The sequence below is a fragment of the Mucilaginibacter segetis genome (assembly GCF_016522075.1).
Lineage (GTDB): Bacteria > Bacteroidota > Bacteroidia > Sphingobacteriales > Sphingobacteriaceae > Mucilaginibacter > Mucilaginibacter segetis.
In genome coordinates, this window is sequence record NZ_JAEHFW010000001.1 from 1 (window position 1) to 115,343 (window position 115,343).

A 115,343-nucleotide genomic window follows, 5' to 3' on the forward strand; every position below is an offset into this window, starting at 1 on the left:
GTCATTCTGAGCGACAGCGAAGAATCTTATACGTGCAGCTAACAAGCGTTCAAGATTTCTCACTATCGTTCGAAATGACACACCAACCTGTCATCCTGAACCTACTGTTTATTTACTTTGCAAATGAGGTGCTGAAATGAATTCAGCATGACCGGGTGATTAATATATCAGCATGACTGAGTGGTGTATTTAGCGAAAACATGATCCTCTTGTCATTCTGAGCGACAGCGAAGAATCTTATACGTGCAGCTAACAAGCGTTCAAGATTTCTCACTATCGTTCGAAATGCCACACCAGCCTGTCATCCTGAACCCACTGTTTATTTACCTTGCAAATGAGGTGCTGAAATAAATTCAGCATGACTGAGTGATGCAATATATCAGCCTAACGTTAGCGTACTTAGCAAAACATGATCCTCTTGTCATTCTGAGCGACAGCGAAGAATCTTATACGTGCAGATAACAAGCGTTCAAGATTTCTCACTATCGTTCGAAATGACACACCAGCCTGTCATCCTGAACTTGTTTCAGGAACCCATTATGTGTTTATTTTGGCAAGAGGTGATGCAATATCAGCATGGCCGTGTGTGAGTACATTTGCACATCTGCATATCCACGCATCTAACCATCCATTACATCTTGTCCGTCCGCAGAGGGGTGCGGAATTTTCGGACAAAGCGGACAAACTTGTTTAACGGACAAATCGGGTTTTATTTTGCAGGTGAGATGCTGAAATGAATTCAGCATCACCAGGTGAAACATCTTGTCCGCACCTGTCCGTTATGTCCGCTCCTCTAAACGGACGGACAAACTATTGCTGAAGCGCATCCGTAGTAAGCCATCCTTACTTTTTAAACCACACAATATATATCTGCTTAAAAATATGGTACGCGGCAAAAGCGAAGAACAGCAGCGCAATACCGGTATCAATAAAACGATTGCTCAGTTCAAACTTCTTTTGTATAAACCGGGCAAATTTGGCGTACAAAAACAAAGCCAGGAAAGCTCCCGCTGCCGAGCCTATACTGAATATTACCAGTGCCAGTTTGCCATCCAGTATCCATTCATGGGTGATGAGATAAGTGCCGGTAACCATCCAGAAAGGTACCTGCATCGGGTTTAAAAAGCCCAGCAGTATACCGTATTTAATGCTGGCATGTTCGGAGTAGTGCGTTTCGGGCGGTTTGTTACGATTTACCCAGGTAACAACACCTAGCACGCTGAACAGCACCACCATTATCCAGTCGATTATCGTATCCAGTTTCACCTCTGCCGACAGCCATTTGGCGGCATTCATGATAAAGTACGTGAAGAAGAACTCCACGCAGGAGAAAGCGATAATGAACTGCAATGCTTGTTTCATGCCACGGTTTATGGCAATTTGCACAAGGGTAAGGTTGATGTTACCGGGGGGCACATAACCAATAAAATTGGCTATTATCCCAATAAAAAAGGTCAGGAATATCATCGGTAGCAAAGATATATTTTAATTGAATATAGTGCCATAAAGTAGTTATAAGTAAATAGTACCCGTCGTAATTTTTCAATTTCGCATATTTGTAGCTTTATTAAACATCGTGTTACTGTTATGCCAGCTGATAGAATAGTTTCGTTATTACCCGCCGCCACCGAGATAGTTTGCGCCTTAGGGCTGGAAGATAAGCTGGTGGGCATATCGCATGAGTGCGACTTCCCGGAAAGTATAAGGCACCTGCCTGTATGCACCAAAGCCAATTTACCGGATGGCCTTAGCAGTGCCACTATTGACGAAAAGGTGAAAGAGATACTGGCGGAGGCCTTATCGGTATATACGGTAAACCGCGAGCAGATAAAGGCCCTGCAGCCCGATGTGGTGATCACCCAGGCACAGTGCGAGGTTTGCGCGGTATCCTTACAGGAGGTAGAGCAGGCATTAGATAATTACCTGGATAAACCCGCGCACATCATCTCCCTGCAGCCTAATAACTTAGAGGATATCTTCGGAGATATTACAAGGGTTGCCGGAGCATTAAATGTACAGGCCGAAGGCGAACGGTTACTGGAGGATATGCAGGAGCGGGTGGATATTATAAGGCATAAGCTGAAGTTTATGGAGAGTAAACCCACCGTAGCCTGTATAGAGTGGCTGCAGCCTATGATGGTATCGGGCAATTGGATACCCCAACTGGTGAGCATAGCAGGCGGTAAGCCCATATTAGCCGAGGCGGGTAAACATTCCCCGTATGTAGATTGGGAAACCATTAAACAAGCCGACCCGGATGTTTTACTGCTGATGCCATGCGGTTTTAGTATAGAACGTACCATGCGCGAGCTGCATCTTTTATTTGAGCTACCCGGTTTTGCTGAAACTAAAGCGGTAAAGAACGACCGCGTTTATATAGCTGATGGTAACCATTATTTTAACCGCTCCGGGCCACGTATAGTTGACTCGATAGAGATACTCGCCGAGATCATCCACACTAAACAATTTATTTTTGGGTACGAGGGTAACGGGTGGATAAAGTTTTCACTTTAATTCGAATTTTAAAAAGTATTTATGACTTTTAAATTGTATATATTTACGGGTATTAACCCTAAATAGTACACCCATGCGCCGTATTCTGATACCTTTGGTAGTTGTTGCACTTTGCATAAGCTCCTTTGTAAATATCGCTGATAAGCCTGATTTTGATGTTCATAACCTGCAAATAAGCTGGGAGGTGGTTGATAATAACTACCAGAACAAGCAGCAGTCGCTTACCGCTGTGGTGATCACCAATACGGGTAAAACGGCTTTCCCGGCTAACGGGTGGAAATTCTACTTTAACTCGTCCAGAGGGTTTACGGCTAATGCGGCTACGGGTAACGCGCTTATTGAGCAAATAAACGGCGACCTGTTCAGTATCACCCCAAACGCTGATTTTAAAATGATTAAACCCGGTGAAAGCGAACGTATAGAAATGGTGTGCGAAGCGCCCGTAGTTAACTTTACCGATGCTATTGAAGGTATTTACCTGGTGTGGAACAGCGAACCGGATAAGGGATATTTACCCGGCGATTTTACCATTAAGCCTTATAAACCCGAGTATAAAGGGCTTGTTACCCCGCAGATCATCTATGATCAAAATAAAACCATCACCGATATTGCTGCCGGTGAGTTGCCGAATGTATTTCCATCGCCATTAAATTATAGTGCAACAGGCGGCACCTTTAAGTTGACAGCCAATGTGCACGTTACCGCTACCGACGACAGGTTTAGTAAAGAAGCGGCATCGCTTACCCATGACCTAACTACCCTTATGGCTAAACCCAAAGGAAGCAGTACCGGTATCATCACCTTAAATTATCAGGCAGGCATGGACGACGAGGCTTACGAACTAAGCGTTAAACCCGCTGCAATTACCATAACAGCATCAACCCCGGCAGGGATATTTTACGGCATACAGTCGCTAAAAACCATGATACCTGCATCAGCATGGCAAAACAAGCAGGCCACTGTGGAGATATCATGTGCAGAGGTTAAGGATGAGCCACGCTTTGAGCACAGGGCGGTAATGCTTGATGTAGCACGTAACTTCCGTACCAAGCAAGAGGTAATGAAATTGATAGATGCGATGGCGCTATATAAACTAAACGTACTGCACATGCACCTAACGGATGATGAGGGCTGGCGCCTGCAGATACCATCGTTACCGGAGCTTACCGATGTGGGCGCCAAACGCGGGCATACGCTGGATAGCAAACATTTCCTGCCACCCTCACACGGGTCAGGCCCGGATTTCAGCAATACATCCGGCACAGGGTTTTATACCGTGGCAGATTATACCGAAATTTTAAAGCACGCTACGGAAAGGCACATCCGGGTAATTCCCGAGGTGGAAACGCCCGGGCATGCACGCGCCTCCATAAAAGCGATGGATGCACGTTACGACCGCTTAATAGCAGCAGGCGATAAAGCCGGAGCTGAAAAGTATCTGCTGAATGACCTGAACGATGAATCGCAATACCGCTCGGTGCAGTACTGGAATGATAACGTGATTGATGTAGCACTGCCATCTACCTATAATTTTGTAAGCACTGTGGTGGATGATATCATCACTATATACAAAAACGCGGGGGCTCCGTTAACCACCATTCACTTTGGTGGCGATGAAGTGCCTGCGCATGTGTGGGAAAAATCGCCCGCTTACCTCACTTTAAAGGCAAGTCATCCCGAAATTAAAAATACTAACGACCTGTGGTATTACTTTTACGGCAGGGTAAACGATATTTTGAATCAACGCCATTTGCTGCTATCAGGCTGGGAAGAAATGGCCCTGCGCAAAACGATGGTAGACGGGCAACCTACCTATATCCCCAATCCTGATTTCACCAGCAAACATTTGCAGGTTGATGTATGGAACAACGTATTAGGCGACGGACAGGAGGATTTGGCCTATAAACTGGCAAACGCGGGTTATAAGGTAACGCTTACCAATGTTACCAACCTGTATTTTGATATGGCCAACTACAAATCTTTTGATGAACCGGGCTATTACTGGGGGGCATTTTTAGGGATAGATAAATTTTTCTCCTTTATCCCATTCGATTATTTTAAAAATGCAGATGTGGATAAGAACGGAAATCCTATTAACCGGGCCATATTTGTGGGCAAGCAACGCCTTACCGATTATGGTAAGCAGAATATTGTGGGTATACAAGGCGCATTGTGGAGCGAAACCATAAAAAGCGATGACCGTATGGAGTATATGATATTCCCTAAGCTGCTGGCGCTGGCAGAGCGTGCATGGGCAAAAGATCCGACCTGGACTACTGAAAAAGATACTCAAAAAGCACAGGTATTATATCAGCAGGATTGGAACAGTTTCCTGAATATTTTAGGCAAACGGGAACTGCCTCGTTTAAGTTATTTAGATGGCGGCTATAATTACCGCATACCTAAACCGGGTGTGGTTTTGCAGGACGGTAAATATGTAAGCAACATCCAGTTTCCGGGGATGGTGATACGCTACACTACTAATGGTAAGGAGCCGGACGCGAAAAGCAAATTATACACCGGCCCTGTTGATGCATCGGGTGTGGTGAAATTCCGCGCTTTTGATGTTAAAGGGCGAGGAGGCAATACCGCTGTTATGGAGTAGGTACGTTTAGTAGTGAGAAATTTGTCCGCATTGTCCGTTATGTCCGCTCAAGTAACGGACGGACAACATTAAGCGTGTGCGATGGTGGGTTACAAACTAACATTCATCCCGAAGGAGTAATTACGTAACGGCGAAGGGTTGTAATAACGGCTGCCGAAAGCATTAAGATCGTTACCGAGGCTATACTTTTCGTTCAGGATATTATCTGCTGCGGCAAATAGTTGCAGGCTTATTTTATGCCCCAGTAAGTGTTGCCAGGAAACCTTGCCCTGTAATAGATTGTATTTATTGGCATAGGCGGTGTTGGCATCATTCAGCGGGATAGATGAGGTGTAGTTATGTTGCACAAATACAGAAAAATACTGTGGCAAGTTAATCTGTAAAGAGGATACCAATACCTGCCTTGGTACTCCGGTTAGTTGGTTGCCAGAGTAATCCGCATCGGTTACTACATAATTTCTGAAGTTAAACCTGCTTAAACTGAACGAGGTATTAAACTGTAAGCCGCGTACAAAGTGCGTGTTGTTTTGGCGGATGAGCCAATCCGTAAAAGCCAGCTCAAAACCCGGTTGTTTGGTGCCACCTGCGTTAATATAGTATTCCGTTTCGTCGGGGTTTAAACGCCGCACAATGGCATTGTTTATCCGGTAATAAAAAACCGAAGCATCCAGCAATAAGGTTTCGTCGGTATTCCTCCATCTAAAACCTGTTTCATAGTTCCAGCCACTTTGGGCCTGCAGGTTGGTGTTAATTACATTATCGGTAGGCCGTACCTCGGCAATGGTGGGTGTGGAATAGCCACGGCTAACAGATGCACGCCATATAAAGTTATTGGTAAGCTGATAAGACAGCGCCAGCCTCGGCATTAGCTGAGGGGTAAAGTCGCGGTTGGTAAAACCGGTCTCATTAAGCGGGTAGGTGTTCCGGAATTTGTAACTGTAATAGTTTAAGCTCACGGCCGCCTCCAAATGCAAACGTTTAACGATATCCGCTGCATATCGGGCAAAAATAAAATGCTGATTGGTGTTTATCTTATCTATTTGCTGGGTGGTATCCTTAATGCCTTTGTTGTTGCCATAATTGCTGATGAGTGAATTAGTTTGCTGCCACTCCAATCCCAGATTTAATTTCCAGTCTATAATTTTACCGGGTTTGCCGTCAAACTCAAAATAAGTTCGTGCCCCATAGGTATTCTCGTTACGCTGTTCGTAATTGGTGATAAAGGGATTGGCAAAATTGACATGATTGCCAAAAACAGCCAGTACGTTTTTTACCCTGTCGCTCAGGCGGGCATCATTTATCAAACCACCTAACAGTAGTTTAGTATTGATGCCTATATGTTGCTCAACAGCGCCGGGAGTAGTTTTGGTAGGCAGCCTTGCCGAGCGTGGGTCGGCCTGCATTTGAGCCAGCGTTAACCCTCCGGGTGTTTGATAATTCAGATCAGAATATAAAAGTAACGAACGCAGCTGGCTTTGTTTGGCGTATTGCCATACATCCCCTGCTTGCAGGTAGTTACGCTGCATACGGCTGTTTTGACGATATCCGTTATAATTTTGATAGGATTGATTAAAGCTGAAGGTATTGTTGCCGGTATGCGTTTGTAGTGATACTTTTTGATGGAACAACCCATACGATCCTCCGTTTATCCCTGCATTAAAGTAACCATCCGTTGAATGCTCATTTGCAGAACTCAGTAAAACCACCCCTCCTGAATTTGCGCCGAACAAGCTGCCATCAGGCCCCTTTAAAATTTCGATATGATTGATATTGCCAACGTCGATAGCATTTAAATAGGTATTGCCGCCCGCATCAGTAAGGGGAATGTCGTCGAAATAAACCTTTACATCCCTTACCCCGAAAGGCGAGCGCAATAAACTGCCACGTATAGATAAGCGATAACTGCCGGGTGAACGTTCTTCTGCCCTTATGCCGGGCAAGGTATTCAGCGCGGTAACAAAGGAATTATCGGGTTGTAGCTTTAACTGGCTTTGTCCTAATACACTTACGGATGCTGGAAAGCTTAATACGGGTTGCTCTGTTAGGTATCCCTTTACGGTTACCGTATTTAAATGCCTTACGGTGTCTTTGCTGACAGGTTTTTGCGCAAATGCAATAATGGGAGCTAAAAGCGAAAGAAAAATGACGGGAAAGGGTCTTATCATAGCTTTGTGCCGGTAAAAATACCTCTTTATTATTTAAGGAAATAGCAGGGTATAGGATATCCTATTTATTTGTACTTACCCGCCATATTTTATTACCGGAGTCATCAGCTACCAGCAAGGCTCCATCCTTAGCCACGGTAACACCTACCGGGCGGCCGTAAACTTCCTGTTTGGCGCTGTCGGCAATAAAGCCTGTTAAAAAGTCCTGCATTTTTGCAGCAGGTTTACCGTTGGTAAAGGGCAAAAAGGTGACCTTGTAGCCAACCAGTTTAGAGCGGTTCCAGGAGCCGTGCTGGCCTATAAATACCCCGCCTTTATAAGTATCTGGGAACATGCCTCCATTATAAAAAGTTAAACCGAGGGATGCCGTATGCGAGCCAAGTGCAAAATCGGGAACTATGGCTTTTTTAACCATATCCGGGCGTTTAACTTTTAAGCGCGGGTCTGGGTGTTGCCCGAAGTAAGACCACGGCCAACCGTAAAAACCACCCTCTTTTACACTGGTTAAATAATCGGGTACTAAATTATCGCCCAGATCATCCCGTTCATTAACTACGGCATATAGTACACCAGTTTCGGACTGAAAGTCGATCCCGGCAGGGTTACGTAAGCCGCTTGCATAAATGCGTTCACCGGAACCATCGGGGTTGATCTCCAGTATATCTGCACGCCTCACTTCATTTTCCATTCCGTGTTCTGCAACATTGGTTCCCGAGCCAACCGAGATATAGATCTTAGTGCCTGCGCTGTTAGCCCTTAGGTTACGTGTCCAGTGATTGTTATAGCCACCGGCAGGCAGGGCCAGTATCATTTTACCGGGTCCGTTTATTTGGGTTTGCCCGCTGGTATAGTTATACCGCCACAGGCCGTCGGTATTAGCTACATAAAACGAATTACCTAATATCAGCATACCAAAAGGCTGATTTAAATTATCCAGAAAGACCGATCTTTTATCCGGAACGCCGTCGCCATTGCTATCGCGGAACAGGGTTATACGATTAGCGCTTTTCCCAAGGTTCTGTGAGCCTGCTGCACCTATTATTTCTGCACCTATTTTTTTGATCCCTTTAATTTCAGTATTAGCCTCGGCCACCAGTACATCACCGTTAGGAGCGATATAAATGTTACGCGGGTTATTTAAATTATCAGCATATAAATTCACCTTAAATCCAGCGGGAGCAATTGGTGTTTTATCAACTGGCCAGCCAATTACCTTGCAATAATTTCTTACAGATTTGGTGGCATACGGTGCTGCTAAAGCCACCTGTTGATCAGCAGGGGTATTTACATTATCAGCTTTGGAAGGATCAGGTTTGTTTTGTGAACAGGCCGTAAAAAGCAGTGCTGAAAACAGGGTATAAATTAAAGAATTCTTCATAAGGCAGGATAAATGTACAACAGATAAATTAACTTGGGAGGTACTACATTTGTTTGATATATGATATATTTAGGCAATTGTGCTTCAGCAAGATAATAAACTATATTTTTGAACGCAGTTTGTACAGCACATACTTAGATGCCTCCTAAAGTATTGAAGATATTTTTATTAGTTGTTTTTTTTGCGAGCTCTCTTAACGCAGGTGCTCAGGTATGTACCGGTAGTTTGGGCGATCCGGTTATCAACGAAACATTTGGAGCAGGGGCAACATACGGAACTGTAGGCCCGGCTTTACCCACTACAATTACCAATTATAATTATACTTCAACCATGTGTCCCGGCGATGGGTTTTATACGATCACCAGTGCCCTGGGCACCTGTTTTTCCGGAACATGGCAAACCGTGTCACATGACCATACAGGAGATGCCAACGGATACATGATGGTGATAAATGCCTCTTACGATCCCGGAGTTTTTTATGTGCAAAAAGCCAGCGGTGCCGCTCTATGCCCTAATACTACTTATGAATTTGCAGCCTGGATAATGAACCTGATAAGGGATATGCCGAGCACCAGTGAGGATATCAGACCTAATATTACCTTTTCTATAGAAACAGTGAGCGGTACTGTACTTAAAACCTATAATACTGGTGACATCCCACAGGTGGATATTGCAAGTTTTCATCAATACGGCACCTTTTTTACTACCCCCTCTAACGGCGAGGATATTGTGGTAAAAATGATCAATAATGCACCGGGCGGTAATGGGAACGATCTGATACTCGATGATATTACCTTTAGGCCATGCGGACCGGTCATTGAGACAGGTTTTGGTTCGATAGGAACTACCGGAGACCGTGACCTTTGCGAGGGTGAAAGCGGAAGTTATATACTTAGGGCTAGTCAAACCGGGTATGATGATCCCTACTATCAATGGCAGACCAATAATAACGACGGAAAGGGCTGGGTTGATATAAGTGGGGCAAACACTACTACACTTACCCGTAACTTTGTAAATGCGGTGCCGGGTAAATATCAGTATCGTATAGGGGTGTTAAACGGGCCGTCGGCAGCGCTTCAATGTCGTATATATTCACAGCCGCTTAATATTAATGTAAATCCTCTTCCTGTAGTAAAGATCAATAAGGAAACCATAGTTTGCGAAGGACAGGAGTTAAGATTAACCGCTACGGGAGGAGATACCTATTCGTGGTCAGGCCCCAACAACTTTACATCTGATGAACAATCGCCGGTAATAAGCTACGATGCAGATAATTCAAAAGACGGTGTTTACACCGTTACTGCTGCCTCAAAGGGATGTACATCTACAGGCTCAACAACGGTTAGCGTATTGCCAAAAGTACAGGCGAGCATAAGCAGCAATGTTACTATTTGCAGGGGCGAGGCTACCCAATTGCTTGCCGGAGGAGGCAGATATTACAAATGGGAGCCATCAACGGGGCTTAACCGCGATGATATTCCGGATCCGGTTGCTCAACCTACGCAAACAACGGTATACCATGTTGTTGTAGATAATGGCGGATGTATAGATGGCACAAAGATGGTTACCGTAACGGTATTGCAGCCGCCAATAGCTAATGCCGGAGAAGATGTTAAAATACAGGAAGGAGAAGCAGTTCGGTTAAAAGGAACCATAGGCGGGGATAGCATACGTTATTACTGGACCCCTTCCGAAACGTTAAGCGATCCTTTATCCCTCACGCCGTTGGCTCAACCAACAAACAATACTACATACACCCTGCATGTGGAGTCGGATGGCGGTTGCGGTATTGCTACAGATAGTATTTTTGTACGGGTGTATAAAAAAATAACTGTCCCAAACACCTTTTCTCCTAATGGAGATGGTGTAAATGATTATTGGAATATTGATCAGTTGAGTACTTACCCCGAATGCCTGCTTACTATCTATTCACGTGATGGACAGGAGGTATACAAATCGTACGGATATGCCAAGCCCTGGACGGGTAACTACCAAGGTAAAGCTCTGCCTGCCGGAGTATATTATTACGTTATTGATCTTAAAAATAACACCCCCAAAAGAACCGGATGGGTACTGTTGGTAAGGTAACTATTCAAAAAAATAATTTACACCTGTTTTAAATTCACTTTGTGTAAGGTTAAAATACGGATCGTAAGTTATATACTCTCCTTTTACATATTCGGCGTAAACCTGTATTCTTTTACTAATTAAAAATCCGCCTTTAAACATTGCTGAGTTAGTCCAATTATGAAAATAGAATAAAGGCAGGCCGTAATTTACTTTTACATCGTCCTGGCCAACGTATCTTTTATTGTAATAAGTGCAATAACTAAGATCCCAACCTATTGTTGCAAAAAACTTAAAGTTTTCCGAGTTATAAAAATTATAAGATACCTGCGGAGACAGAGATACAATAAACTGGTCAAAGCCATAATTTATACCTAAATAAGGATATACTTTATTATTATATACAGATTTATATTTTCCCATATTTAATGACACCTCAGTCGTAAATAATAGCTTTTGTGTGTTTGGATTTACAAAGGTATTTAGTCCAAGGGTCACCCGGGGTAAAAAAGAAGTATACGGCATACCTCCGGCAGCCTTATAATTTCCATGCGGTTCTGTATGTAAGGCATTTATTCCTAAACCACCATATAAATTAAAGCCTTTCTTCTTTTCACCGGAGATGTTTGAAAATTGCTCTTTTGTATATCCATTCATTTTGGTTACAATTTTCAATAGATTGGACTTATTGTAGGCGGCATATTCCATTATTCCCTGCAATTTGTCATCCATTACCCCGGCTTTCAAGGCTACTCCTGAAAGTTGCTGCACGTAAATGTTTTCATTTACTGTACGCCCCGATCCTGTGTAAGGATTTACCTTGTCATTATTGTAATATACACGATAAATAAGTTCTTGTGGTTGGGGATTATCCGGTGTGCTATAAAAAAAGCGTAATTTAATGCCGTCGCGGTAAGTATAAAGTGTAATAATTTTGCCTTTTTGTATTATTCTAAGAAAAACACTTTCTGTAGTGTAGCTGGTATCCCTGCCTGTTTCGATGCGATTCTCATTAGTTTCGTCACGGCTTATGTTACCTGTGTATGTCCGGTAATATTCATATCCGGTAATTTCAAAAAACTCTATATCTTTAGGTGTAAACTTATTAATATTCCCGTCAGTAGTTTTAAAGGTAATCTCATCCGGATTAGAATCCCATTCGCGATAGTCTATGGTGCCTTTTAATGTATCACTATTAAATTTTACTACATAACCCGGTTGAAAATTCCTCTGGCCGTAGCAAAATGCAGGTAATAGGGAAACTGCAAACAGCAGTGTATAAAATAATTTCATTGTGATGGTTTAGATCCTTCTAATATATTAAAAAAAATCGCATTTAAAAATTGATGAATTTTTCGATCTGCTCCTCAGTAAAACGGAGGGTGTCTTTTTCAAACAAGTTTCCATTTTTATCCAATTCTTTATTAATTGCTCCAATATGTATTTTAAGCGGCATAACGTGCAGGTGCATATAGTTGCAAATTCCGGTAAAATGATCGAGGCCTCTTATGTTGCCATATTTGCCGGATGATAAACCTACTAGCGCGGCCTTTTTTTCGTAAAAGCTTTCGGGAAAACTACAGGCATCCATAAATACCTTTAGCACACCGGGAAAACTTCCATTATATTCAGGTATTACAAATATAAATTTATCCGTTGCGGTAACTATCTGCTGTATATTTTCAAATTCCGCACTTCTTTTTCCGTACAGGTCGCTTTCAATTAAATTTGTCGGCAATTGCGTGAGGTGGAGGATCTGTGAATCAACGCCTTTTTCCGCTAATTTTTTTTTATAAAATGCGGCTAATTTTGAAGTTGAACTATCAGGGCGATTGGTTGAAGATATTATAGTGACCATGCATTAATAATTGAAATGAACAAAAGCGGTTGGCGTTCTGCAGATACACATTATCTGCAGAGAACAATTGTTTGATAGGGGCTGCCTGTTGTTTAAATAACAGATTAATCAATCGGCTACTCCGTAAATAAATACCGCAATTGTTTGTAAGTTAGCAAAACGTGTGGATTTCTGAATTGTTTAAATCCGTATCTTAGCGCGAATAAAAACTTTTACAAACATAAAAATTTCTGTATTGGTTTTTCGTTCAAATAAAACGCGATTATAAATTTTTTTAAAGATATATAATGAGTAAAATTATTGCTTTAGCCAACCAAAAGGGCGGCGTAGGGAAAACCACATCATCTATAAATCTGGCAGCGAGCTTAGCGGTATTGGAGTATAAAACCTTATTGGTTGATGCTGATCCACAAGCTAATTCTACTTCAGGTATAGGGTTTGATCCGCGCAATATTAAAAACAGCATATACGAATGTATTATAAACGGTGTTGATGCGCGCGACGCGATCCAAAAAACTGAAACACCTAATTTAGACCTTTTACCCGCACATATTGATCTGGTTGGTGCCGAGATAGAGATGATCAATCTGGATAGCCGCGAGTATAAAATGAAAGCGGTTTTAGATAGCGTACGTAATGATTATGATTTTATAATTATTGATTGCTCTCCATCCTTAGGATTAATCACCATTAATGCGCTTACCGCTGCCGACTCGGTGATCATACCCGTGCAGTGCGAATATTTTGCGCTGGAAGGGTTGGGTAAGTTATTAAATACCATAAAAATTGTTCAAACGCGCTTAAATACACATCTGGAAATTGAAGGTATACTTTTAACCATGTATGATGTGCGGTTACGGTTATCAAACCAGGTGGTTGATGAGGTGAAAACACATTTTGAGGATATGGTTTTTGATACCATTATACAACGTAATACAAGATTAAGCGAAGCGCCGAGTTTTGGGATATCAGTAATTATGCACGATGCCAATTGCAAGGGGGCAGTAAATTACCTTAACCTTGCCCGCGAAATTATACGCAATAATGGCCTGGTGAAAGATGAAGCTTTAGCCAGTACAGAAACAGTTTAACAAATATGAGTTCAGAAAAAAGAAATGCCCTGGGGAAGGGTTTAAGCGCCCTGTTAAATGATTCTGTAAGCGTAAATCCGAATAAAAGCAATAATGCTTCTGTTTCTGAAACAGACAGTCTGGGTTCGGTAAATGAGATAAAAATAAGTGAGATAGAAGTTAACCCTTTTCAGCCGCGTACTGAATTTGACGCACAGGCCCTGGCCGATCTTAGTGCTTCTATAAAATTACAGGGGCTTATACAGCCAATAACCGTAAGGCGCACCAGTCCGCGCAGCTATCAGCTTATATCAGGAGAGCGCAGACTGCGCGCCTGTAAAATTGCCGGCTTAAAGCAGATACCTGCGTATGTACGTACAGCCAACGACCAGCAAATGCTGGAGATGGCGCTTATAGAGAATATTCAGCGCGAAAATTTGAACGCCATAGAAGTGGCGCTTAGTTTTCAGCGGATGATTGATGAGTGCAGCCTTAAGCAGGAAGAATTGGGCGACAGGGTGAGCAAAAACAGATCAACAGTTACTAATTATTTACGACTGCTAAAGTTGCCCCCCACCATACAGGCATCCCTGCGTGATGGTGAAATAAGCATGGGGCATGCTAAAGCATTATTGGCCGTAGATGATTCCACCACACAAATATATATCCATCAGCAAATTGTTAAGCAGGGCCTTTCGGTTAGGAAGGTAGAAGAAATGGTGCGCGATATACAACGTGCGCCTAATAAAAAAGAAGGCAAGCAACCAGAGCCGCTTTCATTTCAGCTGCAAAAGATACAGGACGACCTTACATCCAAGTTTAGCAGCAGGGTTAAGCTTAAAGTTAATACCCAAGGCAATGGATCAATAGAAATACCGTTTTTATCAGAGGATGATCTGGGCCGGATACTTGAAATGCTGGATTGGTAAAAAACATGCTTAAACAACTCGTAGTTTTAGTGCTTTTGTTAAGTGTTACCGTTTTTGCGGTTGCGCAAAACCCTGATACTACGGCTGCAACTAAAACGGGCACCCCACCTTTAAAACCCGACACGGTTGGCCGTAACTCCTTTGCGCCTAAAATAAAAAAAGAAAAAGTGTACCATCCTGATAGTACGCATATACCCAGTTTAGCCGTTAAGCGATCGTTAATTATCCCAGGTTGGGGGCAGGTTTACAATCATCAAATCTGGAAGGTTCCAATAATTTACGGCACTTTGGCGCTGTTAGGTGCGGCTATTGTGTATAATCAAACAAATTATAAAGAGTTTTTAGCTTTGGCACGGATAAAACAGACCGGGGAAATACCCCAAAAACCATCTGATGCCTATTATGCGGAGTACCAAAAATATAAAACAGACTACGATCGGTATGCTGTCAATAATGATTTTCAAACCCTTGCTAACGCGTCAGATGGGTTTCTTCGTAACCGCGATCTGAGTATACTTGGAGTATTGGGCTTTTGGGGCATACAAACGGTAGATGCATACATACAGGCCAAGTTTATTAGCTCTTACACAGTAGATAGCGATCTGTCTATAAAGGTCACTCCCGGGCTTATCGGGCAACCTTTATATGCGGCAAATTTTAACAATACTTATATTCCGGGGATAAAAATTACCTTTACGCTTAAATAATTACCGCTTAGCATAAACACCGATGAAGATCGCATTATTAGGTTACGGAAAAATGGGTAAAATTATTGAAAGAATTGCCCTTGACCGTAAACACGAAATTGTATTGAAGATTGATAAGGACAATATTCACGAGCTTACCACAGAAAATTTACAACAGGCTGATGTAGCTATTGAATTCAGCACACCTTACACTGTTTTAAGTAATATTGAAAATTGTTTTAAAGCGGGTGTTCCGTTAGTTGTAGGTACCACGGGCTGGCATCATGAATTAGCGCAGGTACGGCAGGAGTGTGAACTCACCAACAATTCGCTGATTTATGGCACCAACTTTAGTGTAGGAGTAAATATATTTTTTTACGTGAACCGCATGCTGGCTCGTTTGATGAATAATTACCCATATTATGATGTACAGGTGGAGGAGATACATCATACCCAAAAACTGGATTCACCCAGCGGAACCGCTATAACCATAGCCGATGGTATAATTGAAAACATTGATAGCAAAACCGGCTGGAAAAATATTTTAGTTTCTGATAACTCTACCGATGATAATAATATTAAAGCCGATCAGTTACTGATAGAATCGCACCGAATTGATAGTGTGCCCGGAGCGCATACGGTTATTTACGACTCCGAAGTGGATACTATTGAGTTTAAGCATACGGCTCATAACCGTAACGGCTTTGCTTTGGGTGCCGTGCTGGCTGCGGAGTGGATACAGGATAAGAAGGGATTTTATTCTGTAGAGGATATGTTTAATTTTAATAAATAGTAATTAATTTACTGCCCAATATTTAAATAATGAACTGGAAATTCTGGAATAAGAACAAAGCAAAAAATAAAAAGAAAAAAAGCCCTACCCGCGAGTGGGTTGATGCCATACTTTTTGCTGTAATAGCCGCTACTCTTATACGTACACTTTTTATTGAGGCGTATACCATTCCTACCCCATCAATGGAACGCTCGCTGTTAGTGGGCGATTTTTTATTTGTAAGTAAAGTAAATTACGGAGCTCGTACACCGATAACTCCCATAGCTTTCCCTTTTGCTCATCATACAATGCCCATATTAGGTACTAAAGCTTATTGGGATGGTATACAATTGCCTTATTACCGTTTACCCGGATTAAGCGAGGTTAAAAAAGGCGATGTGGTAGTATTTAACTATCCGATGGATGCCGACTCGCCTTATTACCGCCCGGTTGATAAGCGCGAAAATTATATTAAACGCTGCCAGGGTACACCCGGCGATACTTTAAGCTTGGTTGCCGCACAGGTTTATGTAAATGGAAAAGCCGCGCCTAACCCGCCCGGAGAGCAAACCGATTATAGTGTAGTAACTAATGGTATGGATGTAAATCCTCAAATTATGGAGGATTTGCATGTAACTAACTACGATAATACACCATATCCTACCATGACCAAGGAAGCAGCAGCTAAATTAAGAAGCTATTCCAATGTTAAAATGGTAACGCCTAATATTAAGCATCGCGGCATCGCAGATCCGTTTAACCCGGTTTTCCCGGCGGCTTATCCTAAATACAAACTCGACCCCAAAAACAAGAATTTTGATTGGAATGTAGATAACTATGGCCCCATCATCATCCCCAAGAAAGGATGGACAGTTAAATTAGACAGCATTACTATGCCACTTTATGGCAGAGCCATTGAGGTGTATGAACATAACAAACTGGAAATTAAAAACGGCGAGGTATTTATCAACGATAAAAAAGCAGACAGTTATACCTTTAAAATGAATTATTACTGGATGATGGGAGATAACCGCCATGATTCGGCAGATTCCAGATACTGGGGTTTTGTTCCCGAAGATCATATTGTAGGTAAGGCACTGTTTATCTGGATGAGCTGGGATGAGAATGCCTCCTTCCTGCATAAGATACGCTGGAGCCGGATATTTAAAGGCATACATTAAACTAAGAGAGGCGCTAATAAGTGCCTCTCTTTATTTTTGGACTATTCGCCAGTAAATTTTAATCCTATTATTTTACGGGCTTCATCTATCATCGCTATCATTTGTTTTGACATTTCATGACTTACTATATTGCTCTCGGTTTGCCCGGTTCTTATTAATTCACAAAAATGAGTTATCTCATAATTTAACCCACCGGCTGTAAAAGGTTCGTCCAGTTCAACTATATGGCCATCAAGATAATTAATGGTTGCTTTGGCGGGGTTCCACCAATTTTTATGAATAGTAATATGGCCCAACGTACCGCATATCAGGGCATCGCCTTTGCCGTGCAGATCAAGGCCGCAGTATAGTTGTGCATAACCATTTTCGTGGCTGGTCTGGAATATGCTGAACATATCAATACCAGTATCACCAAAGCGCCCCATCGCTTGTACCTCGTGTGTGCAGCCAAGCCAATCAATAGCTAAAAACGCCTCATATATACCAATTCCCATTAAACTACCACCGGCAAGTTTATAACTGTAATTCGGATGGTCATGACTAATATCGGCTACAGATGATCCGGCCCTTACATATCCTACAGACCCGATAGGGTCATCCAGAATGTGTTGATGCAACTTATTATATAAAGGATAAAATGGAGGTTTCATACCTTCCATAAATAAAAGCCGGTTTTTTTTGGCTACAGCGAGTACCTTTTCCAGCTCTTCAAGGTTAAGGGTAGCCGGCTTTTCACATAATACATGTTTGCCTGCATTCAGGGCAATTATGCTATATGCTGCATGGCTATCAGGAAGCGTGGCTATATAAACTACATCTACATTACTTGCAAGTAATTCTTCCAAAGTATTACAGGCAGTGCCACCATATCTGCCGGTGAATTTTTTAACAGTTGCAGGTCTGCGCGACCATACTGCAGTTAAACAAACATCAGGTACCGCATTCAACCCTTCCATAAACCGATGAGCAATGCGACCACATCCTATAATACCCCATTTTATCATGTCTGAAAAAAATTAAACCTCCCAAAAGTAAAAAAGCCTCAGGTCGATATCAACCTAAGGCTTATGTAGATAATTTAATATTATTGATACTGTATATATATTGGCGCCGGTTTATATTTTAATACCTCCTGTGGGGTAAGCATATGGTGAGGCGCTTTTTTAAGGTCGTTTTTATAAAATAATTTAAAACCGGTAAACTGAACGGGCTGCGGATAAATAAAGTTACGGTAAGTGCCGAGCTTTAAATCCGGTTCTCCCCAACCGTCCATATCCATTACTACCTGAACTTCGGGATGCAATTTTATATTTTGATAGTTAGTAACCATTTTATTGGTAAAACGGTGTACAATTAAAATTTTTGGAGGCAGATTATATTTTTTTACCAGATTGGTTAAGTAATTCGAAGCATAATTAATGTCAGAAGCGTCATACGTGCCAATTTTTCGGCCGGGTTTAGTGCCATCCTTCATGGAAAATTCCGGATCCATACCAAAGTGCACCTGCGGCATTTTAAGATATTTTTCCAAAAGAGGCAGTTCTGTTTGTATAGTACTTAATGCTACCTGAACATCTAAGAACACAATAGCGTGCGCTTTTTTCGCTAAAACTAACACACTGTCTATCTGCTTATCGGGCATGCGGTAACGATATTTACCGTCCTTACCTCCATCGCCCTGTGCTACCACGGCAATGTAATGCAAAGCGGGTTGTACGGGTGTTTTAGGGTCTGCTTTTTCCCAGTTTTTTACTTCACCTTTTAACTTTGCCAGCATTTCGTTTGGCGGTAATTCGCCCAATATGCCCATTCTTTTTGAATACAGATTTCCGTAAAAGGCTACAATACGTTTAAAAGGCAATATGGCACCCGGCTTAGGATATGGAGCATTTTTTACCGGCCATCTGCCGCTGGTGTCACCGTTAGCCATGCGTTTCATTAAAGAATCATACAAGGCTTTGTCAATAGGCGGATAATTTGATTTTACCACGCTCAGCGTATCTGCATCATTTTCGTTATCAGCAGTTTTTGCAGAAACAGAGTCAGTTTTTTTATCCGCTGCCTTGCTGTCAGTATCTGAAGAGCAATTTGATAAGGAAAGAGTAATAAATGATAAGAATAGTACAGAAAAAACAGTGTTTTTTAATTTCATAAATGTAGAGGTATTGTAGGATTTGCTGCTGAAATATTTTATCAGCGTATTAAATATTTAGTATTATGGTTAAATATAATGCTTGTAAAGATAGAAATGACAGAATTATCTTTTTTTATTTTTATAAAATTTACCAAAAACACCCAGTGGTAATTTAGAACCAGCCGTAGCCTGTAAATAAAGTTCTCCGATCTCCAGGTTTTGCACCGATGGATATGCGTTTTTAATAAGATTTTCGATGATAACGGAAGAAAATCCTAACGAGTAAGTGTTTAATATTAAGAAATGTTCCTCGGTGTCAAGCAATTGTATAACATCGCTCATCATCTCGTTAATGTTATCTTCCAGCTTCCATTTTTCGCCGTTAGGGCCATTACCGTAAGCCGGAGGATCCAGTATAATACCGTTGTATTTTTTACCGCGTTTTACTTCGCGCTTAACAAATTTCAGCGCATCTTCAACCATCCAGCGTATATCCTTTAAGCCCGAAAGTTCCTGGTTTTCATTAGCCCAGGTAACCACTTGTTTAATAGAGTCAACATGAGTAATATCGGCACCCGCGGCCCGGGCAGCTAATGATGCGCCGCCGGTATATGCAAACAGGTTTAAAACCTTGGGCGATGGCGTACTAAAACCTTTAATATGGTTAGAAATATAATCCCAGTTAACTGCCTGTTCCGGGAAGATACCCAGGTGTTTAAATGAGGTCAGCGCCAATCTGAATTTTATGCTGATATCATTATTGGTATACTCTACATGCCAGCGGTCAGGAGTTTTACTGTCCTTTTTTATCCAGTCGCCTGCTGTTGCCGACCGCCCCTTAAATTTAATGTGATGTAATTTTTGCCATTCAGCAGTACTTAAGTTTTTACTCCATACAGCCTGTGGCTCCGGTCGTATAAGTATAATATTACCAAAGCGTTCCAGCTTTTCAAAATCGCCGCAATCTATTAGTTCGTAATCTTTCCAGTAAGTTGGCGTAAGCAGTTGGATCATGATTGTTGGTTAACGGCCGGCGATATAAATTTACAGTTTAGGGATGCAAATATAACAAACAACGTTAAACTACCCTTTGTATGATTGGCAGTTTAGCTATATTTTATCTTTTGCTGCCTGCATAAATTTACTAGCAAATACAAACTCATTCAGTTCGGCATTATCGGTATGGGCAATTTCTTTATTAGAGCCTTCCCACCATTTTTTTCCCTGATGTAAAAAAATTATATGATCGCCTATTCCCATAACCGAGTTCATATCATGAGTTACAATAACGGTAGTAATTTTATATTCTTCTGTCAGATCGCTAATTAACTCATCAATTAAAATAGAAGTTTTAGGATCGAGACCCGAGTTTGGTTCATCAACAAAGAGGTATTTTGGTTGCATTGATATAGCACGCGCAATACCCACCCTTTTTTTCATCCCCCCGGAAAGCTCAGCCGGATATAATTTATTTGAGCCTACCAGATTTACCCTTTCCAGACAAAAATTAGCACGTTCCAATTTTTCGGCTTTGGTCTTATCTGTAAAAAGATTTAGCGGAAACATCAGATTTTCTTCTACTGTCATAGAATCGAAAAGAGCGGAGTTTTGAAAAAGCATTCCTATTTCTGTACGGATAGGAACCCTTTCGGTAAAATTCATTTCGGTAAAATTCTGTTCATCAAAAAAAACCTGGCCTTTAGTGGGTTCATGTAATCCCACAATGCATTTTAACAAAGTAGTTTTTCCGGAACCCGAACCACCTATGATGAGGTTATTTTTACCTGCTTTAAATTTAGCGCTTATACCTTTTAAAACTTCGTTTTCGCCAAAGGTTTTGTAAATATCTTTAACTTCTATCATAGCAGCATACGTGAAATTATCAGGTCCATAAATAATATCATTACGCAGCTGTAAACCACGCCTCTTGTGGCAGATTGACCAACTTCAAGTGAGCCACCTTCGGTATAAAATCCCTGATAAGCACATATCGAAGTAATAACAAAACCATAAACTATTGCTTTAATACCGCAAACCGTTACAATAACCGGGTTAAAACCATCGCTAAGGCCGGTAAGGTAATCCGCTGTTGATACATCACTTGATGCGAATACCGCGATATAACCTCCTGTTAACCCTAACACCACGGATACAATGACCAGTAAAGGCACCATAGTTACTCCGGCAATAATTTTGGGAGATATCAAGTATCCCGGAGCGTTCACACCCATAATTTCTAATGCGTCAATTTGTTCAGTTACGCGCATAGTGCCTATTTCTGAAGCTATACTTGACCCAACCCGGCCGGCCAATACCAGGGCTGATATAGTGGGACTAAACTCAAGAATAGTTGAATCGCGGGTAATACCACCTACTACCGTTTTAGGGATAAAATCGCTTACCAACTGAAAAGCTGTTTGAATAGTGGCTACTGCCCCTATAAAAACCGATATGATGCTGATAATGCCCAGGGAGCCGATACCAATGGAAACCATCTCGCGCATTACCTCGCTCCAGTAAACACTGAATTTTTCGGGTTTCTTGAAACTTAAACGTAATAAAAGTATATATTTCCCTAAACTGTAAAACATCTTTTAATTTAAAATTGGTTAAAAATACGTTTTTTAATGATAAGCTATGCCTGCCTCTTATAATTGAATTAATTTAGTATCGCAATTAATTAAGTGATACCCGATAACTTGAAAATAATATAACATATCTTGTTTATAAAGATCAGCCAAACTATTAACAGACAGATCATATTTTTTAATAAATAACATCATGAAAAACGCCATTATAACCGGAGCAACAAAAGGCATGGGCCGTGCTGTTGCAATTGCTTTTGCTAAACAAGGAATAAACCTTGCAATTTGTTCGCGCAACGAGCAAGATTTATTCAATTTTAAAAGGGAGATCCAAAAAATGGCTCCTGAGATTATGGTAATTACCCTGGTTGCCGACTGCAGTAAGCGCGATGAGGTAATAAAATTCGCTTCATTCACCGAGAAAAACATGGGTTTCGTCGACATTATTGTAAATAATGTAGGGATGTTTAAGCCCGCTTTTATACTGGAAGATAGTGACGATTCCTTTCAAAAACAGATGGATACTAACCTGATGCCGGCCTATGAACTATACCGTTTTTTCGGTAAACGCATGGTATCTGTCGGTAAAGGGCATATCTTTAATATATGCTCAGTTGCTGCCCTTGATCCTATAGCCGAGGCGGGGGTGTACAGTGTAACAAAATATGCCCTGTTAGGTCTTAATAAGGTAATGAAACTCGAGATGCAGGGACGTGGCGTAAAGGTTACGGCAATAATCCCGGGGTCAACATTAACAGATTCATGGCGAGACGTTGAGGTAGATAAAAACAAGATGGTTTTGCCAGAAGATATAGCATCAGCCATAGTAAATATTTATAATATGAGCGAAGGTGCAAATGTTGATCAAATGATTATTAAACCAGTTTCGGGCCAGTTATAATTAACTAAACACTAAAAACATTAACATGGAAAAGAAACTTTATAGAGACGAACATCGAAAAGCAATAGGTGGTGTTTGTGCAGGCCTGGCCGACTACTTTAGTGTAGATGTTGCCATAGTAAGGGCTTTATTTTTAATATTACTATTAGTAAAAGGTGTTGGTGTACTGCCATATATTGTATTATGGATAGTATTACCGAAACGCGATTACCGGTTTGATCCGCCTAAATATAGCCCCGGGGTTGACTACACCGTGCCACCCCAACAACCGGGTCAACCCTTTCAGCAACCTTTTCCACATACCCCTCCAATGCCTGCTAAAAAGCCATCTAACGTGGGGTTAATATTCGGCGTAGTATTAATTGTTTTGGGAGCTTCATTTCTATTGGACGAACTGGATATTATACCTGATTGGGATTACGGAAAATTATGGCCGCTTGCTTTAGTAGCTTTAGGCGGCGTACTTATATTTTCGGGACAAAAAAAACAACCCTGGGAAAAAGATGGATGGAACAGTACAGGCTATAGCAGCCCGGTAAATGATAAAGCTTCTGATGAAAAAACCTCAATGGACATTGCGGAAGGAAAAGAAGAAGACGAGAATAACGATAATCCTACAACTATATAATTATGAAAACCAATAAAATAATGCCGGGTGTTGTACTGGTATGTATAGGTGCCCTGTTTTTGTTAGATAATTTTGATGTGATCAATTTCCATTGGGGTAACCTTATTTATCTGTGGCCTGTATTTCTGATAATGGGAGGCGTAAACCTGCTATTGGCAAATAATAATACTGCGTGGGCTACCATAATAAAAGTAACAGTGGTGATAGGTGGATTCTGTATATTGTTTTTTGCCCCTAACCATCACTTTTTTTGGAATAATGGGCATGGCAACTGGAATTTTAGTAACAGAGACTATGATGATGACGACGATGATAGCGATAGCCTTGGTATAGTTAAAGTAGAAGGGTCAAGCAAATATAGTGAGCCGTTTACCCCCGGTACAACATTTGCCCGTTTAAATATTAACGGGGGAGCTTCAACCTTTAAACTAACAGATACCACTAACCAACTATTTGAAGCCAATACCAAAGAATTCATCAATCGGTATGAGTTTGTTAAAACTATGGATGGCACTACTCCGGTGATAGATTTCAGGATGAGAAATAAAAAGAACGGGCATTTTGAATGGGATAGTGATAAAACAAATACTGCATATCTTAAACTTAATGCTATTCCGGAATGGGAGATCAATCTTAAGACCGGTGCCAGCGAAACTGATTTTGATCTTAGTCCGTTTAAGATACGCACCTTGAATATTAACGGCGGTGCGGCATCTTATGATGTTAAAATGGGACAGCCGTTGGCCACAACTAATATTGAAGTATCAACAGGCGTATCAGAAGTTACTATCCGTATACCTCAAAATGCAGCCTGCCAGATCACTACACAATCCGGCTTATCATCACACGATTTCGATAACTTTGATAAAAAAGGGGACAACACTTACGAAACCCCGAATTTTGACGCAGCCGCTCAGAAATTTTATATACACTTAAAAGGTGGTGTATCTGATTTTAACGTAACACGATACTAAGTTCAAACGCCGGGAACTTGTATAATTATAAGATTAACTAACTTTGATATATGCAAGCTCCCGGTTTTGATTCAGAACAATCTGGTATCCCCCAATATATACTTGTAGTAAACGGAAAGCCCGAAGGGCCCTTTACTATCGAGGAATTGAAAACCAGGGGTATTAAACCCGGCGACTTTATAAAAACTCCTGCTATGGATGATTATAAAGAAGCACATGAAGTTGCCGAACTGAGGCAACTTTTTGGTTTTAGCAGGCAACCGGTACCTATTCAGTATTTTGGCAGTTTTGACCAGCGCTTGCTGGCTTCGGCACTCGATTGGTTTATCGTATCAGGTGGATTCATACTCGTAGCATTTATTGCTATTCTATTTATCCAAGACAAATTTATTCGTCTTATTATCTCATTTAGCTTGCTTATAATTATCCCGCTAACAAAGCTGGTATACCATATAGTAATGGAAAGTTCGGTAAAGCAGGCCACCATTGGCAAGCTAATTTTAAAGATAAGGGTTTGTGATATATATGGTGAGCGGATTACTGTAGGGAGGGCGATGGGCAGAAATGTTGCAAAAATTTTAACAGTATTAACTTTATTTGTAGGGTATATCCTTGCTTTTTTTAATAAAAAGCAACAATGCCTGCATGATATGATAGCCGAAACTCTGGTGATTAAAGACCGGCTGGAATAAAAAACAATTACCTGTTGCGGATAATCACATAGGTTTTGGCAAAATAATCATGCCATGCCTGCCGGTGGTCGTCCCAAAGAATGTTTAAATATCCTACACAAAATACCAGACTTGACAATATTTTCCCAACGTTGCGTAAAAATGCGCGTGGCAGGCTTAATCTTTTACCGTCTGCATCAACAACGGCCAGTTTGCAAATTCTTTTACCAATACTGCCCCGCATAGGTGTAGCCTCTAATAGAGCATTGTAAATAATTGAGGTAAGAAAAAGTATGAAGTTTAATTTTAAGCGGGTAATAAGCGCATCATAAGAGGTATCATTTGCCTGCTGGTTTTTATAGATCTCCATAAAAAGATCCGACGCAAAAAACATGATAGCAACGGTAAGGATAACGCTGTCAATAGCATATGCCAGCAATCGCCACCAAAAACCCGCCAGGTTATCTTCCGTAGGGAAATAAAAGCCTTTTCCTTCAAAATAGTAATTAAACTCAGGGAGTTCCGAGGCGTTTTGCCATTTTTGATTACTTTCCCGCTGCAATTGGGTATCCAGATCTATATCCATCTGCATCATTTCCGTAAAAGTAAAGGGGCCGGTTCTTTCACTGTTGCGCAGTATGTAGTAATTCTTTATCATTTAGTAGTTTTTTCAACGGTAAAAGCCTGACCTGATCGTGCTTTACGAGTTCATGGCGTATACAATAATATTTACGCCAAATTTAGTATTGTCTTCGGCTAAAAAGCGTTTATTTCTGAAATCATAGTCCCACTCGCATCCGTAATCTTTACTGCTGTATAATACGCCTATGCGTCCGTTAATTTCAATAGCCTTAAGATAATCATGTATCAGATCATCGCCCCAACCGTTCAACTCAAAAGAGGTAGTCGGCGGGCCTTTGTCAAAACTAAAAAAGGAATGGTATATTTTATGATTGTTAGGTATTTTTTTTAAAGCATGAGGGCCGAATATATCGGTCATTTGCGCCTCGAACGATTTAGCAAAAAGGCCGTCAATATCATGATTGCAATCATCTGCAAATACAAATCCGCCGTTTTGCACATACTTTTTAAAGTTGGCTTTTTCTTTAGTGTCAAACTGTACAAGTTTATGGCCGCTCAGGTAACAAAAGGGAGCGGTAAAAATATCATCACTGCTTAAGGGTATAACCTTTTCATGCGGATCAATCGGAATGGTAGTATATTCCAGCAGCGAATTAAGTAAATTAGAAGGCATACGCTGATCGGTGTCCCAATCGCCGGAGTGGTAACTTAGCCGTGTAAAAGTAAATTTAGAACCGAGTGCCATTTATTTACAAAACTCTAAAATTAAGATAAAATTTTCGGCAGCATTAATTAATAACCTGGACAGGTTGTAAAGTTTTAGATACTTTATTCAAATTTTGTTAAAAAAGCAGGATAATTAGTTAAAAGGATAATATCTTGTGTTGCTTTACTGGCTTTGTCCGGTTTTTAAGGTGAAATGGTTTTAAATCATTTATAACGCCATCGCTAAACGGATAATTAATTGTGAAAAGGATTAAACTATAAAATATTGGAACTTACTGAAAACGATATTAAGGCCCTGCTTGCCAAATTACCGGCATTAAAAACCGAGATACAAAAAGTTATTGTTGGTCAGGATCATATACTCGATGAATTGCTGGTTGCATTTTTAGCCGGCGGGCATTGTTTGCTGGAAGGGGTGCCCGGTTTAGCCAAAACGCTCATTGTGAAAACCATGTCGCAGGCGTTGCACTTATCTTTCAGGCGCATTCAGTTTACACCCGACCTGATGCCCACCGATATTATAGGTACTGAAATTCTGGAAGAGGATCATGCCACAGGAAAGCGTTTTTTTAAGTTCAACAAAGGGCCCTTATTCGCCAATATTATTCTGGCCGATGAAATAAACCGTACGCCACCCAAAACACAGTCGGCTTTACTGGAGGCGATGCAGGAGTTTGAAGTAACCTACGGGGGGCAAACTTATCCTTTAGATAAACCGTTTTTTATTTTAGCCACACAAAACCCCATCGAACAGGCAGGCACTTATCCCCTGCCCGAGGCACAACTCGACCGTTTTTTATTGCTGATAAAAATTAGCTACCCTACCGAACAGGAGGAGTTTGAAGTATTGAACCGGACAACAGGCGTTAAAAAAGCAGCTATAAACGCTGTTATAACAGCCGAAGAAATTATACAGGCACAGGAATTGGTACGGCAGGTTACCATAAACGAAGACCTTACACGCTATGTAAGTCAATTAATACGTGCTACCCGTCCTGATACCACCGGCGTAGCTTATGTAAAAGAATGGGTACGCTGGGGTGCCGGGCCGCGTGCCGGACAGGCTTTAATACTTACCGCCAAAGCCCGTGCTTTATTAAAAGGTAGGTATTCGGTTTTGATGGAGGATATTCATGCTATGGCACCTGCGGTATTAAGGCATCGTATTTTAATGAACTTTAAAGCCGAGGCAGAAAACATAAATTCAGACATGGTGACCGCAGAATTGATTAAAGTAATTGAGCGTAAAGGAGCTTTATAAGCGACTACCCTGGGTTAAATTATAAAGGAGAATAACTTGCTTGATCCTAAAGTTTTAATGACCATTAAGGATTTGCCATTGCTGGCGAAAACGGTTATTGACGGCTTTATGAATGGCTTTAATAAAAGCACTGTAAAAGGGCCCGGACTGGAGTTTAGTCAGTACCGTAGCTATCAACCCGGAGATGATCTGCGATGGTTAGACTGGCGGATGTACGCGCGGTCAGACAGGTATTATATTCGTGAATCAGAGATAGAAACCAGTATATCTGTACGATTTTTAGTGGATGCCAGCGCATCCATGAATCACGATGATAATGGTATAAAAAAAATAGATTACGCACGCTTTCTCGCAGCTTCTTTAGCATACCTTGCCAATACACAAGGTGACTCAGTGGCACTTAACGTATTTAAGGATGGTGACTTGTTTTCGTTACCCTCCAAACCCGATCCGCAGCACCTGCAGCGACTGCTATACCATTTGCAACTGATCGATCCTTCCGGCAAATTTACCAAACCCGTACATTATAAAGAATTGTTTGCGGGGAATGACCGTAAAGAGCTATTGATATTTATTACGGACATGTACCAGTTAAACGGCGAAATAAGTGCTTTACTTGCATCGCTGTCGGCGTTAAAGCACGAGGTGATCGTTTTTCACCTTATGGGGCAAAATGAACTTGATCTGGATTTTAAAGGTTACGCCACGCTGGAAGACATGGAAACCGGCGAAACCATACAGGTAAATACCCAAAGCACAAAAAGCACATATCAGTACAAGTTACAACAATACCTGGCCGCTATAAGATCAGATCTGCTAAGTAAACATATTTTTTACCGTATGTTGAGTACTGCACAACCACTGGATGCAGCATTGCGCGATTTTTTAGTTCAGCGTAAAAAAGGGGAAATTTAGGAATGCAGTTTTTAAACCCTATATGGTTTTTAGGAATTGCCGCTTTAAGTATACCGGTGGCCATACATCTGTGGAACATAAGGCAGGGCAAAACTTTAAAAGTAGGAAGCATTGCGCTTATTACTCAGGCGTCAAAAGCCAGCAGCCGTAGTTTTAAATTACTGGATATATTGTTGCTGATATGTCGTTGCCTGCTGTTGACTTTTATTGCCATATTACTGGCTACCCCGGTATGGCAATATCTTAAATCAACAAATAAAAGTAAAGGGTGGATACTTATTCCGCGGATGGAGATAAGCCAGGTCTATCAACAATTTAAATCGACTATTGATTCGCTTACCAAAGCAGGATATGAATTCCATTATTTAAATAAAGATTTCAATCGTGGTGATCTGTCGCAAATATTGGCTGATACTAACAGTTTAAAAGATACGGCCGGCGTTTCGTCTGATGGTAATTACTGGAGCTTAATAAAGAAAGTTGACGCAGCATCTTTATTAAATATGCCGGTGTATGTTTTTACTTCCAATAGATTAAAACATTTTAAAGGAAGTAAGCCAATGGTAGGGTTGGATATTCATTGGCAAACTTACACTGCCCCCGACTCTGTAAAAAAATGGATAGCCGATGCATGGATGAATGATAGCGGTTCTATTAGTTTTAATGAAGGTGAAAGCACTCCATCTGGGACTTACTTTACTACACAAAAAGTTAAAAGTGACGCCGCCGGTAACTCCGGTGTGGAACTTACTGTAAAAAATGGGCAACCACTTATTCAATTAAAAAATTCAGACCAGCCAGCCGTTTTGGTTGATACTTCAACGCTGCGAATGGCCGTCTATCCCGGTAAAAATACGACAGACGCGGATTATCTTGTGGCCGCTTTAAAGGCGATTGCAAATTTTAAAGGGCGCAGAGCAGCAATAAAAATATATAACAATCAAGCGCAATTACCTAAAGCCGACTGGCTGTTTTGGTTATCAGATGAGCCAATAAATAAGGTGACATTATCAGCAGCTGCGAATGTTTTTGAATATGAGAAAGGTAAAGTGCTTAACACTTCCTCGTGGATACAGGTAAGTAATGATGAGCATATACCCTTGTATAAACTCATAACCGCTAAGCAGAAAACCGAAGCCTTATGGCAAGATGGTTTTGGCAAACCGGTTTTAAGTAAGCAACAAGTGCAAGGCCGAAATGTCTATCTCTTTTACAGCCGGTTTAACCCTTCATGGAATGATTTGGTATGGAGCGCACAGTTTCCGGAAATTATGCTGAAGCTGATGAACGAGGATCCAATGCCCTTATATGATCAACGTATATTAAGTGACCAGCAGATCCAACCGATCAGGATAAAAGAACGACATGCTGATATTACTGTTGCACATATTCAAGAAACAGACTTATCCAAATCTTTTTGGTTACTGGCAATAGCACTTTTTGTTACCGAACGCATAATAGCCGCCAAAAAAAATATGTTGCAAAATGGCTGATAAAAGCGCATTACATATCATTTATAGTCTGCGTCGGCGATACCTCATTTTTCAGGTGCTGGCTGATGTTGTACTGGCCGCCGCTATCGGTACTCTGTTTGGCGGACTATTTATCAATTTTACCCCTTCGCCTGTTTTAACGGGCACTTTGGGTTTTATTGCCGTCTTATCAATATTATTAGCTATACATAAACCCTGGCTCGTAAGCAACCAAAATATTTGCAGCTACCTGAATAAGAAATATCCGGAATTAAAGGAAAGCGCTGGCTTGCTATTATTACCTGTTGATGAGTTGAATGTTTTACAAACATTGGCATTATCCCATACCGAAACTACCCTAACCCAGTTGCAAATCGGCTATGGTTATTTTACTAAGCGCCTTTTAAGATCATCACTATTGATGCTCTTAGCTGTTTTTAGTGTGTTAATAATGGCAAAATGGTATCACCATAAACAGATGAACCGATTTACAGTTGCCAACACAATTGTCAAAACAGCCTTGCCGCCCGAAAGGGTATTGCCTCAAATAAAGGGTGTGGAGTTAACCATAACCCCTCCGGCGTATACCCATAAAACACGCCATATGCAGGACAGGTTTAATTTTACAGCCGAGCAGGGCGCGACAATTAAATGGAATATAAAAACCAATATTCCCATAAAAGGGGCGTTCCTTATATTTAATGATAAGAAGAAGGTATCCTTGGCCAATGCAGATGCAGGCACATCTTGGAAAGCTGAAGATAGCATCAACAGATCAGGATTTTATCAGGTAAGTATTGATGGCAAGTTGTCCGACCTGTACCAGATAGAGGTGATTCCGGATGAGGCGCCTGTTATCCATATTAAAACTCCCAAACAGTACACTTACATTGATGCCGGGGAATTGCAACGGGTTAATATTAATACTAATATTACGGATGATTATGGTGTTGCCGACGCCTGGATAATGGCAACGGTTGCGAAAGGGCAGGGTGAGGGTGTTCAGTTTAAGGAATACCGGCTTAAATTCCCGGAAACATTTAATGCACTTAAGTCTCAATATAACCTTCAGAAGCTAATAGACCTGCCACAGTTGAGCATGGAACCTGGCGATGAGCTTTATTTTTATATACAGGCTAAAGATACCTATCAGCAATTGAGCCGTACCGATGTTTATACTGTAACTATACAAGATACCTCTGAACTCTTAAGTATGGATGGTATTTTAACCGGAGCTGATATTAAGCCGGAGTTTTTCAGGAGTGAGCGCCAGATAATTATTGACGCGGAAAAACTCATCAAAGAAAAAGATACCCTAAATGCCGAGAAATTCAATAAACGGAGTAACGACCTGGCTACCGATCAAAAATTACTGCGCCTGCGCTACGGCAAATTTTTAGGTGAAGAAAACGAGACAATGGAAGGTGCCGGTGGTTCCGATGAATTATCGGAACCGGAGAATTTCAGCAATGCCGAAAAAATATTAAAAGCCTATACAGATGACCACGACAAAGCCGAAGATGCTCAGTTTTTTGAACCTGCTGTAAAAAAACAATTAAAAGCAACCCTTACAGAAATGTGGAAAGCGGAACTGCAACTCCGGTTATACAAGCCACAAGCTGCGCTGCCATTTGCTTATAAAGCGTTGCGGTTGTTAAAAGACCTGCAGCAAAAATCAAGATCGTATGTGGCAAAAACATCATATAACCCGCCGCCGTTGAAATTGGAAAAACGCTTAAGCGGTGAACTGGATAAAATTACACAGCCTGTAAACAGCCGCGACATAAAGCCCGCCGAAGATAAATTTGCAATACTAAAAAATGCTGTAAATGTTTTGGAGCAGCTTAAACTTAGCCCAGTATTAAACAGCGACCATATTAAAACGCTGCACCTGGCTAATCAACAATTAAGTGTTAAGGCATCTGCGCAGCCGGGTATTTACCTGCCTGCTTTGCGAGCTATGCGCAGAATATTGTCGGTTAGTAATGGTATTCAGCGCAAGGACATTGATTTGGTAGAACGGGCTATCCAAAAAACGCTGAACGATCCTAAAATATCGCCAAATGCAGAAGGTGGGTCGGCGGATATGGGATTATCAACAAGATACTATCAAAACCTTAAACAAAATAATCGTTAATGCAGGGTAGCTGGAACCATATCGTTATTATTATTTGCCTTGTGCTGGCTGCATTGCTTGTGTGGATGGAATGCCGGAGAGCTAACCGTTCCCGCTTATACTTGCGTATTGTTGCGGTTTTGCTGGCATTGTTGGCCTTAGCCTGTATAATTCTGCCGTTGGGTTATGAAACTTATAAAACCGAAAATGATCGGCATTCTATATTATTAACCGACGGATTTAATGCTGATAGCTTAAAGGAATATAAAAATGCAGGTATTTTTACTCTTGATGATGCTGTAAAAAAAGCTTACCCTAAAGCTTCGCTCATTTATACGCCGGATACTTTGCATGCGTTAACTAAAAACGGGAAACTTCACGTTTTTGGCTATGGATTAAGTGAAGATGAGCTTTTCCAATTAAATGAAATACCGTTTACTTTCCATCCATCCAAATTGCCGCAAGGGGTAACTAATATCAGTTGGAACAATCGGTTAACCGAAGGCGAAGAACTTATTTTACAGGGAAAATACAATAATTCATCAGCCCGTAAGATAAAATTGATTTTAAAGGGATCAGGAACTGTTGCAGATTCGGTTATTATCAAACCCAACACAGAGGCCGATTTTACTTTAACCGCGCTCCCTAAAATCACAGGGTGGGAAGTCTATTCTTTATGGGCAATTGAAGGTGCTGACACCACCATGCTGGGCGATGCTCCTGTACAGGTAAAATCCGCCAAACCCTTAAACATTTTAATAATTTCGGCTTCACCTGATTTTGAGACAAAATTTTTAAAGAACTGGTTAGGGGGCAAAGGTTATGCGGTAGCCACACGTTCAGCTATCAGTAAGGATAAATACAACAGCGAATATATAAATATGGCGCGTTTGCCATTGTCCCGGTTATCAGCATCGCTTTTACGAAAGTTTGATGTGGTAATCGGCGATCTTTCGGTTTTTACCGCATTAAGCAATGCCGAAGATAATGCCCTTAAACAGGAGGTTAACAGCAATGGGTTGGGTGTTATTGTAAAAGCGGATAGCGCCGGTAAAGCCTCGTGGTTGCAAAAGCATTTTCCGGTAAATAAGCCTTCCGGTAAAGCACCTGATCCTGCTGCATTGATCATCGGTGGCAAAAAAAGTAATTCCGGTAAACTAAGCAGTAATAGAGCTTATATTGGTTATGATACCGGCACACAGCCTTTGGTAAGCAATATGCAAAATCAAATACTGGCAAGCAGTACGCTTGCCGGAGCAGGAAAAATTGTATTTACTACCCTTAACAATACTTTTAGCTGGATGCTGGCCGGATCTCAGCAGGATTATGCCGCTTTTTGGTCTGCCTTGATCAGCAAGGCAGCCAAAAAAAATAGTGATACCTTTGACGGGGTATTGAATGCCGGAATGGCTTTCGCATCCCACACCATTCCTTTAACTTTTAAAAGTAACACCCTTCCCTTAGTTATTATTGATGGAGAAATTGTTTCGTTACAGCAAAATTTAACCGTACCTTTTGAGTGGAATTATCAATACGGCCCTTTGCAAAGCGGATGGCATAGTATAACCCAAAGCAAGACAGAAAAATTGCTGTATGTGCAAGGCGAAAATAACTGGAAAGGTGTGCAGGCGGAACATAAAATTAACGCTACGCAGAAATATATCCTTAATAAGGAAAATAAGGGTATTGTAACAAAACAGATACAGCAAAAAGTTCGGATTGAAGTGCCGAAAATATATTTTTATATCCTGCTGCTGGCAGCATGTACATTTTTGTGGATAGAGCATAAGATTTCATAGTATACTATTACCCTTTTTAGGAAATTGATTAAACATATTGGAGGAAAAACTTTGAGAAGAAGAGACTTTATTTATTTATCGGGTATTGGCGCAGGAGCTATGATGCTTCCAAGCCTGTCCGGCCTGGGCAAAAGCATTGATCCGATGCAGGCGCTGGAAACGGTAGACCCGCGCATCAAGAAAGAACTGGCGGATGCAGGGCTTAATGCGGCTAAGGCCGATGGAGCCAGTTATGCGGATGTACGCATAGGGCGCTATCTTAACCAGTTTGTAATTACCCGCGAGAACCGGGTGCTTAACGTAGCCAATACAGAATCATACGGTGTAGGTATACGCGTTATAGCCAACGGATGCTGGGGATTTGCCGCCACAAACGAGGTAACCAAAGAGGGTATTGCCAAAACCGCTAAACGCGCGGTCGCAGTAGCAAAGGCAAACGCTAAAATAGGCGGCGCGCCGGTACAACTGGCACCGCAGAAAGGTTACGGAGAGGTAAGCTGGAAAACCCCTATAGAAAAGAATGCTTTTGAGGTGCCTATTAAAGAAAAGGTAGATCTGCTGTTATCCGCTAATGCTGCGGCAATGGAAGGTGGCGCCAACTTTGTGAACTCTTTACTGTTCGCGGTGAATGAGCAAAAATACTTCGCGTCAACCGACGGTTCTTATATCGATCAGGATGTGCATCGTTTGTACCCTACATTTAATGTTACCAAAATTGATTCAGCTAAAGGAGCTTTTGAAAGCAGGCGCTCTTTAAGCGCTCCGGTTGGCATGGGCTATGAATATTTAACTCCATTAGCTTCGGAAACCATACAAGGTATTACCCCGCGTTATAAAAAGCGATATAATATGCTGGAGGATATTAAGTTTGCCACCAAGCAGGCCGGTGAAAAATTATCGGCCAAATCTGTTGAACCGGGTAAATACGACTTGGTGCTTGATCCAAGCCATTTATGGTTAACCATTCACGAATCTGTTGGTCACCCAACCGAACTTGACCGGGTATTAGGTTATGAGGCTAACTTTGCCGGTACCAGCTTTTTAACTTTAGATAAATGGAAATCCGGAGATTTTCATTTCGGCAGCAAAAATGTCAATATTGTAGGCGATAAAACACAGGTAGGTTCATTAGGTGCCGTGGGATATGATGACGAAGGCGTAAAATGTAAAAAATGGGATATAATCAAGGATGGTATCCTGGTGAATTATCAGGCCATACGCGATCAGGCGCATATTATCGGGCTGAATGAGTCACAAGGTTGTTGCTATGCGCAAAGCTGGCAGGATGTACAGTTCCAGCGGATGCCTAATGTTTCATTACAACCGGGAAAAGCTCAATTAAGCGTTGATGATATGATCAAAAATGTTGAAAAGGGAATATATATCGTTGGCGACGGCTCATTTTCAATTGATCAGCAACGTTATAACTTCCAGTTTGGCGGACAACTGTTTTATGAGATAAAAGACGGTAAAATAGCTGGTATGCTAAATGATGTAGCTTATCAGGCAAATACCCAGGAGTTCTGGAATTCATGTGTGCAGGTATGTGATGACCGCGATTATCGTTTAGGCGGTTCATTTAATGATGGTAAAGGTCAGCCAAGCCAATCGAGCGCGGTGTCACACGGTTCATCAACCACAAGGTTTAACGGAGTTAATGTAATTAACACAAAAAGAAAGATCGGATAGATATGCCTATATATACTAAAGAAGATGCACAGGCTTTATTAAAGAAGGTGCTCAGTTATTCAAAAGCAGAAGAGTGCGAAGTAAGTTTGGGTGGCAGTGAAGGCGGTAATATTCGTTATGCTTTAAACGCTGTTTCTACAGCGGGCGATGTAAGTACTGTGGGTTTGGCGGTAACATCGGTTTATGGTAAAAAAGCAGGAACTGCAACTATTGACGAGTTTGATGATGCCGCTCTGGAACGTGTGGTTCGCCGTTCAGAAGAATTGGCACAGCTTGCTCCCGAAAATCCGGAATACATGCCAATGCTTGGCCCGAGTGATTTTCCGGAATCTATTACCTATAATGCCAACACCGCTGCCATGACCCCCTCAAGCCGCGCCGAAATGGTAGGTAAAAGTTTGGAGGTTACTAAAGCAGCTAACCTTAACGCAGCGGGCTATCTTGAAAATTCAACCGGGTTTAGCGCCGTAATGAATTCAAAAGGATTGTTTGCCTATAACAAAAGCAGCGATGTTACTTTTTCGGTTACTACCCGTAACGAAGCAGGCACCGCCTCGGGCTATGCAGCGCGTGGTTATACAGATGTTTCAAAGCTTGATACGTACACCGCAACAAAAATCGCGGCCTCAAAAGCCAATGGTTCGTTAGGTGCAAGGGCCATAGAGCCGGGTAAGTACACCGTAATATTAGAGCCTGTTGCAGCAACTTACATGTTGGAGAATATGTTTCGTTTTGATGCGCGCAGTGCCGAAGAAGGTCGTAGCTTTTTAAGTAAAAAAGGTGGCGGTACACGTTTAGGTGAACAACTTGTTGACCCTAAAGTAACTATCTATTCTGACCCATTCAACCCTGATCTGCCATCATCAACCTGGACAGGTGACGGACTGCCACGTGAAAAAACAATGTGGATTGATAAGGGGGTGGTGAAGAATTTATCATACTCCCGTTATTGGGCCGAAAAAAAGGGTGTAAAACCACTGCCAGGCCCCGGTAATATTATTATGGAAGGTGGAGACGCTACTATAGAGGATCTGATAAAAAGCACAGAAAGAGGGATTTTGGTTTCCAGGTTATGGTACATCCGTATGGTTGACCCACAGTCTTTATTACTTACCGGCCTAACCCGAGATGGTACTTTTTATATAGAGAACGGAAAGATTAAGTTCCCGGTGAAGAATTTCAGGTTTAACGAAAGCCCTATCATCATGCTGAATAACCTGGAAGCCCTGGGAAAACAGGAGCGCAGCATTAGTGTGGAAAGCTACCGCAGTTACCTGATACCACCAATGAAAATACGCGACTTTACCTTTAGCTCCTTATCAGACGCGGTATAAGTTAAGCTATAATTTTTTTATGAACGTCATTGCCCTAAAGCAATGGCGTTTTTGTTTATTTGTACCTCTTTAAAAATCCCTGCCTTATGAAACCATTTCCTGTGGTAACCTCAACTCTTTCCCCTCGCCACCTTGCTGATTACGTTCAGGATACATATCACTTATCTGCAGGTACTACATGTAAGCTTTTAAAGGCAGGTATTAACCATAGTTATTTAATAAATAACGGCGAAAGCAAATACGTATTCAGGGTATACAGCTTAAATTGGCGCACACGTGCAGAAATTGAAGAGGAGCTGCGGCTTTTAAATTTATTGCAAGAGAAAGGGATCTCGGTTTCGTATCCCTTAAAGGATGACAAAGGGAAATATATTCAGGAATTACCTGCACCTGAAGGCGTACGTTTCGGGGTGCTTTTTTCCTATGCTAATGGAGATAAGCTGTTAAATTTTCCTGCTGAGCTTCATTACACTGTGGGCGAAACAATGGCCCGCATCCATCAGCTTACCCAGAATATGGATCTGGAACGAATTACCTATGCACCCGATGTGTTGTTAATAGCGCCTTTTGAGCATCTGGATAAATTTTTACCTGCCGAATCTGAGGAAATGACCTGGATGTTATCCATCCAAAACTATTTATTGGAAGAGTTGGAGAAAGCGGATAAAAGTAAATTGCGCAAAGGGGCCGTTCACATGGATATATGGTTTGATAACCTTAATATTACTGAAGATGGTCGAATCACTATTTTCGACTTCGATTTTTGTGGCAACGGCTGGCTTTGTAATGATATCGCTTATTACATTTTGCAATTACACAGCACGGAGAAGGACGAAACTGAACGCATGCAAAAGCTCGATAGCTTCTTAAAAGGATATGAATCCATCACGCCCATAAATGCGGAAGAAAAACGAATGCTGGCCATGCTTGGCGTAAGTATTTACTTTTTTTACCTGGGGGTGCAATGCCAGCGATTTGATAACTGGTCGAATGTTTTCATGAACGAAACCCATTTAAAACGGTTCATTAATATCTTAATAAAGCCCTATTTCGAGAAAAATGTAATTGGGTAAACCTATTATCATTTATAATCCATATTCTGTATTTGGATAAACAAATGCCGGATTTTATTCTTTTTTATTTAGCATATCAAAATTAGCATAATATGAACACTACAAAAATAGGTTGGATAGGTTTGGGAACTATGGGGGTTCCAATGTCGCAGCAATTGATAAAGGCTGGTTATACGTTAATAGTATATAATCGCAGTAAAGAAAAGGAAGAAGCTCTTAAAAACGATGGCGCTGAAATAGCAGCAACACCCGGAGAGCTTTTACAAAGAGCGGATGTTGTGATCATTATGGTTACTGATGATAAAGCGATAGAGGGGGTTTTTAGTGGTGATGGCGGTTTGTTAAACGTTGAGGCACGCGGTAAGGTCATTATAAACATGAGTACTGTATCGCCTGCTATTAGTAAAAAAATAGCTGATTTATGTAAAGAACAGGGCAATGTTTATTTAGATGCCCCCGTATCAGGCAGTGTTAAGCAAGCCGAAACCGGGCAGTTGGTGATAATGATAGGCGGGGATGAAGCCGAATTTAAAAAAGTAGAACCCATCCTTTTAAGGATGGGCAAAATGGCTACTTATGTTGGGGCATCTGGTGCCGGCAATACGGCCAAGCTGGCGATTAATACCTTACTTAGCTTTCATACGCAAGGACTGGCCGAAGCGGTTCTGTTAGCAAAAAAAAATGGAATTGAAACGGAAACATTGCTAACCCTGCTTAATAATGGTGCTTTAGGTAACCCGTTCATGAAAATAAAAGGTGATGCTATATTAAATAACAATTTTAAGCCCGCATTCACGCTTAAAAACATTTTAAAGGATCTTAAACTGGCTAAAGATATAGGCTTAGATACACCAATGGGTAAAACAACATTAGCGACCTTTGAGGCCGCCGAACCGCAATTTGGTGATGAGGACCTGATAGCGGTAATTAAGCAAATTGAGAAGTAAAACTTTATCTGATTCTTCTTAGTGCATATGCCAGTCTACCGGCAATCAGTTTTGTGGAATCAGCGTTGGGTTTGGTTTCATAAAGGTTTAGTTTTCTGCCTTTAATGGTAAAGGTGTAAGACTTTTGTGCTTTTCCGTTCGACAGAAAAGCGATCTCATCCAGATTGCTCATCGGCTCCATGCCCAGGTCATTAGCTATAAAAAAGGAATCAACCCCTCCAAATCCCGATACTTTACCATTATTGCCGAATACTACATTAAATTGTCTGCCGGTATTATCTGTTACAGCATAGGTGCCGCATATAATTCCGTTGATCATATTATTCAGTCCGTAACCCAACTCATCATCGGGCTGCTTGTTTAACGCTTTGGTGTACTTTTCTGTAATTGTTTCCTGTGTTTTAGCATCGTAATGGTTAATAATGAGTGTAGTATCGTTGTTTTTTATGGTGTAACTTAATTCGTTGTCACCAAGCATTATGCTGGGCATTTCCTTTCCGGATACAAATTTAAGTGATAATGAGCCTCCCTCATGATTCCCCCATCCCACAGGAACTATAATACTATCACCTTTAAGTTTGTCGGTATCAATATAAAAAGTGGTAATACCTGTGGCTAAAGGCATGGCATCTAAAGGCGATTTTCTTCGGATGAGTTTTTTGATATAATCTTTTTTAACCCAAACACCTTGTATTACCGGCTTAAATTGCTGTATCAGATCGGGCGTTTCATTGAGTGGCCGGGAGTTGACCGCAACGGAATCCTGATCATTTTGATCTGTATTGCTTTTGCAGGAGAAAATAAAAATCAAGGATATCAGTACATAAAAATATCTCTTCATCGGGTTAAATTAGTTACTCCTAATATAGCAAATTAATAAGCTAAAGTGTTTTTTTGCAGAGGTAACAATTTAGTCATACAATAAAGTTTTTCGTATTTTTGCAGCTTATTAATCTCATCCGTGCATGAATGCTGATGCTGTAAAGTCTCTTTCGGGTCAATATTGTAACTCCTTAACCCATTACTCCCGTTTTGTAACCCGCGAGGTAGCAATTGGTGATGTACCAATGGGTGGCAATAACCCAATACGCATACAAAGCATGACCACCACCGATACAATGGATACCATTGGAACGGTGGAGCAAACCATACGCATGGTAAATGCAGGATGCGAATATGTACGTATTACAGCGCCCAGTATAAAAGAAGCCAATAATCTGGCCGAGATTAAAAAGCAGTTGCGCCTGCGTGGATGTAATGTTCCCCTGGTTGCCGATATTCACTTTACACCAAATGCTGCTGAAGTTGCCGCCCGTATTGTAGAGAAAGTACGTGTTAACCCCGGTAATTATGCCGATAAAAAGAAGTTTGACCAGATAGATTATACGGATGCGGAGTACCAGGGCGAACTGGATCGTATTTATAAAAAATTTACGCCGCTGGTAAATATTTGTAAAGAGTATGGCACGGCCATGCGTATAGGCACTAATCATGGCTCGCTTAGCGATCGTATCATGAGCCGCTATGGTGATACCCCGCAAGGCATGGTAGAGAGCGCAATGGAATTCATCCGTATGTGTGAAGCACTTAATTATTACCAGTTGGTTATCTCCATGAAATCGAGCAATCCGCAGGTAATGGTGCAGGCTTATCGTTTGCTTGTACAAACCATGGTAGCCGAGGGTATGAATTACCCATTGCATTTAGGTGTTACCGAGGCAGGCGATGGCGAAGACGGGCGAATTAAATCTGCCGTAGGCATAGGAACCCTTTTAGAAGACGGGCTGGGTGATACGGTACGGGTATCTCTTACCGAAGAACCCGAAGCCGAAGCGCCAGTTGCTATCGCGCTGGTTAACCGTTATTCAAAGCGAAAAGCAGCAAATGAAAAACAGCAGGTGACTGAAAATGAGCTTTCAGCTTTCAGTTTTAGTCCTTCCGCTCATTCCCCTTACGAATACAAAAAACGCGATACTTACGAAGCTAATGCTTTTATAGGCGGGCACATGGTACCGCGCGTAGTGGTTGATATTTCTGCTGCCAATTTAAAAGACCCTGCTATACTAAATGCCGCCGGTTACCTGTACTCGCCGGTGTTGGATAAATACAGTATGGCCGAGCAATCGGTTGATTTTGTATACCTCGGTGATAAATTACCCTCGTTTAACTTACCTGGCAACCTAAAGCAACTGTATAATTACACTACCTGGCAAAAACTGGCCGACAAAACACTTTGCCACCCGGTATTTACTTTAGATGAATATATAAATGCTGCCGACCGTACCTCCGCATTAAATTTAGTTAGGGTTAAAAATGCGGATATAAATGCGGATGCATTCGGATCGATACCTTTAGATAACTCGCTGGTATTTGTGCTGGAGACCGAGGAGTTGCATGGCATGGCTGATCAGCGCGCTTTCTTCTTAAAGCTACAGGAAATAGGACTTGAAGTTCCGGTGATTGTGAAGCGCAATTATACTTTTGAGTCGGGAAGTCTAGAAGTCGGCAAGTCGGAAGATGTTACATCTCACCTGCAACTTTACGCTGCTACTGATATGGGGGCGCTGTTGGTTGATGGTTTTGGTGATGGTATATGGATAGACGCACCACAGGTAAATACCGCCGCTATTACTTCTACCGCCTTTGGTATTTTACAAGCTACACGTTCACGTATCTCCAAAACGGAATATATTAGTTGTCCAAGCTGTGGGCGCACACTTTTTGACCTGATGATAACCACACAAATGATACGCAGCAGAACCAGTCATTTGAAAGGATTAAAAATCGGCATCATGGGTTGTATTGTAAATGGTCCCGGTGAAATGGCTGACGCCGATTATGGCTACGTCGGTTCCGGCCCGGATAAGGTTACCTTGTACCGTGGTAAAGAAGCAGTGAAGAAAAATATTTCCTCTGCCAATGCCCTTGATGAATTAATAGAGATCATCAAAGGGGATGGAAATTGGATAGAAATGGCGTAAGGTGAGGTGATCCGCTAAGCTAAAGCTTGTCCTGATATTGGTGGTCATGCTGATATATTTACATCACATCATCCGTAAAAGTAAATACATAGTGGGTTCCTGAAACAAGTTCAGGATGACAGGCTTGTTGTGATAAAAATACACCTGGTCATGCTGAATTTATTTCAGCACCTCATCTGCAAGATAAAACTCCCAACCTGTCATTTCGAATGAGCGGCACCGAAGAGATATTTTATAAAAGTAACCGCTTAAGTCCAAGTGTAAGATTAAGCTGTAATATTCGCAATGGTAATATCATAAATCCTGCCAACCTGTCACCACAAAGTAATTCCGAACTGTCGTAGTGGTATGCATCCTGTCATCATGCGGTTAATTTTTCTGCCAAAGGCATATTGGCACAACCCTTGTTAAATAGGTTGTGGTAAGCAAAATTAATTAATAAAAAATCAATCATAATATGTCTAAAATAATTGGAATTGACTTAGGAACAACAAACTCTTGCGTTTCAGTAATGGAAGGTAACGAGCCTGTAGTTATAGCCAACAGCGAAGGTAAACGTACTACTCCTTCCGTAGTAGCTTTTGTTAAAGACGGCGAGCGTAAAGTAGGTGATCCTGCAAAACGCCAGGCTATCACTAATCCCACAAAAACTATTTTTTCTATTAAACGCTTTATGGGTAACCAGTTTAACGAGGTTACTAAAGAGGTTGAACGTGTACCTTATAAAGTGGTAAAAGGCGACAATAACACCCCACGTGTTGAAATTGACGACCGTAAATATACTCCGCAGGAAATTTCGGCAATGATACTTCAGAAAATGAAGAAAACCGCCGAAGACTTTTTAGGAACAGAAGTTACCGAAGCGGTTATTACCGTGCCGGCTTATTTTAATGATGCACAGCGCCAGGCTACTAAAGAAGCCGGTGAAATTGCTGGTTTAAAAGTACGCCGTATAATTAACGAACCTACTGCTGCTGCTCTTGCCTATGGCCTGGACAAGGCACACAAGGATATGAAAATTGCAGTGTTTGACTGTGGTGGTGGTACGCATGACGTATCAGTACTGGAGTTAGGCGATGGCGTTTTCGAAGTAAAATCAACCGATGGTGATACACACTTAGGTGGTGACGATTTTGACCAGGTAATTATTGACTGGTTAGCTGATGAGTTTAAAGCTGATGAAGGTGTTGATCTGCGTAAAGACCCGATGGCTTTACAACGTTTAAAAGAATCTGCTGAAAAAGCTAAGATCGAATTATCAAGTTCAACACAAACCGAAATTAACCTGCCTTACATTACCGCTAATGATGGTATGCCTAAGCACCTGGTTAAAACTTTAAGCCGTGCTAAATTTGAGCAGTTGGCTGATAGCCTGATCAAACGTACAATAGAGCCATGTAAATCAGCATTGAAAAATGCAGGTTTAAGCACTTCGGATATTGACGAGATCATCCTGGTAGGTGGTTCAACCCGTATACCTGCAATACAGGATGCCGTACAAAAATTCTTTGGTAAAGCTCCTTCAAAAGGTGTTAATCCTGATGAGGTGGTTGCCATAGGTGCCGCTATACAAGGTGGTGTATTAACCGGTGAGGTTAAGGATGTGTTATTATTAGATGTTACTCCGTTATCATTAGGTATCGAAACTATGGGCGGTGTAATGACCAAGCTGATAGAATCAAACACTACAATTCCTACCAAAAAATCTGAAACATTCTCAACCGCGTCAGATAATCAGCCATCTGTTGAGATACATATATTACAGGGTGAGCGTCCAATGGCATCAGCTAACCGCACCATAGGTCGTTTCCACTTGGATGGTATACCACCTGCACCTCGCGGTGTGCCTCAGGTAGAAGTTACCTTTGATATTGATGCTAACGGTATATTACATGTATCAGCGAAAGATAAAGCTACCGGTAAAGAACAAAAAATCCGTATCGAGGCTTCATCAGGTTTAACTGATGCCGAGATCAAAAAGATGAAGGACGAAGCTGAAGCGAACGCTGATGCAGACAAGAAGGCTAAAGAAGAAGTTGAAAAACTGAATGGTGCTGATGCCCTGATCTTCTCGACCGAGAAACAGTTGAAAGAATATGGTGACAAGATCCCTGCTGATAAAAAGGCACCTATCGAATCAGGATTGGAAAAATTAAAAGCCGCATATGCTGCTAAAAACTTTGACGATATTGAAACAGCTCAAACTGAATTAAATACCGCATGGACAGCAGCATCAGAAGATATGTACAAAGCTTCTGCAGAAGCAGGCCAGCCACAACCGGAAGCGGGTGGTGATGCAGGTGATGCCGCGCAGGGTGGTGCTGATAATGTTACCGATGTTGATTTCGAAGAAGTAAAATAATCAATCAATATATATGCAAATGCCGCTCAGGATATCCCCGAGCGGCATTTTTTATTATAATAATTTTTTGATTATGAATTAATGAGATGATTTACCTTTTCTACAAGCTCCGTCAAGTCAAAAGGTTTAGTAATAATGGCATCGCAGCCATAGGCCATAAGATCAGCTGTGTGGTTAACATATGCTGAAAATATGATCACAGGTATATTGCCGTATTTGGGATGAGCCTTAATAGCCCTGCATAGTTCACCGCCGTTAGTGCCTGCTACGCGGTAATCCAATATAACCAGATCAGGGTCAAACTCTTCAACCAGAGGTATAACATCCTTACTTTCGCCGGTACTTTTTACCTCAAAATTCTCATAAGTAAGAGTTTCATGCACAATTTCAAGAATGTCCTGATTATCGTCTAACACTAAAATACGCTTTACCATAAATAATTAAAACTTAAAGAAACAAGGGGGTATATATGGCGTAAAAAATCTGATTATCTATTAACGTGAGGATGGGCTTATACTGTATATGCAGGATTTATTTTGTTCAAAAATAATATAAAAATTTAATATTATTACAACTAAATAATGCATACGTATTTTTAAAAATTGTATTATATTGTTATAGGCCACAAGTAATATTTTGTGAAATTAAAAAAGGTGTCTCAGGTTGCTGATCAGCAAAGTTTTAATGATATTATAGCTCAGGCCCCGGTAGCCATGAGTTTATTACGCGGTTACGATCTTGTCATTGAATCGGCTAACGGCATAATGCTGGAAGTTTGGGGCAAAGACAAACGCATTATCAATCAGCCCCTCGCAGATGCGCTCCCCGAACTTAAGGGACAGCCGTTTATAAGCTTACTGCATGATGTTTATCACACAGGTGTACCACATAGAGGGCATGAGGCAATGGTTTACCTTGTGCGTAATCATATTACCGAAACCTGTTATTTTAATTTTGTATATCAGCCTGTTACAGATGCTGCTGGTAAAATATCAGGAGTAATGGTGGTAGCGACCGAGGTTACTGATCAGGTAAATTCGCGACGGAAATCTGAAGATGCCGAAGAACGCATGCGCCTGGCCGCCGAAGCTACCGGCTTGGGGACATGGGATCTTGATCTGCAAACAGGAAATATTATTCATTCACCCCGGCTTGCGGAAATATTCGGGCGTAAAAGCAATGCGGTAATCGGCCATCAAGAATTACGTAATATAATTCATCCTCAGGATCTTCCTGTTATTATAAAGGCATTTGATAAAGCATTACAAACAGGGATTTATTTTTATGAGGCACGGGTAATATGGCCTGACGGGACCTTGCATTGGATACGTACTACGGGTAAGGTTTTATATAATGAAGACCATGTTCCATTACGCATGCTGGGAACATTAATTGACATTACCGAGCAAAAGCAAATATTAGACAAACTACAAAAGAGCGAGGAAAATTTGCGCCTGGCTACTCAGGCTGCAGAGTTGGGTACTTTTGATATGGATCTCATTAACCGTAATTTGATATGGGATAAGCGTTGTCGTGAATTGTTCGGCATCACAACAGAAGTACCGGTTAATTACGATAAGACCTTTTTAACCGGCTTACACCCGGATGACCGCGAGAAAACTGATAATGCGGTGAATAGGGCTTTTAATAAGGAGTTGAGTAACGGTGAATATGATGTAGAGTACCGAACAATAGGTATTGATGATAAAAAACTGCGCTGGATAAGGGCAAAAGGCAAGGTGTTATTTAACGATAATGATGTTCCGTTAAGATTTATCGGCACAGTACTGGACATTACCGAGAATAAGATCAATGAAATAAAAAAGAATGATTTTATTGCAATGGCCAGTCATGAGCTAAAAACACCCCTAACCTCGCTTAAAGCCTACATACAGTTATTATTAGCTAAGGCAGGAAGCACAGGTGATACATTTTTATTAAATGCACTGCAGAAATCCGAGAAGCAGATCAATAAAATGACTAAGTTGATTTACGGGTTTTTAGACCTCTCTAAATTGGAAACAGGTAAACTGCAACTTATTCGTGAGCGATTCGATATGAATGCTTTAATAGAGGAAATAGTTGCCGATAACCTCCCGATAGCACAAAGCCATCATATCATATTTGAAGCACGGCAACCTGTTTATGTAAACGCCGATCGCGAAAAAATAGGCCGTGTGATAAACAATTTTATAAATAATGCCATTAAATATTCACCCAAAACCACTGATATCAACATTTCTTTAGATATGGGATCGGATTATGTTAAACTTTTAGTAAAAGATAAAGGAATAGGTATTAAGATAAAGGATCAGCAAAATATTTTTGAAAGATTTTATCGGGTGGAAGATGCAAGTACTATTGGTTTTTCAGGTTTTGGTATAGGCCTTTATCTTTCTGCTGAAATTATTGAATTACACAAGGGTAGTATTGGAGTAAATAGCAGTAAAGGAAATGGCGCAGAATTTTATTTTACCATTCCTGTTTAATAAGCATGTTATTTTAAAAAATCTATCACGGCTGACGAGAATTCCGGTGTTTTACTCGCTTGGTTATGATCGCCGGGCACATATGCTATTTTTGAACCGGGTATCAGCTTTTGCAGATTGGTAACATCGCCGTTTGTATGATCTTCTGTACCATCAATAAGCAATACCGGAAATTTTATTTTAGCCAATTCCCGGTGACTGGTTGACGGCTGATGTTTTTGCTGTAGCGCTAAAGCCAGATCATCGAAGTTGTTTTTGTGTATCCAAACCATCATATCATCTACATCATGCAAGGTGGTATCGCCCATTAAGGCTTTATAAGCATGTATTCTGCGTGGCCAGTTTGGGTTAGTGTAATCGGCACCCATGCCACCCATTACCGCTTTGTGTATACGTTTATCCATCACCATTAAGCGCGAGGTGATAATAGAACCCCGCGAATAGCCTACTACATCATATTCTTTTATCCCTAAACTGCTTGCCAAACCCATTAGGTCTTTTGCTTCTGCGTCGTTGGCGTAAGCAACATCAGTATGTGGTTTATCTGATCGTCCGTTACCTCGCAGATCCATAATGATAACCCGGTATCCTTCCTTTAACAGATCGTTATAAAAGGGTCCTGTTTTCCATCCCTGGCTTGTGCCGGTAAAGCCGTGTACTAAAATTACCGGATACCCCTCGCCTTTTACTTCGTAATATATTTTTGTACCATCAAATGAGGTAAAGTAATTGCCACCGGTTTCCTGTGCACGCAAGTTGCTACCTAACAGGAATAAAGCGTAAATGGTAACCAAAAAGGGAATCTTTTTCATAACCCGAAGCTAAATAAATGCGTTAATTATTAATACACCGCCCAAGCCAATAAACGCCACTAAAGTTTCCATTACCGACCATGAGCGGAAAGTATCCTTTATGGATAGGTTAAAATATTCTTTAAATAACCAAAAGCCAGAGTCGTTAACATGCGAAAGAACTAAACTTCCTGCACCAATAGAAAGCACCATAAGATTAGGGTTAACATCACCGTGCAAAACTAATGGGGCAACAATACCTGCCGCAGTAAGACCGGCAACTGTTGCTGATCCTAAACTTATCCTGATGATGGCTGCTATAAGCCAGCCAAGCACCAATGGATGCAAATGCAGGTTTTGTTGTAGTTGGGTAGCTATCTGGTCGCTTACCCCACTTATGGTTAAAACCTCCTTAAAAGCTCCTGAGCCACCTATAATGAGTAAAACAAGGGCGATATCTTTTATAGCATCGGTATAGCTGCTTGTCAAACTGCTCATGTTATGGCCTTGCTTTATACCCAGTGTATAAGTGCCCACAATAAGTGCTATCAGCATTACTATGGGTGGATCGCCAAAGAAAGCGTTTAACTTTAATAAAGTAGGGTTCTGCATAGGTAAATTGGCAATGGCCGCAGTAACCATTAACAATATTACGGGTAGCAATGCTGTAAAAAAGCTATTGAAAGTACCCGGAAGTTTATCTTCCGGAAGTTCCTCGGCCCTGAAAGTAGCCAGAGGTTCAGATTTTATATTTTTTAAAGTTTTTGCGAACAATGGTCCAGCAATTATGATAGACGGCACGGCAATCATAAAACCGTACATAAAGGTCACAGGCATACTGGCATTAAACATAGTAACAAGTGCCGTAGGCGACGGATGTGGTGGCAAAAAACCATGTGTTACCGATAAAGATGCCAGCATTGGTAAACCAATGTAAACTGCCGGTAACTTATATTTGTAAACCACCGAAAATATAAGCGGCACCATAAGTACAAAACCGATCCCGTAAAATAAGGGAATGCCAATAACAAACCCTGCAGCAACTAATGCCCATTGTATGTATTTTTCGCCAAATGCTTTTACCAATGTTTCGGCAATTTTTTGGGCAGCTCCGCTAACAGCTACCAATTTACCCAGCATGGCTCCCAGCACAATTATGATAACCAGTTGCCCTAATATATCGCCAATACCCTTTTGTACGGCATTGGTAACCTTGGTAAAAGGAATACCTAATAATAAACCCGCAGCTATGGAGACAATAAGAAACGCAAGGAAAGGATTAACTTTTGCCCAGCTTACTAAAAGAACAAGCAGGATGATGCAGAATAAGATTGCCAGCATTTTTTAGAGTTAGGAATATAATTATAACTGCTTCGGAAACGAAGTTTTAACTAAAGTAATAACATTTCACCAAATTGAACAGATATATAAGTAAAATAACCTATTTGTAATAGATATTAACGTATTTTGTCGTAAACTTTATGACAAAGAAGCGTTACTTCCTGCTCATCATTATATTGGGCTCACTTACTGCACTGGGTCCCTTTTCTATTGATATGTATTTGCCGGGTTTTCCGGCAATTGCCCGCTCGTTAAATACTACTACTGAAAATGTGGCCTTATCACTATCCAGTTTTTTTATCGGGATATCCGCTGGCCAGCTTTTATACGGGCCCTTGCTTGATAGGTACGGACGAAAAAAACCTCTGTATTTTGGACTTACACTTTATATAATAGCATCGGCAGGTTGTTACTTTTCAAGCAGCATTCAAATGCTTATTTTAATGCGTTTTGTACAGGCAATAGGTAGTTGCGCAGCAGCAGTGGCCTCAATGGCCATGGTTCGTGACCTGTTTCCGGTAAAAGATAGTGCTAAGGTGTTTGCGATGCTTATACTGGTACTGGGTGCCTCGCCTCTGATAGCGCCAACCGTAGGTGGGTATGTAAGTGCTGAATTTGGCTGGCAGATTATATTTGTTATACTGGCTGTAATAGCTGTAATTATCAGCCTGGCGGTTATATTTCTGCTGCCGGAGAGTTACCCGCCCGATCTTTCTTACTCTTTAAAACCGGCACCAATTATTAATAGCTTTTTAATTGTGTTAAAAACACCGCAGTTTTATACCTATTCCTTATGCGGGGCAATTGGCTTTTCGGGTTTGTTTGCTTATATATCTGCCTCACCAATTGTTTTTATGGAGTTTTTTAAAGTAAGCGGTAAAAATTACGGATGGATATTCGCTATACTTTCTGTTGGTTTCATAGGTTCCAGCCAGGTGAACAGCCAATTAATAAAGAAGTTTAAAAGTGCGCAAATTGTTAATGCAGCATTAATAAGCATGGTAATTATCTCCATTGTTTTTTTAACCGGTTCCTTACAAGGCTGGCTTGGTCTTTATGGTACCATAATTATGATATTCGGCATGTTATGTTGTGTTGGTTTAATGAGCCCTAATACCTCAGCACTGGCTTTGGCTCCGTTCGAAAAAAATGCCGGTACGGCATCGTCTTTATTAGGCGCTTTTCAAATGTGCATAGGTGCATTAACTTCGGTAAGTGTAAGCTTATTTAAGGCAAAGTCTGCTGTGCCAATGGCCTCAATTATTTTAGTATCTGCAACCTTAGCTTTTGTTGTTTTGTTAATAGGACGCCGTAATATTAAAGAGAAGATAGCGGTAAAAGAAAGACCGGTTGCTGTTTCGCATTAAGGGTGTTCATTGGTCGCTTTTACAGCTGTTATTTTAGCACCTTCGTCGCCCATAGTTTCAAAAACCATTTTGTTATCGGTGAGTACCGATACATAAAAAGGGAATTCGCGAGTTTTACCATCTGGCAGCACTTCTTTGTATTTGATGTTTTGTCCCTGGGTGCCGAAGGTGCCATACGACAATAACTTGCCTCCCCAGATGATTTTTAAACTATCGTTAGTCTCAAAAACAATGTAAGGTGCTTGTTCGGCAATATCGGCGCTGCTTATGGTATCACTCGGACTGATATGAGGGTGCTCCACCTTAATATATTTCCATTTTCCGTAAAGGCCTTCACGTTGTATGCTGTTGTTGCAAGAGATGAATGAAAGGAGTATAAGCGGGAGTAATCTTATTGTTGTCTTCATATCAACTTATTTTCTCAAATTTATTGGAATATAACTTTAAGCGCTGGAAAATTAAGTTAAATTTATAATTGTAATTTTTACATTTTATTGTTTATGCACATGAAGAGGTTTTTATTTTTAGTAATGCTTACTATACGCATAAGTGTGTTTGCACAAAACAACGCGAGTATTACCATCAGCAATAATTCAAACCAAATAATAAGCAAGCATATTTATGGCCAGTTTGCCGAGCATTTGGGTCGCGGTATTTATGATGGTTTTTGGGTGGATGAAGATATGCCGGTTGCAAAACAGGATCGTATACGTTTGGATATTGTTAAAGCATTAAAACAAATAAATATACCCAACCTGCGCTGGCCCGGTGGCTGCTTTGCAGACGAATACCATTGGCGTGATGGTATTGGCCCGAGAGAGCAACGGCCCAAAATGGTAAATACCAACTGGGGTGGCGTAACCGAGGATAACAGTTTTGGCACACATGAATTTTTAAAGCTATGCGAATTATTAGGTTGCGAACCTTATATAGCAGCTAATGTGGGAAGTGGTACGGTAGAGGAGATGTCGAAATGGATAGAGTATTTAAACTCCAATAGTACCAGTACTGTGGCACAAATGCGTAAGCAAAACGGGCACCCTGAACCTTATAAAGTATCTTTTTGGGGAGTGGGTAACGAAAGCTGGGGCTGCGGCGGCAACATGACACCCGAGTTTTATGCCGATCAGTTTAGGCGCTACGCGTCGTTCGCGAAGAATTATCCTGGCGCGCCGCTCAAAAAAATAGCCAGCGGCGCCAACGCTCAAGATTATAACTGGACCGAGGTGTGTATGAAAAACATACCGCTTAATATGATGTGGGGCTTATCTCTGCATTATTATACCATACCAACCGGTAATTGGAGCAAAAAGGGATCGGCAACGAAATTTAGCGAGCAGGAATATTTCAGCACGATGGCCAATTGCCTTAAAATGGAAGAATTGGTTACTAAACATTCGGCTATAATGGATAAGTACGATCCTGAAAAGCGGGTGGCATTAGTGGTAGATGAATGGGGGGTATGGACAGACCCCGAACCCGGGACCAATCCCGGATTTTTATATCAGCAAAACAGCCTGCGCGATGCGTTGATCGCCGCCAGCACTTTAAATATATTTAATAACCATTGTGACAGGGTAAAAATGGCTGAACTTGCCCAAACTATAAATGTTTTACAGGCATTGATACTTACTGATAAGGATAAAATGCTGCTTACCCCTACCTATTATATATTTGATATGTACAAGGTGCATCAGGATGCTAAATACCTGAATATTAAAGTAACCTCGCCCGATTATGTGGTCGGCGGTAAAAGAATACCCGCAGTTAATGCCTCAGCATCGCAGGATTCAACAGGTAAAATACATATCTCATTGGTAAATTTGGATATGCATAATCCCGTGACCATCAGAATCGTACTCAATGGACTTAAATGGAGTAAAATAAACGGTCAAATACTAACCTCGGCAAATATTACAGATGTTAATACCTTTGACCAACCCAGTAAAATTCATTCAGCTGATTTTAACAGTGCGAAGAAAGATGGAGATAAATTAACGGTAGTAATTCCTGCAAAATCCATAATTACGCTGGAGTTAAACTAATTTTTATTTGGCCCGGACTTCATTTTTTCCTCAGCTTTTTTTACTTCGTCCTTTTCGCTTAAGGGGCCTTCAGTTTTTATTTCTTTTTCTGTTGCGGAATGGGGTTTAACGGCTCCGGCTTTTTTCTGTTTTGAGCTTTCTTTCTCTGTTGATGATGCCATGATGAATTCTCCTTTTATAAAGAACTTTACATGGTTTAAAAAGTTTACACAAAGATCAAAAAACTGTTATATAAGAAAACAGGTTGCTATCAGTGTTTTAACTGTTGCAATTCGGTTTGCATTTGTTTTATTTGCTGTTGCGCCTGCCTGTTTTCCAGATAAAAATAAATGGCACATGCCAAAAATATTTTACCTAAAATGAAAACCGCGGCAAATACCCATTTCCAGTTTTTATGTACTTTAATATGATTCGATTCTGCTTCTACTTCAATATATTCGGAGCCTGTATTAAAATTTTTATAATTATTATCTTCCCTATCACCCTGGAATTGTTGAGGATCATCTCCCGGCCGTAATATCAACTCATCAATTTGGTTTGATATCTTATTCCAGGTGTGAGCAGGCGGTGTTACAGCCATATGTTTGGCTATAGTTTCCATATCAATTTCTAACTGCTGAAGCGCAATGCTTACCTCCGGGTACTTGGCTTTCATATACATCAATTCCTTAACCTCTTGTTCCGAGGCAGTTCCTGTTACATAGGCTTCTAATACGCCACTTTCAATGTAATCCTGCAACATTTCGGTTTTTTCTGATTATGGTAAATGATTCCTTTAATATTTTTTTGATGTCCGCTTCGCAGGTGTTAAGTTCATGCGCAAGTACTGAAATAGATTTGCCGTTATAATGAATGCCGCAAAAAACGTGTTGTTGTTGCGCATCCATTAAATCAATAAAACGGTTTTTACGAATCACAGTGCCATTATTAGTGTGCAATTTTTGTCCGCAATCGTCTACCGAATTAAAAAAACTCATTAATTTTCTTCTTGCGATATCCTGCAGACGGCAATAGGTGTTAACTTCAGGCATTGTCATTTCCTGAATGTCTGAAAACGTAAGCTCATTAAACAAATCTGCAAGATATTGTTCTGCCATTTCCTGATTTTTTACCACTTCAAAAATATAGCCTAACAGCATATCCGCATAACCCTTGTACAGCTCGGTTTTTGCTTCTAATACATCATTTGGTAATATTTCTGAATATGCTAATTGCTGTTTCAAAATGGGGGCGGTTTTGGTATAAGGGCAGATTATATAAAATAAAAATTAATCCGGCTGTCAATTATCGGCAAATATTACACTAAGTTAAAAATTTTTCTTCTAATATGAATATTTTCATCCTGTCGGCGATTAAAATGTATGTGCCGCCATTTTGTTAAATATAGTTAAAATGAATAATCGACGAAAAACTAAAGCGGCTTTTTAGCTAATTTTAAACATGCTTAGGTCTCTTTTCACTATTAGTTTGTGTGTTATAATAACTTCTGTTTTTGCACAGAATAAAATTAAAGGAAGTGTTTTTGAAAACACTACCCGCATTAAACTGGCCGGCATACATGTTAACAATTTAAATAACAGTCAAAGTACTCTCACCAATAACGATGGTAAATTTACTATCACCGCTAAACCAGGGGATCTATTGACTTTTAATGCTTTATTTTATGATGCAGATACGGTGCTGGTAACAGATCTGCACGAGATGGAAGTTTTTCTTACACCGCATAAAAATGAACTTAACCAGGTTAATATTACTACAACAGAATCACCGGGAATGAGCGGAAGTTATTATGACCCGCAGTTTCATGGGCAAACTTTAGTATATCACAGGGACAAAAAAGGAGCCTACGACGGAGGGCTAACGTTGCGGATGTGGTACTGGAAAAAAGATGCCAGAAAAAAAGCGCGCGAAGAAAAAAAGATCAAAGATTTTGAGAAGGCCGATCACATAGCAAAAACATTTACCCCAAAAGTTATTGCGACCTATCTGCCGCTTACCGGGCAGGACATGATTAATTTCATAAGTCTGTATACTCCTTCTGTGAAAGTTTATACCGATAATGATTTTAATTTAGTTCAATATCTTAACAGCTGCTATAAAAAATACCTAAAGCTCCCTGAAGATAAAAAAAGCCTGCCACCCTTGCCCTCCTTATCTATTGAGAAATAAAGGATTAAAGACCCTTTTTTATGCTGTCTTTTTTAGCTTTTTCACGATCTTTAAAAAAACCACGTAGTAAAAAACTATGCTGTGCGGCTTCCAGATCGTCGTTTAATTTAACAGAGCTTTGCTGCAGATAGTTAAGCGTACTGCGTACCTGTGTAGCACCTTTAGGGTCATTTAATAATACCCCCAGCGCGTTATCAGTACTGTTAAGCTTATTGCTTGCGCGAGTAAGATTATCAGTAAGTGTTGCAGCATTATCGGCTGTTTGCTTTAATTGCGTTACCGATTCTTTAATACGGTTAAAAGTAACGGTATCAGTAAGCAATTTATCCGCCAGGCCGCCTTTAGTGTTCATCTTATCGCTGAAATTATCTAACTGAACTGCCATACGCGAAGCACTTTGAGTGGCGGCCTGCAAATTACGCATAGCGCTGCGCAGTTGTACAGCCATAGTGCTGTCAGCCAATAATGCGCCTACTGTGCCCTTGCCTTCCAGTATTTTGTGGCCTAATGTTTTAAAGTCAGTGGTAATGGCCAGCAGGTTTTCGTTGTTCTGCTGCAGGGTTTTCATGATGTCATCAGTAGAGAGTAGTTTTTCTGACTGTAATACATCGCCGTCCTGTACTATTGGCGCCTGCGGGCTGCCGCCGTCAATAACGATGATTTTATTACCGATCAATCCGTCAGAACTAATGCGAACGCCTGCATTACGGTGTATATATTGCTGTGTGTGAGCGTCAATGCTCATCACCACATCAACCTGTGAGCTTCCGGTAAATTTGATACTTTTTATTGTACCCACCTTTACCCCTGAGAACCAGACGTTATTGCCTTTCTTTAATCCGGACACATCGTTAAATACTGAACTGATATGTATACTTTTTACAAAGGTTTTTTGTTGGCCACCTAGTGTAAGTACACCTAATATAAACACAATTACCCCCAGGACAACAAATATGCCCACTATAATTGATTTTCTGTTTTCTGTTGCATCCATAGTATATGGTACTATTATTCTATAAAATTATAATCGTAAAATGGTTTCACTCTGCTGTCATCCGTATCAAAAACTTCTTCAAATGTGCCGGTTCGCTGAAACTGCCCGTCAAGCAGCATAGCAATACGGTCGCCGGTCATTTTAGCGCAGGTAAGATCATGTGTGATAATTATTGATGAGGTATGAAAGCGTTGTTGTACCTCGTTTATCAGTTCATTTATTTCAATACAGGTTATCGGATCAAGCCCGGCAGTCGGTTCGTCATACAGCATTATTTCAGGATTAAGGATAAGCGTACGTGCAATACCTATCCGTTTACGCTGCCCACCTGATAGTTCCGATGGCATTTGATTAATAGTTTGCGATAGTCCCACTGCATCAAGCACGGTTTCTACCGAGGTGTTGATTTCTGAACGGGTTATTCCTTTGCGATTACGCACCAGCGGAAATTCCAGATTTTTACGCACAGTCATGCTATCATAAAGGGCGCTATTCTGAAAAGAAAATCCTATCCGTATGCGCAGTTCCTGCAATTCGCGATCGCTGATAGCTGTTACATCTTTCCCCAAAACTTCAATGCTGCCCTCATCCGGCTTCAATAAGCCAGAAACCAACTTTATTAAAACGGATTTTCCGGTACCGGAGCGACCCAATACTACAAGATTCTCCCCCTGGTACAGATCCAGATCAATACCGCGCAGTACATCATAATCCGCAAATGATTTTTTGAGGTTACGTATACTGATAACAGCATTGTTTTTATCTATATGTGATGGTTGCTTTTTCATATGATAAGTTTAACGGAACCACCCTGCCATCTGAACAATTAAAACTTCTTCTATAAATACAATAAACATAGCGGTTACAACCGCTCCGTTTGCAGCTTTGCCCACACCCTCAGTACCTTTGGTTGAATTATACCCCTGATAACACCCTACAATACCAATAGTAAATCCAAATACCAGCGATTTTATTAACGAGGCATAAAAATCAATAAAGGTCAGCGGCTCAAAAACCTGCTCCATAAATGCGCTGTAGCTGGTGCCTTCGTTTTGGCTTACATTTAAATAACCGCCAAGCAGCGCAATAAAAGCGGTATAGGTTGCTAATATGGGTATAGTAATGGTTGTAGCAATCACTCTTGTACATACCAGAAATTTGAAGGGTTTGGTACCTGAAACTTCCATAGCGTCTATTTGCTCAGTTACCCGCATGGAGCCCAATTCAGCGCCAATGCTTGAGCCCACCTTCCCTGCGGCAATTAAAGCGGTAACCAATGGTGCAAGAGCGCGCATTATAGCGATAGAAACTAATGATGGCAGCCATGATGTTGCACCAAACTCGGTAAGTGAGGGGCGGGATTGCTTGGTAAAGATAACCCCAACTATAAAGCCTGTTAATGATATGAGGGTGAAGGAACGAACACCTACTTCATAACACTGGCGCAATACTTCTTTAAACTCATAGGGAGGTACAAACACCTCCTTAAAAAAACGCAGTATAAAGGCGTAAACCCTATACATCATTATAAAAAACCCGGAAATTTTATCCCTTATTTTTGAAAGACGGGATGGTGCGGGCCTGGTTGTACTTTTTATGGTATCCATTAATGGCGATAAAGGTATAACTTATGTAAGATATAGATAAAGTAACAGTACAAATTGTTTTAAAACTTGTTTGTAATAGCGCAATTATTACATAACTCAGACCATTTGGAATTTAAGATCTGCAATGCAGGGAATCTCTAAAGGCAGCAAATTTCAATTAAAAGTGTAATATCCGCAATAGCTTTTTGTTATTTAAAATGCTTATACGCAAGTCTTCAATTGAGTAAAATGTGTTATATTTTTATGCCAATAAAGCTCTATATGCCATAATTGGCTATTTTTTGGTTAAAATAGTATTAGCCCGGCTATGCCATTTACTTTACTTTTACAGCACCATATTATATACTTAACGGCTAATAGAAACCGGAAAAATTATGAAACTATCCCTGATAGATATTTCCATTATTGCACTTTATCTGCTCAGTACCATATTTATCGGGCTTTGGTATCGTAAAAAAGCTAAAGAAAATAAAGACAGTTACATGCTCGGCGGTAAGTCGCTGCCGTGGTATAAACTGGGCTTAAGCGATGCATCTGATATGTTCGATATCAGCGGAACCATGTGGATGGTAAGCCTCTGTTTTGTATATGGTATGAAAAGCATCTGGATACCCTGGCTTTGGCCGGTATTTAATCAGGTGTTTTTAATGATGTACCTGTCGCGCTGGCTTCGCCGCTCCAACGCATCCACAGGTGCGGAATGGCTGGCTACCCGTTTTGGTAAAACCGGCCGTGGAGTTACCAGTTCGCACATGGTGGTAATAGCATTTGCGTTGTTAAGCTGCCTCGGCTTTATGGCGTACGGCTTCATCGGCTTGGGCAAGTTTATTGAAATATTTATCCCCTGGGATCTTATAAAAGGGTATATCCCGTTTGATGTGGCGCCGCAATATATACCACATGTATATGGCATCATTTTTACCCTGTTTGCCATGTTCTATTCCATATTAGGAGGTATGCATAGCATTGTAGTGGGCGATATGGTAAAATACGGTATCATGACAGTTGCCTGTATATGGATAGGTTTTATAGCGGCCCAGCAATTAAGCAGCCACAAACTGGATGTACCCGGTGGGTGGTTCAGCCCGTTTTTCGGCAAACACCTCGGGCTCGATTGGAGCGGTATCATCACCGAGGTAAATCAAAAGATAAAAAGCGATGGCTACTCGCTGTTCGCCTACTTTTTTATGATGATGACTTTTAAAGGTTTTTTCGCGGCATTGGCAGGTCCTGCGCCGAATTACGATATGCAGAAAATATTATCTACGCGTTCACCTGAGGAGGCCAGTAAGATGAACGGATTTGTGAGCGTTATACTATTACCTATACGTTATACCCTCATTATCAGCTTAACAATTTTAGGTCTTATTTATTATCATCAAATGAATCTTGCCAACGGCACCGGAGGGATAGATTTTGAACGCATACTGCCATCAGTTATCAATAACTTTTTACCTGTTGGCTTGGTTGGGTTATTACTTGCAGGTTTATTAGGCGCCTTTATGAGCACCTTTAGCGGCACCATGAACGCCGCTCAGGCCTATATCGTTAACGACATCTACCTTAAATACGTTAACCCGGAAGCATCTAATAAAAAGATTATCACCATGAATTACCTGGTGGGTATAATTGTGGTAGCCGTTGGTGTTATACTTGGATTTTTTGTAAAAGATATCAACAGCGTTTTACAATGGATAGTCTCTGCATTATATGGTGGATACATAGCAGCTAACGTGCTAAAATGGCATTGGTGGCGTTTTAATGCCAGCGGATTCTTTTGGGGGATGCTTTCCGGTATAGTAGTAGCCATGATACTCTCCTTGTTCGTTACATTCGGCTATATACCCGAGGGCGAATTGTTGTACTGGTTCCCGGTATTATTTGCGTTATCGTTAACAGGTTCTATAATTGGTTCATATGCCGCTCCTGCTACAGATATGAAGGTTTTGCAATCTTTTTATACTAACGTTAGACCATGGGGTTTTTGGGAGCCGGTTAAGCAGGTTGCGTTGGCTAATGACCCATCCTTCCAGCCAAATAAAAATTTTAAACTTAACATGTTCAATGTAGTAATGGGTACCATAGCCCAGTGCTGCCTAACTATATTACCCATGTATCTGGTACTATGGCAAAAAACATCGCTATTGGTTACCATAGCCATTTTGGCGGTAATGATGCTGATTTTGAAAAGAACATGGTGGAATAAATTAAAAGAATATTAACACATACTTATGACCCAGCAATTTAAGGACAGACTAACATTATTACAGGATGCTCATGATAAGCTTATACATACAAAAAACGAAGTTGATGGCATTGGCAATGGCATTTATGACCGTTACAAAAATCCGGTTTTAACCGGGCTGCATGCGCCGCTAAACTGGCGGTATGATATGAATCCCGAAACCAATCCTTATCTGATGGAGCGGTTTGGCATAAACGCTGCTTTTAATGCGGCAGCAATTAAATGGAACGGGAAATATATTTTGATTGCCCGTGTTGAGGGGAATGACCGCAAATCTTTTTTCGCCGTGGCTGAGAGTCAAAACGGTGTAGATAATTTTAAGTTTTGGGAGCACCCTGTTACCATGCCAGAAACCGACGAGCCTGATACCAACCTTTACGATATGCGCCTCACCGCTCATGAGGATGGATGGATCTATGGTTTGTTCTGCACAGAGAGGCGCGACCCGCAAGCACCTCAGTATGATCAGTCAATGGCAATTGCTGCTTGCGGTATAGCACGTACGAAGGATCTGGTAACCTGGCAACGCATGCCTGATCTGCAAACTAATTCGCCACAGCAACGTAACGTGGTATTGCACCCGGAGTTTGTTAATGGTAAATATGCTTTATATACACGTCCGCAGGATGGTTTTATTAGTGCGGGGAAGGGCGGAGGCATTGGGTTTGGGTTGTGCGACAGTATGGAAAATGCCGTAGTTGATGAAGAGATCATAATCGACAATAAACAATACCATACCGTTTACGAAGCTAAGAACGGGCAGGGGCCCGCTCCTATTAAAACTGAAAAAGGCTGGCTGCATTTAGCCCATGGTGTGCGCAATACGGCTGCGGGTTTGCGTTATACCTTATACATGTTCATGACGGACCTTAACGACCTTACAAAGGTTATTTATAAGCCTGCCGGATATTTTTTGGCGCCCGAAGGTATGGAGCGGGTTGGCGATGTATCAAACGTAGCGTTTTGTAATGGCTGGGTTAAAGATGATAATGATGATGTATACATTTATTACGCTTCATCAGATACACGGATGCACGTTGCCAAAACAACCGTTGATAAACTGATAGACTATGTAACTAATACCGCACCTGATGGCTTACGGTCCGCGGTATCTGTCAACACCATAAATGCTATTATCAACAATAATAAAAATTTACATCAGTTACAGGAAAACTAAATTGCAGCATGAGCGGGTTAGGGGATCGCCGGTTAATTAATTATAAAAATGAGCTTAATGATGAGCTTAACAATATTTTAAATTATTGGATAAACAACACTGTTGATATTGTGGATGGCGGCTATTATGGTCGGATAGATAATGATAATAATATAATTGATCATTCGCCAAAGGGATCGGTTTTAAATGCGCGCATATTGTGGAGTTTTTCAGCGGCATATAATCAAACGAAAAATACCGGTTTACTGCCTTGGGCGCATCGTGCTTACCATTATATTACTGATAATTTTATTGATAAAGAATATGGTGGAGTGTACTGGTCGGTAGATTATTTGGGGAAACCACTGGATACCAAAAAGCAGGTATATGCATCGGCTTTTACTATTTATGCATTAAGCGAGTATTACAAGGCAACCAAATTGGATGAGGCATTTGCCGAGGCCAAAAAACTGTTTCGCCTGCTTGTAGAAAAAAGTTACGATACCGAACGTACCGGTTACCTGGAGGCCTTTACTAAAGAATGGGAGCCGATTGCCGACTTGCGTTTGAGCGCTAAGGATGCTAATGAGAAAAAAAGCATGAACACGCACTTGCACGTGCTGGAAGCTTATACTACACTTTATAGCATTTGGCCCGATGCGGAGCTACGAACGCAAATAGAAACGCTGTTAAATAATTTTCTCGATTATATTATCGATCATGAAACTCATCATTTGGTGTTATTCTTTGATGAGGATTGGAGTCGTCGGTCGGGCACGGTTTCTTATGGGCATGATATTGAGGCTACCTGGCTTTTACTGGAGGCTGCCGAAGCCATAGACCATCATGAATTGGTGGCTAAAATAAAATTGATCTGTATTGAAATATCAAACGCCACTATTGAGGGAATAGATACCGATAACGGATTATGGTATGAATATGAACCATCGCAAGAGCATTTGATAAAGGAAAAACACTGGTGGGTACAGGCAGAGGCTATGGTTGGTTTTTTTAATACCTGGCAAATTACAGGAGATAAAAAATACCTCGATCTGTCATTGAACAATTGGGACTTTGTAAAGAGACATATATTGGATAAACAAAACGGCGAATGGTTTTGGGGTGTATATGCTGATGGTTCGGTAATGCGCACGGAAGATAAAGCCGGAATATGGAAATGCCCTTATCATAACAGCAGGGCCTGCATCGAGATCATGAGGCGTATAGGCTAATACCCGCTTTTTAAAAACTTATTGATGACAAGCCTGTTTAACTGAAGTGATTTAATTAAAAATGGTTATGAATGCTTATCAGCAAAAATGGGTAGAGGTTTTAAGAGGCGCTAATATTAAAGGGTGGAAAGTAGAAGTCAATGGTGATGATATAATGGTAGAAATGCCGCATGTAACCGATCTGAAATTAATAGAAGATAACGTGCCTGAAACACTTGCTGCTATTTCTCTGGATATAAAAATGCCTAAGCAACGCCTGGTTTTTCATTTTCATAACGGGCACGAAAAATTTGAGTATATCCTTAATCCAACGGAGGACGACCTTGACCGAGCCTGAGGGCTAAATTTTAGCCTTAGTGGAAATAACGGTAACGCATAACCCCATCATGGCTATTAAGGTAAATGATGCACGTAAGGTTGCCGCTTCTGCAATAAATCCAATTAAAGGCGGCCCTATTAAAAACCCCATAAAGCCAATAGTTGATACTGCTGCCAGCGCCACGCCCGGCGACATGGTTTTTGACCTTCCAGCTGCACTAAAAACCATAGGTACTACAGATGATACGCCTGCCCCCACCATTAAAAACCCAAAAAGGGCGGTGTATAATTGCGGAAATATAACCGCTATCATTAACCCCGTGGCAGTAAGTAAACCACTTATTTGCAAAGTACGCTTTAGCCCGAAACGGTGCGCAAACCAGTCGGCAATAAAGCGTCCGCCTGCCATGGTAAGCATAAAGGCGGTGTAACCAGCGCCCATCCAGGCACCTTGTGCAAGCACTACCTTTTTAAAATAAATAACGCTCCAGTCGAACATGGCGCCTTCACATATCATGGAGCAAAAGGCTATAATACCGAGTTTTATGAGCGAGTTGTCCGGCATCACAAAAGCAGGTCCGGCACTTGCTACTCTGTCGTTTTTAAGATAACGGGATGATACGATAATAACTATCAGAATGATGATGAGGATGAGGCTGAAATGATGAAATGGAATAATGTGGTTACCAATCATAAAAGTACCTATGCCCGCGCCTGTAAAACCGGCCATGCTCCATACCCCATGAAAAGAAGCCATAATAGGTTTTTCGTAAATAGCTTCGGCTGCAACCGCCTGCGTATTTACTGCTATATTTACCGCATTACTGGAAAACCCAAATAACAGTAAACATAATATCAGCTGCAGGGTGGTTTGCGCTAAACCTAATGTTACCAGTGTACAGCTATATACTACCAGTGCGGTAAGCAGTAAGTTCCTGCTGCCTATCTTGGTAATTATCCACCCTGAAAATGGTAACGAACACATGAGGCCAACCGGCAAGGCAAATAAAACACCGCCGAGGGCAGCATCAGTAAGGTTAAGGTTTTGCTGGATGGTTGCTATACGCGATGCCCAGCTGGCAAAGCACAGCCCCGCCATAAAAAACATAGCGGCTACGGCAATGCGGAGCATCTTTTTGGAGAAATGGTAAGGTGGTACTACAGTTTCCAATAGCCTTAAATTACTTGGTGTAAATATTACACTAAGATATGTTATAATTTTATATTTACAGCGAACATTTATTGTGCCAGCATTTACTGTTGGATATCAAATGTTCCGGTAACGTTAGATGTAGTGGTATTTGTAGTGGAATCGTAGAGGTCTGCCGTAAAAGTACCCTTTAAGGTGCCATGTGTGCTATCTGTAAGGTCGTAAGTAGTAACGGTTACGGTGCCTGTGCCAAGGGCATCGCCAATTACTAAAATGCCGATATCAAAGGTTCCTTTTGAGCTTCCGTCAAATGCGAGTCCGAAATCAGTATCATTGCCCATATATATGGATGCCGGAGTAGTTGTACCGGATGCAGCTGTCATTACAAAGGAAACATTGTGTTTAGTAGTAGTGGTGCCATTTATGGTATAGGTTACCGTGCCGCTTCCGGCCCCTTCAGGATAAATTGGCGGATCAAGCTTACATCCTGTAATACTTACAGCTATAAAAAGAAGAAACAGAAACCCTTTTGTAAACTTGTTCATAAAAGCATTCATATAAAAATTGAAGGTAATAAAATGCGGTTTAAAATAAGTTATTATTGGTCATAATATTAGTACTTATACGATTAAATATATAAAATGTTAGAATATATAGTATGATATTTTTTAAGACACATTTATAGGATTGGCTGTTTATAAGGATCAACAGTTTCCATCCGGGCCGCAAACCTGGCCGTTAATATCATCGGTATTTGAAATGGCGGTGGGTTTCCATTCCTCAAATGCCTTTTCTAATGTTTGGCTAAATACAGGTACAGGCTGTGCGCCCGATACGGCATATTTGCCATCCATTACAAAAAATGGCACACCGCGTATGCCTAAATATTCAGCTTCGGCAATATCATGTTTAACATCATCTGCATAGGCATCCGTACTTAACACATCAATAATTTCCTGTCTGTTAAGGCCCATTTCATTACCCAGTTCCGCAAGGGTTGCCGTATCATCAATATTTTTGCCTTCGGTGAAATAGGCCCTAAAAAGTTTTTCCTCAGCTTCAACGCCCAAGCCATGTTTTTTTGCAAGATGACTAAAACGATGTGCTTTAAAACTATTAGCCACTACCGCCCGGCCAAAATGATAAGTTAAGCCAACCTCTGCAGCCATTTCGGTTACATGCGCGTTCATTTGGTGCGCGTATTCTAAAGTCCAGCCTTTTGCATCAGCCAGGTATTGGCTGATGTTTACTGATGGATCTGTTTTCATATCAGGATTAAGCTGAAAACTCTTCCACTCAATTTCAACTTTATCTTTTTGGTCAAATTGTTGCAATGCATCCTCAAAACGGCGTTTACCGATGTAGCAAAACGGGCACATCACATCAGACCATATCTCCACTTTCATAATGCGTATATTATTGTTGAGATAAAATTACATCAATACCCTGTTCTCGGCGTAAGCACAAAGTAAAAAAACAATTAAGCTGTTTATTTGGTCGAGGTTTTATCTCTTTCCACCAGCTTCATGCCGCATTTAGAACATACGCCGGGGGTATCTGATGTAATGTCCGGGTGCATGGTGCAATAATATTTACCTTTTAATTTGGCTGTCTCTGTTGCCTTTGCTTCTTTTTTTGCTGTGTTGTTACAAGCGTTAATGCTCAGGAATGATGCCGCTAAGGCAATAAGGATGATCGTTCTTTTCATGATTATTTATTTTTTAAAAAAGCGGCAAAGCCGAATAAAGATACTACTAATACGCCGAGCGCTGCAAGCATGCTCACTATGTCGCGTACGTTTTTGCCTGCCCATGTCATACCAAAATATTTATGTAAAAATATAAATGATAAGCCCTCGGCACGGTCGATACCGGACACTTTAGCCGCTAATTGCGATGTGGTGGTTTCTATATACCAGTTCTCGTTGCCCGGATAACTGATCTTTTGCACAGGAAGCCGTTTGTTAATAAAGCCATATTCATTATCAAACTGGCGTATTGGTGTTACTGTTAATTTTGCCTTGTGATTTTTCACGTCGGACATTTCACGATAATACTGGCTTAAATAGGTGGCATATAGTTTATCGCCATCCGTCAGTTCTTTACCGTTTATTGCATTAATATATAATACATCTTTTTTACTGGTGCTTATTTGGTAATAGGTAATGCCGAAGTATTTTATTAATCCGGTTTTAACGGTCAGGCTATCGGGAACAGGTAATTCCAGGTTTGATACCGATATATCCTTACTATTAATAACCTGATTATATATCTTTTCCATTGAACCCTGGTTATGCAGTTTAACCAACAGATGAAATGCCCCGCTTACAATAAAGGTTAACATCACAAACGAAACTATGAGGCCTATTTGCCTGTGAAAACGATGCACAAATCGGGTATCTTTCCTGTTTGCAGCCCTCCTGTTTTTGGTAGCGGTTTTAAATTTCTTCCAGAATAAACCATATATGGTTATCCCGCTTAACAGCGAGAGAAACATAATGCCCACTATGCACAACAGTACGATCAGGCGAAACTGGTCGCCTCCAATAGCTGCCAAAAAATCCCAGGTGTGGAATTGTTCAAACAACCACAAGAATGCTTTACGGGTGTTATTATTAAAAGTAGCCATCCGGCTTTGCCCGGTCTCTACATAAATATCCATCCCATCCGGCCTGTTAAACGACACCTTCCATACAGGCAACAGGTGATTTATAGGTTGATACTGCCCGTCAAATGTTTTTTGCAGGGTAAGGCTCTTTATGGCCGATACCGAATCTTGTGTAAAATACCGGGCAAGATAAACGGCATAAGCCTGATCTCCGTTTTTAAGCAATCGGCCTGTGTTGGCCGAGTAGTATTGGAAAACACTATCGGTGCCTAAAATCTGGTAATAGCTTTGATGATCAAAATTCACTAATCCGAAATTGACGAATTGAGTGATGTGATTAGTATCTAATACCTGCTTTAAGGATAGTTGCGGTTTCATGTTTTGCTGCGAAAGCGGTTTAAATACCTCTTTGGCAATATCGGGCCTGAACCAATTGGCCATAAACGGATGTGATAATCCGCTTATGGTCCAAAAAATTACCGGCACCAGGGCGGTTAAGCCCAGCACCCGGTGCCATTTATAAAAGTTTTGTTTTGCTGTTGCCATCTTAATTTTTTGAAAAGGAATAACTGATACCTAAAGTATAGGTGCGCGGTGGTGCGGCATTATAGGTGTCGCCATACTGGTTGCTGGTTACTGTTGTAGCGTAAAGTTCATTGGTAAGGTTGAGCACGTTGAACCAGATGCCGGCGCCTTTTAATACTCCTTTTTTTGCTTCGTACCCTGTACGCAGGTTGTAAATATTATAGCCCGAATAAGTTTTGGTATTGGCAGGGTTAGTAAAATATTGGTTAATGTGCTGCCACTCCGCCGCTATGCGTAACCCATTGATGTAAGCAGGTTTGTAAGTGATCTCCGAGTTGGCTATCCACGTAGGTGCATTGGTCATTCTTTTACCATTATAGTCGATGGTGTAACTGGTGCCTGTGCTGTAATTGGTACGTACTTCACTGTAGTCGACATAAGTATGTTTGGCATTGGTACCGCTAAAACGTAACGTCAGCTCATTTAACGGGGCATAAGCCAATGTGTACTCAACACCACGGTGTCGTGTTGCTCCTGCATTTTGGTTTTGGGTGGTATTATCCGGCAATAACTGACTTATGATCTCATTACGCCCTTCCAGATCATACAAGCTAACTTCCACATACATCTTTTTGTGCATGGTAGTAAACCAGCCGCCTGTTTCATAGTTGTTGAATGTGGCCTGTTTTAACGGCGTAAGTTGTCTTGAGCTGTACAGGTCTCCCGTTTCGGGCGGTTGAAAGCCCACACTGTAATTAGCATAAATTCCTCTGTTGTCGCCAAAGTTATAGGTTAAGCCAAGTTTTGGCGCTACTATGTTAAAGTTGTTAGTTTCCCGTTGTTTGTACTTAGTACTACCCGCCGGTAAGTTATTGCTGAAATCATAATGAATACGATCATACCGCAGCCCCATCACTATACGGAGTGCGTCTGTCGGCTTAATTTCATATTGGGTGTAGGCGGCAGTATTAAATAGCTTAATTCGATAATCATCAATGTACCGGCCGGTATTGGTAAAACCCGTGTAATAGTTCCTTTGTATGTCCTTCTGAATATCCAGATACTGTGCATAGTACGAACTCGGACTATCATCTATATAAGCGCCTACGATCAATCGGGAGTTAAGAAAATCAAAATTGGTACGGTGCTGTGTCAGTAAACCAAAACTGTGAAAACGCTGATCGTTCACCTGCCCGTTGGAGCTGATGTAATTGCCCGCGTTGTCCCTCACATCAGATATAAAATAGCTGGGAAGTTGCGCTGTAGAGTTATCACGGTAAAAAAGTGTTAAAAAAGTATTGCTCTTGCTATTCCAGGTATGATCAAGCCTTGTGCTTGCCCTTAACGAATTAACTTTGCGGTAAGTAAAACGCTGGTTAGAACCATAGCTGCGGTTATAAAAATGCGCACTATCCAAGCTTCCAGGTGTTTGGGTGTTCAGATAATTATAAGTGAACGCGGTAGTAAGGCGGGTGGCGGCATCAAAATCATAAGTGGTTTTAAAGTTGCCGGAATATTTATCGAAATCGGAATAATCCTGCCAGCTGTCTTTTTGATGCGCAACATAACCACCCACATATAAGCCAAACTTGCCGGAACTAAATCCTCCGTCCGCATCAACCCGACGGTAATGGTAATTATCTCCCTGCACCGATACATTGCCTGCATAGCCCGCCGGCGCTCCCTGTGTAATAAAGTTAATAGCGCCGCCAATAGCGTTACTGCCATATAACGACGAAGCCGGACCTTTTATCACCTCAATATCGCGTACGCCGTTCATGTTGATTTCGTAAAGCGAATTATGGTTAAATATCCCTGTAGGGCGTATAGGAAGGCCATCTTCCATATATAGATATAAGGCGTTGTAGGTAATAGGCTGGCGAATGGCCATAGTGTGCTGCTCGTTACCTAAATTCACCATATAAACGCCTGCTACTTTATTTAATAATTGATAAAGCGCCGTTGCTTTGGTATCATTTATTTGAGCAGATGTTATCTTGCTGATGGCTATAGGCGCGTTTTGTCGCGCTTGTGTTTCGCGGCTGGCCGATACGATAACCTGCTGCATATCTATAGTTGCCGGTTCCATTATCACGGAGATATTGGTAAGGTTGGCGTTGGTAATAGTTGCCAAGGCAGTTTGGTAACCCATCATGGAAAAACGAAGTTTGCTTATCCCGGTTCCTTCCAGGGTGAATTTACCCTTGGAGTCTGTTGTAGTAATAGCCGTTGAATTGGCAGCATTACTCACCTTTACACCGGCCAAAGCCTCATGGGTGCGGGCATCAGTAACAATTCCCTGTATGTTTTGTGCATAGGTATGCACTGCAAAAAATAAAAATAGGATAGATATTAATATAGATGATCTCATAAAAAATTATATGATATTTTAACTGCATGGCAGCCGGAAAAGCGATACACAATTGCAGGCGCATGCAAACGATAATAAACTTGCCCATGTTTAAAAACATCAGCAAGTACAGTTAAGAAAAATATAAAATGTGTTTTATGAGAGCCGGGGCGGCTGAAATATGGAACGTGATTGTACCGGTAGTTTTATCCGGTTATTAGGAATAGGGATAACCGCCAATAAAGTAGTGTGGAATTTGATCTTAACAGGTACGTTACAAAACGCTTCCTGGAAAAGATTTTTTTGATTTTGCCTTTCCTGCGCATTTTTATTGTCTTCGGCTTGCTTTATCTTTTTCATAAAGTAGCATTTACCGTTACAATGCAGCCAGGGTTTATCGCGGTTTACGCATAGATTTTCGGCAATGTATTTTTTGTTCAGCTCAAAACCCGCGTAAATAAATAAACGCGAAAGATTAGCGCTAAATAGCGTGAACATTAACAAATAAGCGGTAATACGTTGCCACATATTGCCGCAAAGGTAATACACAAACTATTAGCTTTTTTATTAAAATTCATTTAAAAATAAAAACCCCGCCTTTTAAGGCAGGGTTTACATAACTTTTAATTGGAATTTAATTTGTAGCTTTTTTTAGCGTGGTGTGTAAATGATCATCACCTACCTGTATATTCATGCTAACCGAGTCGGCGTAGCATTTTCCGCTGTGCGGTATATCCATGCCTTGTACATTTACACTAAAGGTAAAGTCGTCACCTTTAATTTTTCCGTCCTCAATGTTCACTTCTCCTTGTGGAGACTGTGCAGTACCTGTAAGTTTTTCGCCATCTACTTTAAAGGTGTAGCTTAACGGAATAGTGTTGCCGTCAGTCATGGTTAAAGATCCTGTCCATTTACCGTTCAGGTCAGCAATGGCTGCTAAACATATCATGAAGCAGCAGGATAAAAGAGCTGTTGTGATTAATTTTCTTTTCATAATGGGGTTGTTTTATAATAACTAAATGTATAATTTTTTATTAAAATATAATAATTGATATATTAATAAATAGCATGTACCCCAGTAAAACATATTTACGCTGCAAAAAAATAGCGAAACGCCGCACCAACGCCCCGCTATTTAATGGCAAGTAATCAGGTTTTCTCTATAAATTTATCTGCGGCTACTTGTATTTTTCGGCCGCTCATATCTTCCATTTCAAAAGTTAATGTCACTTTTCCATTTTTGCCTTCAATGGTAATGGTGGCATCTTTCTCATCTCCGTTGTTATTACTGAAGGTAGCTGTAATTACACTTTTTCCTTCTTTAAACGGCACTGTCCAGTTGCAGGTATTTGATTTAATAATGCCGTTCATTTCCTCGTTTTCTGTGCCGTGTGTTAGCTTAATATTAGTTTTACCATACTCTATTGAGGCAGGTTCATCTACAGTACGCTGTATATCCCCGTCTGCATCCAGATATATCGTTTCAACGGAACTGAATAATACATTTTTGCCGCATTGTGCGTAACTTACTATACTGCCGGCTGCCAGCAATATCAGGGTAAGTATCATTTTCTTTAATTTGATCTTTGTTTTCATATAAGGTTTGTTTTATTTCAGCAAAGATATATGTTTTACATAGTAATATGCAATGCAAAGTACTATATAAAATAAAAATAAATTATAATTGTCTGATAATTAAATTATTAAAAAATACTTGAATGTAGATATTTAAGCTTACGTGGTGCATTTGCCGCCATTAAAGCTTATTTATATTATATTTTTGATAGCTTTACCTTTATCATTTCCATTTTGCTCATGAAAAAACTCAGTTTTGTTTTTTTTGTACTTATTGGTATCGAAGCGAATGCTCAAAAGCAGGATTATCCCATTCAGCCGGTAGCATTTACTAATGTTAAACTTACAGATCATTTTTGGACATCACGGATAGAGACAAATCGTACCGTTACCATACCGGCTTCTTTTGAACGTTGTAAAACTACCGGCAGGGTAAAGAATTTTGAAATGGCCGCCGAGCATAAAGGCAAATTTTGTACTGTGTACCCTTTTGATGATACCGATATTTATAAAACCATTGAGGGCGCATCTTACTCCTTAGCGGTTCATCCTGATGAAAAGCTCCAAACCTATCTTGATTCGCTGATCACGATTATAGGAAATGCACAGGAGCCCGACGGGTATTTATATACCGCACGCTCTATTGATCCCTTACACCCGATATCCGCAGCCGGACCTGAACGATGGATAAACGAACAAAGCAGCAGCCATGAATTATATAACTGCGGGCATATGTTTGAAGCAGCAGCCGCGCATTATATGGCAACAGGCAAACGTAACTTTCTTAATATCGCATTAAAGAATGCCGACTTACTGGTGCGTACCTTCGGGCCTGATAAAAAGCACGTTGCCCCCGGCCACGAAATTGTGGAGATGGGTTTGGTGCGCTTGTACCGTATTACAGGTAAAAGAGCTTACCTTGATCTGGCAAAGTTTTTTATTGATGAGCGCGGCAAAAAGCAATACAATAAGAAAAGTAAAAATGTATTTGAAAATGGTGTTTACTGGCAGGACGACAAACCCGTGATTGAACAGGATGAGGCCGAAGGGCATGCCGTACGGGCTATGTACCTGTATTCGGGCATGGCTGATGTAGCGGCATTAACCGGAGATAAGCAATATTTAGCCGCCATTGATAAGATTTGGGATAACATGGTGGGCAAAAAAATGTATGTGCAGGGTAGCATAGGCGCTGTTGGCGATGGCGAGCGTTTTGGCGACAATTACGAATTACCCAATACCACTGCCTATAACGAAACCTGCGCCGCTATAGGAAGCGTATTTTGGAACCAACGCATGTTTTTACTGCATGGGGATGCCAAGTATATTGATGTACTCGAAAAAACTTTATACAACGGTTTAATATCAGGTGTGGGGTTGGATGGTAAATCATTTTTTTACACCAACGCCATGCAAATACAGGATAATTTTAATCATCCTGATATTGAACGTGAGCGTTCTGGATGGTTTACTTGTTCGTGCTGCCCTACTAATGTTGCTCGCTTAATTCCGTCTGTGCCGGGGTATATGTATGCTCAAAACGGCAAGGATATTTATGTAAATCTTTTTATCAGCGGTACGGCAAATGTCACAGTAAATAACAGCAAAGTTAAAATCACTCAGCAGAATAACTATCCCTGGAACGGCGACCTGGCTTTTACCGTTGCTCCGTCAAAAGCAATGGATATGAATGTAAGGATACGCATACCCGGCTGGGCCCAAAATGAAGCCATCCCATCAGATTTGTATCGCTATCAGCACCAGAATAATGAAAACGTAACCATCAAAATAAATGGTGAGCCGGTACAATACCATATGGAAAAAGGTTATGCTGTGCTTGCTAAAAAGTGGAAAAAGAATGACAGGATAGAAGTTAACCTGCCTATGGAAGTACGCCGTGTAACAGCAAACGCCAAACTGCCTAATGATGATAATAAAGTTGCCCTGCAACGCGGCCCGATGATGTATTGCGCCGAGTGGAAAGATAATTTTGGCAAAGCAGCGAATATAATCGTCCCTGAAAATACAAAGTTCACTACACAATACGAAGGCGACCTGTTAAACGGCGTAACCGTTTTAAAGGCGGATGTTAAGTCCGTAGTGATAGATGATTCCGGACAAAACATCCATACAAAAAACCAAACACTTACTGCTATACCATACTATGCCTGGGCTAATCGTGGCAAAGGCGAAATGATGGTGTGGTTTCCGCAGCAGGTAAAATATATTGATCTGTTAACCAGCGAAAATACTGTTAAATGAAAAAAGTTTTATCCATAGCGTTACTGCTATGCTTTTGTTGTTTAGGCGCCGTAGCGCAGGAGTTATCTTTATCAAAAGGATGGAAATTTAAGCAAGGCGACAGCCTGCAATGGGCATCAACGCAATTGAATGATAGCAATTGGAACTCTATAGATGTTGCCCGCGACTGGGAAAGCCAGGGGTTTGCCAACTATGACGGCTTTGGTTGGTACAGGCTGCACGTGGTTATACCCACATCTTTAAAAGAAAGTTCTTACTTAAAAGATAGCCTGCGCCTGGAGTTGCATAATGTGGATGATAACGACGAAGTTTATTTGAATGGCAAGCTCATAGGTAAATATGGCGGCTCGGGTACTGATATTAAGGAAAGTAAATACGGGCCGCGTACTTATCTGATAGCAGCCAACAATCCCGCCATTTTATGGGATAAGGAAAACGTTATAGCCATACGGATATTTGATACCGGAGGAGCAGGTGGTTTGTATGGAGATAAGTTCAGCATCAGCATGAATGATGTAATGGATTATGTAAATATTAATACCGATGGTGATTTTAGTTATGGCCCTAAAAGCAGTTTGGGTAAATCTGTTAAACTGGTAACTACAGGTAATTATAATTATAAAGGAAAGCTGAATTTTAAAGTAACCGATCCTGAAACCGGTTCGGTTATTTATGAAAAAACTAACGACGCTGATTTTGCCGCAGGTAAACCCTTCACTTATACGTTTACTATTGGCGAATTACAAAAGAAATCGTATGATATCAGCTATACATTTACCGATGAAGCATCGGGGACTAAAATATCCAAAACAGAAAGTACACCCTATGTATTAACCCCTTATCCATCATCAAGACCAAAAATAAACGGAGCTGATGTGTTTGGCGCCCGCCCGGGTAACCCATTCTTATACCGCATACCTGCTACAGGTAAAGCACCTCTTGCCTATAAAGCCGAGGGTTTACCTGATGGATTGAATTTGGATGCAGTTACCGGTATAATTACGGGTACTGTAAATACCAAAGGCGATTATCCTGTTACACTTACGGTAAGTAACTCCATTGGCAGCCGCACCAAGCAATTTACCATAAGTATAGGTGATAATATTGGTTTAACCCCGGCCTTGGGATGGAACAGTTGGAACGCATGGGGGTTAAGTGTTGATGATAAAAAAGTGCGCATATCCGCAAAGGCAATGGCCGATAAGCTTGCATCGCATGGATGGGCGTATATTAATATTGATGACGGATGGGAAGCAGACAACCGTCGGGCTGATGGGGAAATAGCCACTAACAGCAAGTTCCCGGATATGAAAGCCCTTGCTGATTATGTTCATGGGTTAGGTTTAAAAATAGGGATATACTCATCCCCGGGGCCTCGTACTTGCGGCGGATATTTGGGTAGCTGGCAGCACGAGGATCAGGATGCTAAAACCTATGGCGACTGGGGAATAGATTACTTGAAATATGACTGGTGCTCCTATTCGGAAGTGACGGCAAAAAACCCTACGCTGGCCGATATGAAAAAACCTTACCAGGTAATGCGCTCCGCTTTAGATAAAATAAACCGCGATATTATGTTTAGCTTTTGCCAGTATGGTATGGGTAAGGTTTGGGAATGGGGCGCCGAGGTTGGTGGTAACAGCTGGCGTACTACAGGGGATATACAGGATACCTGGCAAAGCATGTCGGGTATTGGTTTTGGCCAGGCGGCAGCAGCCCCGTATGCGCAACCCGGACATTTTAACGACCCTGATATGCTGGTTGTAGGCAAAGTAGGATGGGGGCCAAATTTACACAATACAAGGCTTACTTATGATGAGCAGTACACACACATCAGCTTATGGTGTTTGCAGGCAGTGCCTTTATTGATAGGTTGTGATATGAGCCGGCTGGACAAGTTCACTTTAAACTTGCTCACAAATGATGAGGTATTGGCTATTGATCAGGATGCTTTAGGTAAATCCGCGCTGCCTGTAATAAAAAAAGATGGCTACGAAGTTTGGATAAAAGAAATGAAAGACGGAAGCAAGGCTATAGGTATATTTAATAAGTCTGATAAATATCAAACTATATCCCTAAACCGTGAGGAGGCCGGCATAGCAGGCTATAAACGGATAAGGGATGTGTGGCAGCAAAAATACATTATTAACAGCGGCCCCGATTTTAAAACGAGCGTTGCGCCGCATGGGGTAATGCTGGTGCGCGCGTATAAATGATTTGTCCCAAATTGATCAGGGGATTTCGTAGTGATATATCGGTGCAAATACACCTTCACTGGTGGTGTAATAACTTTTGCCATCAGGTGAAAAACCTATGGCTTCACCTTGACGTTCCTGTTTATAAGGCAATTCACGTGGAGTTTTTTGCATAACTGCCCATATCGGTTCGTTTGGCTTGCGCTGCCAGTAATAAACTTTTTCATAGCTTTTCAAGAGTATTTGCTTGCCATCTTTTGATATATCACCAGCAGTTATCCACTTAAATGGTTTAAGTCCTGAAAAAAACAATTTACAGCGGAAGGTTAATGTAAGTGTACTGTTTGCTTTAAAATTTAAAGGGGTAGTATAAACACCAACGGTATCATGTCGTTTGCTTACTATATATAGTAAATTTTCAATGGGGTCTATCATTAGCGTCTCCGCGTCTTTTGGGCCATCCGGGTATTTTAGATTGACTGATGTAACGGCTGCGTGTATTATGCTATCCTTAGTCCAGGCTTTGTGTTCCTCTGAACGGTAGATAGTAATAAAATTACGATCACTACCGTTATCACCAATATCGCCTATATAAACGTAACTTTTGCTTTTTAAAGGGCCGGGTCCAACAGCAATATCTTCGCAATCTTTTACACCATACGGAGGTCCGCCTGTTCCTTTAAAATAAATGGTGCTGTGTAAAACGCCATCAGGGGTTATGGAAAAAAAACGACTGGTATCGCCGCTATCATTATGCACATAATAAATATCAGGATTTATGCCGGATGCAGCTATGCCGGATGTTTCATCCAGTTCCTTATTTTGCAACCTGCTTTCGGGCTGTAACTTTTTATCAATTAACTTATGTTTGGCAAAAGCACCTGCAAAAAGCAAAAAAACAACGGGTATAAGTATATTTAATTTTTTTCGACGGCTCATTCTTTTTAATATCCGTTAATAACACATAAATGCATTATGTAGTATAAACTTCGCATTAATTATTGCAAAATGTTAACAATAATAATGCAAAAATCAAAAATGAGCTTGTGTTTTACATTTTGATATAGATGTAAGGATCAAACAACGGCTAAAAGTTAATTTGCGGTAGTAAGTTCCCTTGCGGATCGGTAATCGGCCAGGCCTATCTCCTGCACATAATTACAATTGCATGGATGCCCCGGAGCAATATAAACAGGCATATCAAAACCTAACTGCTGATAATAGGGTGTAATAAAAGCCTGTACCGGGAGACCGTTCGCTGTAGAAATAATTTCGGGTGTTAAATTTTTTAGCGGTTTTAGCAATAGTTTAATATCGCACAGTTCAAGTTTATCTGATACTGGGATCCAGCGGCTTACCTCATTAATATTAATTAGTACGCCATTCTGTTTTACTCCTTTAAGTGTACCAATTTGAACTTCGTTATTTAAATAACTTTTAACCAATACTCTTTGGCCGATATATCTGCCGAAAATTAAGAGTTTTTCAGATGCATTTACCATACTTATTTTGCTAATAATATTAGCAAAATAAGTAATTTTATCGGTAATAAACAAGTTAATTGGCGGATGATTTTACTCTGGCATCAACTAAATTTGATATCAGGCAACCGCCTCTTTGTTGGTTGTTGTGGTCAGGTCGATGTCAGGTTTTGAGGTATCTGTAAGTACAACCTTGCCCCTGTCACGACGTAAAATCCGGTTAAACAGCGATATCTCCCTGTCGAACAAAAACTGAAAGAAAAGTTTTGTCCATGAGGTATGATAATAAAGCGTTTCGTAGTATTCTGGAGCCGTCTTTTTTATCTGCGGAAGTTTATTCCAGGGTATGGACGGGAAATCGTGATGCTCGTTATGAAAACCCACATTAAATGCAACCGTATTAAAATTGCCGTAATAACTATACGTTTCCTGCTCAACGCTATGGGTTAAATAATGCTCCTGTATCCAGCGGGCGCCCAATGGGTGCAAACCAACCGAAAATGAAAAACTAAGCAGCAAAAACGTAAGGGAATGCCAGCCCATAAAATACCATATAGCAGCAGTAAATACTACCTGCAATAAAAAGTTGGTAAGTATCCAGCCATCAAATGGATGTATCTCCCTTAATCGTGATAAGCGGAAAAGCTGAAAAATTGGAAAGAACAATAACCAAAGTGCTTTTCCGAAAAACGAATTGCTGATCAGTTTAGCCTCCCACCTATTAGGCAGGTCTGCATCTAATTCATGCACACCCTGGAAAGAGTGATGTTTGATATGATATTTTTCGAAAGATATTGCGCTTGGCAATATTTGCGGCAAATTAGCAAACATAGATGCCCACCGGTTTGCATTGCGGTTTTTAAATAACAGCTGATGGGTGCATTCATGTATCATCACAAATAAGGCATGGTCGGCAAAGGCTCCTAATAAATAAGCAGCACCCACAACTAACCACCACGATTGATCACGTAGCAGCCATGCCATAATTATCTGGAAAGCTACCAAACCCACAATAGCAAAAATGGTATTTGGATTTTTACCTATCAGTTGTCTTAACTGCGGAAATTCTTTTAAAATCTTTTTTGTACGAACACGATGCGGTTCAGATTCATGGGAGTAAACAAAGTCGGTTTTCTTGGTCATATTTATTAAAACGTTCAATATAGGAATAACGTCTAAATAAATTTTACTTTACCATGATATTTAATAATTATTTGTTAAAAAAATTAATATTCATTTTTTAAAACAGATTTGCTCCAGATTATTCCGGTAATTTTAGGTGTTTAAAAAAATAAAATATGTGGTGGATATATGCATTATTAGCAGCATTATTTGCTGCCTTAACTGCTGTTTTTGCAAAAGTTGGTATAAAGGGTGTTGATACCGATCTGGCAACAGGGATACGTACTATTGTAATTCTCTTTATAGCCTGGGCAATTGTTATATACAAGGGTAGTAATCATACTATAGGTGGTTTAACTAAACAAAACTGGATTTTTTTGATTCTTTCAGGATGCGCTACCGGGCTGTCATGGATCTTTTATTTTAAAGCCTTGCAGTTAGGAAAAGTATCGCAGGTTGCCCCGGTTGATAAGTTGAGTGTGGCTATAGCCATTATCCTGTCAGTTATATTTTTAGGCGAGCCGGTAACGCTTAAATCAGCCTTGGGGGCACTGCTGATTATCGGTGGAACATTAGTGCTGATATTCTGAAAAGAATATACTTTATCATAGTTGCTTAATGTAACAATCTTGCAACTTGCCCTCAAAATACAGTTTTAATACAAACTTTCTTTCAATTTTGCCGTCCCTTATATATAATAAATCGACAAAATTCTATTCATGCGAACGAAAATTCAAGTATTAATATTAACTCTTATTTCTGTTTTTTGTTTAAAGGTACAGGCGCAGGATGGCAAATTAAGCATCACCGGTACGGTAATTGACTCACTTACCAAAAAGCCTGTAGATTATGCCACGGTGGGCATTTACAAACAAGGCAGTACCAGTCCTTTTAACGGCGCAAGCACCGATGCCAAAGGCGTATTTACCATAGATAATTTGCCTGCAGGCGATTATAAATTAACAGTAGATTTTTTGGGCTATAACAGGCATACCTTAGCACATGTTAAAGCAGGTGCCCAACCATTGCAAATAATACTCAGCCCTGTACAACGGCAGCTAAAAACAGTAAACATTACCTCAACAGTGCCGTTAGTCCAAAATAAGATAGATAAAATGGTATACAACGCCGCCAACGATCTTACAGCCCAGGGCGGTGTAGCTATTGATGTATTAAAAAAGGTTCCGCAGGTAACTGTTGATATTGACGGTAATGTGGAATTACAAGGTAACGGGAATATCCGTTTTTTAATTAATGGTAAACCATCCAGCATTTTTGGGGCCAGTTTAGCTGATGCCTTACAGTCTATACCTGCCAGCCAGATCAAAAGCATTGAGGTAGTTACCAGTCCCGGAGCTAAATATGATGCATCTGGTACAGGTGGTATTATTAATATTATCTTAAAAGATAATAATGTGGAAGGTATAAACGGAAGCGTGAACTTGTCAGCCGGCACCCGGCGCGAAAACGGATCTTTTAACCTGAATGCACGGAAAGGGAATTTCGGCGTTAATGCTTTTTTTAGTGGGAACGCTCAGTTAAGAAGAGAAACCCCCAATAGTAATAACCGTTCCTCAACAGATTCATTAGGTAATACAACTACCTTATTTCAGAATGGTGCAAGCAATTTTACACGTAACGGTTATCAGTCTGGTGTTAACCTGGAATGGAACATTACTCCGCATGATGATCTTACCGGATCATTAAATTTTAATCATTTCGGTAATGATAGCAAGGATCTTACTACGCAGGAGCAAACTAAGTATAATCCGGATGATGATATCATCTCCTACCTGAGCAGTTTACGTAACTCCAGCAGTAAGTTTAACGGTACGTCTACCGACTGGAGCTTAAATTATCGCAAAACATTTGATAAGGAAGGTCAGGAACTTGACGTATTGTACAATTCCAGTTATGGTAAAAACCAGTTTAACTCATTTCAGCAACAGGATTACGATAATGTAGGTGTGCCATCATCAGGTATATCTAATGATAACCCGGGTAACGATCATGAAACCAATATTTCTATTGATTATACCCACCCCATATCAAAAACATTTACTATTGAGACAGGCGCAAAGGCGGTTTTTGAAAGCATAAGCAATCGTATTATTACCGATACGCTGATGGGTTCGACTTATGTGCCGAATCCTGATCAAACCTATGGTTTCAACTACGACCGTAAAATTTATGCGTATTATCTGGCTTCTACTTTTTCTATGTTCAATGATTTCCTGGAAGGTAAAGCAGGCTTGCGCGACGAGTACACCACTACTTCAGTTGATTTTCAGGGAACAAAAATACCCAGCTATAATATTCTGGCACCGTCAACTATATTGATGCATAAGTTAGATCAGTTACAATCTATTAAACTGAGCTTTTCTTATCGTATACGCCGGCCCGACTATGGCGATCTTAACCCGTTTTATAACATCAGCGATCCGCATAATATCAGCACAGGTAACCCTAATCTTAAACCCGAAAAGGGATATAACTTTGAGTTAGGTTATAATAAATCATTTAAACAGGGTACAAATATAAATGTAGCAGCATTTTACAGATACAATACAGATGACCTGCAAAGATTCACTACGTTTTACCCTGAATTGATTGTAAATGGTAATGTTTATGATAATGTATCACTTACACAGCGTTATAATATCGGCTCGCAGATAAATTACGGTCTTAACCTGTACGGTTCTGTTCCGGTAACGCGTAAACTAAATCTCCGCTCAAATATGTTCATAGCAAACCGGGTGATCAAAAATCCGGGCAGTTCAAACGTAAGCGGGTTAAATTACCGTATTAATCTTAATGCCAGCTACGATTTCGGAAACGATTTTGCCGCCGAAACATTTATTAATTATCGTTCATCCCGTAAGGATATTCAAGGAAGCAGCCCGGCGTTTTATTTTTATAACATTGCGGTACGTAAACAATTTCTTAATAAAAAGGCAAGCATAGGTTTAACAGCGTCAAATCCGTTTAACAAATATGTTAACCTTACCTCAACTACAAACGGCGCAAACTTTAGTCAAACTAATTACCGTCAAATTCCTATCCGCAGTTTTGGTATTACCATCAGCTACAAATTCGGCAAGCTTGATTTCTCTAAAAAGAAAGAGGGGGAAGGTGAATTTAACCCTGAGGATTCAGGAAGCGGCAGCCTGCCCGTACCGGGTTCAGGTGGCCCTAAATAATTTGAAGGGTCGATCCCGAAGAAATTGATCAAATATTTAAACTATCCAAAAGGACAATGAGAAATCGTTGTCCTTTTTTCTTAAGTAAATTATTTGCATTAGTTTATTGAAGGGGTGGATAGTAATGGAAATTTAGGCCATGTAGTATACAAATACGACGTAAAATAAAAAGCTATGAAGCGGTTTTCAGAAAGTTTATATCCTTAATTAGAAAAACTCTCAATGCTTTGAGTCCGCAACGTACCCTTGTTTTTACTGTGCCTAAGGGTAATTGTAATTTATTGGCAGCTTCGGTATGGCTATAACCCTTAAAATATACAAGATCAAGTATCTCCGCCTGCTCTTCTTTTAAATTATTTACAAAATTACGTAAACCGTAATGATCTATGTTAACCTGAACCTGGTAATTCGCTTCAATATAAGAAGAATCGGCGCTCTCAATATCCTGATTTAATAATGAGTTATGGTGTCTTTTTGATCGTAACTCATCCATAGCCATATTACGGGCAATGTTTATCATCCAGGTGTATAATCTTCCTTTTTCAGGATCATATAAATTAAAAGAATTCCATATTTTCAAAAACACCTTTTGCAATACATCTTCTGCAACTTCACGGGTTTTAACAATACGGATGATTGAGTAAAATAAGGTACGGGCGTACATATCATATAAAGCTTCTGCTCCTGTACGGCTTTTAGTTTTTATGGCTGTTACTATTTCCGCTTCAGTTAGATAGGTTTTTGTGTAAACATTCATAAATTGGCAATCTTGTTTATCATATCACTAATGTTATGCCAATAATATATAAAGTAAACTAAAAGTTAACTTTATAGCTTTTTGAAGTAGGAATTTTCCAATTAATTATTTACTGATTAAATAAACATGGTTTAGCGTGCCTGCACGAGTGTTTTTATTAATAAAAGCAGGTAGCACATTTTCCTGTGGATAGTTAATAAAAGCATGGATAATTTTAAAATCGGTATGCTGCTGTTTTAAATTATCTACAATTTGTTGGGTGGCAAAAAATACAGTTGGTTGCAATGAGGAAAAAGTGCGTAGTTCATTAACCGGTAAATAGCTTACAGGCCTGTTGCAATAAAATTGAAAAACGTTATTCGATTCTCGTAAGGAATATATTTTAAACGGTTTGCTCATATGTTTATTAACATATTTTGCCGCGGCTATCTGGCCGTTATAAGCGGCAACCGTTCTAAAAAAAACGATGCTTAAATAAAAATTTGCAAATAGCACAGAGCAGCAGCTAAGCAAAAAAACACGCTGCGGACGTTGTTTTGTTTTAAACCAAATAACAAGCATTAATGCTCCGAACACAATACAATCCGTTATAAAAAAAACGGAGCTTTCCGGTTTTAAATAAAAATGCACTACAATAATTACTAACGGCAGTAATGTAATGAATATGATTTGTGCCAAGTCCCTTAATTTTCCTTCTGATTGGCTCAGTTGTTTAATGCAATAAGGGGCGGTTATTATTGCGAAAAGCGGGAAAATAATATTGGTATAAAAAGGCAACTGGAAGCGTGATAACGAGAACAATACTAACAAAAGCATGCCGCCACTTATTGTATAATATTCCGGAAGTTTAACTTTGCGAACAATATTTTTAATGGTTTTGTAAACCGAGAAATAAAATAAAAGGCACCAGGGTAAAAATGCCCATAGCAGGGTGTGCAAAAAAAAGAATACGTCGCCGGATGATTTTTGCTGTATTGGGCCATTATTTACAAAGCGCCCGAATTGGCTATCCCACAAAAACCACCTGATGCCGGACACACCCGTATGTCCGAAAACAACCTTTTCCGGGTGCATATCAAACTGTATATATAAGGCATATAACTCTGGCAGGGTAAATAATGCCGTAAGCACAAAAAGCGATAACCACTTTACGCTGAATACCGACCAAAATTTACGCTCAAATAGTAACTGACCAAGCAAGCCGCCATATATGGCAACAATAACAAAAATGCCTTTGGTCATGATAGCACAAGCGGCGAGCAGTGCGGCTAATAATAGTTGGCTAATGCTGAAACGCTCGTACAGCCGGGCTACATGATAAATGCTGCCGATAATTAAGGCCATTAAATAAGGCTCGGCCCGTACATCGGTATTTGATAATATAACATGCTGTGCGGTTGATAGAATTAATACCGCAATTATTGCTGTTTCTGTTGTGTAGTACTTGCGGGTAAATAAAAAGGTATAAACCAGGCTCAGTAAAAAAAAGAGCAAAGCGGGGAGTTTATATGCCCAAACACTTATCCCGAAAACCTTGAAACTTGCATAAACCATCCAGAACGGGAAATGGGGTTTATCAAGCCAATCCTGGTTATATGTGTATAACTGCAGCAGATCTTTTTTATAGATAAGATTTTTTGCGATGGATGCATATAACCCGGGATCATCAGAAAAAAAATCAGTAGCAATGCCCGAAAAATTAACTGTTACAGCCAGTATAAAAAGTAGCAAATAAAAAGGCCTTACGTTATATTTCATTTAATTAATCGGCAACTGCTTATAATCAGCAAATATATGGAGTTATAGGGCTATAATAAATTAACGGAATATTGGCCCGCAAAAAACCCCTGCCATATGAGTGGCAGGGGCAAAACTCACAACAATTGTTTAACCTTACGGCTATTCCTAATTGCAATGTGATTTCAGCCAATAAAACACGCCTCCGGCTTTAAAGTTTTAGTAATGAATTATTTATTTTTTAATCATGCCATCATCATAATACCACTATTTTGTGCGTGCTTTATCCAACAATAAAAAAAATCATTATATCTTTATTGCCGTTAAACCCCAAAAGAATAAACATCATGAGAAAGACATTTCAGCTTAAGGCGACGGCAAGTTTAGTTATCGCTTTATTATTTTCAGCAATGGCGTGGGCGCAAAAACCAATTGCCAGTCCGCGCGATAGCGTTAGCGGCGTAGTAGCCGGTTCACAAATTACAATTAACTATGGCAGCCCGTCGGTAAAAGGCAGGCAGGTATTTGGCGGCTTAGAGAAATATGGTAATGTATGGCGCACAGGCGCTAATAAAGCCACTGTTTTTACAACTAGCAAAGATATTATGGTAGAAGGAAAAAAACTACCCGCAGGTACTTATGGCTTTTTTGCTATCCCTACTGAAACCACCTGGACAATTATATTTAACAATGTAGCCGACCAATGGGGCGCCTTTAAATATGACGAAAGTAAGGATCAGTTAAGGGTAACAGTTACTCCTGTGAAATCCGCCATGAATGAACGCTTAGTTTATAAGATAAACAAAAAAGGTTTTTCGCTTAACTGGGATAAACTGTCTGTTCCGGTGAAAATAAGTAAATAGTTACTTTATAATAAATTTGTTAAAGACCCCCGAAAACCGGGGGTCTTTTCTTTTATAGCATCTGTTTATAAAATATTCCTTAAAGTTTTAAGGTTGTTAAAGTGAGCAAATCTATAATTAGCCATATATTTACGGCTGAAAATGGACTATACTTACGGCAAGAAACTTTTATTAAAAAGGGGCATAGCAATTTTGGCTTTGGCATTTTTAATTTACTTGCTAATGTTGTTTGCTGATTATCCGCAAGCGGTTGAAAAATATTACTCGCAAGGTGTATATACTTTTATTTGCCGCGCATTGCATCCTGTTTTTAATATATTTCCGTTTAGCGTTGGCGACATATTGTATATCTTTATTATCGGATTCCTGATATACACTATTGTACAAATCGTAAAATTTGCTTTTAAACGAAATTTTGTAAAATCCCTCGGTTTAATTTCGGGGGTTATTATTGGCCTGGAAACCGGTATCTTAATATTTTATCTTTTTTGGGGCTTGAATTATTTTCGCCCGTCCGCTGCAGAACGTTTGAAACTTACTGATACTACCTTTACCCTTACCGATTTGCAACAGGTAACTACAATACTTATTGATAGTGCGAATGCCTGCCGTAAAAGACTTACCCCGGCAGATCTGAAGCAAAATAACAGTGCAATTTATTTGTCAGCTATAAACGCGGTTAAAGGTTTATCGCAAAGGTCGCCGGTATATAAAACTTATAGTCCGGACATTAAACCCTCTCTGTTAACACCAGTAATGAACTATATAGGTACTTCGGGCTATTATAATCCGTTTACAAGTGAAACACAGATCAATTATCAAATGCCTGTTTTTAACCGCCCATTTGTTGCCTGTCATGAAATGTCGCACCAGATGGGATTCGGTGCCGAAGACGAAGCAAATTTTGCAGGCTTCATGATCGCCACTTCATCAAACGACAGATTGTTGCGCTACTCGGCTTATCACCAGGCAGTAGGCGAATTCATGTTTGCCATGTACGAAGCCGACACCGTGCTTCATAAGCAACTTAAGGCGTCAATATCGCCGGCGGTAAAGGCGGATTTTAAACAGGAAAGACTTTATTGGCTTTCCTATCAAAATAAGATAGACGAGATCACAGGAATCTTCTATGATAATTTTTTAAAGGTAAATAACCAGCCCGCCGGGTTGGATACTTACAATCAAATGGTGGCATTAGTTATCGCTTTGTATAAAAAGAAACATCTCCAGGATCAGCATGTGTCCGGCCGGTCTAAATCATGGTAACTTTACTCCTAATCAATCTTTAGCAGGAGATATGTCGTAAATATAATTACGGTGAAATAAAATAAAAAAGCGTTCCGTATCTCACCCCGGAACGCCTTTGCAACATCATCTCTCAAATAATGTTGATCAACTAAATCTCAGATAACATGTTAATCTATCCAAGTTCTTATAATAATAACCTCGCGGCTAACATTAAGCAATTATAATGTACTGTATATGTGCTGTTTCAGAGCAAATACTGTACCTAAACTTTTTAAAAACTTTTTAAAGTTATAGGTGTCAAATATACACATTGAACGATATCTCATTTAATATATTGCAACATCAATTTGTCAAAATGCAGGGTTTTTTTGTAAAAAACTCATTACATATATATTAGAGCCTGTTTTTATGTCATGCGTTACACTAAATCCTTTTCAGGTATGTAAAATTTTTATTACAAATTGTATGCTAATGTTATGCTTTTTAAAAACGCTTATTAAAGTAGATTTTAATCAGCCATTCAAAGATTTTATGCGAATAAGTATTTTACCGTATGCCGTGCACTGGGTTTTATTATACCCCGCTAATTATTAAATTAGATGCAAAAAGTAACCTGCCCGCATACATGAAAAGAATTTTTACAAGCTTTTTTATACTCCTACCTTTTTTAGCCATAGCGCAAAATTTCAATACAGCCGAAATAGCCCGGTTTAAAAAACAGGCAAAAGCGGTAACAATTATACGCGATGATTACGGCACCCCGCATATTTATGCAAAAACCGATGCAGATGTGGTATTCGGATTAATGTATACGGAATGCGAGGATAATTTTGAAGGAATAGAACGTAATTACCTTTACCAATTGGGCCGGCAAAGCGAAGCCGACGGAGAAGGTGTTTTATATACAGATGTACAGTTGCAACTAATTGCAGACAGTGCCGATGCTATAAAGGATTATAACAATAGCCCTATATGGTTTAAAAAGCTGATGGACGCTTTTGCCGACGGTATTAACTATTATTTATATAAGCACCCCGAGGTAAAACCATTAGTATTTAAACGTTTTAAGCCCTGGTTTGCTTTAATGTTTACCGATGGTAGTGTGGCCGCCACCGAAACCGGCCGGATAAGCCCGGGGCAAACACAGGTTTTTTATGGGAGAGATGCAGATAAAATGGGCGCAGTTCACCACAATCCCGCGTCTATCATAAACACCAATGCCGAACGCGAAACAGGTTCAAACGGATTTGCGATTTCGCCTTCTAAAACAGCATCCGGACATGCGTTATTATATATTAACCCGCATGTGCCGTTTTATTTCCGTAGCGAGGTAGGGTTGAACAGTGACGAAGGCTTGCATGCCTATGGCGCTGTAACGTGGGGGCAGTTTTTCATTTACCAGGGCTTTAACGCACATTGCGGCTGGATGCACACCAGTAGTTATGCGGATGTGGGCGATGTGTATATGGAAAAAATGGTTAAAAAAGATGGTGACTGGTTTTACGAATACGATGGTAAACTAAAGGCTGTACGCACCCGCATCCTGCACATGAAGATAAAAAAGGGTAGCAAATTGGAGACCCGGGACATTATGGCCTATTATACCCAACATGGCCCGGTAATGGCTGCAAAGGATGGCCGCTGGCTGGCACTTAAAGAAAATAACCGTACGTATAAAGCCCTGCTGGAATCATGGTTAATTACTAAGGCCAACACTTTCGGGGAGTATAAAAAAGCGATGGATCTGTTATCCAACACCAGTAATAACACGGTGTATGCCGATGATCAGGGTAATACGGCATTATGGTATGGCAACTTTGTGCCCCGTCGCGATACTGCTTATAACTGGGATCTGCCGGTTGATGGTAGTATTTCAGCTACAGAATGGAAAGGCGTACACCCGCTTAACGAAATTGTGCACGTTTATAACCCCTCTGCAGGGTTTATTCAAAATTGCAACTCCACACCTTACACATCGGCAGGTGCGGCCAGCCCGGATAAAAGTAAATATCCCGTCTATATGTCGCCCAACGGGGAAAACTACCGCGCTATTAATGCCATTAAGCTATTAAAAGATGCTAAAGGCCTTACGCTTGATGGCTTAATAGCCAAAGGGTACGATCATTACCTGGCTATGTTTGATGATCTGCTGCCGTCGCTTTTTGCAGCTTATACCAATGCCCCCGATTCGGTAAAATCAAAATTAGCGGAGCCAATCAACAGACTTAAACAGTGGGACAGGCGCAGCGCGGCACAATCGGTAGCAACTACGCTTGCTGTGGAGTGGGGCAGTTTAATGATGCGGTCGTTATTGCCATTACAAAATCCGGCAGGGGGCAGTTATCAAACCCAACGCATACATGATATGCTGCAGGCTATTGATCCGGCACAGGAACTCACTTATTTGGAACAGGCTTTAGCAGATTTGCAAGCACGTTATGGCAGCTGGAAAATGCAATGGGGAGATATTAACCGCTACCAGCGCCCTGCCAATGGTATTACTTTTAATGACAAACTGCCAAGCCTGCCGGTGGGTTTAACATCCTCAAACTTCGGGCAGTTACCCTCATTTCAAAGCCGGATAATGCCGGGCACAAATAAACGCTACGGTTACTCGGGCAATAGTTTTATAGCCGCAGTTGAGTTTGGCCCTAAAATAAAAGCGAAAACCATAATTACCGGTGGCGCATCGTTTGACCCAAATTCCAAACACTTTACCGATCAGGCTCAGGGGTTTATTGACGGCAAATTTAAAGATGTGCTTTTTTATAAAGAGGACGTTGTAAAACATGCCGAAAAAACGTATCATCCATAAATTAAACAAGAGTAAAAAATAGAATTATATTTGTTTTCGTATTGAAAAATGAAAAGATACCTGCTTTTATTATTATTTTTTAGTGTTGGTGTAAGTACATACGCGCAAAGTATTTCGTTTTTTGAGCTTACTAATCTCACTAATCTTTCACAAGGCGAGGCGCACACCTATTTAACCTTGGGCAAGGTTTTCAAGCAGCAATATATTCAGGAGGTTGACGGGCAAAAAATTGAACATTTCCGCACGGTTGATCCTAAGCAAAAAGAGCAAACAGTAGTTATTGGAGAAAGCAATAAACTATCAAACGGTACGGTATTGCGTACAGTTGTATATACCACCCGCGATCCGCAGCATGTGGTTAATATGATAAGTGACGCCAAGCGCAATAATCTTAAGATGAGTTTTCAGGGGCAGGATGCAGACAACAACATCTACATGTTTGAAAATGACTTTTACCACGTAGCCATGTATATCAGCACTACTGAGAACAAAGGTTCGGTGGAGATAAAGCAAAAGGAATTTGTGGGATACTAAAACTCTTTAATTTAAAATAACTGCCGGACACTATTTGTATCCGGCAGAAAATCATTAAGCCGTTAATTCCTCATAAGCGGCGGTAAGTCCGCGTTCTATGCCGTCGCCCTGCCACTCGGTAACACCCGGTATTGCTTTGGCGCTTAAAATTTCTTCTTTAGTTTTTCCGGCTTTTATACTACTGTCTACAAAGGCTACAAGTTTTTCCATAAAATGTTGCATGGCCTTTAAATCGGCCATGGTGCCGGTTACCTTCTGCGGATCAAACGCGTGGCCGAATATAAATAGCGTGTCTTTATCAAATTTCTTTTGAGCTGCTTCTAACGCAACCGCCCAATGCCTGCATGATGCACCTGCACTGCGGTCAACAAAGGGGTAACGGCGGTTAAAAACCAGGTCGCCGGTATGCACAATATTGGCATTCTCAAAATGGATCATGCTGTCGCCATTAGTGTGCCCGGTACCAAAATAATGCGCGCTGATGTGTTCGTCGCCGGCGTTTATCTTCCACTTATCAGTAAAAGTAGTATCCGGATAAAGCTGTTTATCTTCGGAGTGTTGTTTTTGCGCTACCGCTTTTTGGTTAGCTAATGAATTGGCATGTGCCGCCACATTTTTTACTAAACCTTTAAAGGAAATGTTCCCGCTGGTATGGTCGCCGTGATGGTGGGTATTGATCAGCCAGTTAAAAGGTTTGTTCGATTTCTTTTTCAATTCGGCGATCAAATGGGTTGCAGGTTCCGGAAACTCGGCATCCACCACTACAATACCGTCTTTGTTTACCAGCCAGGCAATGGTGCCACCCTGCTCGGCAAACATACCTACGTTACCGCGCAATGGTTTAAACTGATAAGCCGGATCGGCAAAAGCCGCTGCAAAACTTTGTTTACTTAAAAAAGCCATTGTGCATGCCGCTAAAGCGGTATTGAATAAAAATTTTCTGCGTTCCATAGGGTAACCGTTTTTTGGTTGATAATATAAAGTTAAAAATTACTTTTATAAGTATAATGTTGGTTAAGGCTTAGTAGTTATTTTATAAAATCCTTACAATAATTCGCCGTTAATACTGATGAAATGCCTGCGATACAAACTCCAGTACGTTGGGTAGCGATGCGCGCCAGTATGTCCAGTTATGAGCGCCATCGCGAACACGGTATTCATGCGGGATCTCTTTTTTCCGCATCATGTTATGTACCAGTCCGTTTCCTTCATACAAAAAGTCGTCATCGCCAATGTCCATATACCAGCGCACCGCTTTTTTTAGCGTATCAGGTATGGCATTCATTTGCGGCAGCACACTGTATCGGTTATAATAATTGTTTATGGTACTGTCCGGCAGGTTAGGATTGTTGCGGCTGATACCTTTGCGTGCATCATCGAGCGTAATAAAACCGGTTGCCGCACTAAGCGGACAAGCCGATGAGAACATTTCGGGATGGTGCAGGGCATAAATAAAGGTGCCACCCCCACCCATGGATAGTCCTGCTATTGCCCGGAAACGCTTTTCGCTTTTTACGCGGTACTTTTTCTCTACGTACGGAACCAGCTCTTTAAAAAAGAAATCCTCATAATTCCAATCGCCTTTAATATCGTTGTAGTAGCCCCGTCTGCCAGTGTTGGCATCAGGCATAACAATGATCATGGGAGTTGCAATGCCCTCTTTAATAGCATTATCGGTAATGCGTAATACCTCGCCAAATTGTACCCATCCGGTTTGGTCATCGCCTGCGCCATGCAACAGGTACAGTATGGGATAATCGCGACCCGAGGTTTCATAATCCGGTGGCAGGTAAACTGCATATTTACGTTCGCTTTTTAATATTTTGCTATTAAGTGTTAAATTGTCATATACTTTACCGGTTTGTGCAAATAACACAAAAGGGCATAGCATCAGTAAAAAAGAAAGTTTTTTCATCAGTTAAGTATTTATAATTGGTTTGGTGCAGCCATGAAGAACTGCGCATCCTGATATAAAATTAAAGATAATAAATTCTTAATCGCAACAATTTACAGTAACGGCTTATATTTATTTGCTATCTGCTTACCTTTACACCTCTGCTAAAGGCATTATGCAACTAAATCCGTTACATACCACTATACGTACGAAATGGCTTTATCTTTTTATAGGTATGGCGGTGATGCTGAACCTAAGCGCATTGTTTATCCCTATTATGGGGCCTGATGGCGCCCTGTATGCTACCATAGCCAAAACTATGGTAGTACGTAATGATTATGTGCAATTATTTGTACACGGCGCCGACTGGTTGGATAAGCCGCATTTTCCGTTTTGGATGGCCGCATTGTTTTTTAAAATATTCGGCATTAATACCTGGGCCTACAAATTATCGGGTATCGTATTTATTTTAATTGGCGCTGTTTATACTTATCTGCTGGCAAAATTGCTTTATAATAGGGAGATCGCTTTATGGTCTGTACTGATATTGCTCACCTCTCAGCATATTATTCTTTCTGATAACGATGTACGTGCTGAGCCCTATTTAACGGGGTTGATCATTGCGTCGGTTTACCATTTTTATATAGCTTATACACGTAATGGTTTCCGGCAATTGGTACTGGGCAGTTTGTTTGCCGCCTGCGCCGTCATGACCAAGGGAATGTTTGCTTTAGTGCCAATTGGCGGCGCAATAGCAGGACATTTAATGATTACCCGGCAATGGAAACAGCTTTTTAACTGGCGCTGGTTGCTGGCCGCTGCGCTTATTATGTTGTTCATTCTGCCCGAAATATATTGTTTGTATGTACAGTTTGACGCCCATCCGGAAAAGATAGTATTTGGGCAAACGGGCGTATCCGGAATTAAATTCTTTTTCTGGGATAGTCAGTTCGGCAGGTTCTTTAACACCGGGCCTATCAAGGGTCATGGCGATCCCACATTTTTTATACATACAACGCTTTGGGCGTTTTTGCCCTGGTCGTTAATACTGTTCGCGGCTATTTATCATTTTATAAAAACCGGAGTAAAAAATGTGCATCAGCGCGAATGGTTTTGCCTGAGCGGTGCTTTGCTCACATTTCTGCTGTTTTCCGCCTCGAAATTTCAATTACCGCATTACCTTAATATTGTGTTCCCGTTTTTTGCCATTATTACCGCGCAATATTTATATGGTTTACGGTCGGCAAAAGCAGTGCAGATCATCCGGATTATGCAGATTGTTTTATGCGTATTGCTGATCATAGTTATCGCGGTATTGCATTATTATTTCCGGCCGGAAGAGTTTACCTGGCATGTAGGTTTAACGGTGCTGATATGGCTGGGTGTTTTATTAGTATTGCCTGGTAATATGCCAAAAACTGATTATCAGCAAACGGCCTTTCGTACGGCTATCATCGCTTTTATTGTAAACTTATACCTTAACCTGGCATTCTATCCATCGTTGCTGCATTATCAGGCAGGCAGCGAAGCGGCCATGTGGATAAATGCCCACAACCGGCTTAACATGCCCGTGGTGCAGAACTTTGAGCAGGAGAGTTATCCAATGGAGTTTTACCTTCGGCAACCCTTGCTTATGATAGCGGATGACGATGCACACTCAAAATTACCGGTGCCTTGTTTTTTTTATGGCTCTGAACCGCAGGTGCGGGCTATGCAGATAAAAGGATATAAGGTGCAAAAGCGTGCTGCATTCAGCAGATATTGGATCACCCGACTTAACCCCGCCTTTTTAAACCATAATACCAGAAGCATGCAAACAGATACCATGCTGGTGGTAATATTGCGTTAATGTATAATATTTTTAAACTGCCTGTATCACTTAACTATTTTACTGCGTAATATAATAAACCAGGTGAAAATAACCGTTAGTGAGCTTATGTTACGCAAAATCCGCTGCTGCTATGTTTTTTAATTATCGGCTATATTTCCTGCAAGAAAAGCCATATTGATCCACCGAAGGTAAAGGCCTGGTATTTATCTCTCACGGACAGCAAAAGGCAGCAGCGGATAATGCGTTTATTAATCTGAATACTACCCTGATTTTGGAGCCAATTGTCCGCTTACTCAGTAAATTATAAACGCTTTTAATTAGCGATCCTACGTCTACCGACAAAACAAGCAACTGAGTAAGCGGCAATAAGGATACATAATCTTTTGCTTAGCTAATCATTCCGCCCATTAGCGGGTCGGTAAAGCTTTGTTTACCCGTGTCTACGTGTCCGGCATAACGTTTTTCAAAATCCGGGTAGCCTTTAATTTTCAAGGTGATATCATACCAGCCGTGGCTTTTACCCAGGTCGAATACAATAGTCTGCGGAGCAAAGCTCTCCTGGCGAACTATCAATTGTTTTGCCCCCATTTGATAAGCGTTATCAGTTACTTCAACTGTTAACGGTGTACGCCCACCGGTAAGCCAAAAGGTTAATATCGCATTTCCGGTAGGTTTTTTATCGGCTGGCTGATAGGTGAATTGTACACCTATATCGGGATCTTGCGTGTTGCCTTTAAATTCCCGGTAAAACCCGTTGGGGGCGTAAACTCTGAGGTGGTATTTATCGTCCTCAAAATTGTTTACGGGCCACAAATCCGTCAGGGTATCTCCGGCGGTGGCCGCGTAGCTCCAGGTACGTACGTTATCCATACTATGCGGATCGTCTATGCTCCTGTATTTACCGGGAGCGTAAACATTAAATGGCGCGCCTAAGGAATTGTCGCCGTGTATTTGGTTGCCTGCTTTGAATTTTATTTCAAAAGCCTTTTTATCCGGGGTTAAGCTGCCATCGGCGTAAAGTTCATATGGCAGGGCGCAAGCCGGCTTAATACCTTTCTCTTGCCGCGGCATATACGGCGATGCCTGCGGAGTTTTTTTGATAAGAGCAATATCATCGCCAGTCAGTTTTTTATAATCGGATGGCAGTTTTTTAAACTGCGCCTTGTGTATCCTTTCTACAAACGCATCTTTTTCCAACGGTTCAGGTGACGATAACTTTTCGCCATTGTATGGGCGAAACACCGACGTAAGATCGCCGCATACGGTACGCCGCCAGTCGCTGATATTACTTTCCGTTACAGACCTGCCCGTTTTGTGTTTTAGGAATTCCTCCATGAATTGCACGGTAGAGGTATGATCGAATACTTCGGAATTAACAAATCCTCCCCTGCTCCAGGGAGAAGCTACGATCATGGGTACACGATAACCCAGACCAATGGCATTTTCGCGTTTGTAGGTATTCGGAAAGCCCTCGCGGGCCAGTTCCTGTTCAAGCGTTACAAATTCAACACGGGTATCAATCCCTGCGGATACCTTTCCTGTCCCCTCTTTATGTGAATGCGGTGCGGTAAATGGCGGAATGTGGTCAAAGTAGCCATCATTCTCATCATAGTTTAAAATAAAAATGGTTTTTTTCCATACTTCAGGGTTTTTTGTCAGGATGTCCATTACCTCCGATACATACCAAGCCCCATACCAGGGGGCACTCGGGTGATCCGAAAAATTTTCGGGTGCTACCAGCCATGATACGGTGGGTAGTTTACCTGTCTCTACATCCTGCCTGAACTGATGTAGTACATCACCTTTAGGCAACTGCATTTCGCGCGTTACGCCGTTGTCGGTATATTTTAGTGTAGCCAGTTCATGGTAATCCGGATCGGCTATATTGGTAGTAAAAGCTTTTTGATGAATATTCTTTTGGGCTGGTGTTAACTTATCAAATACACCGGGTTTCAGCATTTCGCTTTGGTTATTAATATCTGCCAGTTCATCCTGCAATTGCTTAAGCCTTTTTTGCAGTTTTTTTACTTGCTTATCATCCGAAGGCAAATTGTCCATCTGCTTTTGGGTGTCCGCTATTTCGGCTGGTAGCTGAGCAAGTCTTTTTTTAAGGTAGGTGATATGTTGCGGATGAAGTTTTACATGGTACTGCTCAAAAAATTCCAGGGCATTATCGGTAAAGTTGGCCAGCCATGAATCCTGCTCCCCTTCAAACCCTACGCCTACGCTAATTTCATTCTGGTAGCACTTCCATGATATACCATTATCCTCTAAACGTTCCGGGAATGTTTTCCAGTTAAGGGTGCCAAAATCAGCATCCTCGTTCCAAACGTTGGCTCTTGAATCTTCGTCCTGATCCTTGCGTATAGTTCCGCTCCACATAAAAAGCCGGTTGGGCGTTGTACCGGTTAACGAAGAGCAGAAGTACTGATCGCATACGGTAAAGGCATCCGCCAAAGCGTAGTTAAAAGGCAGATCTTCCCGCCGGTGATAGCCCAGGGTAAGTGGCATATTCTTATAAGCCTTATTGCCTGATTGCTTTTCGATGAGCCATTGGTCGAACTTACCATCGTTACGGGCATTTACCTGGTTGGCCCAGCTATGCGGTAACGAGCTCATCCAGGTGGCTTTGGTGTTTTTAATATCTAAATGAAATGGCGCGTAGGTTTCGCCATCGGCATTACTTTGAAGCCAAACCGGATTTTTATTGGGCAGGTCAATAGCCCGTGGATCATTAAAGCCACGTACACCCTTTAACGTACCAAAACAATGGTCGAACGAACGATTCTCCTGCATTAGTATTACCACATGCTCGGCATCCATCCAGGTGCTGCCAGGGGCAGGGTTTATAGCCAGGGCTTTTTGAATGGATGAAGGGAATATGTTAGTAAGGCCTGCTGCTCCTGTAAGTAGTGCTGCTTTTTTGATGAATTCTCTGCGTGTATTTAACATGCTATAAATTTACTTAACCACAATTATAAATGTATCAGTGGCAAATTAAAAAATACAGTGTTAGCTGTACATCATATAAATGTGAAGGTTATACTTCGCCATTAATTTTTGCTAAATTCGTGTTCCATAACCTGAATTCATGAAAAAATTATTTCTTATCCTGTGTGCAGTTTTTCTGATTTTCAATATATCACACGGGCAAGTTGCTTATACCCCCACAACAGATAACATGGCTGCCCGTAAGCATTTTCAGGATATGAAATATGGCCTGTTCATTCATTGGGGTATCTACAGTATTTTGGGTGACGGCGAATGGGTGATGCATAACAAGAATATCCCTTATGACAGTTATAAACGGCTGGCCGATTTTTTTAATCCGCAGGAGTTTAATGCAAGGGCGTGGGTACAGTTCGCCAAAAATGCAGGGATGAAATACATTACAATTACGGCCCGCCATCACGACGGGTTCAGCATGTTTGGCACAAAGGCATCGTTATATAACATAGTTGACGCAACGCCCTACCACCAGGACCCTTTGATGGCCCTGGCTAAAGAATGTGAAAAGGAAGGCATTGAATTGCATTTTTATTACTCCCTGCTGGATTGGGGGCGGCCGGATTATGCCTTTGGCAGCCCTATAGTTGATGGCAAACCCGTAAATGGCGACTGGGACAGTTATATCAATTTCATGAAAACACAACTTACCGAACTCATCACCAAATATCCCGGGGTGAAGGGGATATGGTTTGATGGTAACTGGGAGCGCCCGGAGGTTAACTGGCACTACGATGAAATATACGGTCTTATACATCAACTTAACCCGGCTATACTGGTAGGTAACAACCACCACCTTGCACCAAAGGATGGCGAGGACTTCCAGATGTTTGAGAAGGACCTGCCGGGGCAAAATAATACCGGTTTTAGCGGTAAATCGGAAATTGGCAAACTGCCGCTGGAAACCTGCGAAACCATTAATAACAGTTGGGGATTTAATATAACCGACCGGAGCTTTAAAACTACTAAACAGATCATCCATTACCTGGTGAACGCGGCAGGTCATAATGCCAATTTTTTACTGAACATTGGCCCTATGCCTAACGGGCAAATACAGCCGGAGTTTACAGATACGCTGGCGGTAGTGGGCGCCTGGCTTAAAAAGAACGCCGAAAGTATTTATGGTACCCGTGGCGATATTGTACCTGCACAGCCCTGGGGTATTATAACCGCTAAAGGCAAGACGCTGTATGCCCATGTTATTAATATTCCCCAGCAGCCCTATGTTTTTATCCCGGAGCTGAAGGGGAAAGTTACCCGGGTCGTTTTGTTAAGCAACGCTAAAAAGCTGAAGTTTAAACAGAGTGGTGAAGGTGTTTTTATTTATATTGATAATTTGCTTACAGATCCTACCGATACAGTGATTAAATTATATGTAAATTGAGTTTTTTCTGATTTTCCTACTTACGATTTCCCCAAAAAATGATTTTGAAAAGGTAAAATAGAAAAGCGCGTTTGCAGGCTGTAAAGGGTGTTTTTAATTTTCAGGGTATAAAAGTTAGTTATTTTTTTTACTGTTCAAACCGCTTTTAGTGGTGATAAATTTTGGGTTTTTACTGCTGAACCGCGGGTGAGCGGTAAAAATAATTCAGGTTTTTTTGAGGGGGGATTTCAGGATATGTATCGCTAAGTAAATATACTAAAAAAGAGCGGTATTTTCTTATAGAAACGCCGCTCTTTTCTGGTTTGTGGTTAATTAATATTAGTCCGCTAAAACCTCAATCGCTTCAAACTGCTCATCGGCGCTTGGGCCGTAACTGCCCGGGATAGGAATATTAAGCAAACGTAAATATACACCAAGTTGCGCGCGGTGGTGTATGATCTGTGATAGGGTCATGCGCAATACTTCCCATTTAGCTCTGCGGTTATAAATTTCGTTGCCATTGCGCAATGTCCATATTTCATCCACTTTGGCTTCGTTTTCCGGTACCAGATGCATGCGGGCCTCTGCCAGCGATTTTTCAAATAGGTCCAGCAATTCATCGGTATTGTTTATGGTTACCGGGGCGTAAGCATTAGCTGCAAAGTCCAGCTCATCGGTAGTAAAGGTAACGGATACCCAGGTAGGCAGTTCGGCAATATGCGTAGCCAGCGACCGGATGGTCATGCTTTTTTCATGCGGTTTCCAGTCGTACTTATCATCCGGGATACGCTCCAGCATTTTGCGGGTAGTTACTGACTCTTCCTCTAACTGTTTAAAAAAAAAATTGATCATTTTCATGGTGTTGTTGTTTTGATTTACTTCAAAGTAACCACCCGGGAATGACAGCCCTATGTCAGTAGAATTGAAAATCTTAAAAAAATAAAAAAATAATTATTTATTATGCATGCATAATAAATACGCCTGTTAAGCTTAAAGCAAGTTTTTGTACCATAAACCGTTTTGGTGTAAATATTATGCATGCATAGTATAAACCTTTTACCTGTTTTTATCGTTAGTTTTACTGCAAACCAATGGTAAACAGGAATTTTTAATATGGATACTTTATTAACAGATACCCCGACAGGCTACGATTTTTCAACTACCGATAATCAGAAAATGATAGGCCAGATGGCTAAAGATTTTGCTGAGAAATATATAAAACCAAATGTGATGCAGTGGGACGAGGAGCAGCATTTTCCGCTGGAACTGTTCAAACAATTGGGCGAACAGGGCATGATGGGCGTTTTGGTGCCCGAGGAATATGGCGGCTCAGGCTTTGGTTACGCCGAGTATGTTACCGTTATTGTGGAGATAGCCAAAGTTTGCGGCTCTATAGGCTTATCGGTAGCGGCGCATAATTCGTTATGTACCGGACATATTTTGGCTTTTGCCAACGAGGAACAAAAACAAAGGTGGCTGCCTAAACTGGCTACCGCCGAGTGGCTGGGTGCCTGGGGACTTACCGAAGCCAATACCGGATCGGATGCGATGGGGATGAATACCACCGCTGTTTTAGATGGCGACCATTACATAGTTAATGGATCGAAGAACTGGATAACCCACGGTAAAAGTGGGGATGTAGCGGTAGTAATGGTGCGTACCGGTGAAAAGGGTGATTCGCGCGGTATATCTGCATTGGTTATTGAGCGCGGTACACCGGGTTTCAGCGCGGGCAAAAAGGAGAATAAACTGGGTATGCGCGCATCCGAAACTACCGAAATGATATTTGATAATTGCCGCGTGCCTAAAGCTAATTTATTAGGTAACGAGGGAGAAGGTTTTAAACAAGCCATGAAAGTATTGGACGGTGGCCGTATCTCTATCGCAGCATTATCGTTAGGGATAGCCAAAGGCGCTTTTGAAGCAGCTGTAGCTTATTCTAAAGAACGGCACCAGTTTGGGCAGCCGATAAGCAGTTTCCAGGGGATATCCTTTAAACTGGCAGATATGGCAACTGAGGTAGAAGCAGCGGAATTGCTGATCATGCAAGCCGCCGATCTGAAGAACCGCCATTTGCCGGTAACCAAGCAATCGGCTATGGCAAAATACTTTGCATCGGAAGTGGCGGTACGCTGCGCTAACGAAGCTGTACAGATATTTGGCGGCTACGGTTACACCAAAGATTTTCCGGTAGAGAAATTTTACCGCGATGCCAAATTGTGCACCATAGGCGAAGGCACGTCAGAGATACAAAAGATAGTGATAAGCAGGGAAGTGCTGAAATAAAACTTTGTGATTTTTTATAGTTTTAAACCTTCGTGAACATCGTTTGCGGAGGTTTTTTTTGCTCTTGCCTTAATCCCTCTGCGGGGACACGGGGCTTTAGCTGCATTATTGTGATAAGCGGCAAATAGCCAGAAGTATAAGATTCCTCACTAACGTTCGGAATGACAATACACCCACCTGTCACTTCGAATGAGCGGCAGCGAAGAGAAAACTTGTACACTAACTAATTAGCCAAACGTATGAGATTCCTCTCTTTCTTTCGGAATGACAAATCCTACCTGTCATTTCGAATGAGCGATAGCGAAGAGAAAACTTGTACATCAATTAAATTAGTAAAACGTAAAAAATTCTTCTCTTTCGTTCGGAATGACAATGGGGTGGGGAAATAGAATGATGAAAATTTATCTTCTGTTTGAGCAGAGCCGGTAGTTGGGTATTTTATATATATATTTAGCTTATGAAAGCTATCTTATTGCTACTTACTTTATCGTGCTTTACATGCTGCGCGTTTACGCAAGCGGTTCCTAATAAGGCGGACGATCTTAAATTTGATCAGCGGTTTACTAATTGTGAACGTAAATGGGTGGTTATATCAAAAGCTGATACCGCTGCAAGCTATACTTTCGGTTATATTTATATTAATGAGCAAGCGGGCTTTACTTTTGACCTGCAAGGAGTGTTTACTGTAGACAATAGTGGGAATTATATTAAGGATACTGTAGTGTTTAAAAATTCCGGCTCCATAAAATACCGGATATCTCCAAACTGGCGGGTGGTGGCGTTATTGCCTGAAAGCCATTTTAAAGAACTTCACATTGAAGCACAACCTGAATGGGTAAAGAATTATTATAACTATACAGATACGGTTGCCCATAACTACCGCTGGGGCTGGATATATAATGATCTGAATGAAAGTGGAAAGGCTTTAACCTATTTGCTACCTGCCAACCAAGCAAAGCCACATATGTCAAATATTGAATTTGAAATTGCCTTTGCCTACAATGTATTAAAAAGATACAACGATGCTGTGATTTTATTGGAAGACGCGATAAAAAACAACCCTGATTTTGGTTCTTTTTATAAAGAACTTGGGTATGCGTATTTAAAGCTGTCCGATTATAAAAAAGCTATTCCGGTTTTTATTAAGGCAATCGAAATGAACAAAGATAAACAATCGGAAACCCGGGGCGAACTTGCTATTAATTTGGCTGCAGCATATAAAAACTCAGGTGATAATGATAATTATAACACGTGGATGAAGAAGGCAAAGGAATATACCCCGGTTGATTCTCCCTTTTATAAATTAATTGCTGATGCCGGGTTTTGAGCATAATCTGTAGGCTTTATAAATGTGTCGTCGAATTACACAATGTTTTCACATTTTTCGGTATTTGTAATATAATAGACGAATTAAAACAGAATAATATTCTGCAAAATATAAAATAACAAACTTTTATTTTGCATCTTTGAGATGGCGGGTACAGCCCCGTTGTCTTTATGAAAAAACTACTCTCTTTCTTTTTATGGTTGGGTGCCTGCAACGCGGCAATGGCCCAGCAAACTAGGCAGCAATTGCTGCGAACCATTATCGAGGATGTGAATTTGCCGGGTGTACAGGTTGCTTATACAGGTAAGGGGCAAACATCCGAATATAATGCCGGGACAAGTAAGCAGGGGTTATCCCGTAAAATAAAATCGTCCACAATTTTCAGAGCCGGATCATTAGGGAAGTGTGTTTTCGCCTATGCGGTACTGCGCCTTTATGATAGGGGCGTTCTCTCTCTTGATACCCCTTTGATGCGTTACATAGGCAGCTATGATCGTTTTGATCCGACAGATCCGCGTTACAGCATGATAACTGCCAGGATGGTTTTGAGCCATACTTCGGATTTGGCGGAGTTTTCGGAATTTGATACGCATGCCCCTGTTAAGCTGTTGTTTGCACCGGGAAGTGCTTATTCTTATTCGGGCGAAGGGTATTGGTTTTTGCAAAAGGTAGTGGAGAAATTAGTACATAAACTCTTTGAGCAATTAATGCAGGAGGAGGTTTTTAACCCCCTCGGTATGCATAGTAGCACTTATGTGCAAACTGATGATATGGACACAGAGATGTTAGGAAAACCAGGCAAAGATCTTTTATGGATGATGCCTAACGCCGCCTTTACACTATTAAGCAACGCGCATGACTATAACTTGTTTTTACAGGCGCTGCTGGCAGGAAAAGGACTGAAACCCGGCACACAGCAGTTAATGTTCAGCCGGCAAACCAAACATAAGGCGCCGGGGGATACTACATCCGGGCAATATATTAACTGGGGACTTGGAGTTGGTTTGGCACAAGGTAAAACGGGGCAGCTTATTTGGCATTGGGGTAAAACGGATGACTTTTTTTCGTTTTTTGTGGCCAGACCGGATACCAAAGAAAGTATGGTGTTTTTTACCCGTGGTGAATCAGGTTCAAAAATTACAGATCAGTTAATTGAAACCTTTTTAGGTAAACAAACTGCTTTCACCATACGCCAACTCCATTTCGGGTACGATCATCCCGAAACCATGCCGCAACTTTATTCGGCTTTAAGAAAACAAGGTTTTGGCGATGTGCCGGGTATATTCAACAGAATGAAAAGTAAGGGATATGAGTTTTCTGAAAGGGATATTAACTCGTATGGTAAGGTATTGCTACAGCAAAAACGATATACAGATGCCCGGGAGATATTTAAACAGCAGGCGGTATTGTATCCGCAAAGCAGTAACGCTTACGCAAGTTTTGCTGAGGCCAGGGAGGCGGCGGGCGATCATAAACTTGCGCTTAAAAGTTATCAGCGTTCCGTAAAGCTGGATAGCACTAATGAGGCAGCGATGTACCATATCCAATCATTGCAAAATCCGGATTTTACTGCCGATCGGCTTAAAGCGTTTACAGGTAAGTTTAGCCAGGCAGGTAAACCTGAACTTTTTTTGCAATTAACAGCGAAAGAAAACAGACTGATACTTACCCAGTCATGGGATGGCGGTACGCTTATTTTCTTTCGTATTGCTACCCTTGAATTTTATAATGCCGAAACTACCTTTAAGCTAAGATTCGAAAAAGATGAACAAGGCAATATTAAAAAAGCATTTGTAGCCGGTAATGTAGCATGGGTAAAGGAATAAAAAGTTAAAGCAGGTGCTGCTTTTATAGCACCTGCTTACGCGGTTATTTCTGCAATACAGTTAAACCGTCCATATTTACCATGCGGGCCATTATGCCCCAGCCGTAAAAGTAATTGCTTATCCCAATAGTAATTTCGTTATCACCTGCTTTAAGTGGTACATCAAATACGGAGTTATTAATACTCAGTCGTCCGTTAGGGTATTTAGCCATTGGGCGGCCGTATTGGTTTTTATCCAGATAAAGTAAATAGCCATTAATGAATACCCAAACCTCATTATTAAAACCTAACTGCATTTTACTCACCTGGTCTTTAGTGGAGTGGATGGTTGTTTTTAGCCATACCACCCGTGTTTTATTTTGCACACCCTCGCCGCGGTTCTCCATACCCCCAAACGGACGGATAAGATTAATTAACCCGCGACGTTCGGCAATAATGGGTTTCCATTTAATGGCATCCGCAGGCAGGTCGGTAATCATCAATTCGCGGCCATTATCTAAAAAATGGGGTGTGGATACGTCCCAGCGGCGAATATAATTAACGTCGTGGTTGGTAAGATCAGCACCCGCCATCGGAGATAGTCCTTCGGTTTCATTTGGCTTTACCACCAGATTGGCAAAATATGCCGGTCCGGCAAAGGCCAGAGTACCAGATGCAGATTCACCCTCTATACGTGGTATCTCCAGAGTCGGCTTATCCATATTGTTTACATATACCCGCATTTGCAGCCCCGATACCACTATCTTAAAATGATTCCAGCTGTTGTTATTTATCTGTGCAGGGCCCTGGTAATGTTCCATAACGTTCCACAAGTTTACCCCATGTAAAATAGGTGTATATTGTATAGCGGTATTGCGCTGTTCCGTTTCGTCGGGGCGTGTACGCAGGTAAACACATTCACTTTCGTTGGCATTTTGCCATCTAAAGTAAACGCTTATAAAAGCCTCTTTATCCGCATAAGTAGGCCGGGCATCCAGTTCAATGGTGCCATTGGTAAAGTTGAAATCCTTTAAGGTTACCTTCCCTGTTGTTATTTGCAGGGCTTTGGTGTTTTTAAAAGTGGTGAAGGCTGCTTTTGCCCCGGTGGTGTCAAAACGGGCGGCCTCAAACGGAAGGTGTATTTCTTTTATTTTATTTTTACCCGTTTGCGCGGTAGCGGCATCATTAATAAATAAAAGGCTAAGCATTAATATAATAACTTGCTTAATTTTGATGTAGATAGGTTGATTTTTCATGTTTCAATAAATTGTTTAGCCAAAAGTGAAGGCATAATAACGAAAAGCCATATTCAAGTACATTCAAATGCATTCAAACCAAAATCTGATAGAAATGGGAACCCAGATATATATTAATACCTGGCGCAAACGGGCCGAGGATCAGTTGCGCTGGGGCGACAGTGAAAACTGGAGCGACCAGGATTTTGAAAAACTGGCGGAGATGTTCTTAGATAAAACGGGCACCATGCTGAGCATTACCACCCTGAAAAGGATATGGGGACGAGTGAAATATGACAGTTCGCCCAATGCTGCTACCTTAAATACCCTTGCCAAATTTTTAGGTTACGCCGACTGGCGCAGTTTTAAGCAAAGTATGGATGCTGAAAAGCCCCAGGTTGCTGCTGATAAAACATCTCCCCAAAAAAATTATGTACCTGTAGCTATGGCTGGCGTAGTATTACTTGCAGCAATAGGTTCGCTTATAGCGTGGAGCATAAAACCAAACAAAGCAGAAAAAAAGCTAAATGATGCACCGGTTAAATTTGAAAGTAAAAAGGTAACGGATGACCTGCCAAATTCGGTGGTTTTTAATTACGATGCGTCGTGGTTAAATACAGACAGTATTACCCTGCAGCAATCGTGGGATCCGTCGCGGAGCGAACGCATATCCTCAAAGGGCAAACAGCATACGTCAATTTATTATTACCCTGGGTATTTTACCGCGAAACTGATAGCCGGCGGAAAAGTGAAAAAGGAAACCCCGGTGTTTATAAAAACAAAGGGGTGGGCAGGTATTATTGAAAAGGAACCCATACCCACGTATTTATCTGCTGATGAAATTAAGTTGTCGGGCAGTTTGGGTATAAGTAGTAAAGTACTTGCAAATAAAACAGTGTCACCTGTTTTTAATGACCTGCCAGTATCCTTTTATAATGTGCAGGAGTTTGAGGGTCTTAACGGCAGCGACTTCACCTTTGAAACTACATTGCGCAATACCTCCGAACCGGGAGAATCATTATGCAGGAATATTATGGTGTATGTTTTGGGCAAACGCAGCGCGGTTATCATACCACTATCGGCAAAAGGGTGTATATCAAACCTGGGGTTATATACCTCGTCCGAACAGATAAATGGTAAAGAAACGGATCTAAGCGCATTTGGCTGCGATTTTAATGAATTTCAGCAGCTTAAATTTGGTGTAAAGAATATGCGGCTCAACGTTTTTTTAAATAATAAACATATACTTGATGAATCTATAACCCAAAGCATAGGCGATATCATAGGCATCAGGATAAGATTTGAAGGTTCAGGAGCGATCAGGAACATAAAACTGAGCAATTCCAACCAGACTTTCCTGAACGAAAAGTTTTAAACCAACCCTTTTGAAATAAGAAAAGCAGGCGTGGCCTTGCGCTATACCTGCTTTTTATAATCTTATAACTATTAACTGACCGATTTAAATTCGGTTAATTAATTGAATAACTGATAAATTATTGTTTTAGTATAATTATTATATTAGAAATTAATATTATTTATTGGTCACCTTTACAGGTATAGGTTGGGAGTAGTAAAAAGCATACGGGTCAACATTCTTTATGTTCACGTCCATTGTTTCGTTCACCTTATTAATATTCACATTAATACTGCCATCCGGGTTCACAGGCAGGGTAACATATTTTTTGCCATCGGCAAAGGCAGGGGTAATGGTGGCTTTAAACAGGTTAACAGTTAAAGCAATGGCAATAATGGTTAAAATTACTTTGGTGTAAAGGTCAGTTTTCATGATTGTGATGAGTTTGGTTACTTAATATGAACTAATATAAGGCGTGAACAACTAATAAATGATTTTACAGGATTAAAACTTTTTCTTTCAACCCCTTGATAATCAAAAAATAGTCAGTACCTTTGCAGTCCTTAAAATAAGGATAAAACTTTTAAATACAAAAAAAAGAAAAGCAAGTAAATGCCTACTATTCAGCAATTAGTTAGAAAAGGTAGAGTAGCTCTGGAAGACAAGAGTAAGTCTCCGGCGTTGGACAGCTGTCCACAGCGAAGAGGAGTATGCACCCGTGTGTATACCACTACCCCTAAGAAACCAAACTCAGCAATGCGTAAAGTTGCACGTGTGCGCCTTACCAATGGTAAAGAAGTTAACGCCTACATCCCTGGTGAAGGCCACAACTTACAGGAACACTCAATTGTATTGATCCGTGGTGGTCGTGTTAAGGATTTACCGGGTGTACGTTACCACATCATCCGTGGTGCATTAGATACATCAGGTGTAGCCGGCCGTAACCAGCGTCGTTCAAAATATGGTACTAAACGCCCAAAACCGGGACAGGCAGCAGCGGCACCGGCAAAAGGTAAAAAGAAATAATTAAGGAGGATAGAAAGCAATGAGAAAGTCAAAACCAAAAAAGAGAATTATCCTTCCTGACCCAAAGTTCAATGATACTTTGGTTACAAGGTTTGTAAATAACATGATGTACGATGGTAAAAAATCAACCGCGTACACTATATTTTATAACGCAGTAGAAATTGTTGAAAAGAAAACCAGCGAAAACGGTTTAGATACCTGGAAAAAAGCTTTGAACAATGTAATGCCTGCAGTTGAAGTAAAAAGCCGTCGTGTTGGTGGTGCTAACTTCCAGGTGCCTACTGAAGTTCGTGCCGAGCGTAAAATAGCTTTAGGTATGAAATGGCTGATCAGCTATGCTCGTCGTCGTGGTGAAAAAACCATGATGGAGAAATTAGCGGGTGAGATCATATCTGCTGCTAAAGGCGAGGGTGCGGCAGTTAAAAAGAAAGAAGATACGCATAAAATGGCCGAGGCTAACAAAGCGTTCTCTCACTTCAGATTTTAATTAGATTACACCGATTTAATAAGAGGATCATACTGATTATTTAGGTTTGCCGTTTTCGGACGTACTGATAAACAGGTGTTGATCACAAAAAGATAAAAATGTCAAGAGATCTAAGATATACAAGAAACATAGGTATTGCCGCTCACATTGATGCCGGTAAAACCACTACTACAGAGCGTATACTGTACTATGCGGGTGTTAGCCATAAAATTGGTGAGGTACACGAAGGTGCAGCTACAATGGACTGGATGGCGCAGGAGCAGGAGCGTGGTATTACCATTACATCTGCTGCTACTACCGTTAACTGGAAATACAGAAACCAAAATTACCACATCAATATTATTGATACTCCGGGACACGTGGACTTTACCGTTGAGGTAAACCGTTCGTTACGTGTGTTGGATGGTTTAGTTTTCTTATTCTCGGCAGTTGATGGTGTTGAACCGCAATCAGAAACCAACTGGAGACTTGCCAATAACTACAACGTTGCCCGTATAGGTTTCGTTAACAAAATGGACCGTTCAGGTGCCGATTTCTTAAACGTTGTTAAACAGGTTAAGAGCATGCTGGGCAGTAATGCTGTTCCGTTGCAGTTACCTATCGGCGCTGAAGAAAACTTTAAGGGCGTTATTGACCTGATCAACTTCCGTGGTATTGTTTGGAATGAGCATGATAAAGGTATGACCTTTACTGAAGTGCCTATCCCTGAGGATATGGTAGCCGAGGCTACTGAGTGGAGAGAAAAATTGCTGGAATCAGTAGCTGAATACGATGATACATTGATGGAGAAATTCTTTGATGCTCCGGAATCAATTACTGAGCGCGAAGTATTGGACGCTTTACGTAAAGCCGTATTAGATGCTAAAATAGTACCTATGGTTTGCGGTTCATCTTTCAAGAACAAAGGTGTACAAACCATGCTTGATTATGTGATGGAATTATTGCCATCGCCTGTGGATGTAGAAGGTATTGTTGGCCATGATCCGGATACCGGTGAGGATTTGTTGCGTAAGCCATCAGAAGCAGAGCCGTTTGCAGCATTAGCGTTTAAGATTGCTACTGACCCTTTTGTTGGTCGTTTATGCTTTATCCGCGTATATTCAGGTAACCTTGAGGCCGGTTCATATGTGCATAACATGCGTTCAGGCAATAAAGAGCGTATCTCCCGTATATTCCAAATGCACGCTAACAAGCAAAACCCGATCCCTAACGTAGGTGCCGGAGATATTGCTGCGGTAGTAGGCTTTAAAGATATAAAGACAGGTGATACCCTTTGCGATGAGAAGCACCAGATCATTCTGGAGTCTATGAACTTCCCTGAGCCGGTTATCGGTTTAGCTATTGAGCCTAAAACACAGGCCGACGTAGATAAATTAGGTATGGCTTTAGGTAAATTAGCCGAAGAGGATCCAACCTTCCGCGTACAATCTGACGAAGAAACCGGCCAAACCGTAATTTCAGGTATGGGCGAGCTTCACCTGGATATCATCATGGACCGCTTAAAACGTGAATTTAAAGTTGAGGTTAACCAGGGCGCTCCGCAGGTTGCATATAAAGAAGCTATTACCGGTACTGTACAGCACCGTGAAACTTATAAAAAGCAAACAGGTGGTCGTGGTAAATTTGCTGATATACAAGTTGTTATATCTCCGAATGATGATGATAAGGAAGGTCTGCAATTTGTGAATGAAATTAGCGGTGGTTCAATCCCCCGTGAATTTATTCCATCTGTTGAAAAAGGCTTTAAAGCAGCAATGGATAATGGTGTATTAGCTGGCTATCCGTTAACCAGCTTAAAAGTACGTTTAATTGATGGTTCATTCCACGCAGTCGATTCAGATGCGTTGTCATTTGAGTTAGCGGCTAAATTGGCTTACCGCGAGGCATTGCCAAAATGTAAACCAGTGCTGCTTGAACCGATCATGAAAATCGAAATACTAACCCCTGAAGAAAACATGGGTGATGTTATCGGTGACATGAACCGTCGTCGTGGCCAGCTTTTAGGTATGGATTCACGTGCGGGTTCACAAGTAATTAAAGCTACTGTACCGCTTTCAGAAATGTTTGGTTATGTAACACAATTACGTACCATCACTTCAGGCCGTGCAACTTCAACAATGGAGTTTGACCACTATGCAGAAGCACCACGTAACGTACAGGAAGAAGTGGTTGCTAAAGTAAAAGGAAAAAAGGCAGCAGCTAACGCATAAGTAAATAGTTTGAAGATGTGGTAATTTGAGGATTTGGAATTCGTTCTCAGTTTTCAAATTATCTCTTCTTCAAATTTTAAAATAAACAATCAGCCATACCTAATAAATAGCTCTTAGGGTGGTTTAAACAACAAACAAAATGAGCCAAAGAATCAGAATCAAATTAAAATCGTACGATTACAACCTGGTTGATAAATCAGCAGAGAAGATCGTAAAAACAGTAAAGCCTACCGGCGCTGTAGTTAGCGGACCACTTCCGTTGCCAACCGAAAAGAAAATTTTTACTGTTTTACGTTCACCACACGTAAACAAAAAAGCACGTGAGCAATTCCAGTTATGTTCTTACAAACGTTTACTGGATATCTACAGCTCTAACTCAAAAACTGTTGATGCTTTAATGAAGCTTGAATTGCCAAGTGGTGTTGAAGTTGAGATCAAAGTGTGATAGTACCGGAAGATCTATATCAAAAGCCATTCTTTATTAAAGGATGGCTTTTTTAGTTAAAATATATAAGTCTTATCTGCCCAGCAGTTCATCCAGTTTGTTGCGCTCGGTCTGTAATTCACGTGCCAGTTTCTTTTCTTTTTCATTAGCCTTTACCTTGTGCGCGCGGTACTCCTCGTCCAACTCGTTATACAGTTTGGTACGGTATCTTGCTTCGCGGATATTAGCGCCCGAACGAATAATAACAATAGCTGCCAATGCCCCTAAGCCTATTACCAGGCCCCACATGATCCAGTTATAAGTGGTTTTATTAAGCGGGATACCCAAAAAGCTTATCTCATCTACCTTTGCTTTGGCGGTAGAAAGCTTATCGGCCTTGGTGCCTACTTCGGTTTGCAATGTATCTATCTTTTGAGCCTGAACCGCAATTTTTGCTTCAGCCTCCTTTAGTTTACGGCGCGTAATATTAAGCGTATCATTATAATTTTTCCAGAGTGCGGCTACAAGGGGCTGCTGATAATGATATACTTTGGTTAACAGGTATTGATATTGGCCGTAAAGGCTCTTATCATTCATTAAAGCAGGATCGGGGGCTTGTCTTACAGGTTTCGTAACAACAGGCGTGGGAGTTAGAGTTGTTGGCTTGGTTGGCTGCTGTTTAACTACTACAGGCTTTTTAGCTGTATTGGTAACTGTTGGTTTAGCGGTACTACTTTTTACAGTGTTTGCTTTTTTTGTGGTATCCTGCGAATAAACAAAACCTGTATTACCTATTAGTAATATCAAAATGAGTGTTCGTAGTTTAAAAAGCTTCATCATAATAAATAAGAGTGTCCGGTAAGTTTACTATAGCCTGGAATTGGGCATGATTAATTTAAACGCTTTAATATAGTTTAAAGTTTGCAAAAAAATGCGTAAAAGGTCAAAAAAACGCTTGATTTTTGCGTTTTTTACAAATTGGCTGTGTACTATTAAAATATTGTTAAGTTGAACGCTGTTGTGCCATGTCAATATTTGGCAGCAGCGGGTTTAAAAAAGAGGTATAACAGCAAAAGCAATATATTAGGCTTTTATTTTTATGACTATGCGAATAGGAATCATTGGTTTAGGGGACATGGGGCGTTTGTATGCCGGGGCTTTTGCTAAAGCAGGTTACGAGGTTTGTGGCTGCGATCTGCCGGATCACCGCGAGAAACTGGAAGAAGAGTTAGTGCCTTTAGGTATAACCATTATGGATGATGGTAACGATGTATCACGGGTGAGCGACCTTATTGTATATTCGGTAGAGGCGGATAAACTTGAACAGGTGGTGGCTGCTTTTGGCGCGTCAACCAAATATGGTGCTATTGTAGCCGGCCAAACATCGGTTAAACATCCGGAAATTGCCATTTTTGAGAAGCATTTACCTGCAGATGCAAAAATCATCACCTTTCATGCTATGCATGGGCCGGGTTTTGAACCTAAAGGGCAAAAGCTGATACTGATACCTCACCGCACCGATAAGGTGGCCTACAAGCGCATGCTTGATCTGTTTACCGCCGTAGGTACCGATGTTGTAGAAATACCGGATTACCATGAGCATGATAAAATTGTAGCGGATACACAGGCAGTAACGCATGTTGGCTTTGAAAGTATGGGCACAGCATGGAAATCTGCAGGCTTCTTCCCCTGGGAAAATGCATCTTATGTAGGCGGTATTGATAATGTAAAAATACTCACCACGCTGCGTATATTTAGCTATAAGGCCCACGTTTACGCAGGCCTTGCCATACTTAACCCCTATGCAAGGCAACAGGTTAAGCAGTACGCTACCTCCGAGTCGGAATTGTTTAAGCTGATGATAAAGGAAGAGGAGGCTGAGTTCAGGAAAAGACTTTACCGCGCACGCGATTTTGTTTTTCATGAAAGCCGTAAACCCATTATGTTTAATGATAAAGTAATGCGTGAGTTTTCTTTATCGCCCGATGCCGGGCATCAAAAGCCTAACTCACATTTGAGTATATTAAGCATGGTTGATGCCTGGTACCATTTGGGGGTTAATCCGTATGATAATTTAATTTGCCAAACTCCGCCGTTCAGACTGCGGCTGGGCATTGCCGAATATTTATTTAAGAACGAGGAATTGCTGGAAGAATCGATCGAGACAGCATTGTACGATAAAACCATCCGTGGCGATGATCTGGAATTCCATTCCGCGGTAAGGGAATGGTCGGCAATTATTGGTTACGGAGATATGGAGGGTTACAAAAAGCACTTTAACGAGGTGCAGCAATTTTTTAAAGGCCGTTTAGAGGACGGTAAAAAGCAAAGCGCCGAACTGATAAGAAGATTGATGGAAGTGTAGGGTTAGTTTTAGAGGAACTTTCGTCTACCTGTCAGATAAAGTCATTTTATCTATATTCAAAACATTTATTTGCAATTATAAAACAGCAACATTAGTAATAACACAAAGTAAAAGGCTGTTTTTAAAAAAAATAAACCAATTTTTTAATAACTACGTTTTAAAAATTGACATCTATAATTATTATGAAGAGAAACAGAAGAATTTTTATTTACCTGATTATTTTTTTAGGAACTTTTTCAGGACTACATGCCGATGCCCAATTAGGGGGCTTATTAAAAAAAGCTAAAAATAAAGCTGTACAAAAAGCTGCCGAGGTTATGGATAAAGAAACAGCTACCTCCGCAAATGTAGATGGCGATCAAACCAGCAATAAAGTGATTATTAATACCGGGTTTGACTTTATACCAGGCGATTCTGTTTTATTTACCGAGAATTTTACCGGGATAGCTAATGGAGCATCAGCTAAAAGTTTTAAAACGAATGGCTCGGCTTCGATAGTTACCGTTAATGACGAAGCTGGTAAATGGCTTGCCCTGGCAGATAATGCCACCTACAAGTTTACTAAGCAGCGTTTTTATCCGAAGCACTTTACTATTGAGTTTGATATTTTTGCCGTTGCCGACAAGGTGCGGGATATATATCCTTTGATTTTTGGTTTTACAAAAGATAATAGTGTAAGTGATTATAATAGCGGCAATGGTGCCTATGTGAGTGTTAAATATTATAACGAACACGAGGTTAATATAAACAGTTCATATAATGATAAATATTTAAGTGCCGATTTTGACCTTAACCCTTACGTTAACCGTAAAATGCATGTGTCGCTTATGGTTGATAACGGTAGGATGGAGGTTTATCTGGATAAAACAAAGCTAGCCGATACACAGTTGTTTTTACCGGCAAGCCCCAAAAACTTTTACATTAGTGCGCCCATGCAGTATAAAAACGGCTCGAAAGTGTTGGTGAGCAATTTTAGAATAGCCACCTATAAAAAATAGGTATAGCTTTAATAATACAGAGCTTGCCCTTTTGTAAGTGCCCGTAGGTATAAACCGCTTTTCGTGATAGATTTGCGGTTTTTTTATGCGTTTGGAAGGGTAGCAGGCAACAAAATTAGTAAAAGCAAAGCCCGTAGATAATACGTTAACCGCCGCCGATAAAATAAAGGATAACGACAGGCAATTAAATTTTTACTTAAAGCTAATTGTGCGCGATAAACAGGCCGTTGTGGATAATTAATTAAGGATTTTAATTACTTCTAACTCTGCACCCCTAATAAAGCTCGCTACTTCGGAGAAAGAACTCCAATAGGAACCTAATATTTTATTTGTATTTGAAAGTGTGAAAATATCTGAAACTGCATCCTGCATACCCAGTACTGTTTGCCTGCTTAGTTCTTTAGGATGGCTTATTATACGCTCTTTGAATATTTCTTTTAAAGTATGCTCTACTGATGCATCATCAGTAGTTAAAAAAAACTGCACGTTTGCATTTCGGGCTGTTTCAAGTTTCATGGCCTCAATAAACAGTTCCAACGGACTGTTTTTAATGGCAACACCGTTGTCGCCCCGGCGTATTTGAACACCTATAATGGGTCTTGTAAATTGAGCGCATAGCTCCTCTATTTTTTTTCTGATTATTGGAATAGGTTTAAAAAACTTATAGTAGGTATTATCGGCTGTAAAGCGTTGGCAAGTTTTAATATAGATGTTCTTGTGTTTTTTAGCGACCTCGTAAAATCAACTTTTTCATAATCCTCATCAGTAAGGCAGTAATTAACACCTAAGGAGGTGTTTTTTATCCATGCTTTTACTTTGCCACTAAAGGTGTGTTGTTGCGAGCGGGTTATATAGTTGAATTTTGGGGGCTTGGTAATCATGATTATGTCTTCGATAGGCTCAAAAAGTTCATGGTAAGGACACCTTAGTTCATAATTTTCATTCCATACAACTGTTAAGCCGGTATTTAATTTTTGCTTTAGCCATATTCCTGACGCTATTACGCGTATCCTGTTTGCTAATCCGCCTGTGGGCTCTAAATAAATCATGCTGAAAAGAGGGTATTAGTGGGCTTAAAAGTGTTAAAATAAATCAAATTGCGCTATAATTAGTATTCTGTAAATAAATAATAAAAAATAACTCGTTAACTATTTGACAATTAATACAAAATTTCTATCTTTGCCGTCCCTTTCGGGGGGATAATATGCCTTGAACGAAGCCCTACTGCTTCGATGGGCACTAATAAAATAAAGAAAATGTCAGGAATAATTGGTAAAAAAGTAGGAATGACCAGCATTTTCGATGAGGCGGGAAGAAATATTCCCTGCACAGTAATCGAAGCTGGCCCTTGCGTAGTAACTCAGGTTCGATCTGTGGAAGCAGACGGATACGCTGCTGTTCAGCTGGCGTATGGCGAGAAAAAAGAAAAAAATACCTCAGCCCCCCTTAAAGGCCATTTCCAAAAAGCCGGCACTACCCCTAAACGTAAATTAGTAGAATTTAAAACTTTCGAAGATCAGAAAAATCTTGGTGACACAGTTACCGTTGATATTTTCAACATCGGCGATTGGGTTGATGTGGTTGGTACGTCAAAAGGTAAAGGTTTTCAGGGTGTGGTAAAGCGTCACGGTTTTGGTGGTGTGGGTATGCAAACTCACGGTCAGCACAATCGTTTACGTGCGCCGGGTTCATTGGGTGCCTCATCATGGCCTTCACGTGTATTTAAAGGTATGCGTATGGCCGGGCAAACTGGTAACGTTCGTGTTAAAATACAAAACCTTCAAGTGGTTAAGGTATTCAGCGAGCAAAACCTTTTAGTAGTTAAAGGTTCCATCCCGGGAGCTAAGGGTTCATTCGTAATAGTGGATAAATAAGATGGAAGTTAACGTATTAAATGTATCAGGTAAAGAAACAGGTGCCAAGGTGCAGCTTCCTGAGGCCGTATTCGGTGTTGAACCAAATGATCATGCTATCTATCTGGATGTAAAACAGTTTTTAGCCAATCAGCGCCAGGGTACGCATAAAGCGAAACAACGTAATGAAATTGCAGGTTCAACCCGCAAATTACATAAACAAAAAGGTACAGGCGGCGCCCGTGCAGGTAGCATCAAATCACCATTGTTTAATGGTGGTGGCCGTGTTTTTGGCCCGCAACCGCGCGATTACAGCTTTAAGTTGAATAAAAAACTTAAATCGCTGGCGCGTAAATCAGCCTTAACTTATAAAGCGAAAGATAACAGCATCTTAGTTTTGGAAGACTTCAATTTCGATTCGGTTAAAACCAAAAACTATGTACAGCTGGTTGCAGATTTAAACTGTACTAACGAGAAAACCTTATTAGTATTAGGCGCTGCAAATAACAACGTGTATTTATCAAGCAGAAACCTGAAGAAAACTAAAGTTATTACTGCAGACCAGTTAAACACTTATGATGTGTTAAACGCGGGCAAACTTTTGTTAACTACCGGCGCTGTTAAAACTTTGGAGGAGGCATTAGCTAAGTAATTATGGAAATTTTAAAGAAACCCTTACTTACTGAAAAGATAACTCAATTAACTGAGAAGCTTAACCGTTATGCTTTCAAGGTTGATCACAGAGCCAACAAAATTCAGATAAAAGGCGCTATTGAGGCTATGTATGGTGTTAACATTACAGCAGTTAATACAATGAAATATGTAGGCAAGCTCAAAACCCGCAATACAAAAGCAGGTGCAGTTACAGGCCGTGCCGCAACGTATAAAAAAGCCATCGTTACACTTAAGGATGGTGAAACAATAGATTTTTATAGCAATATATAAATACAGAGATGGCAGTAAAAAGATTTAAACCGGTTACGCCGGGTACCCGCTTCAGAGTTGGTGCCGATTACTCTGACGTTACTACTAATGTTCCTGAAAAGTCGTTAGTTGTTGCGCACAAGAAATCAGGCGGTCGTAACAAGAGCGGTAAAATGACCATGCGTTATATAGGCGGCGGTCATAAGCAATCCTATCGTTTAATTGATTTTAAACGTAATAAGTTTGATATCCCCGCAACAGTTGCAACTATTGAGTACGATCCTAACCGTTCAGCACGTATAGCGTTATTACACTATGTTGATGGTGAAAAAAGATATATGATAGCCCCTGCAGGGTTACAGGTTGGACAAACCGTAGTATCTGCAGAGTTTGCGGCACCTGAGGT

At 40.9% G+C, this 115,343-nt stretch carries 101 protein-coding genes (1 of these 101 running past the window's edge); 55 read left to right on the top strand and 46 right to left on the bottom strand.

The genetic code is table 11. From position 1 onward, the window contains the following. Positions 1-843 precede the first annotated feature (843 nt). A complete protein-coding gene (locus tag I5M19_RS00005; protein ID WP_200062787.1) occupies positions 844-1,467 on the bottom strand; it encodes a LysE family transporter in 624 nt (207 codons plus the stop codon). Positions 1,468-1,587: 120 nt separating this feature from the next. On the opposite strand from I5M19_RS00005, the gene I5M19_RS00010 reads away from it, so the two are divergent. Both I5M19_RS00010 and I5M19_RS00015 read left to right on the top strand, forming a co-directional pair. Further along, entirely contained in the window at positions 1,588-2,514 is a 927-nt protein-coding gene (locus I5M19_RS00010) for a cobalamin-binding protein (RefSeq protein WP_200062790.1), read from the top strand. A gap of 73 nt (positions 2,515-2,587) precedes the next feature. Then, complete coding sequence (locus I5M19_RS00015) at positions 2,588-5,119, top strand: family 20 glycosylhydrolase (RefSeq protein ID WP_200062793.1); 2,532 nt, start codon at positions 2,588-2,590, stop codon at positions 5,117-5,119. An 89-nt stretch (positions 5,120-5,208) separates the two neighbouring features. Here I5M19_RS00015 and I5M19_RS00020 read toward each other — a convergent pair whose 3' ends face one another. Together I5M19_RS00020 and I5M19_RS00025 are read right to left on the bottom strand one after the other, a co-directional pair. Beyond that, complete coding sequence (locus tag I5M19_RS00020) at positions 5,209-7,284, bottom strand: TonB-dependent receptor (RefSeq protein ID WP_200062795.1); 2,076 nt, start codon at positions 7,282-7,284, stop codon at positions 5,209-5,211. Between the two features lie 61 nt (positions 7,285-7,345). After that, complete coding sequence (locus I5M19_RS00025) at positions 7,346-8,662, bottom strand: PQQ-dependent sugar dehydrogenase (RefSeq protein WP_200062797.1); 1,317 nt, start codon at positions 8,660-8,662, stop codon at positions 7,346-7,348. Between the two features lie 138 nt (positions 8,663-8,800). Between I5M19_RS00025 and I5M19_RS00030 the strand changes: the two genes are divergently transcribed. Continuing rightward, entirely contained in the window at positions 8,801-10,750 is a 1,950-nt protein-coding gene (locus tag I5M19_RS00030) for a gliding motility-associated C-terminal domain-containing protein (protein WP_200062798.1), read from the top strand. Here the strand turns inward: I5M19_RS00030 and I5M19_RS00035 are convergent, their stop codons facing one another. Both I5M19_RS00035 and I5M19_RS00040 read right to left on the bottom strand, forming a co-directional pair. Next, positions 10,751-12,022: a hypothetical protein gene (locus I5M19_RS00035; RefSeq protein ID WP_200062799.1), complete on the bottom strand. Its 1,272-nt coding sequence runs from the start codon at positions 12,020-12,022 to the stop codon at positions 10,751-10,753. 43 nt (positions 12,023-12,065) lie between these two features. After that, positions 12,066-12,587, bottom strand: a complete 522-nt coding sequence (locus I5M19_RS00040) for an NADPH-dependent FMN reductase (protein ID WP_200062800.1) — start codon at positions 12,585-12,587, stop codon at positions 12,066-12,068. Positions 12,588-12,874: 287 nt separating this feature from the next. Between I5M19_RS00040 and I5M19_RS00045 the strand changes: the two genes are divergently transcribed. The 5 genes from I5M19_RS00045 to lepB are packed head-to-tail and all read left to right on the top strand — an operon-like array spanning position 12,875 to position 17,225. Further along, positions 12,875-13,678, top strand: coding sequence for a ParA family protein (locus I5M19_RS00045; protein ID WP_200062802.1), 804 nt, complete (start codon positions 12,875-12,877; stop codon positions 13,676-13,678). Positions 13,679-13,683: 5 nt separating this feature from the next. Beyond that, a complete protein-coding gene (locus I5M19_RS00050) occupies positions 13,684-14,586 on the top strand; it encodes a ParB/RepB/Spo0J family partition protein (protein WP_200062803.1) in 903 nt (300 codons plus the stop codon). A gap of 5 nt (positions 14,587-14,591) precedes the next feature. Further along, positions 14,592-15,293, top strand: coding sequence for a DUF5683 domain-containing protein (locus I5M19_RS00055; protein WP_200062805.1), 702 nt, complete (start codon positions 14,592-14,594; stop codon positions 15,291-15,293). Positions 15,294-15,315: 22 nt separating this feature from the next. Then, positions 15,316-16,065: a 4-hydroxy-tetrahydrodipicolinate reductase gene (gene dapB, locus I5M19_RS00060; RefSeq protein ID WP_200062807.1), complete on the top strand. Its 750-nt coding sequence runs from the start codon at positions 15,316-15,318 to the stop codon at positions 16,063-16,065. A 29-nt stretch (positions 16,066-16,094) separates the two neighbouring features. Further along, positions 16,095-17,225, top strand: coding sequence for a signal peptidase I (gene lepB / locus I5M19_RS00065; RefSeq protein WP_200062810.1), 1,131 nt, complete (start codon positions 16,095-16,097; stop codon positions 17,223-17,225). 41 nt (positions 17,226-17,266) lie between these two features. Here the strand turns inward: lepB and I5M19_RS00070 are convergent, their stop codons facing one another. The 5 genes from I5M19_RS00070 to I5M19_RS00090 form a co-directional block, all read right to left on the bottom strand. After that, complete coding sequence (locus tag I5M19_RS00070) at positions 17,267-18,229, bottom strand: Gfo/Idh/MocA family protein (protein ID WP_200062813.1); 963 nt, start codon at positions 18,227-18,229, stop codon at positions 17,267-17,269. 80 nt (positions 18,230-18,309) lie between these two features. Further along, positions 18,310-19,377, bottom strand: a complete 1,068-nt coding sequence (locus tag I5M19_RS00075) for a hypothetical protein (protein WP_200062816.1) — start codon at positions 19,375-19,377, stop codon at positions 18,310-18,312. 105 nt (positions 19,378-19,482) lie between these two features. After that, positions 19,483-20,373, bottom strand: coding sequence for a class I SAM-dependent methyltransferase (locus I5M19_RS00080; protein ID WP_200062818.1), 891 nt, complete (start codon positions 20,371-20,373; stop codon positions 19,483-19,485). Between the two features lie 96 nt (positions 20,374-20,469). Then, positions 20,470-21,222 carry an ABC transporter ATP-binding protein gene (locus tag I5M19_RS00085; RefSeq protein WP_200062821.1) on the bottom strand — a complete coding sequence of 251 codons (753 nt, stop codon included), beginning with the start codon at positions 21,220-21,222 and terminating at the stop codon, positions 20,470-20,472. Further along, positions 21,219-21,950 carry an MlaE family ABC transporter permease gene (locus I5M19_RS00090; protein WP_200062824.1) on the bottom strand — a complete coding sequence of 244 codons (732 nt, stop codon included), beginning with the start codon at positions 21,948-21,950 and terminating at the stop codon, positions 21,219-21,221. The genes I5M19_RS00085 and I5M19_RS00090 overlap by 4 nt, the downstream gene beginning before the upstream one ends. Positions 21,951-22,140: 190 nt before the next feature. Here I5M19_RS00090 and I5M19_RS00095 point away from each other — a divergent pair, with 190 nt between their 5' ends. The 4 genes from I5M19_RS00095 to I5M19_RS00110 are packed head-to-tail and all read left to right on the top strand — an operon-like array spanning position 22,141 to position 25,139. After that, the gene (locus tag I5M19_RS00095) at positions 22,141-22,845 is read left to right on the top strand and encodes an SDR family oxidoreductase (RefSeq protein ID WP_200062827.1); all 705 of its coding nucleotides are present in this window, start codon (positions 22,141-22,143) and stop codon (positions 22,843-22,845) included. 25 nt (positions 22,846-22,870) lie between these two features. Next, positions 22,871-23,473, top strand: a complete 603-nt coding sequence (locus I5M19_RS00100) for a PspC domain-containing protein (RefSeq protein WP_200062829.1) — start codon at positions 22,871-22,873, stop codon at positions 23,471-23,473. Positions 23,474-23,475: 2 nt separating this feature from the next. After that, on the top strand, positions 23,476-24,447 hold the full coding sequence (locus I5M19_RS00105) for a LiaI-LiaF-like domain-containing protein (protein WP_200062831.1): 972 nt from the start codon (positions 23,476-23,478) through the stop codon (positions 24,445-24,447). Between the two features lie 50 nt (positions 24,448-24,497). Continuing rightward, positions 24,498-25,139: an RDD family protein gene (locus tag I5M19_RS00110; protein WP_200062835.1), complete on the top strand. Its 642-nt coding sequence runs from the start codon at positions 24,498-24,500 to the stop codon at positions 25,137-25,139. A 7-nt stretch (positions 25,140-25,146) separates the two neighbouring features. On the opposite strand, the gene I5M19_RS00115 is transcribed toward I5M19_RS00110, so the two are convergent. Together I5M19_RS00115 and I5M19_RS00120 are read right to left on the bottom strand one after the other, a co-directional pair. Continuing rightward, complete coding sequence (locus I5M19_RS00115) at positions 25,147-25,776, bottom strand: RDD family protein (RefSeq protein WP_200062838.1); 630 nt, start codon at positions 25,774-25,776, stop codon at positions 25,147-25,149. 42 nt (positions 25,777-25,818) lie between these two features. Next, the gene (locus tag I5M19_RS00120) at positions 25,819-26,445 is read right to left on the bottom strand and encodes a DUF4159 domain-containing protein (protein ID WP_200062841.1); all 627 of its coding nucleotides are present in this window, start codon (positions 26,443-26,445) and stop codon (positions 25,819-25,821) included. Positions 26,446-26,691: 246 nt separating this feature from the next. On the opposite strand from I5M19_RS00120, the gene I5M19_RS00125 reads away from it, so the two are divergent. The 9 genes from I5M19_RS00125 (at position 26,692) to I5M19_RS00165 (ending at position 39,032) form a co-directional block, all read left to right on the top strand. Then, a complete protein-coding gene (locus I5M19_RS00125) occupies positions 26,692-27,687 on the top strand; it encodes an AAA family ATPase (protein ID WP_200062843.1) in 996 nt (331 codons plus the stop codon). Positions 27,688-27,723: 36 nt separating this feature from the next. Continuing rightward, positions 27,724-28,602 carry a DUF58 domain-containing protein gene (locus I5M19_RS00130; protein WP_235985727.1) on the top strand — a complete coding sequence of 293 codons (879 nt, stop codon included), beginning with the start codon at positions 27,724-27,726 and terminating at the stop codon, positions 28,600-28,602. Between the two features lie 2 nt (positions 28,603-28,604). Continuing rightward, the gene (locus tag I5M19_RS00135; protein ID WP_200062846.1) at positions 28,605-30,095 is read left to right on the top strand and encodes a BatA domain-containing protein; all 1,491 of its coding nucleotides are present in this window, start codon (positions 28,605-28,607) and stop codon (positions 30,093-30,095) included. Then, positions 30,088-32,211 (top strand): DUF4175 family protein, encoded by a 2,124-nt coding sequence (locus I5M19_RS00140; protein WP_200062849.1) that lies wholly within the window; start codon positions 30,088-30,090, stop codon positions 32,209-32,211. Before I5M19_RS00135 ends, I5M19_RS00140 begins: the two co-directional genes overlap by 8 nt. Further along, complete coding sequence (locus I5M19_RS00145) at positions 32,211-33,989, top strand: hypothetical protein (protein ID WP_200062852.1); 1,779 nt, start codon at positions 32,211-32,213, stop codon at positions 33,987-33,989. The genes I5M19_RS00140 and I5M19_RS00145 overlap by 1 nt, the downstream gene beginning before the upstream one ends. A 51-nt stretch (positions 33,990-34,040) precedes the next feature. Next, a complete protein-coding gene (locus I5M19_RS00150; protein ID WP_200062855.1) occupies positions 34,041-35,678 on the top strand; it encodes a TldD/PmbA family protein in 1,638 nt (545 codons plus the stop codon). 2 nt (positions 35,679-35,680) lie between these two features. Continuing rightward, positions 35,681-37,012 carry a TldD/PmbA family protein gene (locus tag I5M19_RS00155; protein ID WP_200062857.1) on the top strand — a complete coding sequence of 444 codons (1,332 nt, stop codon included), beginning with the start codon at positions 35,681-35,683 and terminating at the stop codon, positions 37,010-37,012. Positions 37,013-37,098: 86 nt separating this feature from the next. After that, positions 37,099-38,085: a phosphotransferase enzyme family protein gene (locus tag I5M19_RS00160; RefSeq protein WP_200062860.1), complete on the top strand. Its 987-nt coding sequence runs from the start codon at positions 37,099-37,101 to the stop codon at positions 38,083-38,085. Positions 38,086-38,177: 92 nt separating this feature from the next. Next, positions 38,178-39,032: an NAD(P)-dependent oxidoreductase gene (locus I5M19_RS00165; RefSeq protein WP_200062861.1), complete on the top strand. Its 855-nt coding sequence runs from the start codon at positions 38,178-38,180 to the stop codon at positions 39,030-39,032. Between the two features lie 4 nt (positions 39,033-39,036). Here I5M19_RS00165 and I5M19_RS00170 read toward each other — a convergent pair whose 3' ends face one another. Then, the gene (locus tag I5M19_RS00170; protein WP_200062865.1) at positions 39,037-39,873 is read right to left on the bottom strand and encodes a hypothetical protein; all 837 of its coding nucleotides are present in this window, start codon (positions 39,871-39,873) and stop codon (positions 39,037-39,039) included. Positions 39,874-39,997: 124 nt separating this feature from the next. Here I5M19_RS00170 and ispG point away from each other — a divergent pair, with 124 nt between their 5' ends. Both ispG and dnaK read left to right on the top strand, forming a co-directional pair. Continuing rightward, positions 39,998-42,013 carry a (E)-4-hydroxy-3-methylbut-2-enyl-diphosphate synthase gene (ispG, locus tag I5M19_RS00175; RefSeq protein ID WP_200062868.1) on the top strand — a complete coding sequence of 672 codons (2,016 nt, stop codon included), beginning with the start codon at positions 39,998-40,000 and terminating at the stop codon, positions 42,011-42,013. Positions 42,014-42,470: 457 nt separating this feature from the next. Then, on the top strand, positions 42,471-44,375 hold the full coding sequence (gene dnaK / locus I5M19_RS00180; protein WP_200062869.1) for a molecular chaperone DnaK: 1,905 nt from the start codon (positions 42,471-42,473) through the stop codon (positions 44,373-44,375). A gap of 71 nt (positions 44,376-44,446) precedes the next feature. Here dnaK and I5M19_RS00185 read toward each other — a convergent pair whose 3' ends face one another. Further along, positions 44,447-44,809 carry a response regulator gene (locus I5M19_RS00185; RefSeq protein WP_200062870.1) on the bottom strand — a complete coding sequence of 121 codons (363 nt, stop codon included), beginning with the start codon at positions 44,807-44,809 and terminating at the stop codon, positions 44,447-44,449. Between the two features lie 204 nt (positions 44,810-45,013). On the opposite strand from I5M19_RS00185, the gene I5M19_RS00190 reads away from it, so the two are divergent. Next, positions 45,014-46,864, top strand: a complete 1,851-nt coding sequence (locus I5M19_RS00190) for a PAS domain-containing protein (RefSeq protein WP_200062871.1) — start codon at positions 45,014-45,016, stop codon at positions 46,862-46,864. 8 nt (positions 46,865-46,872) lie between these two features. On the opposite strand, the gene I5M19_RS00195 is transcribed toward I5M19_RS00190, so the two are convergent. After that, positions 46,873-47,676, bottom strand: coding sequence for an alpha/beta fold hydrolase (locus tag I5M19_RS00195; protein WP_200062872.1), 804 nt, complete (start codon positions 47,674-47,676; stop codon positions 46,873-46,875). A 9-nt stretch (positions 47,677-47,685) separates the two neighbouring features. After that, a complete protein-coding gene (locus I5M19_RS00200; protein WP_200062873.1) occupies positions 47,686-48,996 on the bottom strand; it encodes a gluconate:H+ symporter in 1,311 nt (436 codons plus the stop codon). 140 nt (positions 48,997-49,136) lie between these two features. On the opposite strand from I5M19_RS00200, the gene I5M19_RS00205 reads away from it, so the two are divergent. Further along, the gene (locus I5M19_RS00205; RefSeq protein ID WP_200062874.1) at positions 49,137-50,363 is read left to right on the top strand and encodes a multidrug effflux MFS transporter; all 1,227 of its coding nucleotides are present in this window, start codon (positions 49,137-49,139) and stop codon (positions 50,361-50,363) included. Here the strand turns inward: I5M19_RS00205 and I5M19_RS00210 are convergent. Beyond that, the gene (locus tag I5M19_RS00210; protein WP_200062875.1) at positions 50,360-50,770 is read right to left on the bottom strand and encodes a hypothetical protein; all 411 of its coding nucleotides are present in this window, start codon (positions 50,768-50,770) and stop codon (positions 50,360-50,362) included. The two genes, I5M19_RS00205 and I5M19_RS00210, sit on opposite strands and share 4 nt — an antisense overlap. Positions 50,771-50,869: 99 nt before the next feature. Between I5M19_RS00210 and I5M19_RS00215 the strand changes: the two genes are divergently transcribed. Beyond that, positions 50,870-52,408, top strand: coding sequence for an alpha-N-arabinofuranosidase (locus tag I5M19_RS00215; RefSeq protein WP_235985728.1), 1,539 nt, complete (start codon positions 50,870-50,872; stop codon positions 52,406-52,408). On the opposite strand, the gene I5M19_RS00220 is transcribed toward I5M19_RS00215, so the two are convergent. From I5M19_RS00220 to I5M19_RS00230, 3 genes are all read right to left on the bottom strand, one after another. Next, positions 52,405-52,569 carry a hypothetical protein gene (locus tag I5M19_RS00220; protein WP_200062878.1) on the bottom strand — a complete coding sequence of 55 codons (165 nt, stop codon included), beginning with the start codon at positions 52,567-52,569 and terminating at the stop codon, positions 52,405-52,407. The two genes, I5M19_RS00215 and I5M19_RS00220, sit on opposite strands and share 4 nt — an antisense overlap. Before the next feature lie 89 nt (positions 52,570-52,658). Beyond that, entirely contained in the window at positions 52,659-53,150 is a 492-nt protein-coding gene (locus tag I5M19_RS00225) for a hypothetical protein (RefSeq protein ID WP_200062879.1), read from the bottom strand. Further along, complete coding sequence (locus I5M19_RS00230) at positions 53,131-53,631, bottom strand: hypothetical protein (protein WP_200062880.1); 501 nt, start codon at positions 53,629-53,631, stop codon at positions 53,131-53,133. Before I5M19_RS00230 ends, I5M19_RS00225 begins: the two co-directional genes overlap by 20 nt. Before the next feature lie 217 nt (positions 53,632-53,848). Between I5M19_RS00230 and I5M19_RS00235 the strand changes: the two genes are divergently transcribed. Then, entirely contained in the window at positions 53,849-54,577 is a 729-nt protein-coding gene (locus I5M19_RS00235) for a carboxypeptidase-like regulatory domain-containing protein (protein WP_200062882.1), read from the top strand. Between the two features lie 4 nt (positions 54,578-54,581). Here I5M19_RS00235 and I5M19_RS00240 read toward each other — a convergent pair whose 3' ends face one another. Genes I5M19_RS00240 through I5M19_RS00250 form a run of 3 tightly spaced genes read right to left on the bottom strand, consistent with a single transcriptional unit; the run spans position 54,582 to position 57,097 of the window. Beyond that, complete coding sequence (locus I5M19_RS00240; protein ID WP_200062884.1) at positions 54,582-55,571, bottom strand: MlaD family protein; 990 nt, start codon at positions 55,569-55,571, stop codon at positions 54,582-54,584. A gap of 14 nt (positions 55,572-55,585) precedes the next feature. Further along, positions 55,586-56,359, bottom strand: a complete 774-nt coding sequence (locus tag I5M19_RS00245; protein WP_200062885.1) for an ABC transporter ATP-binding protein — start codon at positions 56,357-56,359, stop codon at positions 55,586-55,588. A gap of 9 nt (positions 56,360-56,368) precedes the next feature. Then, a complete protein-coding gene (locus I5M19_RS00250; protein WP_235985791.1) occupies positions 56,369-57,097 on the bottom strand; it encodes an MlaE family ABC transporter permease in 729 nt (242 codons plus the stop codon). Between the two features lie 455 nt (positions 57,098-57,552). Between I5M19_RS00250 and I5M19_RS00255 the strand changes: the two genes are divergently transcribed. The 4 genes from I5M19_RS00255 to I5M19_RS00270 all read left to right on the top strand — a co-directional run bounded on the left by I5M19_RS00255 (position 57,553) and on the right by I5M19_RS00270 (position 62,148). Further along, entirely contained in the window at positions 57,553-59,400 is a 1,848-nt protein-coding gene (locus I5M19_RS00255; protein ID WP_200062887.1) for a sodium:solute symporter family protein, read from the top strand. A gap of 9 nt (positions 59,401-59,409) precedes the next feature. Then, the gene (locus tag I5M19_RS00260) at positions 59,410-60,600 is read left to right on the top strand and encodes a glycoside hydrolase family 130 protein (protein WP_200062888.1); all 1,191 of its coding nucleotides are present in this window, start codon (positions 59,410-59,412) and stop codon (positions 60,598-60,600) included. A gap of 8 nt (positions 60,601-60,608) precedes the next feature. Next, positions 60,609-61,811, top strand: coding sequence for an AGE family epimerase/isomerase (locus tag I5M19_RS00265; protein ID WP_200062889.1), 1,203 nt, complete (start codon positions 60,609-60,611; stop codon positions 61,809-61,811). A gap of 67 nt (positions 61,812-61,878) precedes the next feature. After that, positions 61,879-62,148 (top strand): hypothetical protein, encoded by a 270-nt coding sequence (locus I5M19_RS00270; RefSeq protein ID WP_200062891.1) that lies wholly within the window; start codon positions 61,879-61,881, stop codon positions 62,146-62,148. A 3-nt stretch (positions 62,149-62,151) separates the two neighbouring features. Here I5M19_RS00270 and I5M19_RS00275 read toward each other — a convergent pair whose 3' ends face one another. The 9 genes from I5M19_RS00275 to I5M19_RS00315 form a co-directional block, all read right to left on the bottom strand. Then, the gene (locus I5M19_RS00275) at positions 62,152-63,300 is read right to left on the bottom strand and encodes an MFS transporter (RefSeq protein WP_235985729.1); all 1,149 of its coding nucleotides are present in this window, start codon (positions 63,298-63,300) and stop codon (positions 62,152-62,154) included. 83 nt (positions 63,301-63,383) lie between these two features. Further along, positions 63,384-63,824, bottom strand: a complete 441-nt coding sequence (locus I5M19_RS00280; protein ID WP_200062892.1) for a hypothetical protein — start codon at positions 63,822-63,824, stop codon at positions 63,384-63,386. Between the two features lie 159 nt (positions 63,825-63,983). Continuing rightward, on the bottom strand, positions 63,984-64,685 hold the full coding sequence (locus I5M19_RS00285; RefSeq protein WP_200062893.1) for a DsbA family oxidoreductase: 702 nt from the start codon (positions 64,683-64,685) through the stop codon (positions 63,984-63,986). Positions 64,686-64,768: 83 nt separating this feature from the next. Next, on the bottom strand, positions 64,769-64,987 hold the full coding sequence (locus I5M19_RS00290; protein ID WP_200062894.1) for a heavy metal-binding domain-containing protein: 219 nt from the start codon (positions 64,985-64,987) through the stop codon (positions 64,769-64,771). Positions 64,988-64,989: 2 nt separating this feature from the next. Continuing rightward, a complete protein-coding gene (locus I5M19_RS00295) occupies positions 64,990-66,432 on the bottom strand; it encodes a PepSY-associated TM helix domain-containing protein (protein WP_200062895.1) in 1,443 nt (480 codons plus the stop codon). Between the two features lies 1 nt (position 66,433). Further along, positions 66,434-68,782, bottom strand: a complete 2,349-nt coding sequence (locus tag I5M19_RS00300; protein WP_200062896.1) for a TonB-dependent receptor — start codon at positions 68,780-68,782, stop codon at positions 66,434-66,436. A 135-nt stretch (positions 68,783-68,917) separates the two neighbouring features. Next, complete coding sequence (locus tag I5M19_RS00305) at positions 68,918-69,259, bottom strand: hypothetical protein (RefSeq protein WP_235985730.1); 342 nt, start codon at positions 69,257-69,259, stop codon at positions 68,918-68,920. 136 nt (positions 69,260-69,395) lie between these two features. Further along, entirely contained in the window at positions 69,396-69,755 is a 360-nt protein-coding gene (locus I5M19_RS00310; RefSeq protein ID WP_200062899.1) for a hypothetical protein, read from the bottom strand. A gap of 155 nt (positions 69,756-69,910) precedes the next feature. Continuing rightward, complete coding sequence (locus I5M19_RS00315) at positions 69,911-70,357, bottom strand: hypothetical protein (protein ID WP_200062901.1); 447 nt, start codon at positions 70,355-70,357, stop codon at positions 69,911-69,913. Between the two features lie 219 nt (positions 70,358-70,576). Between I5M19_RS00315 and I5M19_RS00320 the strand changes: the two genes are divergently transcribed. Next, positions 70,577-72,598 carry a glycoside hydrolase family 127 protein gene (locus I5M19_RS00320; RefSeq protein WP_200062904.1) on the top strand — a complete coding sequence of 674 codons (2,022 nt, stop codon included), beginning with the start codon at positions 70,577-70,579 and terminating at the stop codon, positions 72,596-72,598. After that, positions 72,595-74,814, top strand: a complete 2,220-nt coding sequence (locus I5M19_RS00325; protein WP_200062906.1) for a putative Ig domain-containing protein — start codon at positions 72,595-72,597, stop codon at positions 74,812-74,814. Before I5M19_RS00320 ends, I5M19_RS00325 begins: the two co-directional genes overlap by 4 nt. 15 nt (positions 74,815-74,829) lie before the next feature. Here the strand turns inward: I5M19_RS00325 and I5M19_RS00330 are convergent, their stop codons facing one another. From I5M19_RS00330 to I5M19_RS00340, 3 genes are all read right to left on the bottom strand, one after another. After that, complete coding sequence (locus tag I5M19_RS00330; RefSeq protein ID WP_200062908.1) at positions 74,830-75,732, bottom strand: hypothetical protein; 903 nt, start codon at positions 75,730-75,732, stop codon at positions 74,830-74,832. A 155-nt stretch (positions 75,733-75,887) separates the two neighbouring features. After that, positions 75,888-76,295 carry a hypothetical protein gene (locus tag I5M19_RS00335; RefSeq protein ID WP_200062910.1) on the bottom strand — a complete coding sequence of 136 codons (408 nt, stop codon included), beginning with the start codon at positions 76,293-76,295 and terminating at the stop codon, positions 75,888-75,890. Positions 76,296-76,394: 99 nt separating this feature from the next. Continuing rightward, complete coding sequence (locus I5M19_RS00340) at positions 76,395-77,417, bottom strand: fatty acid desaturase (RefSeq protein ID WP_200062912.1); 1,023 nt, start codon at positions 77,415-77,417, stop codon at positions 76,395-76,397. A gap of 155 nt (positions 77,418-77,572) precedes the next feature. Here I5M19_RS00340 and I5M19_RS00345 point away from each other — a divergent pair, with 155 nt between their 5' ends. Continuing rightward, on the top strand, positions 77,573-77,986 hold the full coding sequence (locus tag I5M19_RS00345; protein ID WP_200062914.1) for an EamA family transporter: 414 nt from the start codon (positions 77,573-77,575) through the stop codon (positions 77,984-77,986). Between the two features lie 129 nt (positions 77,987-78,115). Next, complete coding sequence (locus tag I5M19_RS00350) at positions 78,116-80,596, top strand: outer membrane beta-barrel family protein (protein ID WP_200062916.1); 2,481 nt, start codon at positions 78,116-78,118, stop codon at positions 80,594-80,596. Between the two features lie 172 nt (positions 80,597-80,768). Here the strand turns inward: I5M19_RS00350 and I5M19_RS00355 are convergent, their stop codons facing one another. Continuing rightward, complete coding sequence (locus I5M19_RS00355) at positions 80,769-81,353, bottom strand: RNA polymerase sigma factor (RefSeq protein ID WP_200062918.1); 585 nt, start codon at positions 81,351-81,353, stop codon at positions 80,769-80,771. 105 nt (positions 81,354-81,458) lie between these two features. Further along, complete coding sequence (locus I5M19_RS00360) at positions 81,459-83,111, bottom strand: ArnT family glycosyltransferase (protein ID WP_200062920.1); 1,653 nt, start codon at positions 83,109-83,111, stop codon at positions 81,459-81,461. Between the two features lie 326 nt (positions 83,112-83,437). On the opposite strand from I5M19_RS00360, the gene I5M19_RS00365 reads away from it, so the two are divergent. The 4 genes from I5M19_RS00365 (at position 83,438) to I5M19_RS00380 (ending at position 88,550) form a co-directional block, all read left to right on the top strand. After that, positions 83,438-83,953, top strand: a complete 516-nt coding sequence (locus I5M19_RS00365) for a DUF2911 domain-containing protein (RefSeq protein WP_200062922.1) — start codon at positions 83,438-83,440, stop codon at positions 83,951-83,953. Positions 83,954-84,094: 141 nt separating this feature from the next. Continuing rightward, entirely contained in the window at positions 84,095-85,219 is a 1,125-nt protein-coding gene (locus tag I5M19_RS00370; protein ID WP_200062924.1) for a DUF3810 domain-containing protein, read from the top strand. A 607-nt stretch (positions 85,220-85,826) separates the two neighbouring features. Further along, positions 85,827-88,016, top strand: a complete 2,190-nt coding sequence (locus I5M19_RS00375; RefSeq protein ID WP_200062925.1) for a penicillin acylase family protein — start codon at positions 85,827-85,829, stop codon at positions 88,014-88,016. Between the two features lie 48 nt (positions 88,017-88,064). Further along, positions 88,065-88,550, top strand: coding sequence for a hypothetical protein (locus I5M19_RS00380; RefSeq protein ID WP_200062926.1), 486 nt, complete (start codon positions 88,065-88,067; stop codon positions 88,548-88,550). A gap of 54 nt (positions 88,551-88,604) precedes the next feature. Here the strand turns inward: I5M19_RS00380 and I5M19_RS00385 are convergent, their stop codons facing one another. Further along, complete coding sequence (locus I5M19_RS00385) at positions 88,605-89,501, bottom strand: MBL fold metallo-hydrolase (protein ID WP_200062927.1); 897 nt, start codon at positions 89,499-89,501, stop codon at positions 88,605-88,607. Positions 89,502-89,610: 109 nt separating this feature from the next. Beyond that, positions 89,611-90,465, bottom strand: a complete 855-nt coding sequence (locus I5M19_RS00390; protein WP_200062928.1) for an alpha/beta hydrolase — start codon at positions 90,463-90,465, stop codon at positions 89,611-89,613. A 154-nt stretch (positions 90,466-90,619) separates the two neighbouring features. Here I5M19_RS00390 and I5M19_RS00395 point away from each other — a divergent pair, with 154 nt between their 5' ends. Next, positions 90,620-92,293 (top strand): ArnT family glycosyltransferase, encoded by a 1,674-nt coding sequence (locus I5M19_RS00395; RefSeq protein WP_214653007.1) that lies wholly within the window; start codon positions 90,620-90,622, stop codon positions 92,291-92,293. Positions 92,294-92,662: 369 nt separating this feature from the next. On the opposite strand, the gene I5M19_RS00400 is transcribed toward I5M19_RS00395, so the two are convergent. Next, complete coding sequence (locus tag I5M19_RS00400) at positions 92,663-95,227, bottom strand: phosphocholine-specific phospholipase C (protein ID WP_200062929.1); 2,565 nt, start codon at positions 95,225-95,227, stop codon at positions 92,663-92,665. A gap of 139 nt (positions 95,228-95,366) precedes the next feature. On the opposite strand from I5M19_RS00400, the gene I5M19_RS00405 reads away from it, so the two are divergent. Further along, positions 95,367-96,665 carry an alpha-L-fucosidase gene (locus tag I5M19_RS00405; protein WP_200062930.1) on the top strand — a complete coding sequence of 433 codons (1,299 nt, stop codon included), beginning with the start codon at positions 95,367-95,369 and terminating at the stop codon, positions 96,663-96,665. Positions 96,666-96,983: 318 nt separating this feature from the next. On the opposite strand, the gene I5M19_RS00410 is transcribed toward I5M19_RS00405, so the two are convergent. Further along, positions 96,984-97,502: a DinB family protein gene (locus I5M19_RS00410; RefSeq protein WP_200062931.1), complete on the bottom strand. Its 519-nt coding sequence runs from the start codon at positions 97,500-97,502 to the stop codon at positions 96,984-96,986. 255 nt (positions 97,503-97,757) lie between these two features. On the opposite strand from I5M19_RS00410, the gene I5M19_RS00415 reads away from it, so the two are divergent. From I5M19_RS00415 to I5M19_RS00425, 3 genes are all read left to right on the top strand, one after another. Further along, on the top strand, positions 97,758-98,930 hold the full coding sequence (locus tag I5M19_RS00415; protein ID WP_200062933.1) for an acyl-CoA dehydrogenase: 1,173 nt from the start codon (positions 97,758-97,760) through the stop codon (positions 98,928-98,930). A 457-nt stretch (positions 98,931-99,387) separates the two neighbouring features. Continuing rightward, complete coding sequence (locus tag I5M19_RS00420) at positions 99,388-100,257, top strand: tetratricopeptide repeat protein (RefSeq protein WP_200062934.1); 870 nt, start codon at positions 99,388-99,390, stop codon at positions 100,255-100,257. A 170-nt stretch (positions 100,258-100,427) separates the two neighbouring features. Beyond that, entirely contained in the window at positions 100,428-102,083 is a 1,656-nt protein-coding gene (locus I5M19_RS00425) for a serine hydrolase (RefSeq protein ID WP_200062936.1), read from the top strand. A gap of 43 nt (positions 102,084-102,126) precedes the next feature. Here I5M19_RS00425 and I5M19_RS00430 read toward each other — a convergent pair whose 3' ends face one another. Further along, positions 102,127-103,317 (bottom strand): LamG domain-containing protein, encoded by a 1,191-nt coding sequence (locus I5M19_RS00430; protein ID WP_200062938.1) that lies wholly within the window; start codon positions 103,315-103,317, stop codon positions 102,127-102,129. A 94-nt stretch (positions 103,318-103,411) separates the two neighbouring features. On the opposite strand from I5M19_RS00430, the gene I5M19_RS00435 reads away from it, so the two are divergent. Continuing rightward, on the top strand, positions 103,412-104,671 hold the full coding sequence (locus tag I5M19_RS00435; RefSeq protein WP_200062940.1) for a hypothetical protein: 1,260 nt from the start codon (positions 103,412-103,414) through the stop codon (positions 104,669-104,671). 156 nt (positions 104,672-104,827) lie between these two features. Here the strand turns inward: I5M19_RS00435 and I5M19_RS00440 are convergent, their stop codons facing one another. Continuing rightward, entirely contained in the window at positions 104,828-105,082 is a 255-nt protein-coding gene (locus tag I5M19_RS00440) for a hypothetical protein (protein WP_200062942.1), read from the bottom strand. A gap of 180 nt (positions 105,083-105,262) precedes the next feature. On the opposite strand from I5M19_RS00440, the gene rpsL reads away from it, so the two are divergent. The 4 genes from rpsL to rpsJ all read left to right on the top strand — a co-directional run bounded on the left by rpsL (position 105,263) and on the right by rpsJ (position 108,818). After that, the gene (gene rpsL / locus I5M19_RS00445) at positions 105,263-105,676 is read left to right on the top strand and encodes a 30S ribosomal protein S12 (protein ID WP_079717716.1); all 414 of its coding nucleotides are present in this window, start codon (positions 105,263-105,265) and stop codon (positions 105,674-105,676) included. Positions 105,677-105,695: 19 nt separating this feature from the next. Further along, the gene (gene rpsG, locus I5M19_RS00450) at positions 105,696-106,163 is read left to right on the top strand and encodes a 30S ribosomal protein S7 (RefSeq protein ID WP_200062948.1); all 468 of its coding nucleotides are present in this window, start codon (positions 105,696-105,698) and stop codon (positions 106,161-106,163) included. A gap of 98 nt (positions 106,164-106,261) precedes the next feature. Beyond that, entirely contained in the window at positions 106,262-108,373 is a 2,112-nt protein-coding gene (gene fusA / locus I5M19_RS00455) for an elongation factor G (RefSeq protein WP_200062950.1), read from the top strand. 139 nt (positions 108,374-108,512) lie between these two features. Then, complete coding sequence (rpsJ, locus tag I5M19_RS00460) at positions 108,513-108,818, top strand: 30S ribosomal protein S10 (RefSeq protein ID WP_022830652.1); 306 nt, start codon at positions 108,513-108,515, stop codon at positions 108,816-108,818. Between the two features lie 72 nt (positions 108,819-108,890). On the opposite strand, the gene I5M19_RS00465 is transcribed toward rpsJ, so the two are convergent. Beyond that, a complete protein-coding gene (locus I5M19_RS00465) occupies positions 108,891-109,637 on the bottom strand; it encodes a hypothetical protein (RefSeq protein WP_200062952.1) in 747 nt (248 codons plus the stop codon). Between the two features lie 265 nt (positions 109,638-109,902). Here I5M19_RS00465 and I5M19_RS00470 point away from each other — a divergent pair, with 265 nt between their 5' ends. Both I5M19_RS00470 and I5M19_RS00475 read left to right on the top strand, forming a co-directional pair. Next, the gene (locus tag I5M19_RS00470) at positions 109,903-111,162 is read left to right on the top strand and encodes a prephenate dehydrogenase (protein WP_200062954.1); all 1,260 of its coding nucleotides are present in this window, start codon (positions 109,903-109,905) and stop codon (positions 111,160-111,162) included. A gap of 182 nt (positions 111,163-111,344) precedes the next feature. Then, on the top strand, positions 111,345-112,160 hold the full coding sequence (locus I5M19_RS00475; protein WP_200062956.1) for a hypothetical protein: 816 nt from the start codon (positions 111,345-111,347) through the stop codon (positions 112,158-112,160). Between the two features lie 237 nt (positions 112,161-112,397). Here I5M19_RS00475 and I5M19_RS00480 read toward each other — a convergent pair whose 3' ends face one another. Together I5M19_RS00480 and I5M19_RS00485 are read right to left on the bottom strand one after the other, a co-directional pair. Beyond that, positions 112,398-112,676: an O-fucosyltransferase family protein gene (locus I5M19_RS00480; RefSeq protein ID WP_200062958.1), complete on the bottom strand. Its 279-nt coding sequence runs from the start codon at positions 112,674-112,676 to the stop codon at positions 112,398-112,400. A 122-nt stretch (positions 112,677-112,798) separates the two neighbouring features. Beyond that, positions 112,799-113,209 (bottom strand): hypothetical protein, encoded by a 411-nt coding sequence (locus tag I5M19_RS00485; protein ID WP_200062960.1) that lies wholly within the window; start codon positions 113,207-113,209, stop codon positions 112,799-112,801. A gap of 207 nt (positions 113,210-113,416) precedes the next feature. On the opposite strand from I5M19_RS00485, the gene rplC reads away from it, so the two are divergent. The 4 genes in view from rplC to rplB are tightly spaced (at most 8 nt apart) and all read left to right on the top strand, a layout consistent with a single transcriptional unit that may run on beyond the window. Further along, positions 113,417-114,034 (top strand): 50S ribosomal protein L3, encoded by a 618-nt coding sequence (gene rplC / locus I5M19_RS00490; RefSeq protein ID WP_200062961.1) that lies wholly within the window; start codon positions 113,417-113,419, stop codon positions 114,032-114,034. Between the two features lies 1 nt (position 114,035). Beyond that, positions 114,036-114,665, top strand: coding sequence for a 50S ribosomal protein L4 (gene rplD, locus I5M19_RS00495; RefSeq protein WP_200062962.1), 630 nt, complete (start codon positions 114,036-114,038; stop codon positions 114,663-114,665). Between the two features lie 2 nt (positions 114,666-114,667). Next, positions 114,668-114,958, top strand: a complete 291-nt coding sequence (gene rplW, locus I5M19_RS00500; RefSeq protein WP_200062963.1) for a 50S ribosomal protein L23 — start codon at positions 114,668-114,670, stop codon at positions 114,956-114,958. Between the two features lie 8 nt (positions 114,959-114,966). Beyond that, on the top strand, positions 114,967-115,343 hold the 5' portion of the coding sequence (gene rplB / locus I5M19_RS00505) for a 50S ribosomal protein L2 (protein WP_200062964.1). It continues 448 nt past the right edge of the window; the window shows 377 of its 825 coding nt (coding positions 1-377); its start codon is at positions 114,967-114,969; its stop codon lies off the right edge, out of view.

What these genes read in the sequence shown, in the direction of transcription:
- I5M19_RS00030 (WP_200062798.1), top strand. Translation starts at nt 8,801, where the DNA reads ATGCCTCCTAAAGTATTGAAGATATTTTTATTAGTTGTTTTTTTTGCG.
- I5M19_RS00390 (WP_200062928.1), bottom strand. Translation starts at nt 90,465, where the DNA reads ATGAAAAAACTTTCTTTTTTACTGATGCTATGCCCTTTTGTGTTATTT.
- I5M19_RS00295 (WP_200062895.1), bottom strand. Translation starts at nt 66,432, where the DNA reads ATGGCAACAGCAAAACAAAACTTTTATAAATGGCACCGGGTGCTGGGC.
- I5M19_RS00440 (WP_200062942.1), bottom strand. Translation starts at nt 105,082, where the DNA reads ATGAAAACTGACCTTTACACCAAAGTAATTTTAACCATTATTGCCATT.
- I5M19_RS00340 (WP_200062912.1), bottom strand. Translation starts at nt 77,417, where the DNA reads ATGACCAAGAAAACCGACTTTGTTTACTCCCATGAATCTGAACCGCAT.
- I5M19_RS00430 (WP_200062938.1), bottom strand. Translation starts at nt 103,317, where the DNA reads ATGAAAAATCAACCTATCTACATCAAAATTAAGCAAGTTATTATATTA.
- I5M19_RS00250 (WP_235985791.1), bottom strand. Translation starts at nt 57,097, where the DNA reads ATGATGTATAGGGTTTACGCCTTTATACTGCGTTTTTTTAAGGAGGTG.
- I5M19_RS00330 (WP_200062908.1), bottom strand. Translation starts at nt 75,732, where the DNA reads ATGAGCCGTCGAAAAAAATTAAATATACTTATACCCGTTGTTTTTTTG.
- I5M19_RS00475 (WP_200062956.1), top strand. Translation starts at nt 111,345, where the DNA reads ATGAAGAGAAACAGAAGAATTTTTATTTACCTGATTATTTTTTTAGGA.
- I5M19_RS00095 (WP_200062827.1), top strand. Translation starts at nt 22,141, where the DNA reads ATGAAAAACGCCATTATAACCGGAGCAACAAAAGGCATGGGCCGTGCT.
- I5M19_RS00025 (WP_200062797.1), bottom strand. Translation starts at nt 8,662, where the DNA reads ATGAAGAATTCTTTAATTTATACCCTGTTTTCAGCACTGCTTTTTACG.
- dnaK (WP_200062869.1), top strand. Translation starts at nt 42,471, where the DNA reads ATGTCTAAAATAATTGGAATTGACTTAGGAACAACAAACTCTTGCGTT.
- I5M19_RS00300 (WP_200062896.1), bottom strand. Translation starts at nt 68,782, where the DNA reads ATGAGATCATCTATATTAATATCTATCCTATTTTTATTTTTTGCAGTG.
- I5M19_RS00055 (WP_200062805.1), top strand. Translation starts at nt 14,592, where the DNA reads ATGCTTAAACAACTCGTAGTTTTAGTGCTTTTGTTAAGTGTTACCGTT.
- I5M19_RS00350 (WP_200062916.1), top strand. Translation starts at nt 78,116, where the DNA reads ATGCGAACGAAAATTCAAGTATTAATATTAACTCTTATTTCTGTTTTT.
- I5M19_RS00285 (WP_200062893.1), bottom strand. Translation starts at nt 64,685, where the DNA reads ATGAAAGTGGAGATATGGTCTGATGTGATGTGCCCGTTTTGCTACATC.
- I5M19_RS00100 (WP_200062829.1), top strand. Translation starts at nt 22,871, where the DNA reads ATGGAAAAGAAACTTTATAGAGACGAACATCGAAAAGCAATAGGTGGT.
- I5M19_RS00415 (WP_200062933.1), top strand. Translation starts at nt 97,758, where the DNA reads ATGGATACTTTATTAACAGATACCCCGACAGGCTACGATTTTTCAACT.
- I5M19_RS00485 (WP_200062960.1), bottom strand. Translation starts at nt 113,209, where the DNA reads ATGATTTATTTAGAGCCCACAGGCGGATTAGCAAACAGGATACGCGTA.
- I5M19_RS00205 (WP_200062874.1), top strand. Translation starts at nt 49,137, where the DNA reads ATGACAAAGAAGCGTTACTTCCTGCTCATCATTATATTGGGCTCACTT.
- rpsG (WP_200062948.1), top strand. Translation starts at nt 105,696, where the DNA reads ATGAGAAAGTCAAAACCAAAAAAGAGAATTATCCTTCCTGACCCAAAG.
- I5M19_RS00045 (WP_200062802.1), top strand. Translation starts at nt 12,875, where the DNA reads ATGAGTAAAATTATTGCTTTAGCCAACCAAAAGGGCGGCGTAGGGAAA.
- I5M19_RS00050 (WP_200062803.1), top strand. Translation starts at nt 13,684, where the DNA reads ATGAGTTCAGAAAAAAGAAATGCCCTGGGGAAGGGTTTAAGCGCCCTG.
- I5M19_RS00020 (WP_200062795.1), bottom strand. Translation starts at nt 7,284, where the DNA reads ATGATAAGACCCTTTCCCGTCATTTTTCTTTCGCTTTTAGCTCCCATT.
- fusA (WP_200062950.1), top strand. Translation starts at nt 106,262, where the DNA reads ATGTCAAGAGATCTAAGATATACAAGAAACATAGGTATTGCCGCTCAC.
- I5M19_RS00005 (WP_200062787.1), bottom strand. Translation starts at nt 1,467, where the DNA reads ATGATATTCCTGACCTTTTTTATTGGGATAATAGCCAATTTTATTGGT.
- I5M19_RS00155 (WP_200062857.1), top strand. Translation starts at nt 35,681, where the DNA reads ATGCCTATATATACTAAAGAAGATGCACAGGCTTTATTAAAGAAGGTG.
- I5M19_RS00075 (WP_200062816.1), bottom strand. Translation starts at nt 19,377, where the DNA reads ATGAAATTAAAAAACACTGTTTTTTCTGTACTATTCTTATCATTTATT.
- I5M19_RS00145 (WP_200062852.1), top strand. Translation starts at nt 32,211, where the DNA reads ATGCAGGGTAGCTGGAACCATATCGTTATTATTATTTGCCTTGTGCTG.
- I5M19_RS00260 (WP_200062888.1), top strand. Translation starts at nt 59,410, where the DNA reads ATGACCCAGCAATTTAAGGACAGACTAACATTATTACAGGATGCTCAT.
- I5M19_RS00080 (WP_200062818.1), bottom strand. Translation starts at nt 20,373, where the DNA reads ATGATCCAACTGCTTACGCCAACTTACTGGAAAGATTACGAACTAATA.
- I5M19_RS00280 (WP_200062892.1), bottom strand. Translation starts at nt 63,824, where the DNA reads ATGAACAAGTTTACAAAAGGGTTTCTGTTTCTTCTTTTTATAGCTGTA.
- I5M19_RS00405 (WP_200062930.1), top strand. Translation starts at nt 95,367, where the DNA reads ATGAAAAAATTATTTCTTATCCTGTGTGCAGTTTTTCTGATTTTCAAT.
- I5M19_RS00345 (WP_200062914.1), top strand. Translation starts at nt 77,573, where the DNA reads ATGTGGTGGATATATGCATTATTAGCAGCATTATTTGCTGCCTTAACT.
- I5M19_RS00010 (WP_200062790.1), top strand. Translation starts at nt 1,588, where the DNA reads ATGCCAGCTGATAGAATAGTTTCGTTATTACCCGCCGCCACCGAGATA.
- I5M19_RS00335 (WP_200062910.1), bottom strand. Translation starts at nt 76,295, where the DNA reads ATGGTAAATGCATCTGAAAAACTCTTAATTTTCGGCAGATATATCGGC.
- I5M19_RS00305 (WP_235985730.1), bottom strand. Translation starts at nt 69,259, where the DNA reads ATGTTCACGCTATTTAGCGCTAATCTTTCGCGTTTATTTATTTACGCG.
- rplW (WP_200062963.1), top strand. Translation starts at nt 114,668, where the DNA reads ATGGAAATTTTAAAGAAACCCTTACTTACTGAAAAGATAACTCAATTA.
- I5M19_RS00245 (WP_200062885.1), bottom strand. Translation starts at nt 56,359, where the DNA reads ATGAAAAAGCAACCATCACATATAGATAAAAACAATGCTGTTATCAGT.
- I5M19_RS00165 (WP_200062861.1), top strand. Translation starts at nt 38,178, where the DNA reads ATGAACACTACAAAAATAGGTTGGATAGGTTTGGGAACTATGGGGGTT.
- I5M19_RS00160 (WP_200062860.1), top strand. Translation starts at nt 37,099, where the DNA reads ATGAAACCATTTCCTGTGGTAACCTCAACTCTTTCCCCTCGCCACCTT.
- I5M19_RS00115 (WP_200062838.1), bottom strand. Translation starts at nt 25,776, where the DNA reads ATGATAAAGAATTACTACATACTGCGCAACAGTGAAAGAACCGGCCCC.
- I5M19_RS00315 (WP_200062901.1), bottom strand. Translation starts at nt 70,357, where the DNA reads ATGAAAACAAAGATCAAATTAAAGAAAATGATACTTACCCTGATATTG.
- I5M19_RS00420 (WP_200062934.1), top strand. Translation starts at nt 99,388, where the DNA reads ATGAAAGCTATCTTATTGCTACTTACTTTATCGTGCTTTACATGCTGC.
- I5M19_RS00320 (WP_200062904.1), top strand. Translation starts at nt 70,577, where the DNA reads ATGAAAAAACTCAGTTTTGTTTTTTTTGTACTTATTGGTATCGAAGCG.
- I5M19_RS00370 (WP_200062924.1), top strand. Translation starts at nt 84,095, where the DNA reads ATGGACTATACTTACGGCAAGAAACTTTTATTAAAAAGGGGCATAGCA.
- I5M19_RS00270 (WP_200062891.1), top strand. Translation starts at nt 61,879, where the DNA reads ATGAATGCTTATCAGCAAAAATGGGTAGAGGTTTTAAGAGGCGCTAAT.
- I5M19_RS00470 (WP_200062954.1), top strand. Translation starts at nt 109,903, where the DNA reads ATGCGAATAGGAATCATTGGTTTAGGGGACATGGGGCGTTTGTATGCC.
- I5M19_RS00310 (WP_200062899.1), bottom strand. Translation starts at nt 69,755, where the DNA reads ATGAAAAGAAAATTAATCACAACAGCTCTTTTATCCTGCTGCTTCATG.
- I5M19_RS00170 (WP_200062865.1), bottom strand. Translation starts at nt 39,873, where the DNA reads ATGAAGAGATATTTTTATGTACTGATATCCTTGATTTTTATTTTCTCC.
- I5M19_RS00220 (WP_200062878.1), bottom strand. Translation starts at nt 52,569, where the DNA reads ATGGCATCATCAACAGAGAAAGAAAGCTCAAAACAGAAAAAAGCCGGA.
- I5M19_RS00240 (WP_200062884.1), bottom strand. Translation starts at nt 55,571, where the DNA reads ATGGATGCAACAGAAAACAGAAAATCAATTATAGTGGGCATATTTGTT.
- I5M19_RS00480 (WP_200062958.1), bottom strand. Translation starts at nt 112,676, where the DNA reads ATGAAACTTGAAACAGCCCGAAATGCAAACGTGCAGTTTTTTTTAACT.
- I5M19_RS00105 (WP_200062831.1), top strand. Translation starts at nt 23,476, where the DNA reads ATGAAAACCAATAAAATAATGCCGGGTGTTGTACTGGTATGTATAGGT.
- I5M19_RS00140 (WP_200062849.1), top strand. Translation starts at nt 30,088, where the DNA reads ATGGCTGATAAAAGCGCATTACATATCATTTATAGTCTGCGTCGGCGA.
- I5M19_RS00385 (WP_200062927.1), bottom strand. Translation starts at nt 89,501, where the DNA reads ATGGAACGCAGAAAATTTTTATTCAATACCGCTTTAGCGGCATGCACA.
- I5M19_RS00365 (WP_200062922.1), top strand. Translation starts at nt 83,438, where the DNA reads ATGAGAAAGACATTTCAGCTTAAGGCGACGGCAAGTTTAGTTATCGCT.
- I5M19_RS00235 (WP_200062882.1), top strand. Translation starts at nt 53,849, where the DNA reads ATGCTTAGGTCTCTTTTCACTATTAGTTTGTGTGTTATAATAACTTCT.
- I5M19_RS00015 (WP_200062793.1), top strand. Translation starts at nt 2,588, where the DNA reads ATGCGCCGTATTCTGATACCTTTGGTAGTTGTTGCACTTTGCATAAGC.
- I5M19_RS00400 (WP_200062929.1), bottom strand. Translation starts at nt 95,227, where the DNA reads ATGTTAAATACACGCAGAGAATTCATCAAAAAAGCAGCACTACTTACA.
- I5M19_RS00410 (WP_200062931.1), bottom strand. Translation starts at nt 97,502, where the DNA reads ATGAAAATGATCAATTTTTTTTTTAAACAGTTAGAGGAAGAGTCAGTA.
- I5M19_RS00040 (WP_200062800.1), bottom strand. Translation starts at nt 12,587, where the DNA reads ATGGTCACTATAATATCTTCAACCAATCGCCCTGATAGTTCAACTTCA.
- I5M19_RS00265 (WP_200062889.1), top strand. Translation starts at nt 60,609, where the DNA reads ATGAGCGGGTTAGGGGATCGCCGGTTAATTAATTATAAAAATGAGCTT.
- I5M19_RS00035 (WP_200062799.1), bottom strand. Translation starts at nt 12,022, where the DNA reads ATGAAATTATTTTATACACTGCTGTTTGCAGTTTCCCTATTACCTGCA.
- I5M19_RS00290 (WP_200062894.1), bottom strand. Translation starts at nt 64,987, where the DNA reads ATGAAAAGAACGATCATCCTTATTGCCTTAGCGGCATCATTCCTGAGC.
- I5M19_RS00090 (WP_200062824.1), bottom strand. Translation starts at nt 21,950, where the DNA reads ATGTTTTACAGTTTAGGGAAATATATACTTTTATTACGTTTAAGTTTC.
- I5M19_RS00070 (WP_200062813.1), bottom strand. Translation starts at nt 18,229, where the DNA reads ATGATAAAATGGGGTATTATAGGATGTGGTCGCATTGCTCATCGGTTT.
- lepB (WP_200062810.1), top strand. Translation starts at nt 16,095, where the DNA reads ATGAACTGGAAATTCTGGAATAAGAACAAAGCAAAAAATAAAAAGAAA.
- I5M19_RS00425 (WP_200062936.1), top strand. Translation starts at nt 100,428, where the DNA reads ATGAAAAAACTACTCTCTTTCTTTTTATGGTTGGGTGCCTGCAACGCG.
- I5M19_RS00185 (WP_200062870.1), bottom strand. Translation starts at nt 44,809, where the DNA reads ATGGTAAAGCGTATTTTAGTGTTAGACGATAATCAGGACATTCTTGAA.
- dapB (WP_200062807.1), top strand. Translation starts at nt 15,316, where the DNA reads ATGAAGATCGCATTATTAGGTTACGGAAAAATGGGTAAAATTATTGAA.
- I5M19_RS00085 (WP_200062821.1), bottom strand. Translation starts at nt 21,222, where the DNA reads ATGATAGAAGTTAAAGATATTTACAAAACCTTTGGCGAAAACGAAGTT.
- I5M19_RS00210 (WP_200062875.1), bottom strand. Translation starts at nt 50,770, where the DNA reads ATGAAGACAACAATAAGATTACTCCCGCTTATACTCCTTTCATTCATC.
- I5M19_RS00110 (WP_200062835.1), top strand. Translation starts at nt 24,498, where the DNA reads ATGCAAGCTCCCGGTTTTGATTCAGAACAATCTGGTATCCCCCAATAT.
- I5M19_RS00465 (WP_200062952.1), bottom strand. Translation starts at nt 109,637, where the DNA reads ATGATGAAGCTTTTTAAACTACGAACACTCATTTTGATATTACTAATA.
- I5M19_RS00200 (WP_200062873.1), bottom strand. Translation starts at nt 48,996, where the DNA reads ATGCTGGCAATCTTATTCTGCATCATCCTGCTTGTTCTTTTAGTAAGC.
- I5M19_RS00135 (WP_200062846.1), top strand. Translation starts at nt 28,605, where the DNA reads ATGCAGTTTTTAAACCCTATATGGTTTTTAGGAATTGCCGCTTTAAGT.
- I5M19_RS00395 (WP_214653007.1), top strand. Translation starts at nt 90,620, where the DNA reads ATGCAACTAAATCCGTTACATACCACTATACGTACGAAATGGCTTTAT.
- I5M19_RS00355 (WP_200062918.1), bottom strand. Translation starts at nt 81,353, where the DNA reads ATGAATGTTTACACAAAAACCTATCTAACTGAAGCGGAAATAGTAACA.
- I5M19_RS00360 (WP_200062920.1), bottom strand. Translation starts at nt 83,111, where the DNA reads ATGAAATATAACGTAAGGCCTTTTTATTTGCTACTTTTTATACTGGCT.
- rplD (WP_200062962.1), top strand. Translation starts at nt 114,036, where the DNA reads ATGGAAGTTAACGTATTAAATGTATCAGGTAAAGAAACAGGTGCCAAG.
- I5M19_RS00225 (WP_200062879.1), bottom strand. Translation starts at nt 53,150, where the DNA reads ATGTTGCAGGATTACATTGAAAGTGGCGTATTAGAAGCCTATGTAACA.
- rplC (WP_200062961.1), top strand. Translation starts at nt 113,417, where the DNA reads ATGTCAGGAATAATTGGTAAAAAAGTAGGAATGACCAGCATTTTCGAT.
- I5M19_RS00325 (WP_200062906.1), top strand. Translation starts at nt 72,595, where the DNA reads ATGAAAAAAGTTTTATCCATAGCGTTACTGCTATGCTTTTGTTGTTTA.
- I5M19_RS00375 (WP_200062925.1), top strand. Translation starts at nt 85,827, where the DNA reads ATGAAAAGAATTTTTACAAGCTTTTTTATACTCCTACCTTTTTTAGCC.
- rpsJ (WP_022830652.1), top strand. Translation starts at nt 108,513, where the DNA reads ATGAGCCAAAGAATCAGAATCAAATTAAAATCGTACGATTACAACCTG.
- ispG (WP_200062868.1), top strand. Translation starts at nt 39,998, where the DNA reads ATGAATGCTGATGCTGTAAAGTCTCTTTCGGGTCAATATTGTAACTCC.
- I5M19_RS00120 (WP_200062841.1), bottom strand. Translation starts at nt 26,445, where the DNA reads ATGGCACTCGGTTCTAAATTTACTTTTACACGGCTAAGTTACCACTCC.
- I5M19_RS00215 (WP_235985728.1), top strand. Translation starts at nt 50,870, where the DNA reads ATGAAGAGGTTTTTATTTTTAGTAATGCTTACTATACGCATAAGTGTG.
- I5M19_RS00435 (WP_200062940.1), top strand. Translation starts at nt 103,412, where the DNA reads ATGGGAACCCAGATATATATTAATACCTGGCGCAAACGGGCCGAGGAT.
- I5M19_RS00195 (WP_200062872.1), bottom strand. Translation starts at nt 47,676, where the DNA reads ATGAAAAAGATTCCCTTTTTGGTTACCATTTACGCTTTATTCCTGTTA.
- I5M19_RS00380 (WP_200062926.1), top strand. Translation starts at nt 88,065, where the DNA reads ATGAAAAGATACCTGCTTTTATTATTATTTTTTAGTGTTGGTGTAAGT.
- rpsL (WP_079717716.1), top strand. Translation starts at nt 105,263, where the DNA reads ATGCCTACTATTCAGCAATTAGTTAGAAAAGGTAGAGTAGCTCTGGAA.
- I5M19_RS00255 (WP_200062887.1), top strand. Translation starts at nt 57,553, where the DNA reads ATGAAACTATCCCTGATAGATATTTCCATTATTGCACTTTATCTGCTC.